67 protein-coding genes, 2 pseudogenes and 1 riboswitch are annotated in these 81,797 nt (G+C 45.5%); of the genes and pseudogenes, 57 read left to right on the top strand and 12 right to left on the bottom strand.

The features are described 5' to 3' along the window. The 3 genes from SIN01_RS03365 to SIN01_RS03355 all read left to right on the top strand — a co-directional run. Positions 1 to 285, top strand: a 285-nt coding sequence (locus tag SIN01_RS03365) for an HIRAN domain-containing protein (protein WP_218027773.1), incomplete at its 5' end; no start/stop codon positions are given. A 329-nt stretch (positions 286 to 614) separates the two neighbouring features. Further along, on the top strand, positions 615 to 2,372 hold the full coding sequence (locus SIN01_RS03360) for a DNA repair helicase XPB (RefSeq protein WP_170214993.1): 1,758 nt from the start codon (positions 615 to 617) through the stop codon (positions 2,370 to 2,372). A 3-nt stretch (positions 2,373 to 2,375) separates the two neighbouring features. Beyond that, complete coding sequence (locus SIN01_RS03355; protein WP_141305988.1) at positions 2,376 to 4,118, top strand: helicase-associated domain-containing protein; 1,743 nt, start codon at positions 2,376 to 2,378, stop codon at positions 4,116 to 4,118. 754 nt (positions 4,119 to 4,872) lie between these two features. Here the strand turns inward: SIN01_RS03355 and SIN01_RS03350 are convergent. Together SIN01_RS03350 and SIN01_RS03345 are read right to left on the bottom strand one after the other, a co-directional pair. Next, positions 4,873 to 6,264, bottom strand: a complete 1,392-nt coding sequence (locus SIN01_RS03350) for an L-cystine transporter (protein WP_141305993.1) — start codon at positions 6,262 to 6,264, stop codon at positions 4,873 to 4,875. 1,018 nt (positions 6,265 to 7,282) lie between these two features. Further along, positions 7,283 to 8,188: a carbon-nitrogen hydrolase family protein gene (locus tag SIN01_RS03345; RefSeq protein ID WP_141305987.1), complete on the bottom strand. Its 906-nt coding sequence runs from the start codon at positions 8,186 to 8,188 to the stop codon at positions 7,283 to 7,285. A gap of 267 nt (positions 8,189 to 8,455) precedes the next feature. Here SIN01_RS03345 and SIN01_RS03340 point away from each other — a divergent pair, with 267 nt between their 5' ends. Beyond that, positions 8,456 to 9,643: a trans-sulfuration enzyme family protein gene (locus tag SIN01_RS03340; protein ID WP_141305986.1), complete on the top strand. Its 1,188-nt coding sequence runs from the start codon at positions 8,456 to 8,458 to the stop codon at positions 9,641 to 9,643. A 67-nt stretch (positions 9,644 to 9,710) separates the two neighbouring features. Here the strand turns inward: SIN01_RS03340 and SIN01_RS03335 are convergent, their stop codons facing one another. Both SIN01_RS03335 and eutB read right to left on the bottom strand, forming a co-directional pair. Beyond that, a complete protein-coding gene (locus tag SIN01_RS03335; protein ID WP_170214991.1) occupies positions 9,711 to 11,291 on the bottom strand; it encodes a PucR family transcriptional regulator in 1,581 nt (526 codons plus the stop codon). 36 nt (positions 11,292 to 11,327) lie between these two features. Then, positions 11,328 to 12,338: a hydroxyectoine utilization dehydratase EutB gene (gene eutB, locus SIN01_RS03330; protein WP_141305984.1), complete on the bottom strand. Its 1,011-nt coding sequence runs from the start codon at positions 12,336 to 12,338 to the stop codon at positions 11,328 to 11,330. Positions 12,339 to 12,587: 249 nt separating this feature from the next. Here eutB and SIN01_RS03325 point away from each other — a divergent pair, with 249 nt between their 5' ends. The 9 genes from SIN01_RS03325 to SIN01_RS03285 all read left to right on the top strand — a co-directional run bounded on the left by SIN01_RS03325 (position 12,588) and on the right by SIN01_RS03285 (position 21,383). Continuing rightward, the gene (locus SIN01_RS03325; RefSeq protein ID WP_141305983.1) at positions 12,588 to 13,760 is read left to right on the top strand and encodes a M24 family metallopeptidase; all 1,173 of its coding nucleotides are present in this window, start codon (positions 12,588 to 12,590) and stop codon (positions 13,758 to 13,760) included. A gap of 13 nt (positions 13,761 to 13,773) precedes the next feature. Next, positions 13,774 to 14,742 carry a cyclodeaminase gene (locus SIN01_RS03320; RefSeq protein ID WP_141305982.1) on the top strand — a complete coding sequence of 323 codons (969 nt, stop codon included), beginning with the start codon at positions 13,774 to 13,776 and terminating at the stop codon, positions 14,740 to 14,742. A 49-nt stretch (positions 14,743 to 14,791) separates the two neighbouring features. Beyond that, positions 14,792 to 15,997 (top strand): cystathionine gamma-synthase family protein, encoded by a 1,206-nt coding sequence (locus SIN01_RS03315; RefSeq protein WP_373864392.1) that lies wholly within the window; start codon positions 14,792 to 14,794, stop codon positions 15,995 to 15,997. 11 nt (positions 15,998 to 16,008) lie between these two features. Then, a complete protein-coding gene (locus tag SIN01_RS03310; protein ID WP_141305980.1) occupies positions 16,009 to 17,244 on the top strand; it encodes a M20 metallopeptidase family protein in 1,236 nt (411 codons plus the stop codon). A gap of 88 nt (positions 17,245 to 17,332) precedes the next feature. After that, complete coding sequence (ehuB, locus tag SIN01_RS03305) at positions 17,333 to 18,214, top strand: ectoine/hydroxyectoine ABC transporter substrate-binding protein EhuB (RefSeq protein ID WP_141305979.1); 882 nt, start codon at positions 17,333 to 17,335, stop codon at positions 18,212 to 18,214. Positions 18,215 to 18,481: 267 nt separating this feature from the next. Then, positions 18,482 to 19,129 (top strand): ectoine/hydroxyectoine ABC transporter permease subunit EhuC, encoded by a 648-nt coding sequence (gene ehuC / locus SIN01_RS03300; protein ID WP_244935249.1) that lies wholly within the window; start codon positions 18,482 to 18,484, stop codon positions 19,127 to 19,129. Positions 19,130 to 19,132: 3 nt separating this feature from the next. Beyond that, complete coding sequence (ehuD, locus tag SIN01_RS03295; protein ID WP_141305978.1) at positions 19,133 to 19,798, top strand: ectoine/hydroxyectoine ABC transporter permease subunit EhuD; 666 nt, start codon at positions 19,133 to 19,135, stop codon at positions 19,796 to 19,798. A gap of 21 nt (positions 19,799 to 19,819) precedes the next feature. Next, positions 19,820 to 20,620: an ectoine/hydroxyectoine ABC transporter ATP-binding protein EhuA gene (ehuA, locus tag SIN01_RS03290; protein WP_174842570.1), complete on the top strand. Its 801-nt coding sequence runs from the start codon at positions 19,820 to 19,822 to the stop codon at positions 20,618 to 20,620. A 256-nt stretch (positions 20,621 to 20,876) separates the two neighbouring features. Next, a complete protein-coding gene (locus SIN01_RS03285) occupies positions 20,877 to 21,383 on the top strand; it encodes a DUF3189 family protein (RefSeq protein WP_141305976.1) in 507 nt (168 codons plus the stop codon). Positions 21,384 to 21,504: 121 nt separating this feature from the next. Here SIN01_RS03285 and SIN01_RS03280 read toward each other — a convergent pair whose 3' ends face one another. From SIN01_RS03280 to SIN01_RS03275, 3 genes and pseudogenes are all read right to left on the bottom strand, one after another. Beyond that, positions 21,505 to 22,932, bottom strand: coding sequence for a zinc ribbon domain-containing protein (locus SIN01_RS03280; protein WP_244935248.1), 1,428 nt, complete (start codon positions 22,930 to 22,932; stop codon positions 21,505 to 21,507). Between the two features lie 3 nt (positions 22,933 to 22,935). Further along, a pseudogene (locus tag SIN01_RS15640) lies at positions 22,936 to 23,007 on the bottom strand (zinc-ribbon domain-containing protein); the annotation flags it as partial. Positions 23,008 to 23,047: 40 nt separating this feature from the next. After that, the gene (locus SIN01_RS03275; RefSeq protein WP_170214990.1) at positions 23,048 to 23,830 is read right to left on the bottom strand and encodes a zinc ribbon domain-containing protein; all 783 of its coding nucleotides are present in this window, start codon (positions 23,828 to 23,830) and stop codon (positions 23,048 to 23,050) included. 289 nt (positions 23,831 to 24,119) lie between these two features. Between SIN01_RS03275 and SIN01_RS03270 the strand changes: the two genes are divergently transcribed. The 10 genes from SIN01_RS03270 to SIN01_RS03225 all read left to right on the top strand — a co-directional run bounded on the left by SIN01_RS03270 (position 24,120) and on the right by SIN01_RS03225 (position 33,485). Then, on the top strand, positions 24,120 to 25,400 hold the full coding sequence (locus tag SIN01_RS03270; protein ID WP_141305973.1) for an aspartate aminotransferase family protein: 1,281 nt from the start codon (positions 24,120 to 24,122) through the stop codon (positions 25,398 to 25,400). Positions 25,401 to 25,415: 15 nt separating this feature from the next. After that, complete coding sequence (locus SIN01_RS03265; RefSeq protein WP_141305972.1) at positions 25,416 to 26,396, top strand: C-terminal binding protein; 981 nt, start codon at positions 25,416 to 25,418, stop codon at positions 26,394 to 26,396. Positions 26,397 to 26,551: 155 nt separating this feature from the next. Then, complete coding sequence (msrC, locus tag SIN01_RS03260; RefSeq protein ID WP_141305971.1) at positions 26,552 to 27,028, top strand: free L-methionine (R)-S-oxide reductase MsrC; 477 nt, start codon at positions 26,552 to 26,554, stop codon at positions 27,026 to 27,028. Positions 27,029 to 27,059: 31 nt separating this feature from the next. Further along, positions 27,060 to 28,238, top strand: coding sequence for an aminotransferase class I/II-fold pyridoxal phosphate-dependent enzyme (locus SIN01_RS03255; protein WP_141305970.1), 1,179 nt, complete (start codon positions 27,060 to 27,062; stop codon positions 28,236 to 28,238). Between the two features lie 31 nt (positions 28,239 to 28,269). After that, entirely contained in the window at positions 28,270 to 29,040 is a 771-nt protein-coding gene (locus tag SIN01_RS03250; protein ID WP_141305969.1) for an SDR family NAD(P)-dependent oxidoreductase, read from the top strand. Positions 29,041 to 29,080: 40 nt separating this feature from the next. Next, positions 29,081 to 30,193: an iron-containing alcohol dehydrogenase family protein gene (locus tag SIN01_RS03245; RefSeq protein WP_141305968.1), complete on the top strand. Its 1,113-nt coding sequence runs from the start codon at positions 29,081 to 29,083 to the stop codon at positions 30,191 to 30,193. A gap of 23 nt (positions 30,194 to 30,216) precedes the next feature. Continuing rightward, a riboswitch (SAM riboswitch) is annotated at positions 30,217 to 30,323 on the top strand. 68 nt (positions 30,324 to 30,391) lie between these two features. Next, positions 30,392 to 31,438, top strand: a complete 1,047-nt coding sequence (locus SIN01_RS03240; RefSeq protein WP_174842569.1) for a methionine ABC transporter ATP-binding protein — start codon at positions 30,392 to 30,394, stop codon at positions 31,436 to 31,438. Continuing rightward, the gene (locus SIN01_RS03235) at positions 31,431 to 32,111 is read left to right on the top strand and encodes a methionine ABC transporter permease (protein ID WP_141305967.1); all 681 of its coding nucleotides are present in this window, start codon (positions 31,431 to 31,433) and stop codon (positions 32,109 to 32,111) included. Before SIN01_RS03240 ends, SIN01_RS03235 begins: the two co-directional genes overlap by 8 nt. A 12-nt stretch (positions 32,112 to 32,123) precedes the next feature. Beyond that, positions 32,124 to 32,960: a MetQ/NlpA family ABC transporter substrate-binding protein gene (locus tag SIN01_RS03230; RefSeq protein WP_141305966.1), complete on the top strand. Its 837-nt coding sequence runs from the start codon at positions 32,124 to 32,126 to the stop codon at positions 32,958 to 32,960. A gap of 39 nt (positions 32,961 to 32,999) precedes the next feature. Further along, positions 33,000 to 33,485 carry an S-ribosylhomocysteine lyase gene (locus tag SIN01_RS03225; protein ID WP_028975796.1) on the top strand — a complete coding sequence of 162 codons (486 nt, stop codon included), beginning with the start codon at positions 33,000 to 33,002 and terminating at the stop codon, positions 33,483 to 33,485. A 150-nt stretch (positions 33,486 to 33,635) separates the two neighbouring features. Here SIN01_RS03225 and SIN01_RS03220 read toward each other — a convergent pair whose 3' ends face one another. Beyond that, complete coding sequence (locus SIN01_RS03220) at positions 33,636 to 34,406, bottom strand: DeoR/GlpR family DNA-binding transcription regulator (protein ID WP_028983783.1); 771 nt, start codon at positions 34,404 to 34,406, stop codon at positions 33,636 to 33,638. Positions 34,407 to 34,707: 301 nt separating this feature from the next. Between SIN01_RS03220 and SIN01_RS03215 the strand changes: the two genes are divergently transcribed. The 16 genes from SIN01_RS03215 to SIN01_RS03140 all read left to right on the top strand — a co-directional run bounded on the left by SIN01_RS03215 (position 34,708) and on the right by SIN01_RS03140 (position 49,341). Continuing rightward, positions 34,708 to 35,979, top strand: a complete 1,272-nt coding sequence (locus tag SIN01_RS03215; protein ID WP_141305965.1) for a class-III pyridoxal-phosphate-dependent aminotransferase — start codon at positions 34,708 to 34,710, stop codon at positions 35,977 to 35,979. A 36-nt stretch (positions 35,980 to 36,015) separates the two neighbouring features. After that, a complete protein-coding gene (locus SIN01_RS03210) occupies positions 36,016 to 37,032 on the top strand; it encodes a phosphotransferase enzyme family protein (RefSeq protein ID WP_141305964.1) in 1,017 nt (338 codons plus the stop codon). 34 nt (positions 37,033 to 37,066) lie between these two features. Continuing rightward, positions 37,067 to 38,497, top strand: coding sequence for an APC family permease (locus tag SIN01_RS03205; RefSeq protein ID WP_141305963.1), 1,431 nt, complete (start codon positions 37,067 to 37,069; stop codon positions 38,495 to 38,497). Positions 38,498 to 38,535: 38 nt separating this feature from the next. Further along, the gene (fabG, locus tag SIN01_RS03200) at positions 38,536 to 39,300 is read left to right on the top strand and encodes a 3-oxoacyl-ACP reductase FabG (RefSeq protein ID WP_141305962.1); all 765 of its coding nucleotides are present in this window, start codon (positions 38,536 to 38,538) and stop codon (positions 39,298 to 39,300) included. A 479-nt stretch (positions 39,301 to 39,779) separates the two neighbouring features. Continuing rightward, positions 39,780 to 41,612: a BglG family transcription antiterminator gene (locus SIN01_RS03195; RefSeq protein ID WP_170214988.1), complete on the top strand. Its 1,833-nt coding sequence runs from the start codon at positions 39,780 to 39,782 to the stop codon at positions 41,610 to 41,612. A gap of 13 nt (positions 41,613 to 41,625) precedes the next feature. After that, on the top strand, positions 41,626 to 42,756 hold the full coding sequence (locus SIN01_RS03190; RefSeq protein ID WP_141305960.1) for an amidohydrolase/deacetylase family metallohydrolase: 1,131 nt from the start codon (positions 41,626 to 41,628) through the stop codon (positions 42,754 to 42,756). After that, on the top strand, positions 42,753 to 43,112 hold the full coding sequence (locus SIN01_RS03185; protein WP_141305959.1) for a PRD domain-containing protein: 360 nt from the start codon (positions 42,753 to 42,755) through the stop codon (positions 43,110 to 43,112). The genes SIN01_RS03190 and SIN01_RS03185 overlap by 4 nt, the downstream gene beginning before the upstream one ends. Position 43,113: 1 nt before the next feature. After that, the gene (locus SIN01_RS03180; protein WP_141305958.1) at positions 43,114 to 43,479 is read left to right on the top strand and encodes an SFCGS family glycine-rich protein; all 366 of its coding nucleotides are present in this window, start codon (positions 43,114 to 43,116) and stop codon (positions 43,477 to 43,479) included. A gap of 3 nt (positions 43,480 to 43,482) precedes the next feature. Beyond that, the gene (locus tag SIN01_RS03175; protein ID WP_141305957.1) at positions 43,483 to 43,836 is read left to right on the top strand and encodes a DUF4312 family protein; all 354 of its coding nucleotides are present in this window, start codon (positions 43,483 to 43,485) and stop codon (positions 43,834 to 43,836) included. After that, on the top strand, positions 43,833 to 44,618 hold the full coding sequence (locus SIN01_RS03170; protein WP_141305956.1) for a DUF4311 domain-containing protein: 786 nt from the start codon (positions 43,833 to 43,835) through the stop codon (positions 44,616 to 44,618). The genes SIN01_RS03175 and SIN01_RS03170 overlap by 4 nt, the downstream gene beginning before the upstream one ends. A gap of 8 nt (positions 44,619 to 44,626) precedes the next feature. Further along, a complete protein-coding gene (locus SIN01_RS03165) occupies positions 44,627 to 45,331 on the top strand; it encodes a DUF4310 family protein (protein ID WP_141305990.1) in 705 nt (234 codons plus the stop codon). Between the two features lie 9 nt (positions 45,332 to 45,340). Continuing rightward, complete coding sequence (locus tag SIN01_RS03160; protein ID WP_141305955.1) at positions 45,341 to 46,456, top strand: DgaE family pyridoxal phosphate-dependent ammonia lyase; 1,116 nt, start codon at positions 45,341 to 45,343, stop codon at positions 46,454 to 46,456. Beyond that, entirely contained in the window at positions 46,449 to 47,150 is a 702-nt protein-coding gene (locus SIN01_RS03155; protein ID WP_141305954.1) for a KDGP aldolase, read from the top strand. The genes SIN01_RS03160 and SIN01_RS03155 overlap by 8 nt, the downstream gene beginning before the upstream one ends. A gap of 142 nt (positions 47,151 to 47,292) precedes the next feature. Beyond that, positions 47,293 to 47,490, top strand: coding sequence for a hypothetical protein (locus tag SIN01_RS03150; RefSeq protein WP_028975797.1), 198 nt, complete (start codon positions 47,293 to 47,295; stop codon positions 47,488 to 47,490). Between the two features lie 138 nt (positions 47,491 to 47,628). After that, positions 47,629 to 48,102: a VanZ family protein gene (locus tag SIN01_RS03145; protein WP_141305953.1), complete on the top strand. Its 474-nt coding sequence runs from the start codon at positions 47,629 to 47,631 to the stop codon at positions 48,100 to 48,102. 165 nt (positions 48,103 to 48,267) lie between these two features. Next, positions 48,268 to 49,341, top strand: a complete 1,074-nt coding sequence (locus tag SIN01_RS03140) for a M42 family metallopeptidase (protein WP_141305952.1) — start codon at positions 48,268 to 48,270, stop codon at positions 49,339 to 49,341. A gap of 269 nt (positions 49,342 to 49,610) precedes the next feature. Here SIN01_RS03140 and SIN01_RS03135 read toward each other — a convergent pair whose 3' ends face one another. Together SIN01_RS03135 and SIN01_RS03130 are read right to left on the bottom strand one after the other, a co-directional pair. Next, positions 49,611 to 50,525, bottom strand: a complete 915-nt coding sequence (locus tag SIN01_RS03135) for a PucR family transcriptional regulator (RefSeq protein ID WP_141305951.1) — start codon at positions 50,523 to 50,525, stop codon at positions 49,611 to 49,613. A 224-nt stretch (positions 50,526 to 50,749) separates the two neighbouring features. After that, positions 50,750 to 51,829 (bottom strand): ABC transporter ATP-binding protein, encoded by a 1,080-nt coding sequence (locus SIN01_RS03130; RefSeq protein ID WP_141305950.1) that lies wholly within the window; start codon positions 51,827 to 51,829, stop codon positions 50,750 to 50,752. A gap of 302 nt (positions 51,830 to 52,131) precedes the next feature. On the opposite strand from SIN01_RS03130, the gene SIN01_RS03125 reads away from it, so the two are divergent. From SIN01_RS03125 to SIN01_RS03065, 13 genes and pseudogenes are all read left to right on the top strand, one after another. Then, on the top strand, positions 52,132 to 53,274 hold the full coding sequence (locus SIN01_RS03125; RefSeq protein WP_170214986.1) for a PucR family transcriptional regulator: 1,143 nt from the start codon (positions 52,132 to 52,134) through the stop codon (positions 53,272 to 53,274). Positions 53,275 to 53,393: 119 nt separating this feature from the next. Continuing rightward, complete coding sequence (locus SIN01_RS03120) at positions 53,394 to 54,761, top strand: aminotransferase class III-fold pyridoxal phosphate-dependent enzyme (RefSeq protein ID WP_141305948.1); 1,368 nt, start codon at positions 53,394 to 53,396, stop codon at positions 54,759 to 54,761. A gap of 142 nt (positions 54,762 to 54,903) precedes the next feature. Then, positions 54,904 to 56,133: a Zn-dependent hydrolase gene (locus SIN01_RS03115; RefSeq protein ID WP_028975800.1), complete on the top strand. Its 1,230-nt coding sequence runs from the start codon at positions 54,904 to 54,906 to the stop codon at positions 56,131 to 56,133. 140 nt (positions 56,134 to 56,273) lie between these two features. Then, positions 56,274 to 57,812 carry an NCS1 family nucleobase:cation symporter-1 gene (locus tag SIN01_RS03110; protein WP_141305947.1) on the top strand — a complete coding sequence of 513 codons (1,539 nt, stop codon included), beginning with the start codon at positions 56,274 to 56,276 and terminating at the stop codon, positions 57,810 to 57,812. Positions 57,813 to 57,854: 42 nt separating this feature from the next. Further along, the gene (locus SIN01_RS03105) at positions 57,855 to 59,198 is read left to right on the top strand and encodes an NAD(P)-dependent oxidoreductase (RefSeq protein ID WP_141305946.1); all 1,344 of its coding nucleotides are present in this window, start codon (positions 57,855 to 57,857) and stop codon (positions 59,196 to 59,198) included. Positions 59,199 to 59,216: 18 nt separating this feature from the next. Beyond that, on the top strand, positions 59,217 to 60,479 hold the full coding sequence (gene preA, locus SIN01_RS03100; RefSeq protein WP_141305945.1) for an NAD-dependent dihydropyrimidine dehydrogenase subunit PreA: 1,263 nt from the start codon (positions 59,217 to 59,219) through the stop codon (positions 60,477 to 60,479). A 3-nt stretch (positions 60,480 to 60,482) separates the two neighbouring features. Continuing rightward, positions 60,483 to 60,716 (top strand): hypothetical protein, encoded by a 234-nt coding sequence (locus tag SIN01_RS03095; RefSeq protein ID WP_141305944.1) that lies wholly within the window; start codon positions 60,483 to 60,485, stop codon positions 60,714 to 60,716. Between the two features lie 151 nt (positions 60,717 to 60,867). Continuing rightward, the gene (locus SIN01_RS03090) at positions 60,868 to 62,955 is read left to right on the top strand and encodes a hydantoinase/oxoprolinase family protein (RefSeq protein WP_028975805.1); all 2,088 of its coding nucleotides are present in this window, start codon (positions 60,868 to 60,870) and stop codon (positions 62,953 to 62,955) included. Continuing rightward, positions 62,955 to 64,724: a hydantoinase B/oxoprolinase family protein gene (locus tag SIN01_RS03085; RefSeq protein ID WP_028975806.1), complete on the top strand. Its 1,770-nt coding sequence runs from the start codon at positions 62,955 to 62,957 to the stop codon at positions 64,722 to 64,724. The genes SIN01_RS03090 and SIN01_RS03085 overlap by 1 nt, the downstream gene beginning before the upstream one ends. A gap of 231 nt (positions 64,725 to 64,955) precedes the next feature. Continuing rightward, a pseudogene (locus SIN01_RS03080) lies at positions 64,956 to 65,066 on the top strand (ATP-binding cassette domain-containing protein); the annotation flags it as partial. A gap of 433 nt (positions 65,067 to 65,499) precedes the next feature. Next, a complete protein-coding gene (locus SIN01_RS03075; protein WP_051577763.1) occupies positions 65,500 to 67,485 on the top strand; it encodes a GH32 C-terminal domain-containing protein in 1,986 nt (661 codons plus the stop codon). 162 nt (positions 67,486 to 67,647) lie between these two features. Then, positions 67,648 to 69,072: a C69 family dipeptidase gene (locus tag SIN01_RS03070; protein WP_028975807.1), complete on the top strand. Its 1,425-nt coding sequence runs from the start codon at positions 67,648 to 67,650 to the stop codon at positions 69,070 to 69,072. A 460-nt stretch (positions 69,073 to 69,532) separates the two neighbouring features. Next, a complete protein-coding gene (locus SIN01_RS03065) occupies positions 69,533 to 70,489 on the top strand; it encodes a ketopantoate reductase family protein (protein WP_028975808.1) in 957 nt (318 codons plus the stop codon). A 108-nt stretch (positions 70,490 to 70,597) separates the two neighbouring features. Here the strand turns inward: SIN01_RS03065 and SIN01_RS03060 are convergent, their stop codons facing one another. Further along, the gene (locus SIN01_RS03060; RefSeq protein ID WP_141305943.1) at positions 70,598 to 74,542 is read right to left on the bottom strand and encodes a S8 family serine peptidase; all 3,945 of its coding nucleotides are present in this window, start codon (positions 74,540 to 74,542) and stop codon (positions 70,598 to 70,600) included. Positions 74,543 to 74,903: 361 nt separating this feature from the next. On the opposite strand from SIN01_RS03060, the gene SIN01_RS03055 reads away from it, so the two are divergent. From SIN01_RS03055 to SIN01_RS03045, 3 genes are all read left to right on the top strand, one after another. Next, complete coding sequence (locus SIN01_RS03055) at positions 74,904 to 75,797, top strand: AEC family transporter (RefSeq protein ID WP_141305942.1); 894 nt, start codon at positions 74,904 to 74,906, stop codon at positions 75,795 to 75,797. A gap of 92 nt (positions 75,798 to 75,889) precedes the next feature. Further along, a complete protein-coding gene (locus tag SIN01_RS03050) occupies positions 75,890 to 76,519 on the top strand; it encodes an HAD-IA family hydrolase (protein WP_141305941.1) in 630 nt (209 codons plus the stop codon). Positions 76,520 to 76,641: 122 nt separating this feature from the next. Further along, a complete protein-coding gene (locus tag SIN01_RS03045; RefSeq protein WP_141305940.1) occupies positions 76,642 to 77,769 on the top strand; it encodes an iron-containing alcohol dehydrogenase family protein in 1,128 nt (375 codons plus the stop codon). Between the two features lie 132 nt (positions 77,770 to 77,901). Here SIN01_RS03045 and SIN01_RS03040 read toward each other — a convergent pair whose 3' ends face one another. Continuing rightward, entirely contained in the window at positions 77,902 to 78,927 is a 1,026-nt protein-coding gene (locus tag SIN01_RS03040) for an LCP family protein (RefSeq protein ID WP_174842568.1), read from the bottom strand. A gap of 234 nt (positions 78,928 to 79,161) precedes the next feature. Here SIN01_RS03040 and SIN01_RS03035 point away from each other — a divergent pair, with 234 nt between their 5' ends. Together SIN01_RS03035 and SIN01_RS03030 are read left to right on the top strand one after the other, a co-directional pair. After that, positions 79,162 to 79,536, top strand: coding sequence for an OsmC family protein (locus SIN01_RS03035; protein WP_141305939.1), 375 nt, complete (start codon positions 79,162 to 79,164; stop codon positions 79,534 to 79,536). A 141-nt stretch (positions 79,537 to 79,677) separates the two neighbouring features. Then, positions 79,678 to 81,624: a methyl-accepting chemotaxis protein gene (locus tag SIN01_RS03030; RefSeq protein WP_170214984.1), complete on the top strand. Its 1,947-nt coding sequence runs from the start codon at positions 79,678 to 79,680 to the stop codon at positions 81,622 to 81,624. The last annotated feature ends 173 nt before the right edge of the window (positions 81,625 to 81,797 follow it).

The raw sequence follows: 81,797 nt of genomic DNA, 5'->3' as shown, positions 1-81,797 counted from the left end.
CCCGATAAATGTCAACTATCCTTTGAAAAAGATCCGAGCAATGAGTATGATTTGTTTGCGGTAAAAATTAAAACGACTGAGGGGGCACTTTTAGGCTTCGTACCGGCATTCTATAGTGAATTTGTTACAAAGGTCCTTGATTACGATTGCTTAACGCAACTGCGCATTGAACGCATTGATCCATCTGCATTACCGCAGCTCCAAGTGCGTCTTTCGTTGAAAGGAACATTGAATAAACGGTCATATGAAATTGAGAAGAATTATGTTGGGGTGACACAACATTAAAACAATGTGAGAAGCTGTTCCTTAATCCTTGGCGCTTTTAAGGCGGTTTTTAACTTAAACAGCTTCTGTTGATCGATGACGATCACTAATGGGGGCGGCATTTAACCGAATAGATCTGTAAAATAAAGTCAATTGACCGGTGAATTTTGCTATTGCCAGGTCAATTTTTTTATTGGCTGTGTGCCTTCAACCCACTTGTATCTCTTTATTCCTCATCATCCTTCGCGACGGATTCGCGCGTTGTGCTTCTGCTATCATTTGTGTATAGCGCGTCACCATGCAAATCGTTTAAAATAGAATCATAGACGATTTTGAAGGGCGTGCTTGCAATGGCTTATCAGCCGAACAACCCATTAATGATTCAATCGGATATGTCGGTTCTGTTTGAAGTGGATCATCCGGATGCTACGACGATTCGTCATGTGCTCAGTGATTTTGCGGAGCTTGAGAAGAGTCCGGAACATGTGCACACGTATCGAATTACGCCGCTTTCGCTCTGGAATGCGGCTGCATCGGGACGAACGCTTGAACAGATTTTGGATCTTTTTGAACAGTACAGTAAATTTGATATTGCACCAAATGTTATTCAGGAAATCCGTGATCAGTTTGACCGCTTTGGTCTGCTGACGCTCACGCGTGAGGGCGATCGACTGATTCTTGTCAGTCAAGATCCGTCGATTCTTCGTAAAGTATTCCGCTTTAAAAGTATGAAGCCGTATGTTGCTGAGTGGATCGATGAAGTGCATGTGGCGGTTACTGCTTCAAACCGCGGACGTTTGAAGCAGGACCTGATTAAGATTGGCTATCCGGTTCAAGACTTGGCGGGGTATACGGAAGGTTCGCCTTTGCCTTTTCAACTCCGAGAATCATGTTTATCGGGCGAGCCTTTCGCTCTGCGCACGTATCAAACGGTGGCTGTCGACAGTTTCTATGCCGGCGGTTCCTCGCGCGGCGGCAGCGGTGTCCTTGTCCTTCCGTGCGGCGCAGGAAAGACGGTCATCGGGATTGCTGCAGCGGCAAAGATCGGGGCTGAGACGCTGATTCTTACCTCGAGCGTCACTGCTGCGCGGCAATGGATTGCGGAAATTCTTGATAAAACGACGGTGCGTGAGGATCAGATCGGTGAGTATTCCGGTGCGCAGAAAGTGATTCGACCGATCACCGTCGCAACCTATCAAATCGTCAGCCGAAACAGCGGAAAAGCCGTGCAGGATCATCTGAATCTTTTTAATGAACGGAACTGGGGCTTAATCATCTATGATGAAGTGCATCTGCTACCGGCGCCGGTTTTCCGGGTGACGGCAGATATTCAAGCGCGACGCAGACTTGGTCTGACGGCGACATTAATTCGCGAAGACGGGCTGGAGAGCGATGTTTTTACATTAATTGGCCCGAAAAAATATGATGTTCCTTGGAAGGAATTGGAGCGGAGCGGCTGGATTGCGACGGCGGACTGCCGGGAAATCCGCGTGGCGCTCGAGGAACAGGAGCAAATCAATTATGCGGCTGCGAATGCAAGGACTCAGGCGCGGCTGGCGGCTGAAGCCAATGGAAAAAATACGGTGGTCAAACGCCTTTTACAGAAGCATTGCGAGGATCAAGTGTTAATCATTGGACAGTACTTGAGTCAGCTCAAAAAGTTGCAGCAGCAGATTCAGGCGCCGATGATTACTGGGCAGACGTCGATGAAAAATAGGGACGAGCTCTACCATAAGTTCCGAACCGGTGCCATCCATTGCTTGATCGTATCCAAAGTGGCCAACTTTGCGATTGATCTACCAGACGCCAATGTGGCGATTCAAATTTCAGGACAGTTTGGTTCGCGACAGGAAGAGGCGCAGCGGCTTGGCCGGATCCTGCGGCCGAAAAAGCAAGAAAATCAGGCCTATTTCTATTCACTCGTTGCCAAAAATACGAAGGAACAAGAATTCGCAATGAATCGTCAGCGATTTCTTACTGAGCAAGGTTATGCGTATCGCATCACTGAAGCATTGCCCGCAGAAAGTGATCAGGTAACAAAAGAAGTAAATGCATCGATCGCTTCACTTGATGCCTACCGTCAAAAGAAAAGAAAGCTGGAGGAATAAGGGATGCTTGCTCAAGAGCTGCTCGAAAAATTAGGAAGGCAAGAACTGCAAAAGGTCGCACGCTTTTTTGGATTAAAGAAAAGGCAGTATGCGTCAATGAATCAAGAACAGCTGATTGATGCCCTGATGATTGGCTATCGTGATGGACTGCCGAGTCAATTAGCAAGACTTACTCGGTCGGAGATGGACTTACTGATCTTCCTATGTATGGCTACGCACGCGTTTGATACTGGAGCAGAACTTAACGATGTGGGCCGCGTAACAAATCAAAGACGTAATCTGCATCAAACCTTGCAGAGTCTGGCAGGTAAGGGCATGATTTGGATGAGCCGTGAACGCTGGAATGCGGTTATCTATGTTCCTGAAGAAGTCTTTGTTTTTCTACTTCATCGTGAAGCTGCCCCTTTGATCAAGAAACCGGACCGCTCGATCGTCGGGACGATTAAGCCTAAGGAGAATTATGGGTTGGCAGCAGTCCATGACTTGATTCATTTGCTGTCTGCGATCGCGCATGGGCGTATCGAAGTCACGCAGCAGGGCGATATATACAAGCGGCAAATGAAAAAGCTGAATGAGCAGTGCCGGTTGAATGCTGAACTTTTTAAGAACCTGTACTTTGACGCTGATTACGCGAATATTCAATTCTGGAAAAGATACTTACGTCACTGTGGCGTGATCTCCATACCCTTAGAACACCGCGTGATTCGGATTAAGGAACAATCGCTGGAGCTTTTTGCTCAAGTGACTTACCTTCAGTGGATCATCGGTTTTTATGACTTTTATCGCGAGCGTTACGCACAAATCCACACTGCTCCAGTACCGACGACTCTTTGTCTAGCACTCCTTACTTATTCAGGCCAAGATTGGGTACTGCAAGAAACACTTTATGAACGTGTTCATGAGTGGTGCACTCAATGGAACTTTTATATCGACGAGAGAATGTTTAATTCTTTGTTCTACCATCCGTTTCTCATTTTCGGATTAATCGAAACAGGGATCGATGAGCAAGGGAGAGCTGCTTGGCGCTGGACGGATTGGGGCAAGGCATGGGTGAATTTAATGACGGATACGGCGGTTGATCATGATGTGGACCTGATGACTGAGGGAATCTATGTCCAACCTAATCTTGAAATTATGGTTCCGGCAAACATTCTGCCGGTAATTCGATGGCGCGTTGAAACCTTTGCTGAGTTGAAAAATTCCGATACCGTTTTGATCTATGAATGGTCTAAAGCGCGGATTGAGCAGGCGGCAGAGGCGGGGTGGACGCTGCCAGAGATTGAGGACTTTGTCCAATCCTATAGTAGAAATCCGGTTCCAGATAATGTACTGCAAACGCTCCGGGATTGGCTGGATCATTACGGAAAGGCCAAACTGTGGGATGTTCTGGTTCTTCAAGTGAGGGAGCAAGAAGCCGCACATCTGTTGACCAATAAAAAAATAAATGAGTTCATCGTCACCTCCTTCTCGCCAACAACCGTTGTTATTCGGCGTAACGATGAAATGAAGCTGCGCACGCTCATGAACAGTCTCGGCTATCCGCTCCCGCGTACGGTGGCTTCCCCTGACCATCCACTCGATCGGAGTAGCTTCAGTCAGGCAAGTGAACGAGAAATGAATCAAAAGACCTATGCGCCCGGCACACTCAAACAAGGTTTCGATCGTGAAGCAATGAGGGGAAAAGCGCTTGGGATTAAAAAAGCAACGAACGATTTGAATGATTTTGACTTGGATTACCCATTTTGAAAGACACAAGGGAGCCGGGGGACTTAAATCTACCTGATTATGCCGTTCGCTCATCATGAGCAAATGGCGATGTCCGAAAAACCGCATCAGTATTGGGTGACGCGAGGGTTAAAATAACTTTCTCCCAGCTTAATTGCGTACTCATGCGGTTTTCACGTGAACAAGAAGGGAAAGCTTTCTTTTCCTCCCATGAAAATCCATAGAAAAAAGATGCCCGATGCCAGGTAAAACAATGTTGTGAGCGAATGGCACACGAAGGAAGGCATCTTTTTTGGCTAAGCGCCAATCTGAAAAATTGACGGAAAAATTTCGCTTAATCAGTAAAAAGGAGAAAAACGAGCGTCAATAGACGGAGGGATTCCGCCTATTGCCTCGATAAACATGAAAATGGGGGATTTTGCTTTGCATAATCGGAAAACTTCCGCTTATTATACCCCGAGACGAGCTCCATTCTGCATTTAATCGGAAAACCTCCGCTTATTAAGCAAAACGATTGCAGTTACCAATCATAATCACTTCGTTATTCTCGTTCGTGCAACTGCTGTGATCAATTCTAATCGAAAAGTAACCACTAATGGAGATAATCATACCTTCGATTCAGGTTATGCGGCAAACCCTTCATGGCTTTCGATTACGACCCCCCCCCCGCTAAAATGTAACGCATATGCGCATAACAAAACCCCTCGTGAGCCAGCCTTATTCAGGGCTGTTCACGAGGGGTTGCTATCGTCAGACGTCCGTCTCGCCGATTTTGTTACACTGCATTTTGCGGTTCGGGATTCCTCTGATCGTAGACGTCTTTATTCAATTCACCGGTTGCCCGGCCAGTCAAGAGACCCGCCACCATTGCATCACTCACATTGAGTGCTGTGCGCCCCATGTCAATGAGCGGCTCAACAGAGATGAGCAATCCGACAATGGCTACTGGAAAATTGAGAATGGATAGAACGATCAGTGATGCAAAAGTAGCACCACCGCCAACACCGGCGACGCCAAATGAACTGATCGCCACAACGAGAATGAGCATCAGAATGAATGACGGACTCGATGGGTTCACACCGGCAGATGGAGCAGCCATGATTGCCAGCATCGCCGGATAAATACCCGCACAGCCGTTCTGTCCGATCGTAAGCCCGAACGATCCGGCAAAGTTGGCGATTCCGTCCGAAATGCCAAACTGTCTCGTCTGCGTCTCCACATTCAATGGTAGCGTCCCTGCGCTCGATCGAGAAGTAAAGGCAAACGTCAGTGTCGGTAGTGCTTTTCTTACATAGGTTGCCGGATTGAGTTTCAATAGGCTGATGATGATCAGATGGATCACAAACATGGTGATCAGCGCGGCATACGAAGCAACAACAAATTGGCCCAGTTTATAAATCGCTGAATAATCACTTGTCGCCGTAAACCGAGCAATCAGAGCCAGAATGCCATACGGAGTTAAACGCAGGACTAATCGTACCATCCGGATGATCACCGCATACAAGGTGTCGACCAGATTGGCGAACAGCACGGACTTATCCGGCTGTTTCCGCTTCACGCCAAGATAAGCAATACCGATAAAAGCCGCAAAGATAACGACGGCAATCGTTGATGTTGGTCGTGCCCCGGTCAGATCGGCAAATGGATTAGCCGGCAACAAAGAGACGATCTGCTGCGGGAAGCTCAAGTTCTGAACATTCTGTACACTCGACTGCAGGGCTGCGTTCCGAGCTGCCTCCGCAGCACCCGACGTTAGTCTGAGTCCATCCAGACCGAACACCAGCGCACTAATGATCCCGATAAAAGCCGCAATGGAGACCGTACCAAGCAAGGTTCCAATCACAAGTGCACTGATTTTACCGATGTTTTTCGTAATCTTCAATTTGGTAAAGGCACCGACAATTGAAATAAAAACAAGCGGCATGACCACCATCTGCAGTAAGGTCACATAACCGTTGCCGGCGATATTGAACCAGTCAACCGACTGAGCGGTGACCGAAGATTTCGATCCATATATGAGATTCAAAGCGATACCGAAGAGAATACCGAGTCCCAGTGCCGAAAAAACGCGTAGTGAAAATGAAACATGCCGTCTCCTCAAGAAGATGAGGAAACCAATCAATAGAGCAAAAACAACTAAATTAATGATAATGAAATAAATGTCCAAATCATCCACCTCTAAGTATCTTCTTATAACGTTCTGTAACATGACTTCAAGGGCACCGCATGATGTGTCCCCCTGAGTGACATGGTTTCCATTTTAATACCGCAATTCCGATCAGTCAAGTAAGGTATAGAACGAGGGGAAGTCAAGTGATTGAGGTTAAATCGATTAAAAACAAATAGAGCGGCCGTCGATGTGCTCGGAACGGCTGCTCTATTCATCTAATTGGCAAATCACGTGATTTATTAATTTTCACAGAAAAGAGTGCCGTTTCGTTGTGACTGACGTGGTGTCTTCGAGGGTGTCAGATCTAGACTAGAGCCCCTCGATCTGAAAAGGTGCGCGGCGCGACTTTGAGGTTTGTGAGGTCGGCAGCGGTGAATTGCCGATGATTAGGATTGGCCTAAAAAGTAGTGGACAAACAAGATGGTTCGTGGAAAAGTACATCCGCATCAGAATGCACGAGGTGCCTTAACCTCCCTTCGTCTCAATAATACTAAATATTAAAATTAATGGAAATATTTATTTGTAAATTATTTCAATTTAATTCGTTCGTGTTCACAATTTGGAAACATAATCAAAAAGGCATAGGACAAGGGGACCTTATGAATCCACACGCGACTTTTTATCAAACATGATGAGTGATCGTGTCGCTCGCTAAAACAAAGAAGAGGCCGTCCCAAAAGGGTGTTGGATTTATACTGTGCTCCAATTGTTCGCATCGACAGAGCACGACCACGGGCGATCTAGGATCCTCATCGGCTGATCCTGTAAGGCCTGAGGGGTTTCCTCCGGCTCGCGATCAACGGGAACGCGCCGCAGGAGTCTCGTATCTTCGCGCCTCCCAAAATAGACTTTTTTTAAGGGTGTCTCAAAAGTCAATTGACTTTTGAGACACCCTCTTCTTGTCATTCATGATCGCTTAGCACTTTTTGTTCTGCTTTCTTCTTACCTCCACGTTACACCTTTTGGAGTAATTAACGCATTTACTCAACCTTCATCGCTCGTTCCCTATTCTCAGTTATTTTCCAAACTTCGCATCTTGCAGGGATTCTTCATACATGGCGATGTATTTATCTGGGCGCCAATCGGTTCCTTGGACAGACGGGTTGTCCTTGAACAGGAACCGGCTCGCAAGCGACAGGTCAATGGTTGCAGTGAAAATTTCCGATTCACAGGCGATTTCATCGGTGAATTTGTGTCCGGCGAAATAATAAGGTTCCCAAGTCTTTCGGCTCGGTCCGATAATGCTGCTTCCGCCCCAGAATTCATTGTAAAGATCGGTTCCGCCTAAATTCGCTGAGGCAATGTAGATGCCTTCACGAATAACGGCTGCCTCCAAGGTCGATGTACCGAGAGCCTTGCCATGGCATTTCGCGAGTGCTGTACTGTTAATGTACAATCGGCAGCCTTTTGACGCATAGTAGCGCATCAACTCGGGAAAACAATAGGAGTCATAGCAAATGGCGCAGCCAACCGGTCCCCAAGGCGTGTCAAGAATAAACGGTTTGTCGCCACGTTTTGCCCAGTTCGGTTCTGGAGCAGGAAGGTGCATTTTTCGGTAAGCACCGACCAAACCTTCAGGAGAGAAAATAGCTAAGGAATTATAGAGATTGGCAGGATTTGCTGCATCTTTTTCCGGCATTCCGAAAACAACATAAACACCATATTGTTGGGTCAACTTTTCGATTTCATCGGTTGCCTCGCCCGGAATCGTTTCGGAAAGTTTGAATTGCATTTTTTCTTCAAGCGATTTTTCCGCCTCGTCATCGTAACCGGTTAAGGACATTTCAGGAAAGACGATAAAGTCGCTGCCGCGTTTTGCGGCGCTCTCAATATACCCTTTAATCCGATTCAAATTTTTCTCCTTATCTCCCCAGACCGCATTAAATGTGACCACCGATAGATTCATAACATCCCGATCCATGCACAACCGCTCCTTTTATTCGTATGAATTTTCAAACAAATAAATTATAGCACAATTAATTAGAAAACTAAGTTGAAATCTATAATTATCTTGTTCAATGTTCTATACAAAGTGAAGAGTCTACGCGGGAGATTTTCATACATATTGCAGGTAACAACACATGAGAAAATTCGGTATGATGGAACCGTTAAATCGTTAGAATTTTTTGCTCGTTAAATAATAGAAGAGGCGGAGTTACGTTCGCTTCGAACTAAGGAGTGCCGGTATATGGAATTGAATACAGATGTTCTTCATGCGGAGCAGCGTCGGGATGTTGCCTTTGGTTCGCATGTCAGTCCGTTGTACCAAACGTCAACATTTGTGCTGCATGACTTTGATGAGGCAGTGCACTTGAACCAGAATATTGATCAGGGTTTTGTGTATAGTCGTTTCGGTAATCCAACGGTGGATGAATTCGAAAGAAAAATTGCTTATCTCGAACATGCGGAGGCCGCACTAGGCTTGGCTTCGGGGCTTGGTGCGATTTCGACGGCAGTTATGTCGGTGATTAAGGGCGGCGATCATATCATTTTTGGTGATGTGATCTATGGGTGTACGTTTGCTTTGTTTACAAAAGTACTTCCTGATTTTCATGTCGATTATACGATTGTTGATACAACCGACCCAGATGCAATTGCAGCGGCGATTCGACCGAACACAAAGCTGATTTATGTTGAGACGCCGGCTAATCCAACGCTGAAGATCAGTGACATCCAAGCAATTGCCGATCTTGTCCATCAGCATGAAGGCATTCGATTAATTGTTGACAGTACATTTGCTTCCCCGTATCTCCAGAACCCGCTTGATTTGGGTGCTGACCTGGTTGTGCACAGTGCGACGAAATATTTGTGTGGGCATGGAACGGTCACAGCCGGCGTTATTGCGGGAAGTAAGGCGTTGATTGATCAAGCACGGATGCCTTATTTGCAATGCTTTGGTGCGGTGCTCGATCCGTTTGCTGCATGGCAGATCATGCAAGGCATGAAGACGCTGGGGGTGCGCATGGAGCGTCATTGCGAGAATGCAATGAAGGTTGCAAACTTCCTGGAGGGACATCCGATGATTGATCATGTCTACTATCCGGGACTCCCGTCTCATCCGAGCCATGAAACGGCGAAAAAACAAATGCGCGGATTCGGCGGCATGATGAGTGCCGATATCAAGGGCGGGATTGATGCGGTGCGCAAAGTGATGAATGCGACAAAGGTATTCAGCTTAGCGACGAGCCTTGGAAACGTCGACTCTTTGATTCAGCATTCACCTTCCATGAGTCACTTCGACATGACGCCGGAGGAACGCCACCGCGTCAGTATCTATGACGGGCAGGTTCGGCTGTCGGTTGGTATTGAGGATGCCGACGACTTAATTCATGATTTAGATCAAGCACTGAGTAAAATTGATGTTTGTGTAAACTAAAGCAAACAATAAAAAATCGTTAAGGGGAAGCATGGGCTCCCTTTAACGATTTTTTTATGGCCGTCAATCAAACCGTCATGGTCCATAATTTCACGCACAATTGCAGCAGAAACAGGTCGTCCGATTTAGAGAGTGATTTTCCGGTTAATCCTTCAATCTTTTGCAGTCGATAGATGAGTGATTGGCGTTGCAGCGACAGTGCGCGAGCGGTTTGACTGACGTTGCCATTGTGATGAATATAGTAGGTCAGCGTATGCATCAAATCTAATCCGCGCTCTGAATTATAAGCGACGAGTGGACCGATGATCTTCTGAACGATGTCCTTAGCTGCACGATTCTTGGACAGATGTGAAAGAATTTGAAATTCACATGTATCGGTAAAAGTGCTTCGTGTGCCAATTCCGTGCCGGCTTCGTCCGGTTTCAAGTGCGATGCATGCATTTTTATAACTTGTTGCCAGTTCTTTAATATTGGCCGGGCGATCACTGATTCCCCAAGAAAAGATTGGGAAATGATAACCGTTTCTTTTTTCTTCAAACCGTTCAAGAAAGCCTTCGGTTATTTCTTGGCTATCGCCCGATGTGCATAAAAAAATGACGAGATACTTTGAGTGAAAAGCGCACAGGCTAGATTCACTCATCGCCTGTGCCGTTTTTGTGGCAAGTTCGGTCAAATCATTCGTGTCGTGTGCCGATTGTTTGTGGCCACCCTGCTCGGGTTTGCCAACGATGCAACAGTAATTTTCTGCAGGACCGAATTTTTGCCGTTCAGCACGAGCGACAAAAGATGGCCAATCTTTCCAGTCTTTACTGATTATTGTCGCAACCAATCGTTCTTTTTCTGTATTGCTTTGCTGGATCGCCAATTGCTGCTTTTTAAACCATAATTGCAGAGCAATGATTGCTTGTTCCAGAATGGAAGGCGGAATGATGGGTAGTTGAGATGAATCCGAGTCGATCACCAATGCGGCTTTGCTTTGGTTAAGAATTTCAAAGGGATAAATTTGTGCGCGCGATCCCCAAGCCGTTTTCATGACGGATGGTTTGTCCAAGATTAATTGATTGATATGAAGACTTGGATGGTGGGGATGCCGTTCAGGCGCGGCGGAGAGAATTATCTCGTTTCTTCGCTGCAAGATATAGATGTGTGCTTGAGAGAAGTGCTCCATGACAAGAAGTGCTTCATGGATTGATTTTCCCTCGAGATAGGCGTTGATCATTTCCCGCTGCAACTTTTTATACTGGTGCATCATAAACTCTTCCCGATGGTTAATGCCGCTTAAAACATTTTTGATGACATCGGAGAAACGAATCTCCCAGGGAAGCTGAATTAATGGAAAGCCCTTGTTTTGCGCAAAGTCAATCACGTGATGAGGGATTTTTTTAATATGGCGTCCCGTTGCAACGGCGAGTGCTGATGCATGCGATGCATAAATTTCTTGGACAAAGCTTTGGAATGTTTCCGGAGCGCGATCAAAACCAATCCCTGTGGTCAGGACCAACTCATTTTTTTTGACAAATTTTTCGACGGGCTGCTCAATCACTGACACGGATTCGACGGGACATTGTTTTAGCAAACGCATGCCTGACAAGACTTTAGCTTTTCCCATTAAGGGCTGGGCAAGGACTTGATCAATTGAATAGTACATAAGTTTGTCTCCTTTCATTCAGTGAATCGCTTCGATTCAAACGTGATCGAGATAGGGACGAACGGCAGATGCATGGGCGTTCAAGTCAACATTGCAGCCGCTAATGATGAGCACAACATGGTCGCCTGGATTGAACGTTACATAATGATCCAAGACAGTGCCGGTTGAGATCGCGGCGGCGCCCTCGACGATGATGTGCTGGTGGGCAAACAAATGCGCCATACCCCTAGCGATGGTCGCTTCGGGAATGAGAAGCGCTTCATCCAAGTTTTTTTGAATGATCGGGAACGTATAATGATTTTCCTGACCAATTCCGCCGAGAAGACTATCTGCGAGTGTTGGCGATTCATTAACCGTAACCGGGTGGTCTGCATGCAGGCTTTCATACATTGCAGCGCCCTTTTCCATGGATAAACCAATCGTTCGAATGTTGGGGCTCGTCTGCTTCATGACAAGACTGATTCCTGACAGCAGGCCACCGCCGGAAAGTCCGGCAATCACGCAGTTCACCTCTGGGAGATCTTCGAGAATTTCAAGACCGATCGTTCCTTGACCGGCAATGATCTCAGGATGATCAAACGGCGGAATGATGGTCATCCCTTTGTCACGCTCCAACTGATAACATGCTGCTTCTGCGTCATCTTGAGACGCACCGGTAAGCTTCAGTTCCGCTCCGAGCGATTGGATGAAGTCCGATTTGGATTTGGGTACATGGTTAGAGACACATATCGTCGCTTTCATACCAAGCTGCTGCGCAGCCATCGCAACAGCAATGCCGTGGTTTCCAGTAGAAAATGTTGTAACGCCTTGGGCTTTTTGCTTTTCGGATAAATGACATAGAGCATTGATTGCGCCTCTTAATTTAAAAGCGCCGCTTGGATGCAGATGTTCATATTTTAAATAGATCTTTGCGCCGGACTTTTGTGACAGCGAAGGAGCATAAACAAGCGGTGTTTTGTGAACGTAGGGGGTAATCGTTTTTCGCGCTTTCCAAATATCGTGGACTGTGATTTTCGGTTTAACAATGGCTTGCATTTCATCGTTCATGATCGCGTCTCCTCAAAATAAAGTGTTTCACTGACTTGTCAGTTAATCTGACATTGATAATTTGAATTATTTTAATGTTTCTATTTTATAGAAGTGTTTGCACGCTGTCCATCGTATAAAGTGACAGAAAACGGATGTGAATATTCTTACACTATTAATAATAGTCGGAAAATAACAAGTCCGATAAGATGATGGTATCAAATCAAACGCTCAGCGTTAAAAAATCTCACACGAATGGAAGGGAGAACCATGTTATCCTTTGAGCTAAGCGAATTTAACGAACGATTGAAGAAAACGAAACAGAGCATGCAAGAGAAGAAAATCGATGTTCTTTTGGTCAGTAATCCGGCAAATATGAACTATTTGTCAGGTTATGATGGTTGGTCATTCTATGTACCGCAATTGTTAGTCCTGTTGATTGATGAAGATCAGCCGTTCTGGATCGGACGCGCGCAAGATGCGAACGGTGCCAAAGCAACCACGTGGCTCGATGAAAATCATGTGATTCCGTATCCGGAAGATCATATTCAGACTACCGAAAGGCATCCAATGGATTTTGTCTGCAGCATTCTGAAAGAGATCGGTCAATCCAAGCGTACGATCGGTTTGGAGATGGATGCCTACTATTTCTCGGCGCAGAGCTATGTCAAATTAAAAGAAGGACTGCCTGACGCAGCCTTTAAGGACGCAACAAATCTTGTCAATTATGTACGTATCATTAAGTCGGATGCAGAAATTTCTTTTATGAAAAAAGCAGCAAAGATTGTAGAGAAAGCAATGCAAAAAGGGATTGAACAGGTTACGGTCGGAGCACGTCAATGTGATGTTGCGGCGGCCATTGTCCATCAGCAGATTGTTGGTACGGAGGAATATGGCGGCGACTATACGGCGATCGTTCCCTTGCTTCCGTCTGGGGAACACACGTCTACACCGCATCTGACCTGGACGGATGAACGCTATGAAACGAATACACCGGTTCTTATTGAAATTGCCGGTGCCTATAAGCATTATCATTCGCCAATGGCGCGCACCGTATATCTTGGTCAGCCTTCACAAAAGATGATTGATCTGTCCAGTGCCTGTATCGAAGGCATTAACACAACGCTTGCAGCAATCAAGCCGGGGATGACCGGTGAAGAAGTGGAACAGGTTTGGCGCAAGGTCATCCAAAAATATGGGTTCGAGAAAGAATCTCGAGCCGGATACTCGGTCGGCTTAAACTATCCACCGGATTGGGGCGAACATACAGCAAGCTTTCGACCAGGGGATCAAACCGTACTCAAACCAAATATGACGTTTCATCTCATGCCCGGCATGTGGATGGATAATGTTGGTTTCGAATGTACTGAAGCAATTCGTATTACTGAAAATGGCTGCGAGCCATTTGCCGATTTCCCACGGAAACTATTTATAAAACCATAAAGGAGCGGTCGCAGTGTTCTTATTTAATGAGGACGAGATTCGCGGTTGTGTTTCCCTGAATCACTCAGCGATTGAACAAGTGGAGGAAGGATTTACCCAGCTTGGTCATGGACAGGTCGTTCTTCCACCAATGATGCGTATCGATATACCGGAACATCATGGCGAGGTTGATGTCAAGACCGCCTATATTAAAGGTCTGGACACCTTTGCAATAAAAGTGTCATCCGGTTTCTTTGAGAATAAGGCACTTGGATTACCCAGTTTGAGCGGAATGATGATTCTGCTTCGCTCAGTGACTGGAGTTCCTGAGGCAGTGTTGATGGATAACGGATATTTGACCGATATTCGAACCGCGTGCGCTGGTGCGATAGCAGCAAAGTATTTAGCTAAGGCGCATGTTGAAACTGCCGGTGTTATTGGTACCGGCTTGCAGGCGCGGCTGCAAATGGAGGCGCTGCACATGATGCGTCCATTTAAGCGGCTGCTCGTATATGGGCGCAGAGCGGAAGCGGTCGATGCGTACATCGGCGAAATGAGCGAAAAACTTGGTATTGTTTGTGAAACAGCTGCTGCGGAGGAAGTGGTCAGGCAATCCGATGTGGTGGTGACAACAACTCCTTCACGAGAGCCAATCGTTCAGCAAGAATGGCTGCACGAGGGGCTGCATATTACGGCGATGGGCGCGGACACTGAGTTGAAGCAGGAACTTGACGCAGAAGTGTTCCGCAAGGCAGATCTTATCGTCTGCGATGTGAAAGCGCAGTGCTTGAAATACGGAGAAGTGCATCATGCGGCAGATTACGGGGTTTTGCAACATGAGGATGCACGTATGTTTGAACTCGGCGCGCTAACTGCCAAGACGGTGCCGGGACGTGAAAACGATCGGCAAATTACCCTCTGTGATTTAACTGGAACGGGTGTGCAGGATACGGCGATTGCGCGTTATGCCTTTGAGCGGCTAATGAAAATGAAGACCGTTTAAATGGAGACAGATTGGATGACGCGAACGGATAAAAAAAGGAGCGATTTCAGTGAATGAGAAAAAAACGGGAGTGGGCACGAAGACCGTTTGGGCCGGCGAAAAGGAGGTGCTCGTTCATCATGCGACCCAAGTGCCGGTGATCGTCAGTGTTGCGTATAATTACGATGATATGGACGAGTGGTACGACGTGGCGATCGGCAATAAGCCGGGACATATCTACGGCCGCAATACCAACCCCACAGTCCAAGCTTTTGAAGATAAGGTGAAAGCACTTGAAGGGGCGGAGGACGCAACCAGCTTTACGACCGGAATGGCGGCAATCAGCAATACCCTCTACACCTTTTTGAAGCCGGGTGATCGAGTGGTTTCCATCAAAGATACTTATGGCGGCACCAATAAAATTTTCACAGAATTTCTTCCTAAAATTGGTGTGGACGTTGCGCTGTGCGCGACGGGCGATCATGAATCGATCGAGGCCGAAGTGGCGAAAGGATGCACGATCCTCTACCTTGAGACGCCGACGAATCCAACTGTGAAAATTACTGATATTGAAAGAATGGCAAAGGCTGGGCATCAGACAGGGGCACTGGTTGTCGTTGACAATACTTTTGCGACACCGATTCTCCAGCATCCACTTGATCTTGGAGCAGATTTGGTTTTGCATAGTGCGACGAAATTCCTTGGCGGCCATGCCGATGCACTGGGCGGAATTGTCTGCGGTGCAAAAACGCTGGTGCGTCAAATCTATCACTATCGAGAAATTAATGGGGCTTCACTTGATCCGTGGTCGGCCTATTTATTACTTCGCGGGATGAAGAACTTAAAATTGCGTGTGCTGCAGCAAACAAAGAGTGCAATGGCGCTTGCCAAGTACTTGAAGACTCAGCCGGCAGTTGATCATGTTTATTATCCTGGACTTGAATCGCATGTGCATCACGACATTGCTACGAAACAAATGGAAGGGTATGGCGCAATGCTCAGCTTTTCATTGAAAGACGGTATGGAAGCTGTGAAGACGCTGCTTCCTGCTCTGAAATTTGCTAACCGTGCTGCAAATCTTGGTGCGGTCGAGACGACCTATGGGCCTGCACGAACCACGAGTCATGTTGAATGCAGCGCTGAGGAACGCAAGGCAATGGGGATTCCGGATGGCCTGATTCGTATTTCTGTAGGAATTGAAGATACGGAGGATCTCATTGATGACCTCACACAAGCATTTGAGAAACTGGAACACTGTCAATCCACGACACATTAAGGAGTGATTGCATGAACGATCAATGGATCACGGAACATGCAAAGGCCTATTTTCAAAAGACCATCGTGCATCGAAGACAGTTGCATCAGCATCCGGAATTGAGCTTTCATGAAGAAAACACCGCCGCGTATCTCGAAGCAGAATTATCTCAAATGCCGGGGATGCGTGTAAAAACGGGTGTTGGTTTGGAAACAGCGGTCATTGCGACAATCCATGGCGGCGATGGACCGACCATCGGTATCCGTGCCGATATGGATGCACTGCCGATCAATGAGGCGAATCAATGCTTGTACCGCTCGCAAAATGAAGGTGTAATGCATGCATGCGGGCACGACGCGCATATGGCTATTGCGCTTTCAGTCGCTCATTTAATGAGTGAACGATGGCAGCGCGGCGAACTGCTCGGCACGGTACGTTTTCTCTTCCAGCCCGCTGAAGAGACGACCGATCGTTCTGGAAAGACCGGTGGACATTATTTAGCAGCATCCGGAGTTCTGGATTCGCTCGACGCTTTGTTCGCACTTCATGTGATGCCGGAGTATCCGCTCGGCGTGGTTCTTGTTCCTGACGGCTACTGTACGGCCAATGTTGATGAGTTTACAGCCATTATTAAAGGAAAGGGTGGACACGGCGCTTATCCGCATCTCAGCAATGATCCGATCTGGATGCTCGGCGCTGTTCTGCAGGCGCTTCAAGGTATTGTATCGAGAAAAACGTCGCCGCTTGAGCCGGCGGTTGTCAGCGTTTGCCACGTAACTGCTGGCGACGGGAAAACGAATAATGTCATTCCATCAGAAGCGCGGCTTCAAGGAACCTTCCGCAGTTACTCGCCGGAAGTGCGCGCGCAACTTGTCCAGCAGTTTGAATCGGTGCTTTCCATCGTGAAGTCCCTCGGCGGCGATTATCAGCTATTGATCAATCACGGAGAGCCTTCGGTGTATAATCATCAGTCGCTGACGCCAATCATGAAGCGAGCGATTGGCAGACTGCTTCCTGAAGTGTGCATACGGCCGGATACGTTTGGCCTGGGCGGCGAAGATTTTGCCCATATGGCTGCTCGGGTTCCCTCAACAATGTTTTTCCTAGGGTGTGCCACAGAAGATGGGGTGAAACGAGATTTGCACGCGCCGATCTTTGATCTTGATGAGCAAAGCCTGCTGATTGGTGTGACTGTATTTGCCGGTACGATTCTTGAGTGCTTGCATCATCCGGAACAAATACCTGATAAAAAGCAGATGACTTGCTGAGCCATGGGTGCGATGTAGTTCTGTTCACGTATAAAAGTCAGATTATTTTTGATATTACCTCTATTCCAATTTAAAGGAGTGTGTTCCTATGAAAAAATTAATTCTTATGATGCTCGGTGTACTGCTGGTCATTGCGCTTGTTGGATGCGGAAACGCAGATAAGAATTCGTCCGGTGCAAAAGGGGAAACAACATTTGAGAAGGCAAAAAAAGCGGGTCGGATTACGGTGGGATTTGCTAATGAAAAACCGTATGCCTACGCAACGACCGATGGAAAATTAAAAGGCGAAGCTGTGGAAGTGGCTAAGACGATCTTAAAACGACTCGGGATTAAAGAAGTGGATGGGGTACTGACTCAATTTGGCTCATTAATTCCGGGACTTAAAGCGAAGCGCTTTGATATGATTACAGCCGGAATGTACGTCACGCCTGAACGGGCCAAAGAAGTTGATTTTGCTAATCCGGACTACAGCATTGCCGAAGCCATTGCGGTCAAAAAAGGCAATCCGAAGAACATCAAAAGTTATGAGGATATTAAGAAAAATAAAAGCGCAATGATCGGTGTTATGGGCGGCGCGGCAGAACAAAACTATTTGACTGCTTCAGGTGTAAGTACACGTCAAATCAAAATTTTCAATGATAATCCAAGTGCCCTGTCTGCACTTGAATCCGGACGTGTCGATGTGATAACCATGACCGGACCGTCACTCAAAGCAGTGCTTGATGCTTCAAAGTCCAACAAGGTTGAGAAAGTCGAAGATTTCAAGCAGCCTATGATTGACGGTAAGAGTGTGCGAAGCTATGGTGCCAGTGTATTCCGTAAAGGCGATGATGATTTCAAAGAAGCATTTAACAAAGAGTTGGAAAAAATGAAACAAAGCGGCGAATTGCTCAAAATCTTGAAAAAATATGGATTTACCGAAGATGAGCTGCCGGGTGATACGACGTTAGAAGATGTACTTAACCATTAATAGCGGTCGTCATGATGAAAGTAAGGATGTATGATCGTCGAATCATCGCTGGAAAGAGAGAGATCATTTCTCTCTTTCTGTCGTATTTATTAATCTTTGAAAAGAAGGACTCGGGTTGACGCGCATGTTATATGGTTTGAGGATGAGCGATATTCATAGCGACGGTTCGATCATCTTGGTGATGAACTTATAGGAAGATAGGTGCATTGCTCATCCTTGCGAAGACATTCAGCTCAGTTAATTCATTTAAAGCAAGGAGTGAAACATGTGGTCTCAAACATCGCTATCTTCAATAGTCTGCTCAAAGGACTCGCCGTGACGCTGCAGGTTCTGGGTTATTCGGTTATTCTAGCCTTGGGATTATCCTTTATTTTCGGCTTTTTGAGTCTCAGTAAATGGAAAATAGCTAAGATCGCCTCACATCTTTATATTGAAATTTTTCGCGGTACGTCACTGCTTGTGCAACTGTTCTGGCTTTATTTCAGTTTGCCGATTCTAGGGATTCAGCTGCCTGCGATGCTGGTCGGCGTGCTTGGCCTTGGGCTTAACTATGGCGCATACGGTGCGGTCGTGGTGAAGACCTCAATTCAAGCAGTTCCGAAAGGGCAGTTTGAAGCGTCTGTCGCCCTTAACATGTCGCCGTTTCGACGGATGCGTTCGGTTATTCTGCCTCAAGCGTTTGTGATCATGCTACCGACATTCAGCAATTTGACCATTGAACTATTAAAAGGGACGTCGCTTGTTTCACTGGTTACTTTATCCGATCTTACTTTTCAGGCGATGGCCCTTCGCTCGGCTACAATGGAGACCGTAAAAATATTCACCATACTGCTCATTCTTTATTTTATTGTTGCCTATCCGATTACGTTGGCATTTCGCTGGCTTGAGAAAAAATTGTCCGTGGGGAGGGGATAAGCGATGTGGAGCTGGGATTTTGCAATTTCGATTTTACCGCAACTGTTGCAGGCGATGATTGTGACGATTGAAGCGACGATTGTCGGTTTTGTGATTGCGGCATTGCTCGGGTTATTATGGACGCTTTGCAAACGTTCGCCTTTTACACCTTTGCGTATTGCCGTCAATGCTTTTGTTGAATTCATTAAGAGCACACCGCTTCTGGTTCAATTGTACTTTATCTTCTTTGTCTTTCCGGCGTTCGGCGTGTCCTTATCCCCATTTTTGGCGGGTGTGCTCGGCCTTGGACTGCATTACAGTACCTATTTAACGGAGGTATTCCGAACAGGGATTGACGCGATACCGAAAGGACAGTGGGAAGCTGGTTCTGCTTTGAACTTTTCCAGAGTGAAAATATGGACGCAGATCATTATGCCGCAGGCGATTCCGCCGATCATCCCGATGCTTGGCAACTACTTCATTGTGATGTTTAAAGAAACACCGCTGCTGTCAGCAATATCTCTTGTCGAGATGGTTCAAACGGCTCAAATGATTGGTTCAGCCTCCTTCCGATATGTCGAAGCGTTTACTGATGTCGGCATTATATTTCTAGTGCTGAGTTATCCGGCTTCGCTGATTGTGGGGGTAATCAATAAGCGAATCAAGCAGCGTTTCGGTCAGTCCATTTAATGAAAAGGAGGAATGGTTCTCATGAATGAACACGTAGCGGGCGAACCATTAGTTAAATACCGTAATATCGGCAAAAGGTTTGGGGCAACAGAAGTGCTCAGTGACATTAACTTTGATATATATCCGGGCGAGAAGGTCGCCATGATTGGACCGAGCGGATCGGGAAAAACGACGCTTGCCCGCATGCTGATGACTTTGGAAAAACCATCGAAAGGAACGATTGAAGTCGGCGGAGAACTGTTGTGGCACCGCAACGTTAATGGGCGGCTCATGGAAGCTAACGCGAGTCATTTGCGCAAAGTTCGCGGGCAAATTGGCATGGTGTTTCAACACTTTAATCTTTTTCCGCATATGACGATTTTGCGCAACATTATGGAGGCGCAGGTTCATGTACTGGGCAGAACAAAGCAGGAGGCCAAGGAGCAAGCCGTCAAGCTGCTGGAAAAAGTAGGTTTAGCTGACAAATGCAATGCCTACCCGGCGCAACTATCAGGGGGGCAGCAGCAGCGCGTCGCAATGGCTCGCGCGCTTGTCATGAAACCGAAAATCATGCTGTTTGACGAAGTTACATCGGCGCTCGATCCTGAACTTGTCGGTGAGGTGCTGGAAGTCATTCGCGAGATCGCAGAAGAAGAGGAAATGGCGATGCTGCTCATCACTCATGAAATGGCCTTTGCACGTGATATTGCTGATCGGGTTGTCTTCATGGCGGAGGGCCAGATCATCGAACAGGGACCACCGAAACAAATTTTCAATCAACCGAAACATCAGCGGACCATGAACTTTCTCAGCCGTTTTTCCGCGCAATCACAGAGTGTTTAAGGAAACTTTGCATCGAATGGTGCGGATTTTGTTTGCTCACTTCTTAACTCATATAAATATTAAAAACATCCAACCAAGTTCAAGGTGGGTGTTTTTTTAGGATGAGAAGTGTTTGTTAGTTTGAAACCGCTGATACTTAGCACGGAAACGATAGGATAAGTCAGTACGATGCACGGCGTCTAGGTATCGATTAATTCCCCCGATTCATGGCAATAATCAATGAAGAATTGAAATTGTTCAATGAGAAGGTGTTTGCATGATTTATATCTATAATGATTTCGGCGGCACCCACACCACATCACTTGCGGCGGCCTATCATCTGAATTTGATTCCGGATGATCGGAAACTGACATCACAAGAAATTCTAGAGGTGCCGTATTTCAATCAATTGAATTCATCGGATATGGGAACATTCATCTTTCATGGTGTCGATAAGGAAGGAAATGCCGTCTATACCGTTGGGCGCGGTCCGGGAAAGCATGTGCTGCCGGCGATGACGCACTTAGCCGAACTGCTCGCAGAAAAATATCATGGCGATGAAAAGATTATTTTCTCGAATACATCCCCGACGGTTCCGTTTGCGATGACCATGGGGGGCTTATGCTCGCGCTGGATGCATATCGATTTTATCGGTGTACCTTTGCTTACGTTCGGCGCAAAGCAGTGCTGGGAAGATCTTGTCAAACTGGTTGCCTATACGAAGAAGGCCGGGCGTACCTCGCAAAAGAAAGTGACTGTGCTGGAGAATAAGGGGTTTAAGTGAGGCATGGATGCAGGCTGACCATTACATTCGTGGGGACCACCCAAGTTATTGAGGAAAGAAAAAAGCGGGACGGAAAATGATGGTTTTCCGTTCCGCTTTTTCGTATTCGTAAAGCTGAAACTTATTTTTCTGATTTGCTATTAACTTTATAACCGACAATTTTCAGTTGTCCTGGGGCGGTTGGTTTCAATTGATAGGTGGTTTTCAATGTGAAATCTTTATCGACCTCGTTGTCATCATCATCATAATAGTATTCATTCCAATCTTCAGTGACATCAATCGTGAAGGTTTCGGAATTATCATTGGATATTTTCGTCACTTCAAAGGAGTGAAGCGATTCACTAATCTCTTTATCTTCAATCCCCTTGAGGTCCTTGAATGTGGATTGGCTGAACGGTGTTCCGGTTTCGTAATAGTCGGTCAGATAGTCGTTATCTTGCTCATTGACTGCGCTTGTTAATGAATCATAATAGTCTTGAAAATAAGCGTGAAGTGTATTTCCGTTTTGTTCTCCATTCAGATCATCACGATTCAGTGAATAGAAACCATCTTCAGCAGCCTCTTCGAATATGAGATTAATACCGTCTGATTCGGCATCACCGATTGTCGTTGTTTCATCATCATACTCATCTGAATAATCATCCGACGATTCATCATCTGAAATGGAAATTGTATTTGATTTAATCGATTTCCCATTCACTGTGTACGTTGCATAAAAGGATGGCGTGTCTCCTTCCTTGTATGGTCCCACGTTAACAACGTCGCCCAAAAGAGGTTTCGTGGCATCCTTGCCATCGATGAACAATTTGGCTCCCGGCAGGTTGGTGGAAACCGGTATAAAGGAACCTGAGAAATCAATCGTTTCATCGTCATTTGACAGCAATGCGGTAGACTGCGATGTATTCATCGCTTTAGATTGACCAATGACTGTGTAATAACCGGGAATGACTCCGCTCAGTGAAATGGTTTCTGAATTATCGTTATTTGCTTTGGCGGCGGTTTTCATCTTGCCGATGTTTTTAATGCCAACCTTCATTCCTTTTAAATTGGTGACAACCTTTGGATGGACAGTGTTTGTCGTAATTTGATAGTGATCAAAGATTAAGAATTTCTTGCCTGATTTTTTTAACTGGTAGAGCGCATGACTCCCAGAAGGTTGTTTCCCGGATTGCTTTGCACTGCTTTCCATAGCACTCAGAGATTGTGAATAGATGCTTGGATTTTTATCGAAAAGCTGAAGCATTGCTTTTGCCTGTGCATCGCCAACTTTTGTATTCTCATTAGTGTGGATCATTTGTGCAAGTTGATGTGTCTTGTGATCGCGAACAGCATTGCGAAATGAATCGACGGTGCGCTGTGGGTCGGTGAATACTTTTCCCGTATAGTAAAAACCAATGATCAAAAGGATAGCGATAATGACAGGAATGAGAACACTTTTCTTGATGGTAATGGATTTTTTGTCTGATGTCATTGTATAACGTTTTTCAGTTGGAACCTGTGAAAGCGTAGCAGTGCTCGTTGCTGCCGTTTGATCCTGCGCTGATTCCACGGGATGGCCGCACTGTGTACAAAATTTCATATTGTCTTGAAGTGCTTGTCCGCACTCGGTACAATGCCTAGTCAACGTCGAATAACCTTCTTTTTGATTGTAATTTGGTACCGTATTAGTTGTTCAGTAAGCCTGGAAGATTCATAATGAGATTAATAAAGTACGATTTCAGCGCAAAATAAAGGACAATGGTGTAGACCGCATGGCAAATCAGCGTGAGATAAAAGGTATCAAAATGTGCTTTTTTGCTGAAGGAAAACATAGTTAGAAAGAACATGACTTGAATGCCAATTGTCGCTAGAATCAGCAGAAACAGGTAGATTTGCAGATTCAGATAGGAAATGAAGAACAATGCAAGTGAGAGCACCATTAATGGTACGCTTAAGGAGCCGAATCGCTCGATAATTGATGAATATGAGACCTCTCGGCGAGCGACCTTTAAGCATATAAAGATGAGCAGTGCGTAAAAGGCGATACATAGAGCAAGCGTAAGCATCCCCTTAAACATTGCATCGAATCCCAATAGTTGTGCATGTACCGACAGCGTCGATCCAAATACTTCGCTTCCGACCCATCCGCCAACCGTGCGATAGAGCTGATTCATTGCGTTAACTATAGATATAGGAAGAAAAATGCAGAGAAGAGCTAGAGAAAAGATGCCGTTTTTTAAATGATCGTCGAATGCATTCGGTGTTTTTAACGCACCCTTTACATAGCTCCAGAAGTTTGCGAAGACATCTGCGTTAATCGTGAGTTCCCCTTTATTTGCCGCTGCGGCTGCTGTTTCTTTTTGCGCCGATTGTTCAGAAGATAAGGAAGCAGACTTAAGTGGTTGTCCGCAATGACCGCAGAACGCTGCGTTTTCATTGTTGTCCGTACCGCAATACGTACATTTCATATGTATTCCTTCTTTCATAGGATAATAGAATGATGAAACAAGTGACATTATACCATATGTGCTATTTATTGTAATTTCTTCAAATTGTTAACAGTTGCATTGGGCAAAATTATTCCTATTCAATTATTGATGTAAGACCGCAATTCTTGGGTGAATTAGCATTCCGGTCGTCTTTTATTTAGTTCTGCAGTTTGTTTGCTGAGAATATAATGGCATATTCCCCTGCACATGTCATACCTTTATAGCTAAAGCAGATTTTGAGGTGATCTTATTCTCGGGGGGCGTGTACATGAAGTTCGAGGACTATCGGCCCTATTTGAGTCCAGCATTGGCTAAGGCAACGGATCTGATTATGGAAAGTGGTCAGGGATGCTATCTGACGGATGTGAATGGTGTGCGTTATCTCGACTTTGTTCAGGGAATTGCGGTTAACGCGCTGGGGCATTGTCACCCGAAGGTTGTGGCAGCGATTAAGCAGCAGGCGGAGCAGTTGCTCACGGCCTCGTTTAATGTGGTGAACTATCCGTCGACGCTTAAATTGGCGAAACGTTTGTCGGAGGTAACGCCGGGTGAGCTGAATTCGGTGTTTTTTTCCAATGGCGGGGCGGAGGCGATTGATGGTGCTTTGAAACTGGCACGTGCCTATACGAAACGGCCGGCAATGATTGCGTTTGAGGGTTCCTTTCATGGGCGGACGTTCGGGGCGCTGTCGGTGACGGGGTCTAAGGCGAAATACCGAAAAACGTATGAGCCTCTGGTCGGTTCGGTTTATTTTACACCTTATCCGTCGAAGGATCTGTGTCCGAACGGATTTGATGAGGCGCAGCGTACGGATTTTTGTCTGGATGAATTGGATCATTTGTTTGAGTACCTTGTGAGTCCGGATCAGGTTGCGGCGATCATTATGGAACCGATTCAAGGGGAAGGCGGGTACGTTGTTCCGTCGAAGGCTTTTGTTCAGGGCATCCGCCAGCGATGTGATCGCTATGGGATTTTGTTGATTATGGATGAAATTCAGTCGGGATACGGTCGGACTGGGAAAATGTTTGCCAGCGAACATTTTGATGTTGCTGCCGATATTATGACGGTGGGCAAGGCGATTGCCGGTGGATTGCCGATGAGTGCGGTGATTGCGTCGCCGGAGGTTATGGCGGAATGGCATCCGGGGATGCATGGGACGACTTTTGGCGGTAATCCGATTTGTGCAGCCGCTGCATTAGCGGTTTTGGATGTATTTAAAAAAGAACAGCTACTTGATCACGTCAATGAGATCGGCAGGTATTTGAACGGACAGCTTCAGGAATTACAGAAAAAATATGCCTGTATTTCCGATGCACGCGGGCTTGGGTTAATGCAAGCGATTGAATTTTCACATCTGGATGGAAGCCCTGCAGGGGACCTGCTTGCGAAGGTGCAGAAGGGGTGCTTAGAGAAGAAGCTTCTGACGCTCGGTTGCGGCGTTCATGAAAACGGGATGCGCTTTGCGACACCGCTCAACGTAAAAAAGCAGGAAATCGATCAGGGCATCGCGATTATTGATCAGGTCTTGAGTCAATTGAGTAAAAAATAAGAGGGGATGACCGCCATGAACAAGCAGGTCCTCTACTATAATATTGATGATTCTCTTGATTATGAGCGTCAATTGCTTACGGAATGGAAGATTAATGATCTTGAGCTGATCGAGGTGAAAGATTACGAGAATCGGAACTCATTTGTCGACTATGCGCAGGATGCGGACGGCGTGGTCGTCGAGTACCAGCAAATCACAAAAGATATTCTCAATCAACTGCCCCATTTGAAGATTGTTGCGTTGCAATCAATTGGCGTTGATAATGTCGATCTTGGCGCGGCGACCGAACACGGTGTATGCGTGACCAACTGTCCGGGATTCTGTTCTGAGGAAGTCGCACTGCACACCATTGGCTTGATCATCGATCTGACCCGGAAGCTTACTTATTTTGATCGAAAGGTGCGCCAGGGAAAATGGGATCCGCTCCTTGGCTACACGACGCATCGGCTCGAAGGTAAAACGGTTGGCCTTTATTTCTTCGGCAGTATTCCGCGGGCAATGATTCCGATGCTGCAAGCACTGAACGTGCGCATTCTCGCCTATGCACCAACCAAAACAAAAGAATTTCTGGAAACCTATGGTGTGGAAAAGGCGGAGACGTTTGATGCGTTGCTTACTGAATCCGATATTCTCTCGCTTCATTGTCCACTCATGGACACAACCCATCATCTGATTTCAGAACGGGAACTGAAGCTGATGAAAAAGAGTGCCTTTTTGATCAATACCGCCCGCGGCAAGGTCGTTGACGAAGCGGCCTTGGTCAAAGCGCTTGAAGACGGTGATATCCAGGCGGCCGCACTTGATGTGATCGAGGATGAAGATACGGAACAAAGTCGTTTATTTACGCTTGAAAATACAGTGATTACCCCGCACGCTGCCTTTGTTTCCGAAGACTCCTTTTACGCGGCTCGAAAAATGACGCTTGAACAATTGGTTCAGCGCTTGAGTGCAGATCAAAGACCCACGCATCTCGTCAATCCGGGTGTATCTTGTTAATGGATGACCCAAAAAACCTTTGAGTGCCGGATTGTTCTCAAAGGTTTTTAATTACTATAATACCTAGTTGACATATATGTTTTATCAATATAGAATAGTTTTAACCCATTGACGCAAGGATAGAATTTCTGGCTGCGTGATGATTAGGAGGGCCAATGGAAACCAAGAAAAGAACCTATTCGGATTTGATCAATCAAACAAAAGCGCTGCTCCAACATGAGTTCGACTTGGTGGCGAATATGAGTAATATGGTTTCATTGATCTTTGAGAAAGTGCCTGGTTTGAATGGAACCACATTTTATCGTTGGAAAAATGATGAATTGATTTTGGGTCCCTTCCAAGGCCGAGTTGCCTGCATGCATATTCCTGCGAACAAGGGGGTATGCGGTCACGTTGCGGTTACAAAGAAGAGCGAAATTGTTCCTGATGTGCATCAGTTTCCAGGGCATATTGCCTGCGATGCGCGCTCCCGCTCCGAAATTGTTGTGCCGGTATTCTGGCCGGGAACAAACCGCTTCTTTGGCGTTCTGGATCTGGACAGTCCGTATTTGAATCATTTCGATGTGATGGATCGGAACTATTTGGAGCAGTTAGCGCCACTTGTTTTCGGCAATCAGGGGTTATTGTCATGAGCAGAGTAAGCTAAGAGTGGAGGGTGATGGGATGGTTTTCTTCAGTCCTTCGGAACGCGTGAGCAAATTGCCGGTTAATTTTTTCAAAGGTCTTGATCAAAAGCTGGCTGCATCTGCACAGACAGGCCAACCGTTTCTAGATCTTTCAAAAGGAAATCCTGATCTTCCGACACCGCGACACATTGTTGATGCAATGAAAGAGGCGATCGAAAAATCGGAAAATCAAGCGTATCCTCCTTTTTTGGGAAAAGAAAATGTTCGGCAAGCGATCGCTGATTTTTATAAAAGAGAATACGGTGTCGTACTTGATCCGACAAAAGAAATTGCCATTTTTCATGGAGCACATATTGGGATTACCGGAATTCCCCAAGCGCTGCTGAATCCGGGGGATTATATGCTGATTACGGATCCTTGCTACCCAATCTATTATTCTGCTGCGGTGCTTGCGCAAGCCAATACATATGCCATGCCTTTGGAAGAGTCGACTCATTTTCTGCCAGACTATAGATGTATTCCGGACCATGTTCTCGCAAAAGTACGACTTTTATTGCTTAATTATCCGAATAATCCAACTGGAGCACTGGCGACAGAGGCATTCTATCAGTCTACGATTGATTTAGCGAAAAGCCGTCAATTGCCGGTGGTCAATGATTTCGCTTATGCCTCACTTGGGTTTGACGGTCGCAAGCCGCTCAGTATTTTGCAGACCGATCAGGCGAAATCAGTTGCTGTTGAAGTCTACACGATGTCGAAGACCTACGACATGGCAGGTTGGCGTTTTGGTTTTGCAGTTGGCAATGCCTCGATCATTCAGGCATTGAATCACTTTCAGACCCATGCTTACAGTACGGTGTTCGGTGCGGTTCAAGATGCGGCCGCTTGCGCGCTTCAATCTTCACAGCAGTGCGCAGCGGAAATTGCGCATACTTATGAGCGCCGGCGCGATGTGCTGATTCATGGCTTAAGAAAAATTGGCTGGGAGGTTACCGCGCCGCCGGCAGGTACTTTTTTTGCTTGGCTGAAGGTCCCAAAAGGCTATACAAGCGAAACGTTTGCCAATCTGCTTTTCGATGAGGCACATATCGTTGTTGCACCGGGAATCGGCTTCGGAAAAAGAGGCGATTCGTTTATTCGAATCAGTTTAGTGAACGCGGAGGAACGTCTCACTGAGGCGGTTTCGCGCATTAAGGCACTTCATGTATTTGAATGAATTTTGCTAGGAATTGGGGCTGAAATCAGAAATGATCGCTATTGATTTATCAGACAGAAATGTGTTGATTACAGGGGGAAATTCTGGAATCGGCCAAGGCATTACGAAATTATTTCTAGAAGCAGGAGCACGTGTTGCTGTTGCTGATGTTGCTTATAAAGAAAAAGCAGAACGGCAGTCCGAACGGCTTGTTCATCTGAAGCTGGATGTGACAAACAAATCAGAAGTCGACGAAGCGGTGCAGGAAGCAGAGCGCTTACTCGGTCCAATCAGCATTCTCGTGAACAGTGCAGGCATATCAACGATGGATTATGCGGTGGCTATTCGCGAAGAGGATTGGGATCGGGTTATGGATGTCAACGCGAAAGGAACCTTTCTTGTATCTCAAGCAATCGCGCGTCGCATGCTTGAATTGGGAATTGAAGGAAGGATCATCAATATTGCATCGCAGGCGGGGAAAAATGGGTACCGCTGTATGGGAAACTATTGTTCGTCAAAACATGCCGTGCTTGGGTTTACAAAAGTCATGGCGGTCGAACTTGCACCAAAACAAATCTTGGTCAATGCGATTTGTCCTGGAATTGTCGAGACCAGTATGAAGCACCGCGAGCGAATTGATGGTGCGAAGCTGAGAGAATTGACTCCGGAACAGATCTATGAGGAAGATTGTTCTCAGGTTCCGCTTGGACGTACCGCAAAACCGGTCGATGTTGCTCGCGTTGCGCTGTTTCTTGCCAGCGAGCTTTCTTCCTATATGACCGGGCAAGCGATTAATGTTACCGGCGGTATGACGATGAATTAAGCGCAAACGGATTGTTTTGTTGAAAAGGAGCTGAGCGGTAATGGCATATCATGTGATGACGCGCATCGGACCGCAGCAATATGTCTCCGAACAAGGGGCTTACGGATATTTAATTGATTTTCTCAAGTCTTGTTCCGCAACACGCGTGCTTTTTCTACATGGCACCAAGTCGTTGAAGAAAGCTTTGCGTTATCTGCCTCGAGTGAACGAACTTGATATCGACGTGGTTGACCGGACCTTTTCCGGCGAATGTTCGTATCAAGAAGTTGATCGTGTTGCCCAAGATGCCAAAGAAAAGCACGTTGATGTGATCATCGGTCTTGGTGGGGGCAAGGTGCTTGATACGGCAAAAGCTGCTGCATTTCAGACAGGTGGCGTCCCGTTTGTATTGATGCCGACAATGGCAAGTAATTGTGCCGCATGGTCAGCGCTCAGTGTCTTTTATAAAGAAGACGGACGCTGTGTGGGTCATCGGATTTTTCCGAATCAATCCAATCTTGTGCTGCTCGAACCGCGAGTGATTCTCGATTCGCCTTACGACTATTTTGTCGCCGGTATTGCCGATACACTGGCAAAATGGTATGAATCCGAGAGCCTATTGAGGCAAGTGGAACAGAATCATCTATCGATTAAGTATGCACGAGCGTCTGCGACGATGTGTCGCGATGTTCCATTAAAGCATGGAGTTCAAGCGGTTCGAGACATGAAAAAGGGAATCCTGTCGGATGCATGGCAGCTTGTTATGGAAACAAATATTATGGCCGGCGGCCTTGTCGGCGGTCTGGCTGATCAATATGGACGGGCGACTGCAGCTCATTCGGTACACGATGCCCTGACGGTGTTTCCGGAGACCGTGCATCTGCTACATGGAGCAAAAGTCGCCTACGGGATCATGGTGCAGTTAGCGCTTGAAAGAAAGTGGGAGGAGATTCGGCGACTGATTCCTTTTTACTCTGCACTCGAGCTGCCGGCCAATTTGCACGCCTTGCGCCTTGGCCGGCGATCGAAACAGGACATTTGCAGACTGGCGGAACAAGCGGTAACAAAGGATAAAACGATACACCTACTGCCGTTTACAGTAACGGCTGACTCCGTTTATGAGGCAATCATTCGATTAGAAGCGTTAACTGCAGAGACTTCTCAGAATGAATGAGGAGATAACTAAATAAATGATTTTTCTTATCCAGAGAGGCGGAGGGACTGGCCCGATGAACCCCGACAACCAGCGAACGATTGCATGGTGTCAATTCCAGGAGCATGCACCTTGTGTTCAAAGATGAGAAGAGGCAGGAACAAGTCTTCTTCTTAAGAAAACTTGTTTTTTTTTGAGTTATGAAAGGAGGCGGAAGCAATGGCAAAAGAAGTGATTCGCACCGAGAGAATGGCTAAAGTCTTCACAGACGGGAAACAGTCCAATACCGTTCTGAAAAATGTCAATCTGTCAATCAATGAAGGCGATATTTTTGGAATTATCGGTTACAGTGGTGCCGGAAAATCGACGCTTGTCCGATGCTTTAACGGCATTGAAAAACCGACAAGCGGTCATGTATTCTTCGAAGGCCGAGATATTGTCAGTCTGAACGCGAGGGAATTAAGAGCGATTCGTCGCAAAATCGGTATGATCTTTCAACAATTCAATCTCATGCCTTCCCGAACCGTTTTTGGAAATATTGCTTTGCCGCTAAAGCACAGTGGTTTATCGAAACCGGAAATCAAACGACGTGTTCACGAATTGCTCGAACTCGTTGCGTTACCGGATAAAGAGAACGACTATCCGGCGCAGCTGTCCGGAGGGCAGAAACAACGGGTTGCGATTGCTCGAGCGCTGGTCAATCGTCCGAAGATTCTTCTTTGTGATGAAGCGACAAGCGCGCTTGATCCGAAAACGACCAGATCAATTCTTTATTTGCTGAAAAAGTTAAACCGGGAGCTGGGATTAACGATTGTTGTGATTACGCATGAAATGTCGGTTGTCCGGGAGATCTGCCAAAAAATAGCTGTGCTTGATAAAGGAGACATCATCGAGGAAGGTGATGTTTATACAGTATTCTCAAGCCCAAAGAAGGAGTTGACACGCTCATTTATTGAAACCACTTCTAGTCTGGGTAATGTTACACAGCTGATGGATTCGGATGCACCAATGATCAGGCTTCAGCCGGGGCAGTTGTTGATTAAGATGAGCTACGTCACAAATAGTGTTTCTGAACCGCTGATTTCTTATATTTCTCGGGCGTACCAAGTTGATGCCAACATTGTTTTCGGCGATATCCAGATCTTAAGTGATCATCCGCTTGGGGGTCTAGTGGTCATTTTAAGTGGAGAGAAATCACGGATCAATCAAGCCATTGATTATCTTAAACAAAAACATGTGGCCATTGAGGTGTTGAATCATGGATAATCTCGTGCGTATTTTGCTGCCTAATGTTTCTGAGGTTCTTGACGAATTTTATCTTTCGATTATTCAGACGCTGCAGATGGTGTTCATATCCGGTTTGATCTCGTTTGTCTTAAGTCTGATTATCGGTATTGTACTAGTTGTTACAAAAAAGAATGGACTCTTGGAGCGGCCGATTGTCTTTAACCTTTTTGATAAAGTAATCAATTTATTTCGTTCAATTCCGTTCATCATCTTAATTGCAGCACTCATCCCAATTACTCGTTTAATCTCTGGAACGGCGGTTGGTGTTCAAGGGACGCTTTTCCCACTCGTTGTCGGCATTACGCCGTTTTTTTCTAGGCAGATTGAGTCGGCACTCAGTGAAGTAGACGAGGGACTTGTTGAATCAGGGACAGCAATGGGTTTATCACCGGTTCAAATCATTTTTTCAATTTATCTTAAAGAGGGCATCGCTTCGATCGTGCGCGTTTCGACCATTACGATGATTAGTCTTATTGGTTTAACAGCGATTGTCGGAGTAGTCGGTGGAGGTGGTATTGGCGATTTTGCGATTCGTTACGGCTACCAAATGAATCAGCTTGACGCAACGTATCTTTCAATTATTGTCCTGCTGATTTTCGTCAGCATTGTTCAAGTTCTTGGGACATTTCTTGCAAATAAACACACACATTAGGAGGCAGACGTGATGAATCATCAATTTAAAAAGATTAGCGGTGTTTTACTGGCACTTATTTTTGTACTCATGCTTGGTGCCTGCGGGTCATCAAGTGGTTCAGGAGATGTGAAGGAAGTTAAAGTAGGGGTGGTCGGAAACAGCGATGATCCGATTTGGAAACAGGTCAATAAGAACTTGAAGAGTCAGCATATTCAAGTGAAATTGGTCAAATTTAGTGATGGGATTATTGCCAATCAGTCGTTGGACAATAAAGAATTAGATCTGACTGCATTTCAGCACTATGCGTTTCTGCATCAGGAAGAAAAGCAAAAGGGCTATAAATTCACAGTGATTGGCGATTCATATATCGTTCCTTTGAATGTCTACTCGGATAAGCTGAAAAGCTTGAATCAGATTAAAAAAGGTGACAAAATCGCTATTCCAAACAACGTGACCAATGCCGGACGAGCTTTGAAAGTTTTGGAAAGTGCCGGGCTGATCAAACTCGATCCAAGTAAAGGTTATTCACCGGCTGTAAAAGACATTATTGAGAATAAAAAGCAAGTCAAGATTGTTGAGGTTGATCCAGCTAAGATTCCAAGCCTGCTGCCTGACTTTGCAGCAGGGATTACCAACAGCAACTTCATTCTTGATAATAAAATGGATCCGGTTAAGGATTCCATATACAGCATCAAACCGGATCTTAGTGACACAAACAACAAGCCATGGATCAATGTCATTGTTGCAAGAACGGCAGACAATAACAACGGCGTTTATAAAAAGGTAGTTAAAGCATATCAGACGCAATCGGTTGCAAACACTATCAAAAAAACATATAACGGTGTATATGTACCCGCGTTTAAATGATACGATAAATATAAATGAAGCGAAAAGGAGTGTTTCATCATGGCAAAAGTTGAAAGTTTCACCCTTGACCATACGAAGGTTCTCGCGCCTTATGTGCGCTTAATTGCCACACAAAAAGGACCGAAAGGCGATGTCATCCAGAATTATGACCTGCGCTTTGTACAGCCGAATGAAAATGCCATTCCAACTGCAGGACTGCACACGATTGAACACATGCTGGCAAGCCTTCTGCGCGATCGGCTTGAAGGCGTCATTGACTGCTCACCGTTTGGCTGCCGCACAGGGTTTCACCTGATTCTTTGGGGCGAACATGATCCGGTTGATGTCGCCAAAGCATTAAAAGGATCGCTTGAATTTATCGCCGGGCCGGCAACATGGGACGATGTTCAAGGTACAACCATTGAGAGTTGCGGCAACTATCGCGATCACTCGCTCTTTTCAGCGAAAGAATGGGCGAAAAAGATCGTTGAAGCCGGAATCAGCTCCGACCCATTTGAACGCAAAGTCGTCACAGAGTCGTTGTAAAACGATTAAGTTAAGACGTTTAACGTATAAAAAGTATATAGACTGAATGAGAAAACCCTAGAAGTTAATGATTGACTTAACTTCTGGGGTTAATTTATTTTCTGAAGTTGTACAAATATAAAATGAACGTGCTGCTTCTTAAATGGTATTCTACTCAGCAAAAAGTAATTGAACCCCACTGTCTTCAATGTGTTTCTTTAAATCTTCAGGGCACGGATTTGTTGTAATAAGGGTTGATATGTCTTGCAATGAACAGATATGAGCAAAGGTTGCTACTTCAAGTTTTGAGTGATCAGCAACTACAATGGACTCATTAGATCGTTCAATGAGCAGTCCGGACATTTTTGCTTCATTCAAGTCATAGTCATTAATACCCTCTGCAATTGATATACCCCCAGCAGGTATAAATGCTTTATCTGCTCTGAGTTGTTTTAAAGATAGTTCAGCGAGGAGTCCATGAGTCGATTTTTGGGATTTGTCAACTTCTCCACCGATAAAAATAATCGGTCCGTTGAAGGATTTCATTGCCTTTAAAAGAACGGGCGTTGAGTACGTGATGAGTGTAACGTTTTGCTTATCAGATAGAAAATCAATCATTTCGACGGTTGTGGTCCCGTTTCCGATCATGATGATATCCTCATCCTCCACAAGTTCCGCTGCGCGTCTGCCAATTGCTTTCTTTTCTTCCGCATTGATAAGACTTTTTTGTGTGAATGGGGGTTCCCATAAATTGGATCCTGGCAAAACTGCCCCGCCATAAACCTTTTTTAACTTTCCTTCCTTTTCCAGTCTATCAAGATCTCTTCGAACGGTTTCAGAAGATACATTTAATGATTGTGCTAGATCAGGTACCTGAATCGTTTTTTCTTTTAATAATTGATCTAATATTTTTTTCTTCCGTTGTTCAAATGCTAAGGACACTTTTGCACACTCCACTTCATTTTATAAGAGTGATTGATGAATAGTCACCAATCCACATTAATGGTTGTTTGAATTTTACCATGATTAGACCAATTAAACTAGATATATTTATGTTCTTAATGGATTTTTTAATTTATATAACAACATAAAACCACACAAAATAATCAATAAAATTAAAAAATATGTTAAAAAATCTAACAAAATGATTGATTAATCCACAACAAAACACTAATATGTCACTAACGATCAATTGACAATATTTTCTGAGGATTACAAGCAAATGAGTTAAGGAGGGATTCTTATGTTTAACTTAAAGACTTTGGCAAAAAAAGAAGCACTGGAAAAGGGGACAAAATGGTGGAATCCTGGAAAAGCAAAGCAATGGCATGATGATGGAATTGATTTAGTGATTGGAAAGCGTGAGGGCTATTATTTTTATGACATGGACGGAAAACAATTAATGGATGTCCATTTAAATGGCGGAACGTATAATCTTGGACATCGGAATCCCGAAATAATTCAAACGTTAATTGACGCGATGAAAGAGTTTGATGTTGGGAATCACCATTTTCCATCTGCTGCACGAGCTCAATTTGCGGAGGATTTGGCAAAAGTGACACCGCCTAACTTGAAATATTCCATTTTTTCGAGCAGCGGGGGCGATGCGATTGATGTAGCAATTAAATGTGCCCGTTATGTAACGAAACGGAAGAAAATAATTTCAATAAAAAACGGATTCCACGGACATTCGGGTCTCGCAGTTGCGCTTGGGAACGCACGCTATTCAAAACTCTTTTTAAGCGATGGGGAGCCTGGTGAATATGTTCATGTTCCATTTAATGATTTGGATGCAATGGAACAGGCGATATCGAGAGGTGACGCTGCTGCAGTGGTTATTGAGACCATTCCGGCGACTTATGGATTTCCGATCCCAAAAGATGGTTATCTTGCGGCTGTGAAAGAACTCTGTGAAAAATTTGGCACACTGTATGTTGCCGATGAAGTACAAACGGGACTCATGCGAACGGGAAAAATGTGGGGGATTGAACATTATGGTGTACAACCGGACATTCTTGTTACGTCAAAAGGCCTTAGTGGTGGAATTTATCCTGTATCTGCGACGATCGTGAATGAAGAGGCGGGGCAATGGATGCTGGAAGATGCATCGGCTCATATTTCAACATTTGGCGGGTCGGAGCTTGGATGTATTGTGGGGATGAAAGTGCTGGAGATGACAAATAGTGAGAAGGTTCGTGAAAATGTTGCTTTCATTTCCAAATATCTTCGAGAGGGTCTGGATACGATTAAAGACAATCAGTCAAACTTTTTTTCTGAAATCAGACAAAAGGGCGTTGTTATGGGATTGGTTTTCAACCATCCGGAAGGTGCAAAATATGTAATGCAATCGCTTTATAGACATGGGGTATGGGCAATTTATTCAATGCTTGATCCAAGAGTATTGCAGTTTAAGCCCGGAATACTGTGCGACAAAAAGTTTTGTGATGAATTACTAACACGAGTTGAAACAGGAATTAGCGAAGCCGCTAAAAAAGTAGAGTTGCATGTTAACTGAATGGTACCATCAACTGGTTGAGAGGAGGTTTTATTAGTGGCTAAAATCTTACAAGATCAGCAGCAAGCCATCTTCAATCAATATGACCAAATTGCATCGCGTGCTTTAGCTAATTATGCAATAGATCCGCGTGCAGTTGTACGTCCGCTAAATTACTCTGAAAATGTTGTGTATCTGATTGAAGAGAGGGACAGTAAAACGCGCTTTATTTTACGTGTGGGGAAACCGGATTATCATAATAATGGTGAAGTTGAAGCAGAATTGGCGTGGATGAGCATTGTCAAAAAGGAATCCAAAATAGAGATTCCGGATGTAGTTAAAGGAATCAATGGTAAGTATGTTCAAAAATTGTTAAGTGATGAAAGTGATGCCATCTATTACTGTGTCCTATTTACCTTCCTATCTGGACAGTCACTCGATGATGATCTTAATGCTTTACCAATATACTTTGAGCAAATTGGTGAGATAGCAGCAGAATTTCATAATATTAATAGCAAAAATTTGATCAGATTAGGTGATTTTAAGCGCCCGGTATGGAATTATGAAACAACGTTGGGCGTGGATGCGAAGTGGGGGAGATGGCAAGAAGGCTTAGGCATTGATGATCAGAAAATGAATGTGTTTCAGCGTGTCGCTGATATTATTCAAAAGCGGTTGGAACGTTTTGGGGTAAATGATGATCGATTTGGGCTTATTCATGCTGATTTACGTACGGTCAATTTATTAACAGAAGGTGAGAAATTAAAGGTCATTGATTTTGATGATTGTGGTTTTAGCTGGTATCTATACGATTTAGCTGCTTCACTCAGTTTTATTGAGCACATGGATTATGTCCCCAAATTGGTTAAATTGTGGTTGTCTGGGTACAGAAAACATCGCTATCTTTCCTTAGAAGAAGAACATGAGATTCCTACATTTATCATGATGAGAAGACTTGCATTGCTTGGGTGGGTCGGCAGTCATTCGGATACTGAAACAGCAAAAGAAATGGGAAGAGATTTTACCATTAAAACCGAAAGATTAGCTAAATACTATCTGAAATTATTTTCATAACGAGTAAAAAATGAATGAAAAGAGGGCATGAGCGATGGCAAAAGAGTACAGTGAAGTTGTACGTTTAGAATCGACTGAACTTTCGAAATATGGTTATAAACAAGAACTTGATCGAACGATGAATGTTTGGCAGCTAACAGCCTTTGGATTAAACTATATGGTGCCGATTGCCCCAGCTATTATCTTTGGTTCGCTTCTCAGCATCTCTGGCGGAACGGTTGCCTTGCCCTATCTGCTTGCGGGTATTGCAATGTTGTTGACCGGAATCAGTTATTCAACAATGGTTAAGAATTTTCCCCTTGCAGGATCCGTATATAACTATGTTGGCAGGGGATGTAATGTTCATCTCGGTTTTGTTAGTGGATGGGTATTAACCTTGGACTATGTTTTGATACCAACCGTCACCTCGGCCAGTGCAGCTTATTTTGCACAACAATATTTTCCATCTATGCCTTATTGGTCACTGCTTGCAATCTTTACTTTGGGAATAGGGCTGATGAATCTGTTCGGTATCGAATTATTATCAAAATTAGGTCTGTGGCTACTCGTTGCTGGGGAATTTATTGTGTGGATGACCATTCTTGTGTGGGCGCATGCCGTTCAATCAAACGGAGTTGGAACAGGTTCAATTTTAAGCGTTGAGCCGCTCCAATTTACTAATTTTTCAGCTTTAGCAACGGCTACCTCACTGGCCGTTTTTAGTTTTCTTGGATTTGATGCCATAACAACACTAGCCGAGGAAACAAAACATCCTAAAAGAGATATCCCCAGAGCTATTTACTGGTGTGTGGGTATTGGAACAATTACGATGGTCGCTACGGGGTACGTCGGAATGCTTGTTATTCCAGACTGGGCAACCCATATTAATAATGAAACATGGGTGGCAACAACGCTGTTTCAAGTCACACAGATGACTGGCGGACAACTGATCACAACGATTTACACCGCCTGCTTTTTAACAGAAATGGCAGTATTTAATTTGGTGGCCACAGCGGCGGGGGCACGATTGTTGTATGGTATGGGACGAGACTCCTTGATCCCTAAGAAAATATTCGCCAGTATTAATAAAAAGTGGAAGACCCCTCACTGGAATATTATTATCATTGTTACGATTGAATTTGTTTTAGGCATCAGTGCCAACATCACTGCATTATCAAATTTAGTCAATTATGGTGCTTTATTCGGATTTGCTGCATTGAATCTATCTGTAATTTGGTTGTACTATATCAAGAAAAAAGGTTCTTCGTTGAAAGAAAATGATGAGCATTTAATAAAACCCAAAGGATGGCAACATTTACGCTACCTAATTCTGCCGCTTTTAGGGTTTGCGGTAATCGCCTATGTTTGGGTAAGCATGGATCGCATGGCGCTTTTGATCGGTACAATATGGTTGATACTAGGAGTAGTCTTTTTAGCAGTTAAAACGAAGGGATTTCGTCAATTGCCTCCCGAGTTGCATCAATAACCGATGTATTTCTAACTAGGATTGAAAGGGGCACCATAATGTCTTATTCATTCAATAAGAAAACCGTTTTGATTACAGGTGCGACAAAAGGAATTGGTTTGGGAATTGCCGAAGCGTTCGCAGCACATGGAGCAAATGTTGCGATTATTTCCCGACATAGTGTGCCAGCGACTATTGATAAACTAACGAAAAATGGTGGTAGTGCAAAATTTTTCTCTGGAGATGTGAGTGATAGTTACTCTATAAAGAAAGCTGCTGGTGCTGTTGCCGACTATTATGGAAAAATAGATATTGTATGTCCAAATGCAGGCGTTTTTCCAACAACACTATTGGAGGAGATTAGTGATCAAGAATGGTCTGAGGTCATGGATACCAATGTTCGCGGTACCTTTTCTCTTGTGAAATATTGTCTCCCTTATTTGAGAGAATCTCCTCATGGCAGAGTGGTCATCACCTCATCGATAACCGGGGCAATTACTGGATATAAAGGCTTTTCTCATTATGGCGCCAGCAAAGCAGCACAGTTAGGGTTTATGAGAAGTGCAGCTTTGGAACTCGCTTCCAACAACATTACCATTAATGCTGTTTTACCGGGAAATATCATGACAGAGGGCTTGGCCGAGTTGGGTGAAGATTATTTATCCCAAATGGCCAGTTCAATTCCATTAAAAAGACTGGGAACGCCTGCCGATATAGCTCATGCTGTCCTTTTTCTTGCTTCTGAAGAGGCAGATTATATTACTGGACAAACACTTGTTGTTGATGGGGGACAAACCATTCCGGAGAATCTAAGTGCTCTCTAAGAAATAGTCCATATTATTAATAACAAATAATGTGATTCGAAAGAAGGAAAACCTCAGCCTCTAATTGGTGCTGAGGTTTTTTAAAATATGTTGCAACAAGACGGAAAGGAAAAAGATTGGACACACATAACTTGGCCATGCTCAGAAATATCTCTTTAGTTTCGATTCCTTTGTCGGTATAAAATTTATTATTAGATTCATAAACACTGATTTTATCACATGATTAAGCACTATTGATTTCGTTTTGCACCGATAAAATGCAAAAAAATATATCTGTTTGTATAAATATGTTCGATAATTGGTCGGAAATCGAGAAATATGCGAACTATTTTAATATATGTTTTATTTGATGATGTGATAAAATCTAACATACATAGGCTTGAGTTGCACTAGTCATGTGCAAGAACTTTGTCTTTTCTTAAAATAACTGATTTCTTATACTATTTATGAAGTTCAGGATAAACCATGGGAGTGGGCAGATGTTAGGTGTTAGAGGACTTCAAATTTTGAATCAGATACTTAATTCATCGACTGTCATTAATGCAAAAATCTTGGCAAATGAATATCAGGTAAGTCTCCGAACTATTAAATATGATCTTAAAAAGATTAAAAATTGGTTCAATGAGCATGGGGTACAACTGATTGTTCAACCGAGAAAAGGATATTGGATTGAATGTGAACCCAAAAAATTACTTGAATTGAGAAATGAATTATTTAAATTGGAGCACACACAATTATACTCCAATCAGGAAACAAGAGTAAATCGAAGCCTTGTTTTCTTGGGGTTCAGCAATCGTGCAATTACAGCAGAAAATATTGCCAATGAATTTACGGTCAGTCGAAACACAATATTGAACGATATTAGGAAGGTATCTGATTCTGCAAGACGATGGGGGGTTGAGTTACTAAGAATTAAGAGACAAGGATATTCATTAGTTGGTGAAGAAATTCGTGTTCGCCGAATGCTGGAGCATTTAATTATGGAAAGCATGAATAATTATGAGGTTTATCGACTAACGGAAGGAATTATGGGTAATGGAGATAGTTATCACTTTTACCACATGCTTGATCAGCAAATTCATGCAATCTATAAAATTGTAGAGAAAAGAGTATCTCACTATTTTGATGAGGGTGTTTTTGAATCAAAAAATAAAACAGATATTCTTACCTTGATCCTTCGAATGACGATTTCGCTAAAGAGGATGCAACTTGGTTATACAATGGGCGGTTATCAGCTTCTTGATCGTACCAAACTGGATGGTGGTTATGATCTCAAAATAGTGGATATAGTCGAAAATGTATACCATGATTTATCATTCCCATTACTAGAAAATGAATACACGTACTGTTTTGGTAAATTGAACTTTAATAATATAATCATTGATCCTTTTGAATTAACGGAACAGATCATTCAATTTGTATCTGAAAAAGAAAATTTACCGTTTGCAAATGACTCTAAACTTCACGATAATCTTTTTGCGCATTTGTCACTTCGCATGGGCAAGAATCAATTATCAAGCAATGATTTTAATCCTATGAATCTAGAAATAAAACAGCAGCATCCGCTCCTTTTTCAACATGTCTATCAAGCTTGTGAAAAATTTATCTCGAATGAGCAGATTGTTCAAGAATCTTTTGTTTCGCTCATTGTGCTGCATTTCATTGTTTCCTACGAAGAAATGAAAACAGTGGCAAAAAAAGTCCGTGCCCTTTATGTTTGCTCAACAGGTAGAGGTGTTGCGCGTCTGATTAAACATCGGCTTGAAACACATATTACCAATGTTCAAATGGTTGCTTACTGTTCCATCATGGATGTTGAGCGTATGTGCAGGGAATATAATATTGACCTGATCATTAGCATCTTTCCGATTGAGACATCAAAACAGGTTATTGTAATTTCCACATTGCCTCAGGACATTGATTATCAAATGATTCAGGAAAAAGTTGATCAAATTTTAGACGAGATACCGGCTGATCGTGCGTTATCTGTTCCAGATGATATCGTCACTATTCCGAGATCAGGTGAAGCAATGACAGAGGAAATCATACTAAAAGGTTTTGAGGTGTACGATCAAATAGTTGAGGAATTATCAGTTCAGCTGCACAAGACGCGACAAAAAGGGTTGTTTCTCCATATTCTGCTCATGGTAAATCGCTATTTTTATAACAAACAATATGATTTAGTTGGAACTGAAATCGATCCTGAGATAAGTGACGAATTGATAATCAAATTGAAAAAGGTACTGGAAAAGAATCAATTATTTCTTCAAGAGTCTGAATTTTTGGCTTTGCTTCAATATTTTTGTAAATAAAGAAGGTACTATTATGTTAACGACTAATGATGTCATAATCATCGGTGGACAAGTAATTGATCCGGATAAACCGGAATTGGGAATTGTAAAAAAAGATATTGGAATACGCAATGGCGTTTTTGTTCCCGCTCATCAGCTTGATACCTCTACGACAACAGTCATTAATGCAGAAAATCATTATGTGTCGCCAGGATTTATTGATCTTCATGTTCATGTTTTCAATGAGCATGCGAAAATCAGCATTGATGCAGATCGTGTTGGTATTACTCAAGGAGTTACAACCATTGTCGATGCCGGTAGTTCCGGATTTGATGTGTTCGATGCTTTTCGTGATCATGTCATTCGTAACCATAAGACCGAGGTTTTGGCTTTCTTAAATATTGCTAAGAAGGGCTTAACTAGAAATCTAAGTGAACTGGCAGATCCTGAAGATCTGATGAATATTGAAGAAGCGCAAGAAATTTTCATGAACGAAAAATCACTTGTGGGAATCAAAGCACGAATGAGCCGATCAGTTACAAAAGACCAAGATGTTAAGCCACTTGTGCATGCTAGAAAATTGGCTGATAAACTTGGCGTACCCATTATGGTACATATCGGAAATCCTCCTCCGTACTTACCGGATATTTTCCCATTACTCAAAAAGGGAGACATTGTCACTCATGCTTTTCACGGAAAGGAGCATGGAATATTAAATGAGCATCATTTGTTGATTCCCGAAGCGCTGGAAGCCTTGAAACGTGGTGTGCTTTTCGACATCGGTCATGGATCGGACAGTTTTAATTATCAAACGATGCGCTATTTTAAGAAACAATACTGTTACAACTTTACAAGTAGTACGGATGCTTATGATAAAAATATTCAAAAACCTGTAGGTAGCTTAATGACAACAATGTCAAAGCTGTTAGAGTTAGGCTTTTCATTGCCATTCGTTGTTCAGTCTGTAACTTCGAGATCAAGAAAAGCACTCAATTTAAAAGAACAAGGCACTTTTCAATATGGTACACGTGCGGATGTCACGTTATTTGATGTTAAACAAAATCCAACATCATTTTTTGATTCAAATGGTAATGAACTTCTCTGTCACCAGGTCATCACACCATTCATGACGATACGATCTGGACGGGCGGTGTATCAATTATGACCGAAAATGATTGGAAAGTTAGGTATTATGAATTTTCTAAACGAAGTGGTGACACTATTCTTTTTGATCGAATTATTAATGAAATTAAACGTTGTTTGCAAGCAAGATCTATTATTTTAAACCAGACTCAATTACTGGGTATTGCTTCACATGTATCCGGCATGATTCAAAGGAGTATAAGCAAGAATGCAATAGTTGTTGAAAACAAAGATCTTTTTTCCGAAATATCTGAACATAATTTGGAATTGGCAGCTAGTATTTGTCATTTAATCAATGGCTTAAATGATGACGAAAAGTATTTGTTATCGATCCATTTTGAAAATGTTGAAACGGAACAATCGAAAGGAAATGTATAAAATGGCAGAAAAGATTGTTGTTGTAATTGGTGATCGGCTCGGCAAAGGTCAAAATGTAGCAAAAGGTGTGCAAAAGGCAGGAGGAACTGCAATCCTGATTCCAGGAGTAGGAGCAGATATGCGTCTTGGGGACATTATGTACAAAAATAAAGCTGATTTGGGGATCTCATTTTGTGGAAGTGGTGGTGCTGGTGCGATTACTGCTCAAAACAAGTATGGGTATCCGGCGCAATACGGCATGCTCTCAATTGAGGAAGGAGAAACCGCTGTAAAGCAAGGGAAAAAAGCATTGGGATTTGGTTTTAATGACGTTGAGGAACTAGGAAAGCGTATTACACTTGCCTATAAAACGATTAAGGAGGAATGAGAGATGAATATGTTTCGTTCAAACATTCGTGTTGAAGGGAAAGGTGATTCAAAACAAACAGCAATAAATAAAGCCTTGTATAAAATTCAAAAGACAGTAATGAAAAAGTTCCCGGACAGCATGATTCTTCGCATTGAACCTTTTGATGTAACTGTTATTCAAGCGACTGAGAAACAGTTTACTGAACGATTTCTTTTGTTTTTTTTTCGAAGAACACGTTCAATCTTCCATGTAGTACTTGAAGTAGAGGTAAACGTATCTCTATTAGAGGTCGGTAAAATCCCATTTGTTCTCAAAATGGATGAACAGAAGAAGAATCTAAAGAAAATAGTCAATAAAATTGGAGGAGAACAATGACACTTACGTTAATCCTTATTGAATCAATCATTATTGGTGGATTGGTAGGGTTCGCAGCTGGTGCAGGAGCTGCTCGAATGTTTCATGCACCGACTGTACAAGGAATGGGTTCCTTCCGAACTCTTGGCGAACTCAATGCCTGTGCAGGTGATTCGGCAAGTCATTTTTCTTTTGGACTAGGGTTCTTTTTCAATGCATGGGCTTCAGCGGTAGGTGCAGGAACCTTTAGTCAGGATGTCTCTCATCGGATTATCCCAAACTGGGCAGCCGCTGTTTGGTGCAGAAAGGGAAAGCCGATTGAGACAACCTTACATAATCCTAAAAAGATGGCTATCTCAGGTATGGTTGTTGGTATTATTGTTGTTTCTTTTCTGAATCTTACATCCGCTGCTATTCCGCAATCGCTTCAGGCTATTGCGATCAAGGTACTTGTCCCAGCTGCCAATTTGTTGATTAATCCGGTTATGCCTGTGCTCTTCTGGTTGGCTGCACTCGATGCTGGAAAGCGAACTGGGGTGTATGGAACAATCTTTGGCGGGTTGGCGCATCTAATCATGGGAAACGCAGTTCCGGGGGTTGTTTTGGGTATTTTGATTGGCAAAGGTGTTGATGAAAATGGATGGGGTCGACTAACGACAACACTCTTTGTTTCGGTCATCATTCTTTTTGTTCTCAGCGGTTTTTTCAGAGGATTCGATCTAACACTCTTACAACAATTTAAATTAGGTGTTCCTGGTTGGCTGCAAGGGTTACATCAAATGATGGGAGCGGGTGGTAAATAATGGATGAAATGAATGAAAAACATAGTGAAGAAGTGAAAAGTCATATTGATTCTACCAGTAATGAGTCACAAAATGCTGAAAAAGGTTTTTGGTTTGCAGATTGGTCGTTTCCGATTTTTGTGAGTCTTATTTCTGCAGGAGTCTTTGCCGGCACGCATATGTACTACGTTTATCATGTTGGTGCATTTAATGAAGTAGCCGTTATTGCTTTGTTACAGGCAGGAATCGCTGGTGGTGGATTTGGGGCTGCCGCAGCATTCGGCACAAGTTTTTTATTTGCACGAATTTTGGAAGGCTCACTCGTTGGTATATTGGATTTAGGTGGATCAATTTTAACTGGATTAGGTGTAGGCATTCCTGCATTAATGTTAGCTGTCAATTTTAAACTGCCATTAGAAAACTTCCCGCTTGCTTTGATTACTGGATCAATTCTTGGTCTTGTTGTGGGATATATTATTATTGGAATCAGAAAATTCACGGTTGGTAGTTCGAATTCAACATTCGGTGCGGATGTGATGATGGGTGCAGGGAACCTGTCTGGAAAATTTCTTGGCCCACTCATCGTACTAAGTGCTTGCTCTGCTTCTATTCCAATTGGATTTGGTTCCATCACTGGTGCGGCCATTTTTTATTTTTGGAAGAAGCCAGTAGCTGGAGGTGCAATATTAGGAGCGATGGTTCTTGGAATATTCTTCCCCATTGGAATCAAGTGAGGTGCCATCATGGAATTATTAGATAAACTGAATTTAAAACATGTAATTAATGCGAGTGGAAAAATGACAGCTATAGGAGTTTCAACAGCGAGTCCTACTGTTGCAGAAGCGGTAAAAGATGGTACACAAAACTTTGTTGAAATTGAACAGATGATTAATGCTGTTAGCAGAGTAATCGCAGAGGAGACAGGTGCAGAAGATGGCTGTCCGACATGCAGTGCCTCAGCAGGAATAGCCATCGCGGTTGCTGCGATCATTACAGAAGGAAAGTTACCTCTCATCGAACGAATTCCGAATACAGAAGGGTTAAAAAATGAGATTATCATTCAAAAAGGTCATGTTATAAATTATGGTGGCAGCGAAGTACAAATGATTCGACTTGGTGGTGGAAAGGTAATCGAGGTTGGCGCCTCAAATGTTGTTGCGTATGAACATATTGAAGAAGCCATCAATGAGCGAACGGCTGCATTGATGTTTGTTAAATCTCATCACGTATTGCAAGAACAGGGACAGTCGTTGGAAACAATGGTGGCGCTGGCACATAAACATTGTCTCCCGCTGATCATGGATGCAGCTGCGGAAGAGGATTTAAGAAAATACATTGCTTTAGGTGTTGATATTGTGCTTTACAGTGGCGGGAAAGCAATTGAGGGACCAACTTCAGGATTCATGGCTGGTAAATCTCAATATATGATTGCTGCACGAGAACAGTATAAAGGTATTGGACGAGCGATGAAAATAGGTAAAGAAAACTTGGCAGGATTAGCGATTGCTCTGCGTGAGTATCGCAATAAGAATCATCATGTCAAGGAGCAAATTGCGAGCATGACCTACCTTTGCAATGTATTAGACAGAATCGACGGTTTAAGTTGTACGGTAACAAAAGATGATGCCGGCAGAGAAATCTATCGGGCACAAATTAAGGTTCACTCAAAAGTCACAAAAATAACAGCGAAACAAATCAATAAACGTTTAATTGAGCACAACCCTGCTATTTATGTAAGACATCATTTTATTGATCAAGGGATTCTTTCTATAGATCCAAGAACACTAAAAAATGGGCAGGAAGAAACAATTATGTCAACCATTAAATCAATTATTCAAGGGGCGAGTAAGCATGACTGAAGTTATCTTTAATGTTCTGGCTAAGGATTTGCAAAATGCAAAGGATTTAAAGGAAGTAGCAGGTAGTCGCGTACTCATTGGTGTCATGGTAAAAAACTTCCCTACAAATGAAGAAGCGATTGAGCGTGTGAAATCCTATCAAAAAGAAAATATTCGAGTTTCAGTAGGTTTAGGTGCTGGTGATCCGGCAATGTGGAAGCGTGTAGCGGATGTGTCGAAAGCGACACTCCCTCCACACGTCAATCAAGTATTTCCTGCGTCTGGCTACACTTTAGGCTACTTAAATCACAAAGAAACATTGATTAATGCTTTAGTAGAACCTTCTGGTGAGGTTGGAAAAGTGTTCATAACAACTGGAGAATATAGCAAAAACTACAAAGAAAAAGTTTCCTGTAAAGCAGCAACCGCTTTGTTAGCGGAAATTGGGGTACAATCCGTCAAATTTTTCCCGATTAAAGGGGATAGAAAATTAGATGAAGTTGCTGCTATGGTTGATGCTGCTGTTGCAAGTGGTATTACAACTTTTGAACCAACGGGTGGCTTGACTGTTGAGAATGTTCATGACGTTGTCCAAGTGTGCCTTGCCCATGGAGCAAAACGTGTGATTCCTCACTTGTATACTTCTTTGGTGAATAAAGAAACCGGGAGGACAGAAGTCAGTAAACTTAAACAACTCGTAGAGATGGTATGGTAAACTTAATTATCCTTCTGAATTACAGATTAAATTTGTAATTCAGAAGGATTATTTATTTTCACAGGAATTTTTAAGTATGCCAACCTGCGCATAGGGTCATATTGCTGATAGATCTTATTATTATGAGGGGATGTTTGGCAAAATGGGCAATGACGAGATCATCACGGAACTTGGATCTGAGGCTGTACTTAACTATGAGCGTATCACCGCATTATTCTACTTATTGATGGAGAAAGGGATCATCACGCAAGAAGAATTTGATCAGAAGTTCAAAAAAATTCATGAACACTTTGATGATCATCTCAAAGGGATTTTTGGAGATGAGGTTGATTCAGAGTAAACGTCTTTGACGTCAAAGTGTTCCTCAGGCGGCACTCGGACACTCTTGTCCGGGTGTTTTCGTTTGACAAAAAATCACGGTTGCCTAACACTTAATTTAATAGTAACTTTACCAAGATTCGTGTGGAGGAGGGATCGGATGAACGGTTTAAAACAAGCAATGATCAACATTGCCTTAACCTTTTCGATCCTTTTTGTTCTTTACTTGACGATGATTCCTCATGGTCTAATCGGTACCGGCAACTGGCATGGCGGTCCGGTTCATCATTTCAATGTGAACATGAATCCGCTGAATTTGTTCGATGATTTTCGTTCGGCTTCGATGAAGTACTTTATTATTGATGATCTAGGTAATGTATTGCTGTTTCTTCCGTTCGGTTGCATGCTCACGTTAAAGTACCCGTACTTCAAATTCCTGCATCTTGTGTTTATGGGCGCCTTGTTCTCATCGATCATTGAATGCATTCAGCTTTTTCTGCCCAACCGCACCACCGATATTAATGATGTGATCCTGAATACAATCGGAACCGTAGCCGGCTACCTGCTCTTTCGATTTGTTGAAAAGGACGAGGAGAAGCAGCAGGTGAACAAGCGGAGTGATCACTCCGTTTGACTTCGAATGACGCACATGGAGAAAGAGTACTAAGATGGCGGTGGTACTCTTTTCTGTCTTGGAAAGTTGTCTATAGAATGTTTCTTGCGACAACTCTTTTTGAACGATACTATAATAATAATGAAATTATCATGTAGGTGTTTTAGAGACGAGAGGTGCATTTTTGTGGATAAGAAAAAGTCGATTCAATTGATTGAACGTTTATCGAATGCGCACGGTATCTCAGGTTTTGAGGATGAGGTTGCCGGCATTTTTACTGATGCGGTCAAGCCGTTCAGTTCGGTCGAGGAAGATCATATGCGCAATGTGTATGCGGCGCGAAATGGAAATAATGGTGCTCGTCCGGTTGTTCAGCTGGATGCGCACAGCGACGAAGTCGGATTTATGGTTCAGGCAGTGAAACCGAATGGCATGCTGCGTTTTGTGACGGTCGGCGGCTGGGTGCGCGCCAATATTCCGGCACACAAGGTGCGCGTGCGCAATCACGATGGGCAATACATATCGGGGATTATCGCCAGCACACCGCCTCATTTTATGACCGCGGAGGAGCGCAAACGGCTGCCTGAGGTTTCCGAGCTGGTGATCGATGTTGGCGCAACTTCTGCTGAGGAAGCGGTTCGCGATTTCAAAATTGACATTGGGGCACCGGTTGTGCCGGACGTGACGTTCGAGTATAACGAAGCCAAGGGTTTAATGCTGGGCAAGGCGTTTGACAACCGAATCGGTACGGCGGTGATGGCTGAAGTTCTGAAGGAATTGGATGGATCGGATCTTGACATTGATGTTGTAGCCTCGCTTTCTGCACAGGAAGAGGTTGGCGAGCGTGGCGCACAGGTCGCGATGAAGAAGATCAATGCGGATGTTTCAATCGTGTTTGAAGGTGCGCCGGCGGATGATACGGTGATGCCCGAGTATATGATCCAAACCGGGCTCAAACGCGGACCGATGCTGCGTCATTTTGACTCATCGATTATTGTAAATCCGCGTTTTCAAAAGTTCTGCCTTGATCTGGCTTCTGAAAAAGGGATTCCGACGCAACAGTCTGTACGAAGCGGAGGTGGCAATGATGGTGCGGTGATCAATCTGTATCACGGCGCGCCAACCGTTGTGATCAGTGTGCCGGTTCGTTATGCGCATACCTCCTATTGCTTTGTTGCCTATGAGGATTTTGTTTCGGCGGTGAAGTTGACAGTCGACGTGTTGAAAAAGTTAAATGCTGATGTTATTGAACGGTTCTAAACGTTTGATCGTGGGAGCAGACCTGATTTTAGGGTCTGTTTTTTTTTTTTTTTTACATGAACTTGCTGAAACTGGGATAAGCAGCATATCTGTAATCAATCAAATTGAGATATGAGAGAGACGCCCGCGGCAAGCAAGCCAAGGAAGACCCCTCGGGAAGATTGCATGTTCGAGGAGGCTTCCGGATCGCCCTCGGCAAGCAGCTGAAGTGTCGTTCAAACTCAAGATTGATGGATCCAATCCTCGTCCTACGGGAGCAAGGAACGGGCTTAGTCAGGATTTTCTGATCGCTTCCATTGATCGTAGCGATAGAGATCGATCAGAAGTGAGAGGATCACGGCATCTTCAAAGTGCTTCGGATCAAGTCCGGTAAGCTGATAAACACGATCCAATCGATAGGTAAGCGTGTTGCGATGCAGGAATAATTCATCTGCAGCTTTGGAAAGGTTGAAGTTGTGCTGAAAATAGCTGGTGACGCTGTGCAAGAGTTCCGGCGGCACGTCACGCAAGCGCTTCACTTGTTGTGTGATCGTACTGTTTTTTTGCTCATGTAGTGCTTCCGCAGCTAAAACAGCCAGTAGATGAGCAGAAGCGACAACATGACGTTCAGGAAAAAGCAGACATGATTTATTGAATAGTGCAAAATTTTTTTTGTAAGTCGTGTGCACCGTGCTCAAGTCATCCACAGGCATGCACAGCAGATGCAGATTGCAATAGAAATCACTGCTGATTAAATTGATCAGTTCATCTAGGGGCTCCTCGGGAGCGCTTTTTAATAGAATGATTCCTTGTTTGCTGTTCTTCCAGAGCGTCGTTAGATAGATTCGATCAAAGTAGGAGTGGAAGGCAGATTCAAGATTCCGGTGCCGATCGCTGAATTGCGCGAGCTGAATATAAAGTAAATAGGCGCGCGTGAGTGGACATTTTTCCGGATGCAGGTTGTTGAAAAGCAGATCCGCCCAAAAGCGCTGTTTCTTTGTCTGATTCAATGCGTCGGGTGAAAAAGAAGCGAAACAGAAATGGAGCAGCTTCTGTTCGCTTTCGGACAGGCGGGCGCGTTTGATGCCGAAAACGGTACCGTCTTTCGTTTTGAACCATAGATACGTTTCGGGATCGGCTATCTGTGCCGGATCGTTGATCAAAGATGTTCCATACATTGTTTTCAGCTGATGCATACCAATCATGAACGATCCCCTCCCTGTTTCACTAGTATAACGAACGTGCGCTTCTTTTATCTGTACTTAGGCAACTTGATCGTTCGTTCAAGCAAAAGATTTCTTGTTCTTAGACGATGCTGAGCACGGTTTGTTTCTTTCCAAACAATACGTTGCATATGCTTCTTTTTTAGATCATACAAAAAGCAGACCTCGTAGCGTCAATGAAGTCTGCCCCTTATGAATTTGCGTCATCATAGGATGCGTTTTTCGGTTTCAGCATCAAAGAAACGCAGCTTGTCCGGTTTGAGGGCAAGTGAAATCTGTTCGCCGCTGCGTACATGTTCGGCAGTTGTTTTAATAATAATGCTTGTTTCACCAATACGTGTATAAATCAGCGATTCTGAACCCAGCAATTCGGCAACGTCAACGGTTGCAGGAAAGGCATCTTCAACCGCTTCCTTTACGGAAACAATGTCTTCAGGACGGATTCCGGCAATGACTGATTTTCCTTTGTAGTCGCTCAGCTTTGAAAGCGTATCTTGTGAAAGCGGTACGAGGTGATCGCTGATTAAGGCTCCCTGCTCTGAAATGGCTGCCGGAAGAAAATTCATTGGCGGTGCACCAATGAACCCGCCGACAAACATGTTTGTCGGATTTTTGTAGACGTCTTCCGGTGTACCGATTTGCTGAATTTCACCATCCTTCATAATGACGATGCGATCGGCCATCGTCATCGCTTCGGTTTGGTCGTGGGTGACATAGATGGTCGTCACTTGCAGGCGCCGTTGCAGTTTGGCGATCTCTGCACGCATTTGGACGCGAAGTTTGGCATCAAGGTTGGACAGTGGTTCATCCATGAGAAAAACCTGCGGGTTGCGCACCATCGCGCGACCGAGTGCAACGCGCTGACGCTGTCCTCCAGAGAGTGCTTTTGGCTTTCGATTCAAGTATTCTTCAAGGCCAAGCACTTGGGCCGCTTCGCGGACGCGTTTGTCAATATCACTTTTTTTGAGTTTGCGAATTTTGAGCCCAAACGCCATGTTTCCATAAACGGTCATATGCGGGTATAGGGCGTAGTTCTGGAAAACCATCGCAATATCACGATTTTTGGGGGCGGTGTCATTGACCTTTTTATCATTGATATAAAGTCCGCCTTCAGATATTTCCTCAAGTCCGGCGATCATTCGCAAGGTCGTGGATTTACCGCAGCCGGACGGGCCGACCAAAACGATGAATTCCTTATCCTTGATTGAAAGATTGAAATCTTTGACTGTCAGTGCATCACTGTTGGCGTAGCGCTTCTTGATATGGTCGAGTACAATGGTCGCCATGGTGAACCTCCTCTATCACTTGTTTTTTTAAGCATACAAAATGTGTGAGGTAGGGACTATTGACGAACTGCCGAAAAAAAACGATTCGACCTGACAGTTTGTTACGCCGAGCTATTGGTGATGCCTTTATTACGTGAGATTGGACATGTGAAACGGATCGATTTATAGTCAAAGTAGATGTGAAAATTTTTAAACAAGTCAGAATAGGCTTTAATACAGGCTGATTACGTTTCTACTTTCGTTCGTTTTTGATTCAATGCTTTACTTCCTAAATGTTTCTTTGGATTGTAAGGGGGGATGAGATGATCACACTTAAGCATTTGTTTATGCTGCCGGAACTTTCAACGATCAAACCGGTCGCCGGAGAAGCGGGCATGTCGCGAACGATCTCCGGGGTCAATGTGATGGAAAGCGACTGTTTATTCGACTTTTTTAAGGCAGGCGAGCTGCTTGTCACGACGGGGATCAACATGGATCATGATGAGGAAAAGCTGATCACCATGGTGAAAAAAACCTATGATCACCAAGCATCCGGCGTGATCTTGAATGTCGGTCCATATATTCCGAGCATTCCCAATGAAGTCATGGATTTTGCAAATAGCCATCGGTTCCCAATTTTCAGTATGCCTTGGAGCTATCGTGTGGCTGATTTCGTGAAAATTACCGTTCAGTTTCTTGCAGCGGCGGAGCAGAATCAATCCCGTTTCAGAGATTTGCTGTCAGAGCTGTTGTTCCAATCCGTTCCCGATCGTGCTTATGTGACTGCGGAACTTGAGCAGATCGGCGCGCAGGCGGATCAATCCTTTTCAATCGTGGTCTGTTCGTATGATTCGGATCAATTGCCGGTTTCGCTCGTCTATGGAATTGAGATGGAACTGTCGCGAAAATACCGACTGCTGCAATCGATGCATCGGGAGAATCAATTAATTTATTTGACTGTACAAATACGCGGATCGGACTTGCCGCTGATGAAGCTGACCGAGGGAATTCGCGCCAAGAAGACAGAGTGGCGCAACCTTTCAATCGGGAGCGGAAGCGAATACCCGGTTATGGAGGCTCAAAGGAGTTACCAGGAAGCGCTGACGGTACTACGTCTGGCTAAACGTCATCCGTATTTGAAGATTTGTGAGTTTAATGATCTAGGTGCCTATCGCATTATTATGGATGTGCGCGATCCACGCATCATTGAGCGCTTTTATCAAAAGTATCTTGGGCAGCTGTACCGTTATGATCAACTGCATGAGACTGATTTTGTTCCATTTCTTCGTGTTTTTCTCGAAGAGGATGGACGCACGGCAACGATTGCTAATAAAAAATTTATTCATCGGAATACAGTCCTTTATAAAGTGAAAAAAATTGAAGCGATTCTTGGAGCAGATCTGGGGCATCCTTTTGTGAAAACGAATTTGCAGTTGGCCTTTATGATTGAAGATCTGATGCGATAATGTGCCTTGCGATTGTGCAAGTGCACATTATTTTTTGGCTGAATGTTCATTGTTTTCTGTTTTTATCGTTATATCATTAAATTATGTTAATTCAGAAAAAGCGGACTGGAGATGGCGCAATGGAGCACCTTGATGACCAGCAAATTAAAGAAGACGATCGAAACTATGTCTTACATTCATGGTCTAAACAAAAAGACGTCCATCCTAAGATCATTAAAAAAGCGCAAGGAATTTTTTTCTGGGATGAGACAGGAAAAAGGTTTTACGACATGTGTTCACAGCTTGTCTATCTGAATGTGGGCCATAATCATCCGAAGCTGATGGAGGCGTTCAAACACATCGGTGAAATCCCGCTTTCCGCACCGGGGTTTGCGACGGAATCGAAGGCAGAGCTTGCCCGCAAGATTATTGAGGTTGCACCAAAGAACATGGCCAAGGTCTTCTTCGCCAATGGCGGTGCCGACTCGAATGACCACGCGGTAAAAATTGCGCGCATGTACTCGGGACGGTACAAAATCTTCTCACGTTATCGATCCTATCATGGCGCAACCTTTGGTGCCGGTAATTTATCCGGTGAAAATCGTCGTTTCACTGTTGAACCGGGACTTCCTGGATTCATTAAATTTGAGACACCGTACCTTTACCGGGAATCCATTGCTTTTGACAGTGAAGAAGCGGCGGCAGCTTTCTATCTGGATCGTCTCAACAGTCAGATCCTCTATGAAGGGCCGGAATCGATTGCAGCCATTTTCATGGAGTCGATTCCAGGTAGCAACGGCGTACTGATTCCGCCAAAGGGTTATATGGAAGGTGTACGGGAGCTGTGCACGAAATATGGGATCCTGATGATTTGCGACGAGGTCATGGCCGGTTTCGGGCGCACCGGGAAAATGTTTGCGGTTGAACATTTCGGAATTGAACCGGACATGATGACTTTTGCCAAAGGCGTGACCTGCGGCTATAGTCCACTTGGCGGTGTGATTGTCAGCAAGCAGATTGCTGACTATTTCGATGATCATGTGCTGATGACCGGATTGACCTATAGTGGGCACACGGTCTCCACACAAATCGGCTGCGCCACGCTTGATGTGTACAAGGAGGAGCACTTGATTGATCACGCGGCGGCGATGGGCGATGTTCTGGCAGAGCGTCTCGATAAGCTGAAACGTTTTGCATCCGTTGGCGAGGTGCGCTGTATCGGACTGTTCGCGGCAGTTGAACTCGTCAAAGACAAGGAGACAAAAGAACCGCTGATCGCCTATGGGATGGATTTCGGCAGGGATAAAGTCGGACTGATGAAAAAATTCGTCGGCATGCTGATGGCCCAAGGCTTTTACACCTACTCACATGAATCGAGTGTGATGATCGCTCCGCCGCTGATTATTACCGAAGAGGAAATTAATGAAGCGATGGATCGCTTTGAAGCTGCTTTGACTCAGTTTGAAAAAGAGGTTCTGTTCGCAGATTCGAAGTTGATGACGCCTTAATTAAGCGGTTTGCTCATAAAATGCGCCATACGTTTGACCGCAATGAAAAATAATTTTTTTACAGTGAAACGAAGTTCGAGACAACGCGTGTCATTTGAGCCGGTTCAGCAAGGAAAAATCGTTTTACGGAGGCGGGACGCTCGTGCAGGAACAGAAGCTGAAGATTAATGCGGAACGGTTGAAGGAGACAATTGAAAAATTTGCGGATTTTGGGCGCACTGAGAAGAATGGGGTCACGCGACTATCGCTTTCAAATGAGGATATCGGTGCACGGGACTACCTGGTCTCTTGTTGTAAGGAGCTAGGGATGAGTATCAAGGTTGACGATGTTGCAAATGTGTACGCCACAATGGCAGGCAGCGAGGACCGACCTCCGCTGGTGATGGGGTCCCATCTCGACACGGTGAAGAAAGGCGGCCGTTTTGACGGTGTGCTCGGTGTTATTGCCGCACTGGAAGTGGCACGAACGCTTCATGACCACCGCATTCAGCCGAAAATTCCGTTCATGCTTGTTGATTTCACGAATGAAGAAGGTGCACGTTTTGATCCGGCGATGATGTGTTCCGGAATCATCTCCGGAAAATTTGAGAAGGCACAAATGCTGCAAAGTATGGATTCGCAAGGCATGACTTTTGGAGAGGCATTGGCGGCGAGCGGTTATGAGGGCGATGCGGCCAATCGACTACAGGAAGCGACCGCTTATTTGGAAATGCATATTGAACAGGGGCCGGTGCTCGAGAGCGAAGCACGTTCGATCGGCATTGTTGAGGGCGTTGTCGGTATGGTGAATGACGAGATTGAGGTAACCGGGGCATCAGATCATGCTGGAACGACACCGATGCCCATGCGCAAGGATGCGTTGTTTGCAGCGACCGATGCCATCGTCCTACTGAGGAAAAAGCTGAATGAGCTGGATTCTGATTTGGTTTATACGATGGGACGAATGCTGGTGGCTCCGAATATTCATACCGTGATTCCGAATCGAGTGACGTTCACACTCGAAGCGCGGCACAAAGATATGAATGTTGTGGCACAAGTCGTTCAAGCGATTAAAGAGCTACCAGAAACTTTGGGCGGCTGCACAATTAAGGTTCGAAAATTATGGGGGAGAAAGACCGTTGCCTTTGACCAGACGCTTTGCGACAGGTTGGAACAATCGGCACAAGAGCTGGGTTATACCTATAAAAGAATGTACAGCGGTGCCGGTCATGACGCTCAGTATATAGCCGATTACATTCCTACGGCAATGATTTTCGTTCCAAGCTTGGATGGCAAGAGCCACTGTGAGGAAGAGTTTACGGACTATGAAGATTGCGCAAAGGGGGTGAATGCGGCCCTGGATACAGTGCTTTCCATCCTTAGTCCGGCGTGATTCTTGCAATGATTCTTTTCTTAATCGTTTTCGTGATCAAGAGAGAACAAGGCTTTGAGCTTTGTGATGGTTTTGCCTCTATGAACGAGATCTTGTGATGGTTCGCCTGCAACTCCAAATTAAATTAGGGAGGAAGACACATGACGAAAACGCAAGTTGAGCAAAACGGTATTGTAACATTGACCAGCGAAGCTGCTGAAACGCTTAAAGACAGTCACCTGTTGAATGAAGATTTGCGCCCGACAACGAAAAAGGAACATCATTGGACGGCATATAACTTTGCTTCACTTTGGATAGGCATGTGTATCTGTATCCCGACGTACACAATGTCGTCCGGACTGATTGCACTAGGGATGAACTGGTGGCAGGCAATCGTCACGATCATTCTCGGAAACTTGATCGTTCTGATTCCAATCTTGCTGAATACGCATGCCGGTACGAAGTTTGGCATCCCTTATCCGGTATTCGCACGTCTTTGGTTCGGATCAAAAGGGGCACATATTCCGGCGATTGCCCGGGCAATCGTTGCCGCGGCTTGGTTCGGTATTAACTGCTGGTACGGTGGTGCGGCGATCGATACGCTGCTTGTCTCAATGACCGGCTGGGAACAGGTCGGCGGGCACTTGTTCATCGCGTTCTTTGCATTCTGGGCTCTGAATGTATTGATCGCCTATCGCGGACCGGAAGCCATCCGTAAAATGGAATTCTGGGCTGCCCCGGTGTTGCTCATTCTCGGTCTTGCCTTGCTGATTTGGGCATTAACTGCTGCCGGCGGCTTTGGGCCAATGCTTTCTGCTCCTTCTAAATTTAATTCAGTCGGCTCGTTCCTAGCCATCTTTTTCCCTGCATTAACCGGGGTCATCGCTTTTTGGGCAACCTTGGCTCTAAACATTCCTGATTTCGGACGCTACGCGAAAAGTCAAAAAGCGCAAGTGGTTGGTCAATCGATCGCACTTCCCGGCACGATGGGACTGTTTGCGTTCATCGGTGTTGGGGTCACCTCGGCTACCGTCGTTATTTTCGGTGAAGCGATCTGGGATCCGGCTGCACTTCTTTCTCATTTTCCTCCATTTGTGATCTTCATCGGTACAATTGGCATTATCCTAGCTGCCTTAACAACCAATGTTGCTGCGAACGTCGTCGCTCCGGCTCGTGCGGCAGAAAATCTTTATCCGAAAAAAATCACCTTTGCCGGCGGTGCCATTTTAACTGGTCTGCTTTCGCTTGTGATGCAGCCATGGTACCTTGTTGGCGATATCGCCAATTACATTTTCGTCTTCCTCAACGGATACGGCGCGCTGCTTGGTCCGATCGATGGGATTGCGATTGCCGATTATTGGTTTGTACGCAAACGTCGTCTTGCATTGAGCGAGTTGTATAAAAGCGACGGTCGATACAGCTATGCTTCCGGCTTTAACATGAAGAGTATTTATGCCTTGCTGATCGGAATCGTGATTCCGGTACTTGGGCTCTTTATCCCGGCACTTTCCTTCCTGTGGCAAAATGCATGGACATTCGGTCTGATCATCTCCGGGTGCGTGTACGGATACCTGATGCGTCAAAGCCCGAGCATGCTCAGCGAGGAAGAATATGCCTCGATGACAGTGATGATGGATTCAGCAAGTACGTCAAAAAAATTAAGTGGCAATGTAATCAAATCCGATCCGGAAAACGTCTGATTCACGTAATGAATGACGGCTGAATACGAGGAGATGACTATTATGGATTCTGCAGCAACGCATGCTTGGAAAATCTTCGATGAAGTGAAGCCCGACATGAAACCGAAAGAAGTCATGGAGGAAGCGAATCGCTGCTTGTTCTGTTACGATGCGCCGTGCATGAAGGCATGTCCAACCCATATCGATGTTCCGTTATTCATCAAAAAGATCACGACCGGCAATATGAAAGGGTCGGCACGTATCATTATGGAAGCAAATCCGGTTGCAGCAACCTGTGCGCGGGTATGTCCAACCGAAGAATTATGCGAAGGTGCTTGCGTGCTCAACGATGCGTCACTACCAATTATGATCGGCGATCTGCAGCGGCATACGATGAACTGGGCGATGAAAAATAATCCGCAATTGTTTGAGGCAGGCGAGCAGAACGGCAAAAGGGTTGCAGTAATCGGTGCCGGTCCGGCCGGGTTGTCTTCAGCTCGGGAACTTGCGCGTTATGGCTATCAAGTAACGGTTTTTGAGAAACAAGCGGAAGCCGGAGGTCTGGATACGTACGGGATCGTTCCCTTTCGGCTTCCCAAGCATGTTGCGCTTTGGGAAGTCGAGCAGATCAAGAAACTCGGCGTGAGCATTCAAACGAATACTGAAGTCGGAAAAGATGTATCGATTCAAGCGGTTCTTGATGGGTTTGATGCAGTTATCCTGGCCATCGGTATGGCTCATGTACCGCCGCTTGGCATTCCCGGAGAAGAACTTGACGGCGTATTTGATGCGATTCAGCTGATTGAACGTGTAAAAAGCGGCCACGTCACGGATCGTTTCTCCGGGAAAAAGGCAGTCGTGATTGGTGCCGGGAATACGGCCATCGACGCAGCGACTTGTCTAAAACGATTGGGTGCGGCTCGCGTGCAAATCGTGTACCGCCGTTCTGAGAAGGAAATGACTGCTTATCCGTTTGAATACCGTTTTGCCAAAGAAGAAGGCATTGAATTTCGCTGGCAAACACAGCCGAAAAGGATTGAAGGCGACGAAAACGGCAACGTTACAAGCGTTGTCTGTGCGCCAATCATGCTCGGCGAAAAAGATGCAAGCGGGCGCCGCCGCCCAATCGAAATTGACAATGCTCCATTTGCCATTAACGCCGATATCGTGGTCAAGGCGATCGGACAAATGCGTGATATACCATTGATTGAAGCATTTGATTTGGCTCATGATCACGGTGTTGTGGCGGTTGACCCGCTGACTTACCAAACATCGAATCCTAAGGTATATGCTGCCGGTGATGTGATTTTCGGTAATGGAAAAGGCGAAGCGATGGTTGTTGCAGCTGCGGAACAGGGGAAAAAGACAGCACAAGCGATTCATGAGCAGCTGCTCAGCAAAATTTAAAACTGAGGAGTGAGGGCGATGGCGGATTTGCATATTGATTTTGCAGGCATTAAGTCAAAGAATCCTTTCTGGCTGGCTTCCGGACCACCGACCAACACCGGCTATCAGGTGCAGCGTGCATTTGACGCCGGTTGGGGCGGTGCCGTATGGAAAACACTGGGTGATCCGGTCATCAATGTAACGTCACGATTCTCAGGATTGAATTATGGCGGGCAGCGTGTGGCTGGTTTTAATAATATTGAACTGATTACGGATCGTCCGCTTGAAGTCAATCTGCGCGAGATCAGAGAAACGAAACGTGCCTATCCCGATCATGCAATCATTGCTTCACTCATGGTTGAGCCTAAGCAGGAGAAATGGCATGAGATTGTAAAACGTGTTGAGGATGTCGGTGTTGACGGGCTGGAACTCAATTTCGGCTGCCCGCATGGCATGGCTGAGCGTAGGATGGGTTCCGCATCGGGGCAGGTACCGGATTTAGTTGAGAAACAAACCTATTGGACAAAAGAAGCGGCGGAAACACCGGTTATCGTTAAATTAACCCCGAACATCACGGATATCACGGCAACTGCTGATGCAGCCGTTCAAGGCGGCGCTGATGCAATCAGCATGATCAACACCATCAACAGCTTGATGGGGGTTGATTTGGATACATGGAATACATTCCCAAACATTGCTGGTAAAGGAACACATGGAGGCTATTCTGGACCTGCGGTGAAGCCGATTGCTTTGAGCATGGTTGCCGAGTGTGCGACGCAACCGGATATTCAGGTTCCGATCTCAGGAATTGGTGGGATCGAAAATTGGCAGGATGCGGTGGAATTTATGCTGATGGGTGCCTCAAACGTGCAAGTATGCACGGCCGCCATGCATCATGGCTTCCGCATTGTTGAGGATATGATTGACGGGTTGACGAATTATTTGGATGAAAAAGGGCTGAATTCGGCCATGGATTTGGTCGGCCAATCGGTATCGAAGTACAAGAAATGGGGCGACCTCGACTTGAACCACAAGCGGGTTGCTCGCATCAATCAGGACTACTGCATTCATTGCAATAAATGCCACATTTCCTGTGAGGATGCTGCCCATCAGTGCATTGAATTTTATACAGAATCAGACGGTACCCGTGCGCTCAAAGTACGTGAAGAGGACTGTGTCGGCTGCAACCTCTGCTCAATTGTCTGTCCGGCAGACGGCGCGATTGAGATGATTGAACAGCCAAGTGATGTTTCGATGACTTGGAACGAACGGCAACGTCTGATCAGTGTATTTGGGGGTTGAACGATGCACGAACATCAATTTTATTTAGAGGAAAAACAGAAAATTGACACGCTGCTTGGCAATGAATTTCGCATCGTCGCGATCAATGAAAATCTTAGCGGCATGTTCGTCGCATTTAAGCAGATGGGCGATCAAGGCAATACAGCGCATGCGACGCTACATTTGCTGATTCCGGAAACAAGAAAGTATGTGACAAATCTGCTTCTTGCGGAGAAAGTGGATCAATCGCCCACTTAATTCGGAAGTGTTCTGAGGGATGTTATCCGTTACATGTTCCTCTTTGTGAAGCGACTGCATTTATTGTTTGAATTTTTAAATAGCTGGAGCGGGATTTCTTTGCTGCATGTTTTGAATTCTGCTCACGCATTGTGGATGGAGGCTGACGCTTATGAAACTTATTGGTGTAGATATTGGTGGTACATTTACCGATGTGATTTACACAGATACGGATACCGGTGTTTCAAAGATTCATAAAACGCCAACGACCACAAACGACCCATCAATTGGCATGGTCAATGGCATTTTAGAACTATGCAGCCGTTACGGGATTGATCGCGGCAGTGTCGATCATGTTTTCCACGGTACGACGATTGCAACCAATGCTGCTCTGGAGCATAAGGGGGCGAAAACGGGACTGATTACGACGGAAGGCTACCGTGATCTTTTGCAGATCGGCCGGCACCAGCGACCAGAAAACTATTCGATCACTCAGGATATTCCGTGGCAGGATCGCTCAATGGTGGCGCGACGCTATCGAAAGACGGTTTCCGAACGGATCGGTGTGCTCGATGGAAAGGCCTATGAAAAAGTGCCACTTGATGAGGAAGCGGTCATCAGCGTTCTTGATGATTTTAAAAAGGAAGGCGTCGAGTCAGTTGTGGTCGGGTTCTTATTCTCTTATTTGAATCCGGATCACGAAGAGCGGGTGAAGGAGATCGTCCAGGAAAAGTTTCCTGATTTTTATATCACGACTTCAGCAGAGATTTCGCCTCAGTTTCGTGAATTTGAACGGTTTGCGACGGCTTCGATGAACGGATTTGTCGGTCCGAAGATGAAAGGGTATATCGAAGCGCTTGAATCACGGCTCGCTGATGCCGGCATCGATTGCGATCTGCTGATTATGACATCAAATGGCGGAGTGGCCAATTCAGCAACAATTTCTGAAAAACCGGTTCTGACCCTATTATCGGGTCCGGCAGCAGGGGTGCTCGGCGGCCAATGGGCAGGAAAATTGTCCAATCATGAACGGCTGATTACCTTTGACGTCGGCGGAACAAGTGCAGACATCGGGATCGTGACCGAGCGCGGATTCTCGGAATCTTCTGCCGGCGATACTGAAATTGCCGGTTACCCGCTACAGGTGCCGATGATTGATATTTATACGATTGGTGCGGGCGGCGGAAGTATCGCTTATGTTGATGCCGGCGGCGCATTTCAGGTTGGCCCGCAAAGTGCCGGATCCTATCCGGGTCCTGCCTGTTACGGACGCGGCGGCGATCTGCCGACCGTGACCGATGCCACGCTCGTGCTTGGCCGTCTCGATCCGGATCACTTCCTGGACGGTGAGATGGAGATTTTCCCGGAAAAGGCGGTTGCTTCGGTTCAGCACCTGGCTTCCGTGCTTGGGCTTGGGCTCTATGAAACTGCTGAGGGCATTTTAACGATCGTGAATAATAATATGGCCAACGCGATCCGATCGCGTACGATTCAGAAAGGCTTTGATCCGCGTGAATTTAGTTTGGCGGCGCTCGGCGGCGGTGGACCGATGTGTTCGATCGAAGTGGCAAAAATTCTCGATATTCCGGAAGTCATCATTCCGCCGTATCCGGGAATTACGTCAGCAACCGGTCTGCTCACGACCGATTTGAAGTATGATGCCGTTCAGACGATTTTTGTGGCGAGCGACAAGGTCGATTTGGCGTATTTGAACGAGCGTTTTACGAATCTTGAAAAAGAAATTACGGCTCAATTGATGGATGCAGGGTTTGAGAAGGAACAAATTTCGCTCCTGCGTTTCTTTGACTGCCGCTATGTCGGGCAGGGCTATGAGCTGCGCATCCCGGTTGCTACAGGGGTAATTAATGAAAGCAACGCGTCGGCTATTTGGAATACGTTCCATGAGGTTCATAAACGTGAGTACGGGCACTCCTTTTTAAATAACCCGGTTGAAATTGTCAACATGCGTGTTACCGGCGTCGGTGAAATGCCGAAGATTGGTGATCCTGATTTTGCTGAAGGAAGCCGTTCGCTTGATGAGGCTCTGGTCAAAGTGGCTCCGGCATGGTTCCGCTCAAACAGCACGTTGAAATCATTTGACACGCCGCACTATATGAAAAGCAAGCTGCCGATCGATGAAGCTTTTGCAGGTCCGTGCATTATTTTGCAAAAGGATACGACATCCGTTATTCCGCCGAACTGCGCGGCAACGATGAGCGCAAACGGAAGCATCATCGTAAAAATAGGGGGCGAAGCGTAATGGTAGATACGAAGAAAGCGATCGACCCGATTACGGCACAAGTTCTAAGCGGTGCACTGAAAAATATTGCGATTGAAATGGGGCACAAGCTCGCGCGTATGTCCTATTCCAGTATCATTCGCGAATCCAATGATTTTGGCTGCGCGCTGCTTGATGAAAACGGACAGCAGCTTTGCGAGTCGGTAAACAGTACACCGCTGCAATCCGGTCCGATTCCCGGCTACCTCCAAGGTATTCGTACGATTATGGCCGAGCGCGGTGATGATTTTAAACCGGGGGATGTTATTCTCCATAATTCTTCTTTTTATGGTGCGACACACCAGCCGGATTGCGGTTTCTTTGTTCCGGTCTATTATAAAGGTGAGTTAGTTGGCTTTTCGTGCTCAACGGCGCATCAACTTGATCTTGGCGCGCTGTCTCCAGGCTCCATCGGGATCATCGATGCAGTGGATTGTTTCGCAGAAGGGCTGCAGTTTAAGGCGATCAAGGTTTATGATGAAGGAAAACCGAATGATACTGTTTGGCAGCTGATTCGTGATAACGTGCGCGCCACTGATATGGTTGTCGGTGATATGGAAGCACAAATTGCAACGTGCCGGATCGGCGCACAACGCTATTTGGAATTGGTCGAAAAGTTCGGACTCGAGACTGTCCGAGCGGCACGCGACTATATGATCGACTATTCGGAGCGGATCCTGAGAAACGAGATTGCGAAAATACCAGACGGCACGTATCATTCGTCCGGCTACATCGACGGATACTTGGATAGTGAGGATCCGAAGCGAAAGGACTTGAAGTTCGAGGTCAACCTGACTGTAGAAGGCGATGACATGATCGTTGACCTGACCGGAACCTCGGATCAGGTCGATGACCGGCCGATCAACATGCCGTTTCCGGGAACTACAGATATGGCGGTGTACCTGACGATCCGAACCATTCTGCTGGATTCGAAGAAATTCGGCTACATTCCGCAAAATGCCGGAATGGTGAAACCGATTAAGATCATCGCGCCGGAAGGAACGCTTGTAAACCCAACTTACCCGGCACCGACGATCTCTCGATTTTGTCCCGGCAATGCACTTGCCGATACGATCATGCATGCACTCGGTCAGGCGGTTCCAAATCAAATTTGCGCCGGCATCGGCAATTTGTACATGGTCGCCTACAGCGGGATGATTGATAAAAGATACTGGGTATACATGGATATTATGGCCGGAAGTTCCGGCGGACGCTTTGGGAAAGACGGTATGGATGCGATCGATGTCTTGTATGCTAATACGCGAAACAATCCGATCGAGGATATCGAATCGCATCAACCGCTGAGTGTGACTCGTTATGAATTCCCGGACAATGCCGCAGCCTCAGGAAAATATCGCGGCGGTGTCGGTCCGATCCGTGACATTGAATTTACCGATGAAGGCGGATTTTCTGTCGAAGGCGAAGGACAAAAATACGCGCCATGGGGTTTTGCCGGCGGCTGTGATGGCACGCCAAGCACGCTGATTTTCCGTGATCGCGCGGGTAAGGAGACGGTACTCCCGTCAAAGGTTCCCTATAAGAAAACCAACCCAGGCGAAACGCTGGAGATCATCGGTCCGTGTGGCGGCGGATACGGTAGCCCGTTCGAACGTGATCCGGAAGCCGTTCTTGGCGATGTGCTTGACGATTATATCACGTCCGAACGTGCCAGAAACGAGTTTGGTGTCGTTATCGAAGACAATAAAATTTTGTGGGACGAAACCGAACTGCTGCGCAGTACTCAAGCATGAACACTGATTCTATTAGGAGCCTTTGGGCGATTGAACCCTTGCAGGGAACAATTGTCCGAAGGCTTTTTCGCAAGAAAAGAAAGTTTGAAGTTTTGACCAGTTTGTACTGGAATAAATTTCGTCTTCAATAAAATCAGCTCCAGACACGTAAGCGCGAGGCGCTTGCGGAGCGATCCTGTTGATCGCAGGCCAGGGGAGACCCGCAGGTAACGGTATGTACGAGGAGGCTCCCAGTTGTCGGGCGGCGAACAGCAGAGGGTCTTTTTGGCACAAGCACTTGCTCAAGAGCTTGAGATCTTACTTATGGATGAACCGATGAATCACCTTGATTTGGCCTATCGGTTTTTGGTCCTTGTTGCCTTTAGAATCACTAGGCACAAAGCATGATTCTTCGATTTGAGTCAATCAGCCTATGCTTTTCAGTGTTTTTTTCCCTTAAGTCAGTGTGTCTCATCACGATAAAAAAGGCAGTTAGTGTGCTTTTTCTCTGGGCTGTGTTTTCATTTTCAATCTTAGTGTTTAAAAATACTAAGGCGTGCACTGGAAAATGTCCGGCAACTTTTCCTGCTGCAATCGAGAATTCTACGGTGAATCAGTGCAACACACAAGGTTGGTATGGAAATTGCTGGATTTAGTGCGGCGGATGAAACCAATCGTGCTCAGATTCGTTGAGATGCATTAGATTTTGTATCCGGAAGGAAGGAGGAGGAACGATTTATTTGTGAAATGATCGACCCACAAAATGAAAACGCTTAACTAAAGGGGAGAAAAACGATTGAAAAAAATACTAACGTCTTGGATTGCTGCGCTGCTCATTCTCGGGATCATTGGATCGGTATTTCCTGCACAGGCGAAGGCAGCAGCTGGCTCCTATCAAGAACCTTACCGCAATCAGTATCATTATTCGGCGAAACAGAATTGGCTGAATGATCCGAACGGGTTGATCAAATACGACGGCGTTTATCATATGTTCTATCAATATAATCCTCAGGGGAATGAGTGGGGAAACATGTCTTGGGGGCATGCAACGAGTACGGATCTTGTTCATTGGAAGGAACAGGATGTCGCCATTCCGGAGAGTGACGAAAATGCATGGGTCGATTTCTGGATGAAGACAAAGGACGATGCAAAACCGGTTCATTATCTTGGCCGCCCGACAACAAATTGGGATGTTTGGAATCCGAACGGTAAGCGCTACATTTTCAGCGGCTCAGTGATTTTGGATAAAGACAATGTCGCAGGCTTTGGAAAAAATACACTGATTGCTTATTATACAAGTACCTATCAGGTTGCCGTTCGCGATGATGATTACAGCAAAGATCAACTTGGCAACTTGCTGGGCATCCGTGAAGTCCAGGAACAGAACATGGCGTACAGTACGGACGGTGGCAAGACATTTAAAAAGTACAACAACCAGAATCCGGTTATTCCGGTAACCCAAGTACCGACCAGTGATGCGGGAAATTTCCGTGATCCGAAAGTTGTTTATGATGAAGCGAATAAGCAATGGGTTATGCCGGTCGTTTCCGGGCAGGAAGTTGATTTGTTTACGTCAACAAACTTGAAGGACTGGACCTTTCAATCGGCGATTAAGCGCGCACATGATGTCGGCAATGGCGTTTGGGAATGCCCGGAACTGATCCCGATGAAGGTCAAAGGCACGAACAAGACAAAATGGGTGCTTTCGCTAAGCGTGCAGCAAGGGGCACCTGCGGGCGGATCCGGAATGCAGTACTTTATCGGCAATTTTGATGGGAAAAAATTCATTCCGGATTCTGATGAAACGATGAAAAATCCACAGTGGCTCGATTTCGGTGAGGATTTCTATGCCGGTGTTACGTTTGGGGAAACGCCTGGACGAACGATCATGCTTGGCTGGATGTCGAATTGGAACTACGTTGGTGAGCAGAAGACCACACCATGGCACGGAGAGATGACCTTGCCGAGAGAATTGACGCTCGTTCGTGACAATAGCGGCTATTCATTGAAACAGGCGCCTGTGAAAGAAGTGAATCAATTAAGCCAAGGGGAAACAGCTTTAGATGTTCGGAAGATTCATGCGCGCGCTCAATCAGAAAAAACGATCGATATCAAAAACTTTTCCGGCACGCAGTATAAAGTCAGCGCTGATTTTTCATGGAAGAAAAATCAAGCACCGAATCGTCTTGGCGTTAAACTCAGAGCTTCGGAAGACGGTTCGAAATACGTTGCAGTTGGCTATGACCCAAGCAGCAAGCAGGTTTATCTTGATCGAACAAAAGACGGCGAATCGATCACAAGACAGAATACCAAGGTGAAGCTGGACGGAAATCCAACCAACATCAAACTGGCGGTTTACGTCGATACGTCTTCGATTGAAGTATTCGTGAACAATGGAGAAAAAGTGCTGACTCAGGTGGTTTATCCGAATCCCGAACAGCCGTCCGATTCAAAAGGGCTGGCATTCTTCGCGGAAAGCGGAAAAGTGACCATTACCCGGGCTGTCGGCGAGCATTTCGAAAGCATCTGGGGCAACAATCCAACAATCAACGCCCCTGATCATCAGACGGTCAGCTATCGATCTGAATTCGATCCGCTCGATGGAGTTCGCGCGCAGGATCCAAAGGATGGCGACTTGACTTCGGCAATCAAGGTATCCGGCGACAAAGTGAATACCAAGAAGCCGGGAACGTATCGCATCACGTATACGGTTTCGAATGTTGCAGGCGTTCAAGCCAAACATCAAACTACGGTTCGCGTAACGCCGCGTGAAAAAAAATAACCTTTTCATCAATCAGGCAGGCTGCTTTACAGCACCTGTCTTTTTTCTGTCTTCAGAGAAAACCAATGTGTTCACGGGCAATGTTCACGGTCGGAAAATTGAGTTAATATAGGAGTAAGTTTACAAGCTTTTCAAACTATTTATGAACAAAGGGATGTCGCAATGAAGAATAATTCACATGCGGCTTGTACGACGGTGCTGGTCGGCAAGGGCGCAACATTAGATGGCTCAACGATGATTGCCAGGAACGGGGACAGCTATGAAGTTCTTGTTCCGAAAAAAGTGGTCGTGCATGAGCATCAAGTACTGGAGAAAGAAGAAAACTACGTATCTCCAAACAACCGCTTTACGATCACATTGCCGAAGGAACGCTTCCGCTATACGGCGATTCCCGATCGCGAGGATCGCTACGTCACATTTGAAGATGCGGGAATCAATGAGAGAAATGTCGGTATGAGTGCAACGGAAAGCATTTACGGCAATCCGCGCGTGCTCGGTTATGACCCGCTTGTGGAAAACGGGATTGCAGAAGATTGCATGGTTACGGTTGTGCTTCCATACATTCATTCGGCGCGCGAAGGTGTGCTGCGTCTCGGAGAAATTGTTGAAACCTATGGTGCGGCCGAATCAAACGGTGTTCTGTTTTCAGATAAGGATGAAGTTTGGTACATGGAAATTGTGACCGGCCATCTGTGGGCAGCGCAGCGGATTCCGGATGATTGTTACGCGGTGGTCGCCAATCAATCGGCGATTCAGGAAATAGATCCTTACGAGAAAGAGCATTTTTTGATGGCGCCGCAGCTGGTTGATTTTATTGAAAAGCATCATTTAAATACGGGGAGCGACACCATCAACTTCCGCAATGTTTTTGGACGGCAGAATGTCTTTGACCGTCATTACAATACCCCTCGTGTCTGGTACGGTCAGAAGTATTTGAATCCGGATAGTGAACAAGATCCGCAATCGAATGAACTCCCGTTTCTGCGCAAAGCTGGTCGGAAAATCGGTGTCGATGACATTGCCTATATTCTGGACTCGCACTATCAGGAAACGGTGTATGATCCGCTCGGCTCCGGTAGCGAAGCAGAGCGTACTTTGTTCCGCGCGATTTCGCTCAACCGGACGCAGGATTCGCATATTTTGCAGATTCGTCCCAATGTGCCGGATGCGTTTGCTGGTATTCAGTGGATTTCGCTTGCCGGAACGTTCAGTCCTTATGTTCCTTTTTACACGAACATCACTTCTGTTCCTGAATCGTATGCGGTGACGCCGCTTAAGCTGTCGCTTTCCTCTGCATACTGGCTCTACAAGACGATTCCGGTGATTGTCGAGCCGCACTACCATGCATTCCTGAAACAGGTGCAGGACTATAAGGAACAGCTTTTCAGCAGTTATCTTGGCACGCTCGAAGCGACCGATGAACAGGCGGGTAAGCTGGATGAGCAGGAAATCACGAAATTCTTGACAAAGGTGACCGGTGAAAATGCGGGCCAAGCGCTTGAAGCCACACGCAAGTTGCTCCAGGATTTGACGATGCAGGCGATGTCACTGTCAAAATTGACCTTCAATATGGATAAAAACTTGTAATGACGCATGTTTTTGCCAATAGATTGATTGTGACGACGAAGGGGTGTCACGCAGGTAACAGCGCGCGAGGAGGCTTCCGGACTGCCCGCGTCCCGCGCCTAGTTGATGCGAGCGGCTGAAGTGGCGTTCAAGCACCAGTTCGATGGATCAAAGCCGCAAGGAAGACCCCGCAGGGATTGTGGTCTGAGCCGAGGAGGCTTCCGGACTGCCCGCGTCCGCGCCTAGTTGATGCGAGCAACCGAAGCGACGATTCAGCACCGAAAAAACGCGAGCCCATCACGCATGGTTGTTAATTAAGGACGAGGCGCCTTTAGCCCGGTTTTTCTAATACTATCAGAAAGTATAAAGATTATAAGGAAGATAGTATAAGTGCAACTAAGGCTCCGCCAGCGCCAGAGGCTTGGCCTCGCCAAGTTTTCTTTAAATTAACGTTTTACAAATAGAGAATGGAGTGATCAAAATGAAAATAGCGGTCATTGGTGCAGGAGCAATGGGACTGCGCTACGGAATCTTGCTTCAGGAAGTCGGCAATGATGTCGATTTTGTGGAACCGTGGGCGCCGAGCTATCAGGCCATTTGCAAACAGGGCGGCGTGCAAGTCTCGCGCGACCATCAGAATCAGCATCTAGTACCGGTCGATGTGTACCGTCCGGATGAATATACGCAAACTCCGGATTTAGTGATTTTATTTACAAAACAGATGCAGTCGGAAGAAGCGATGGTGGCCTGTCGCCATTTTATCGGTGAAAAAACGTATGTGCTGACCAATCAAAACGGAATTGGATCGGTCGATGTCATTCGCCGTTATGTGCCGAATGAACGAATCATTGCCGGAATCGCGCTGATTGCGACAGTGCTTGATGCACCGGGAAAAGTTGATTTCATGGGTGCTAAGGGTGCGGGACATACGCAACTGGTTAATGTGACCGAAAAACCGGATGATTTTACGGATGAAGTGGTTCGCGAATTTGAACGTGCGGGCATGAACCCGACGCTGCAGACCAATTATCTGGGTACTCTGTGGGGCAAGCTGCTGATGAATTCGGTGATTAATACACTGTGCACATTGATGGATATCACGATGGGCGAATATGTCGCTTATTCAGGGGCGGATGATCTTTCGCGTCGATTGATCGATGAAGGCTATGCGGCGGGAGTTGCCGACGGCGTGCGCTTTATGCAGAGTCGCGAAGAAATGCTTCAGATCATCGATCACGAAAGCTCGCAAGTAAATCCGCTGCATCATCCATCCATGTACCAGGATATGGTCAACGGCCGACCGACCGAAGTCGACTACATCAACGGACATATTGTAAAAACAGCGAAAAAACACGGTCTCGAAGCGAAAAGTCATGAAATGCTTGTGAATTTGCTGCATTTGGCGGAAAGTGCCAAACAGTTAAAAATGGCGCATTAATTGCTTGTTTTGCATTAGAAAAATCGGGCACACCTTGTCCGAAATAGAAACTATTCCATAAAAAAAGGTGTCCGGATCGAATCCGGACACCTTTACTATTTGATGAGATTACTGCAGTTTTTTACGCCGCATCAGCTGTACTGCAAAAACAAGGAAGAATACACCCAGACCGATGAACCAAAGGTTGGATTGATCCCCTAGCGCCGGAAGAAAATGATTCAACAAGCTACTTGTCTTTGCTTGTTGGAGATGGGCTGCTTGATCCTTAGCAGCGGTTTTGGTAGCATCGCTGCTCTGTGATGATGCCGCATTTACCGACGTGCCACTGTTTGATTGGTCGACCGGCGAAATCAAGGATGAATCGTCCTTTTTCTGATCAGCAGGCGCATTGGTGTTTGAACCGTCTTTCTTCTGATCCGCAGATGTATTGGTACTTGAATTACCATTGTTCTGCTCGACAGGCGGATTTGATGCTGGAGGGGTCTGATCCGTATTTTCCGGTGGCTGTGTTCCTGAGTTTTCACCAGGAGCAGGATTTCCGGATGACTGGACTCCATCTTTGACTTTAATTTCATTAAGCCGCTTCAGCAATGCGGTTCTGTCTGGTCCGTCAGGAAGCGCGTCAACGAGTATACGAGCTGCTTTTACATCAGCAGTTAATTGTGTGTGTTCTGCTTTCTCAACTGCTTTTGTCGCATTGACAAGAGTCAACGCCAATGCATTTGCTGCATCAATCGATGCTTGAACTGTGTCCAGCCGTTTGCTTAATGCGGTTTTGAATGTGCCATCCGGTAAGGAGGCAATAAGCCTGCGCGCAGCATCGACATCGCTCTGCAACTTGCTTTTTTCTGCTTTGTCGACCGCAGCTTTTGCTTCGGCTTGTACATCTTTTTTAATCGAGAAGAACGCTGATTCGCTTGTTGCCGTTGAGTAACCAACGCCGTAAATAAAGAATTTCGTTGCTGTATCGGTTAGGGAATGATAAGAAATCGGGTATTTAAAGCTTCCGTCTGCAGCGACCTTAACTTGGATCGCCTTCTTAAAATCAGCCTTCCCATCTTTTCCGGTTGGTACGACTTGAATGGCGTCGCGTGTTCCGTTAACCGCTCCGTGGTAGTCATAGCGTTGTGTCCATGTATTCCATAAATAATCGAGCGCCGGGTCTTTCAGATTGCCTTTGATCCAAAATGCTTTTTCCTTTTTTCCAGTTTCAGGATTGAGTTCGGTTGTCAGATCTGACGGTTTGACTGTGTAAGCACTTGATTTCGTTTCAAGAGATAATGAAGGTTTTTGATCCTTGGAATCTTGATCAATAACTGAAATTGGAACGATAAGGTCAGTTCCTGCGTCGTTTGGATCATCATTGACAAACCAGTAGTCGAGGAGATAGTCGCCAGCCGGTGCTTGTTTGGTTTCATTGCTTGCGAGATCAAGGTAGGTTCCGTTCCAGGCATCTCCAAGCTTTAGCTCGCCTGTTTTATTTTTAATCGCAAAGATATTGGCGACGCCGAACGGTTTTCCGGTATTGGCGTCATAAACGATGATCCATACGGTATCTTTTGGCGAATTCATCTTCACGTAGCCATCAACATTGTCGTTTTCCCATGGATAGTGGGACACATCACCGCTGTCTTTAAGCGTTATATAGCGGTCAAGGTCGGCGGATGCGGCCACCGGCTGTTTTGCAACGGTTGTTGAAAATGGGATTCGCGTTGTGTCTAAACCGCTTGTCGCGGTGATAAATCCTTGATAACTGTTGTAGGCGGTCCCTGATGGAAGATGCAACGTCAGCTGAATGGAAGCATTTCCGCCTGCAGGAACGGTGACTGATTTTGGCAGATCGAGTGTTAATCCGCCATTTCCGGGTGCACCCACATTTGCTCCATTGAACGTACCTTTTAGCGTGAATGTCTTTGTACGGGAACCACTATTGTGTATCTTAACTGTTTTGCCGACGTCGCGCGCTTTTTGATCAAAGAATGCGCCGAATGCCGCGGAGCCGGTTAAATAAGGAATTTCTTGCTTGACGCCGGAATTCAGATCCAGCGATGTCGCGGTGTTCTGAACGGTAAATGTTGTCGGATGATTCAATGCTTTATAAGCATCAATGCGACCTGCGCCAGCTTCAAAAACGGACCATGGTTTGCTGAGCGGATCCGTCGTACTCATCAAATCTGATTTTACTTCTGCTGGGGTCAACGTCTTTCCTTCCGCTTTTGCTTGACTATACAGGAGTGCGGCCACGCCGGTGACATGCGGAGCGGCCATTGATGTGCCGTCCATCATCTGATAAGCGTAGGTGTAATCGTTGGCGTTGTCCGGTGCGTTGATGTAGTAAGGAGCTGTCGAGTCAATGGCAACGCCCGGTGCCGTTAGATCAGGCTTAATGTCATAGGTCATGCCAACCGGACCTCTGGAACTGAAATCGGCAAGATTGTCTCCGGACTTTTCGATGGTGTGCATGGTGCCGAAGTTCACTTTCAGTGTTGGATTTTTCTTCAAGGCAGCGACTAAGGCATCGCCTTGCGCTTTGTTCAGGCTGAAGGAGGGAACGTAATTCTTTGATGAGCCAAAATTGTAGTCGAACATGACGTCCGAATTGTTATAAATAATCGCAAACTTTGCACCGTGTTTTTTCGCATTTGCAAGATTATCAACAAAATAGTTGCCGCCCCGTTGGATGAGGGCGATTGAATCTTGCGCTTTCAGAGCATTATCGTCAAACTGTCCTTCAAGACCTTGGCCGCAATCAACCACTGCATAGTCTTTGCCTTGCAGTGGTGCAACGTCGTCGCCGAGTCCGGTCGCAATGTTGGTCAGGTCAAGTTTGAGATCACCTGCTGATCCATTGAATGCCGGCGTGCTTGTCGGCGAGTCACTGGCGCCAACGGTGATCGCAAGCGGGGACGTTCCCGGCGATCCCAATGTCCCTGCTGAAGGTCCGGAATTACCCGCCGAAATAACGGCCGTTTTTCCGGCTAGTGAAAAATTATTAATAGCAACCGAATCAGCGCCGTAAGGCTGATTATCCGAAGAGCCAAGGGACAGATTAATGACATCGATTCCATCTGTATAGGCACGGTCGATTGCAGCGATAATTCCTGAGGACGCGCCGCTGCCATAGGGACCGAGGACGCGGTAGACGTGGAGTTCGACATCGGGGGCGATGCCAAGTTCAGATGCAGCAATCGTTCCGGAAACATGCGTTCCGTGGGAGGTGTAGTATTCACTGCCCGTAACAGGATCGATTTCCGCTTCGCCGCTCTTTTTCCAATCATTATACGTTGTTTCCATCGGATCATTATCGTTATCGATGAAATCATAGCCGCCGCTGTAGACATTCTTGAGTTCCGGATGATTGTAATCAATCCCTGTATCTAGAACACCGACTTTGGCGCCTTTACCGGTGATCCCAAAGTCTTTGCGTGCTTTGTCAACGCCGATTTGTGGACGGCTTTGATCCATGTTAGCAGAAACTGCGTCTTCAGCTACCTTTGTTATTTTATCTTCGGGAATGCGGACGATTTGATCTTTCCAAACTTTTTTAACGTAAGGAAGCTTTGCGATGCTTTTGATTTTATTGCCGGGCAGTTTAACGGCCATTCCATTAAAGGTTTGCTTAAATTCATAGCCAAACTGGGTGGAGGAAGCTGCGAAACTTTTTACTTTTGCCGCACTTTGTAAGGAAGCCTTAAAATCGGCATGTTCTTTATTAATGGCTTGCAATGCTGTTGCGGATGAAAAGGACTTCGCTGATTTGAGTGAGGCGCCTGGCTTGTGGGTGGCAAGCGGGTCTGTCGTAAATTCTACGATAATCGCTTGTTGTTTGCTCGTGTCGGTATTGAGCCCTTGATCAATGTCAGCACTTTTTTTCTTGCTGTCAATCGTCTGCTTCAGGTTCTGGAGATCTGCTTTATTCAAGTCCATGGGTTTGATCGTTTCCACATGGCGCTCTGCATGGGCAGATGCTGTTGAAAATGAAAAGACACTCGACAGAACAAGAATGAAAATGAGTAATCCTGCGATCCACTTCATGTGGCGTGTGCTTAGCATGTAATCCCTCCTGATTAATCGATAAACGCGTTGAGAATGTTGAATCTTATAAAAAATGCGTTTATTTCAACAATTAAGAGAATCGTAGCAAAGAAACAATCATTGATAAATCATAAAAAATCATCAAAATACAACAGAATTTGACAAAACTAGCGGTCATGCAGCATTGAACGCACCTATTTTTACAAAAAGGTGTGGAACCATGCTGAAAAATGGAAGAAAAAAATTAGTCCTTTTACTCGGATATTGGTAACAATCTACGAAATCGTTCCAATCTATGAAAAGTAATGCTTGTACTCGGCATTTCCGAAAACGTAAAATGATAGAGAGAATAAAAGTGCGATGGAGAGAGGGAACCTTTTTGCTGATTTTTGTTGATGTGATTTTACCGGTATTCTTCATTTTTTTTAGCGGTTATCTTTTACAGAAAATTTTCAAACTTGATTTGCTCCCGATCTCGACGCTTGCGGTGTATCTGCTGATTCCATTCTTAGTTTTTGATACGTTCTACACAACGCCAATGGATCTGAGTTTCTACTATATTGTGGTGACTTCGGTGATCATTATGGTGGCGCTGATTGCGGCCGGACTGCTTCTTTGCCGGTTCTTTCGTTATGATAAAAGCGAGCGGAATGCGTTCTTGCTTTCGACTATTTTTCCAAACAGCGGCAATTACGGTGTGCCGATTATTTTATTTGCTTTCGGAAAACAGGGCGTCTTATATGCGATGCCGTTGATGATTTTTCATGCCATTCTTATGGGAATCGTGGGCATCTATATTGCGGCAAACGGAAAAGGGAGCGCGAAAATGGCACTGCAGACCGTGCTGAAACAGCCGATGAACTATGCGATTATTCCGGCGCTGCTGCTGCAATCCTTCCATATAGAAATTCCGGCCCACTTTCTGCAAAGTATCGAACTCGTCAGCGATGCATCGATTCCGGTCATCATGGTCATCCTCGGGATGCAGTTGGCGAATGTTGATGTACATAGAATAAGTTGGGGACGAATCAGTCTAGCAACGGTCGTACGGCTTGTTTTGTCGCCGTTGATTGCTTATTGGGTGTGCTTGATGTTCCCGATCGATCCGCTTTTGCAAAATGTGATTATCGTGATGGCGGCAATGCCGAGTGCGGCGAATACGACGCTGTATGCGATCCAGTTCAATGCCAAACCGCAATTTGTTTCCAGCTGCACGCTGATCACGACTGTGGCGAGCGCTGTGACGCTTGATGTACTGCTCAGCTTGTTTTAAGCGGTGTCGTTTGCTCCCGAGCTGCATACACTCTTACAGACTTATCCGTGGCTTGAGTCCCATAAACTAGGTGTACAATTGAGGTGATTCGGATGTTGAAAGCGATCCTGTTTGATTTTGACGGAACCTTGGCAGATTCGCGAGAAGCGTTTCTGACGGCCTATAATAAATTAGCACAGCGGCATGGTTTTGAAAGAATGACCCATCCGTTGTTTGAACAATTGAGGGCGCGCTCAATGCGGGAACGCTGCAAGGCGCTGCATGTACCTTTTCATAAAATCCCTTTCTTGATCGGTGAAATCTCGCGCTACTATCAAGAGTCAATGATGGAGATTCCATTGATGAAAGGTGCGCGGGAAATGGTGCAGGAGTTGCGGGAGGCGGGCTACCGCTTGGCGATTCTATCTTCGAATGAAGAGAAAAATATCCGCTTTTTCCTGAAGATTCACGGTTTGGATGGTTTTTCCACAATTATGTGCTCAAGGAAACTGTTTGCTAAGGATCGGCTGATGAATAGCTATTTGAAACGTCAGAAGTTAAAGCCAGATCAAGTGGTTTACATTGGTGATGAGGCGCGCGATGTTCTTGCCGGTCAAAAAAGCGGTATTCGGGTGGTCTGGGCAGCGTGGGGCTTTGATGGAGCGGAGAATGTGCGAAAAGCAAGGCCTGATTTTATTGCAGAACGGCCGAGTGATGTGCTGCAGCTGGTTAGCGAGCTATAACCCGCGATCAGGGATTATGCATTTGCACAAAGCTTTTTGTTGTGAACACCCTTTGTTTTCCAGCGTGACTGCTCTAAGATGAGAGTAGTACGATGTGATCACGGACAAATGAGGGGGACGCTATGGAGCAATTTTTCTACAAACAGCCGGTACCGGTTGATTTCGGATTTGGCAAGATTAAAAAACTGCCGCAGATTCTCAAGCAGTTCGGTTTTTCGCGTGGATTACTGATTAGTGCACCGTCAATGGTGCGTGCGGGGATTGCACAGCAGCTTATGGAGCAGTCGGATGGAAAAATTATCACTATTTTTTCCGAAATTCAGCCGAATCCTACGGTGTTGAATACAGATGCCTGTGCGATGACCCTTCGCGATAAGCAATGTGATTTTGCGATTGCACTCGGTGGCGGCAGTATTATGGACTGTGCCAAGGCTGCTTGTTTTACAGCAACAACCCCGTACAGTGCAGCCGACTTTTTGTCCGGACAGCGCTCGGTTGACCATGCGGGCATTCCGATGATTGCCGTACCAACAACATCGGGAACGGCAAGTGAAGTGACGACTGCATCGGTATTGACCGATACCGAGCGCGGGGTGAAGGCACTGCTCGGCAGTGATAATCTGTATCCGGTTTATGCACTTGTTGACCCGCAGCTTTCGATGAGCTGTCCGCCTCAGGTAACGGCAGCGAGCGGTTTCGATGTGATCGCGCATGCACTGGAAGCCTACTATGGAAAAAAGCATCAGCCGCTGACCGATTTGGCAGCTGAACGCGCGGCCGCGCTTGCCTTTGATGCACTGCTGACGGCTTATCGCGAACCCAATAACCGAGAAGCACGGGCGAAGATGAGCGAGGCGTCGGTGACTGCCGGCTTTGCTTTCGGACAGACGCAAACGGCAGCCGCACATGCCTGTTCCTATCCGTTGACTCAAGACTTCGGGATTGTGCACGGCGAGGCGTGCGCGTTCACACTGCCATCCTTCTGGCGTTTGAACAGTGAAGAAGGTGCGGAAGCAGAACGGCTGCAGGCTTTTAGCAGACGGCTTGGTTTCGCTAGCAGCAATGCGCTTGCCGATCAGATGGATGCGATGAAAAAGGAAATGCAGCTGTGCACGACTTTAGCAGAGGCGGGCATCCTCGAAGAAGATCTTGATCAATTGGTAAGCAAAAGCTTTGCACCGAACATGCAGAATAACCCGGTGCCGATCACTAAGGCGCGTTTAAAGGCCATTTATCTGCATTTAAAGTGAGCATACATGCAAAAGAACCTCTAAAACTGCAACCGTTTCAGAGGTTCTCTTTTTAAAAATCGATCGCTGCGGCGCTTCGGACCGTAGACAATACCGCCCGTGCAAAAAGCACGGGCGGTTTTTGATCAACTTTTAGTTTGAAAAATACTTTTTGATCGTTGTTTTCAATTCGTTTTCATCAAGAATGATTTGGCTGTTGTTTGCTTTAAGCAGATCATCGCGCATCGTTGCACCGCGGCCCTTAACCTGGCGGTACTTGATCTGTTTCTCAGGATGAAAGTTGTCTTTTACACCTAATCCGACACTGACCATGTCTTCAGTCGACATGTTGGTAGCGATCAAGAATTTGGAGAGTGATTGCATCAGCGCCGGCAGCCGAGTGACGTTGGACGGCTGCATGATCTTTTTTGCAATGCCGATCAGCGCCGCCTGTTGAAGCTGCTGCCGTCCGTAGTCGGTTCCCGGCAGCGAATAGCGCTCGTGGCAGAGCTCGGTGACCATTTCGCCGCTCAGCTTTTGAACGCCCGGGGCAAAGGTTTTGCCTGCATTTTTACCGTACCATGGGTGGGTAAGGGTAACTTTAAACGGCACATTCATTTCAATGCCGTCCAGTGCATCGACCATATACTGCAGCCCCCAATAATTGGTTTCAGCGTAGTAATGAATCGGAACACCGGTGAGGTTGGATACGGCGGACACCGCAGTTTCAATGCCTTTTTTGGTTCCTTGATTCACTTGGGCAATGTATTGGACACTCGTCAGCTTTGTATGCCCGTAGCCATCCATGTAGACCCGGGTATCACGCGGGATGCTGAGCATGTTGTATGTATGCTTGTTTAAATCGGCATGAATTAGCACCATCGAGTCGGTGTGACTGGCCTTTGACCCTTTTCGAGAATCCGAGCCGATCAACAGTGCATTGAAGGTTCCGGCTTTTTCTTTATAATTTTTGGTCTTGCTCGGTTCACCGGTACCAACCGTTTTTAAGTTATTGAAATGGTTAACCGGTTTTAGTCGGTGTAATTCATAGAAGCTCAAAGCAGTTCCGGCAACAAGCAGAATCGCAAGGGTCAGTAAGATATAGCGCCAAACACGGTGGCGTTTTCTTGATCTTCTGGACGAGCTTCGTGATTGTTCCAAATCCTTTTTCTTTCCCATAATTTACTCCTTTTGCGCTGGTATTGAGTGGGCAGCCTGTGATGATTCAGGACGAAATGTGACAAATCCATTCAATTAGTATAGCAAAAAGTATGCGGTTATTTTCAAAATATAGCAATAAAGATAAAGTTTTTTCAGCTGAATCGGCATGTGAATTGAGCGGAAGCGGCACATATTCGCTTAGGCACGGCCATATAATGGAACAAATCCTGCATGAATCAAGGGGGCTGGAGAATGGAACTGATTCAAGAACGTGATCGTTTGGAACTTGTCCACGAACAGGGGAATTGGTGCCTTAAGGAGGGGGCGGGCTTTTCACCGGTGCAGCTCGTTGCAGCGGCGACCGCAGCATGCAGCACCTATGTTTTTGAAAACTTGCTTAATATGCGTGAAGTAACCTATGCCATGAAGAAAGTAGTGCTTGATTATCAGCTTGGCAGCTACTACCCAAATCCGCTGGCACGTATTGATGTGCAATTTGTGATGCAGGCGGAAGGACGTGATCGTGAAGAGGTTGAACATGTCTTCTATCAAATCGCAGAAAATTGCCCGGTGCTGCAATCGCTGCATCCGCGTATTAAAGTGAATGAGTCGATTCGCTTCATTTAATTAAATAGTATTTCACATCCTCTACTTTTTTCCGATATATATATTATGGAGAAAAAAGGGGGATTTTATCGAAATATGTCGAAAAATAGTTCAAAAAAGCATAAACGCTTGCGTTTAAATCTCAAGTTAAAAAGGACATTAATGACTTCTATGATCGTTGTTGCGCTTGTTCCTGCGATTATTGTCGGTGTCGCTTCATTTATCAATGCCAGTCATAAGGTGTCGGAGCAGATTGAACGCAGCGCGACGAATAGTGTCAACTTATTAAACCAAAATATTTCTCAAACGATTAACCTGGAGAAAGAGCGTTTGGATTATTTAGCGAGCCACATATCCGCCGTATCCATAACAAATGGAGAAAATCGAGAAGCCATTAAGACGCTCCTTTCACAGCAACAAGCCGACAGCGGGCTTGCACAGGCTTATGTGGGGACGAAGAAAGGCCGATATGTATATACACCGCAATCATTGATTAAGCCTGAAGGATTTACTCCCGTCACACGGCCATGGTTTATCGATGCAATGAAGCGGCCACATCGTGTTGTCGTTAATGAGCCGTACAATTCGATCCTTGTTAAAGATTATGTTGTTTCATTGTCTTCTACTACCACCGATAATCAAGGCGTGGTCGGAATCGATCTAAATCTCGGGGAGCTTCAAAAAATTTCCAATTCCGTTCGTGTCGGCGAGAGCGGCTATGCATTTATCGTGAGTCCCAGTGGAAAAATTGTTGCGCATCCAAAACTGAAACCAGGGACGAAGGTTCCCAACGCTGCATTGCTTAAAAAGATAAAGAAATCAAGCAGCGGATCTTTGGAAACAAACGACAAAGGGATTGAGAAGAAGGACTTTTATGTAACCAATAAGGATACCGGCTGGGTGATCGTCGGCTCCCTTAACAACAGTGATATTACAAGAAACACCAACAGCATCTTAATGAGTTCAATCCTTCTTAGTGTAATCACGGCGATCATTGCTGCCGTATTTGCGCTGATGACGGTCTACTTCATCATCCGACCAATTAAGAATCTGCTTCAAGTTGCGCATAAAGTCACGGAGAAAGATCTGACGCATCTCGCTGAAAAAGAAGGCTTTGACGAATTTAAACAATTGGGAACGGGTTTCAATCAGATGATTTCATCATTAAACAATGTCCTGATACAAGTAGATGACAAAGCGACTGCTGTTGCCTCATCATCTGAAGAATTAACCGCTTCAACAGAGGAAAATCGCGCAACCTCTGATGAAGTCGCGCAATCAATTCAAGAAATTGCCGCCGGCTCCCAAGAACAGAACCAAAAGGTTGACGCATCTAAGCATAATGTTGCTCGGATCAATCAAGAGACGGAGAAAATAGCTGCACAAGCCACGGTACTTAGCAAACGGTCCGTTGATGCGATGGATTCCGTCAACAATGGAAAACACGCGTTGACCCAAGTCGTTCAACAAATCAAAACCATTCGGACAACCAATGATCAATTTGCTAAAGAATTAAATGATTTGGCAGGAAAGTTGAATCAGATCAGCGACACAAATAATCTTATTAATGATATTGCGGCACAGACCCATCTACTGTCTCTGAATGCAGCGATTGAAGCGGCGCGAGCTGGGGAACATGGTAAAGGATTTAGTGTGGTAGCCGCTGAAATTCAGAAACTCGCCGTCCAATCTGCAGAATCGACCACTAAGATTGCTGAGGCTGAGGCTTCGATTACTGAAAAAGTACAAGAACTCGTACAGTCCATGAAAACGGGATCGCAACAAGTGAGCAAGGGAATCGGTATGGCTGATACCGCCACGACGACGTTTGCTGATGTTGAGAAAACGGTTGCTTCGGTATCAAAAGCAGCGAGTGAGATGTCTGACTCTGTTCAGAAAATTTCAGGGTCTTCAGCAGAAATTGTCGAACGAATTAATGCAATTGCTCATCTGTCTGAGACGACCAGCGGCCTAACGGAAAATGTATCGGCTGCAGCAGAACAACAATCGGCATCAATGGAAGAAATTGCCCATAACGCAACCAACTTGTCGATACTTGCTGATGAATTAAGACAAGTAGTTGCCCAGTTCGTGATTAACAAAGGATAAGAAGGTCCGCCTCAAAACGGCCTTCGTTGTGTTTCCTGGTAGAAAGAGATTTAAAAAGCTTATAAAAAGCAAGAAAAAGGTGTCTCAAACGTCCGCTTTTCACTTTGAGACACCTTTTTAGCATAGACCAGTGTCTTGACCAAGAATCAAAGTGGAGGTCTTGGGCGCCAGCG

Origin of the sequence: Sporolactobacillus inulinus (assembly GCF_006539285.1) — a bacterium.
GTDB lineage: Bacteria > Bacillota > Bacilli > Bacillales > Sporolactobacillaceae > Sporolactobacillus > Sporolactobacillus inulinus.
The sequence above is the reverse complement of the archived record's forward strand: the minus strand, read 5'-3'. Positions and strand labels throughout refer to the sequence as shown.

Excerpts from the sequence above, each read along its gene's own strand:
- SIN01_RS03360 (WP_170214993.1), top strand. The coding sequence starts at position 615 with ATGGCTTATCAGCCGAACAACCCATTAATGATTCAATCGGATATGTCG.
- SIN01_RS03355 (WP_141305988.1), top strand. The coding sequence starts at position 2,376 with ATGCTTGCTCAAGAGCTGCTCGAAAAATTAGGAAGGCAAGAACTGCAA.
- SIN01_RS03345 (WP_141305987.1), bottom strand. The coding sequence starts at position 8,188 with ATGGATCGGGATGTTATGAATCTATCGGTGGTCACATTTAATGCGGTC.
- SIN01_RS03340 (WP_141305986.1), top strand. The coding sequence starts at position 8,456 with ATGGAATTGAATACAGATGTTCTTCATGCGGAGCAGCGTCGGGATGTT.
- SIN01_RS03335 (WP_170214991.1), bottom strand. The coding sequence starts at position 11,291 with ATGTACTATTCAATTGATCAAGTCCTTGCCCAGCCCTTAATGGGAAAA.
- eutB (WP_141305984.1), bottom strand. The coding sequence starts at position 12,338 with ATGAACGATGAAATGCAAGCCATTGTTAAACCGAAAATCACAGTCCAC.
- SIN01_RS03325 (WP_141305983.1), top strand. The coding sequence starts at position 12,588 with ATGTTATCCTTTGAGCTAAGCGAATTTAACGAACGATTGAAGAAAACG.
- SIN01_RS03310 (WP_141305980.1), top strand. The coding sequence starts at position 16,009 with ATGAACGATCAATGGATCACGGAACATGCAAAGGCCTATTTTCAAAAG.
- ehuB (WP_141305979.1), top strand. The coding sequence starts at position 17,333 with ATGAAAAAATTAATTCTTATGATGCTCGGTGTACTGCTGGTCATTGCG.
- ehuD (WP_141305978.1), top strand. The coding sequence starts at position 19,133 with ATGTGGAGCTGGGATTTTGCAATTTCGATTTTACCGCAACTGTTGCAG.
- ehuA (WP_174842570.1), top strand. The coding sequence starts at position 19,820 with ATGAATGAACACGTAGCGGGCGAACCATTAGTTAAATACCGTAATATC.
- SIN01_RS03285 (WP_141305976.1), top strand. The coding sequence starts at position 20,877 with ATGATTTATATCTATAATGATTTCGGCGGCACCCACACCACATCACTT.
- SIN01_RS03275 (WP_170214990.1), bottom strand. The coding sequence starts at position 23,830 with ATGAAATGTACGTATTGCGGTACGGACAACAATGAAAACGCAGCGTTC.
- SIN01_RS03270 (WP_141305973.1), top strand. The coding sequence starts at position 24,120 with ATGAAGTTCGAGGACTATCGGCCCTATTTGAGTCCAGCATTGGCTAAG.
- SIN01_RS03265 (WP_141305972.1), top strand. The coding sequence starts at position 25,416 with ATGAACAAGCAGGTCCTCTACTATAATATTGATGATTCTCTTGATTAT.
- msrC (WP_141305971.1), top strand. The coding sequence starts at position 26,552 with ATGGAAACCAAGAAAAGAACCTATTCGGATTTGATCAATCAAACAAAA.
- SIN01_RS03255 (WP_141305970.1), top strand. The coding sequence starts at position 27,060 with ATGGTTTTCTTCAGTCCTTCGGAACGCGTGAGCAAATTGCCGGTTAAT.
- SIN01_RS03250 (WP_141305969.1), top strand. The coding sequence starts at position 28,270 with ATGATCGCTATTGATTTATCAGACAGAAATGTGTTGATTACAGGGGGA.
- SIN01_RS03245 (WP_141305968.1), top strand. The coding sequence starts at position 29,081 with ATGGCATATCATGTGATGACGCGCATCGGACCGCAGCAATATGTCTCC.
- SIN01_RS03240 (WP_174842569.1), top strand. The coding sequence starts at position 30,392 with ATGGCAAAAGAAGTGATTCGCACCGAGAGAATGGCTAAAGTCTTCACA.
- SIN01_RS03235 (WP_141305967.1), top strand. The coding sequence starts at position 31,431 with ATGGATAATCTCGTGCGTATTTTGCTGCCTAATGTTTCTGAGGTTCTT.
- SIN01_RS03230 (WP_141305966.1), top strand. The coding sequence starts at position 32,124 with ATGAATCATCAATTTAAAAAGATTAGCGGTGTTTTACTGGCACTTATT.
- SIN01_RS03225 (WP_028975796.1), top strand. The coding sequence starts at position 33,000 with ATGGCAAAAGTTGAAAGTTTCACCCTTGACCATACGAAGGTTCTCGCG.
- SIN01_RS03215 (WP_141305965.1), top strand. The coding sequence starts at position 34,708 with ATGTTTAACTTAAAGACTTTGGCAAAAAAAGAAGCACTGGAAAAGGGG.
- SIN01_RS03205 (WP_141305963.1), top strand. The coding sequence starts at position 37,067 with ATGGCAAAAGAGTACAGTGAAGTTGTACGTTTAGAATCGACTGAACTT.
- fabG (WP_141305962.1), top strand. The coding sequence starts at position 38,536 with ATGTCTTATTCATTCAATAAGAAAACCGTTTTGATTACAGGTGCGACA.
- SIN01_RS03195 (WP_170214988.1), top strand. The coding sequence starts at position 39,780 with ATGTTAGGTGTTAGAGGACTTCAAATTTTGAATCAGATACTTAATTCA.
- SIN01_RS03190 (WP_141305960.1), top strand. The coding sequence starts at position 41,626 with ATGTTAACGACTAATGATGTCATAATCATCGGTGGACAAGTAATTGAT.
- SIN01_RS03185 (WP_141305959.1), top strand. The coding sequence starts at position 42,753 with ATGACCGAAAATGATTGGAAAGTTAGGTATTATGAATTTTCTAAACGA.
- SIN01_RS03180 (WP_141305958.1), top strand. The coding sequence starts at position 43,114 with ATGGCAGAAAAGATTGTTGTTGTAATTGGTGATCGGCTCGGCAAAGGT.
- SIN01_RS03175 (WP_141305957.1), top strand. The coding sequence starts at position 43,483 with ATGAATATGTTTCGTTCAAACATTCGTGTTGAAGGGAAAGGTGATTCA.
- SIN01_RS03170 (WP_141305956.1), top strand. The coding sequence starts at position 43,833 with ATGACACTTACGTTAATCCTTATTGAATCAATCATTATTGGTGGATTG.
- SIN01_RS03165 (WP_141305990.1), top strand. The coding sequence starts at position 44,627 with ATGAATGAAAAACATAGTGAAGAAGTGAAAAGTCATATTGATTCTACC.
- SIN01_RS03160 (WP_141305955.1), top strand. The coding sequence starts at position 45,341 with ATGGAATTATTAGATAAACTGAATTTAAAACATGTAATTAATGCGAGT.
- SIN01_RS03155 (WP_141305954.1), top strand. The coding sequence starts at position 46,449 with ATGACTGAAGTTATCTTTAATGTTCTGGCTAAGGATTTGCAAAATGCA.
- SIN01_RS03150 (WP_028975797.1), top strand. The coding sequence starts at position 47,293 with ATGGGCAATGACGAGATCATCACGGAACTTGGATCTGAGGCTGTACTT.
- SIN01_RS03145 (WP_141305953.1), top strand. The coding sequence starts at position 47,629 with ATGAACGGTTTAAAACAAGCAATGATCAACATTGCCTTAACCTTTTCG.
- SIN01_RS03135 (WP_141305951.1), bottom strand. The coding sequence starts at position 50,525 with ATGATTGGTATGCATCAGCTGAAAACAATGTATGGAACATCTTTGATC.
- SIN01_RS03130 (WP_141305950.1), bottom strand. The coding sequence starts at position 51,829 with ATGGCGACCATTGTACTCGACCATATCAAGAAGCGCTACGCCAACAGT.
- SIN01_RS03125 (WP_170214986.1), top strand. The coding sequence starts at position 52,132 with ATGATCACACTTAAGCATTTGTTTATGCTGCCGGAACTTTCAACGATC.
- SIN01_RS03120 (WP_141305948.1), top strand. The coding sequence starts at position 53,394 with ATGGAGCACCTTGATGACCAGCAAATTAAAGAAGACGATCGAAACTAT.
- SIN01_RS03110 (WP_141305947.1), top strand. The coding sequence starts at position 56,274 with ATGACGAAAACGCAAGTTGAGCAAAACGGTATTGTAACATTGACCAGC.
- SIN01_RS03105 (WP_141305946.1), top strand. The coding sequence starts at position 57,855 with ATGGATTCTGCAGCAACGCATGCTTGGAAAATCTTCGATGAAGTGAAG.
- preA (WP_141305945.1), top strand. The coding sequence starts at position 59,217 with ATGGCGGATTTGCATATTGATTTTGCAGGCATTAAGTCAAAGAATCCT.
- SIN01_RS03095 (WP_141305944.1), top strand. The coding sequence starts at position 60,483 with ATGCACGAACATCAATTTTATTTAGAGGAAAAACAGAAAATTGACACG.
- SIN01_RS03090 (WP_028975805.1), top strand. The coding sequence starts at position 60,868 with ATGAAACTTATTGGTGTAGATATTGGTGGTACATTTACCGATGTGATT.
- SIN01_RS03085 (WP_028975806.1), top strand. The coding sequence starts at position 62,955 with ATGGTAGATACGAAGAAAGCGATCGACCCGATTACGGCACAAGTTCTA.
- SIN01_RS03070 (WP_028975807.1), top strand. The coding sequence starts at position 67,648 with ATGAAGAATAATTCACATGCGGCTTGTACGACGGTGCTGGTCGGCAAG.
- SIN01_RS03065 (WP_028975808.1), top strand. The coding sequence starts at position 69,533 with ATGAAAATAGCGGTCATTGGTGCAGGAGCAATGGGACTGCGCTACGGA.
- SIN01_RS03060 (WP_141305943.1), bottom strand. The coding sequence starts at position 74,542 with ATGCTAAGCACACGCCACATGAAGTGGATCGCAGGATTACTCATTTTC.
- SIN01_RS03050 (WP_141305941.1), top strand. The coding sequence starts at position 75,890 with ATGTTGAAAGCGATCCTGTTTGATTTTGACGGAACCTTGGCAGATTCG.
- SIN01_RS03045 (WP_141305940.1), top strand. The coding sequence starts at position 76,642 with ATGGAGCAATTTTTCTACAAACAGCCGGTACCGGTTGATTTCGGATTT.
- SIN01_RS03040 (WP_174842568.1), bottom strand. The coding sequence starts at position 78,927 with ATGGGAAAGAAAAAGGATTTGGAACAATCACGAAGCTCGTCCAGAAGA.
- SIN01_RS03035 (WP_141305939.1), top strand. The coding sequence starts at position 79,162 with ATGGAACTGATTCAAGAACGTGATCGTTTGGAACTTGTCCACGAACAG.
- SIN01_RS03030 (WP_170214984.1), top strand. The coding sequence starts at position 79,678 with ATGACTTCTATGATCGTTGTTGCGCTTGTTCCTGCGATTATTGTCGGT.